The organism is Polyangium jinanense (genome assembly GCF_028435365.1).
The window spans coordinates 634,388-745,558 of the sequence record NZ_JAGTJJ010000001.1 but is presented as its reverse complement, the minus strand read 5'-3'; the positions used below and the strand labels follow the sequence as shown (position 1 = coordinate 745,558).

Annotated in this window: 105 protein-coding genes (2 of these 105 only partly in view); 51 read left to right on the top strand and 54 right to left on the bottom strand. The window is 68.4% G+C overall.

Features of this window, described 5'->3' with window-relative positions:
* A protein-coding gene (locus KEG57_RS03060) for a hypothetical protein (protein WP_272418123.1) crosses the window boundary here: on the top strand, positions 1-427 show its 3' portion. 131 nt of this gene lie to the left of the window's left edge; 427 of the gene's 558 nt are visible here — the last part of the coding sequence; the start codon falls outside the window, past its left edge; the stop codon is at positions 425-427.
* Positions 428-445: 18 nt separating this feature from the next.
* Here the strand turns inward: KEG57_RS03060 and KEG57_RS03055 are convergent, their stop codons facing one another.
* Entirely contained in the window at positions 446-1,429 is a 984-nt protein-coding gene (locus KEG57_RS03055) for an NAD(P)H-dependent flavin oxidoreductase (RefSeq protein ID WP_272418124.1), read from the bottom strand.
* A 180-nt stretch (positions 1,430-1,609) separates the two neighbouring features.
* On the opposite strand from KEG57_RS03055, the gene KEG57_RS03050 reads away from it, so the two are divergent.
* Genes KEG57_RS03050 through KEG57_RS03020 form a run of 7 tightly spaced genes read left to right on the top strand, consistent with a single transcriptional unit; the run spans position 1,610 to position 7,188 of the window.
* The gene (locus KEG57_RS03050) at positions 1,610-2,176 is read left to right on the top strand and encodes an OmpA family protein (protein WP_272418125.1); all 567 of its coding nucleotides are present in this window, start codon (positions 1,610-1,612) and stop codon (positions 2,174-2,176) included.
* A 12-nt stretch (positions 2,177-2,188) separates the two neighbouring features.
* Positions 2,189-2,878, top strand: coding sequence for a MotA/TolQ/ExbB proton channel family protein (locus KEG57_RS03045; protein ID WP_272418126.1), 690 nt, complete (start codon positions 2,189-2,191; stop codon positions 2,876-2,878).
* Positions 2,879-2,893: 15 nt separating this feature from the next.
* Positions 2,894-3,334 (top strand): biopolymer transporter ExbD, encoded by a 441-nt coding sequence (locus KEG57_RS03040; protein WP_271928148.1) that lies wholly within the window; start codon positions 2,894-2,896, stop codon positions 3,332-3,334.
* On the top strand, positions 3,331-4,164 hold the full coding sequence (locus KEG57_RS03035; RefSeq protein ID WP_272418127.1) for a TonB C-terminal domain-containing protein: 834 nt from the start codon (positions 3,331-3,333) through the stop codon (positions 4,162-4,164). The genes KEG57_RS03040 and KEG57_RS03035 overlap by 4 nt, the downstream gene beginning before the upstream one ends.
* Positions 4,155-5,492 (top strand): beta-propeller domain-containing protein, encoded by a 1,338-nt coding sequence (locus KEG57_RS03030; protein WP_272418128.1) that lies wholly within the window; start codon positions 4,155-4,157, stop codon positions 5,490-5,492. Before KEG57_RS03035 ends, KEG57_RS03030 begins: the two co-directional genes overlap by 10 nt.
* 14 nt (positions 5,493-5,506) lie before the next feature.
* Positions 5,507-6,319 carry a ferritin-like domain-containing protein gene (locus KEG57_RS03025; RefSeq protein WP_272418621.1) on the top strand — a complete coding sequence of 271 codons (813 nt, stop codon included), beginning with the start codon at positions 5,507-5,509 and terminating at the stop codon, positions 6,317-6,319.
* The gene (locus KEG57_RS03020; protein WP_272418129.1) at positions 6,292-7,188 is read left to right on the top strand and encodes a hypothetical protein; all 897 of its coding nucleotides are present in this window, start codon (positions 6,292-6,294) and stop codon (positions 7,186-7,188) included. Before KEG57_RS03025 ends, KEG57_RS03020 begins: the two co-directional genes overlap by 28 nt.
* Positions 7,189-7,190: 2 nt before the next feature.
* Here the strand turns inward: KEG57_RS03020 and KEG57_RS03015 are convergent, their stop codons facing one another.
* Positions 7,191-7,853 (bottom strand): thioredoxin family protein, encoded by a 663-nt coding sequence (locus tag KEG57_RS03015; protein ID WP_272418130.1) that lies wholly within the window; start codon positions 7,851-7,853, stop codon positions 7,191-7,193.
* Positions 7,854-7,972: 119 nt separating this feature from the next.
* A complete protein-coding gene (locus KEG57_RS03010) occupies positions 7,973-10,216 on the bottom strand; it encodes a DUF4215 domain-containing protein (RefSeq protein WP_272418131.1) in 2,244 nt (747 codons plus the stop codon).
* Between the two features lie 293 nt (positions 10,217-10,509).
* Between KEG57_RS03010 and KEG57_RS03005 the strand changes: the two genes are divergently transcribed.
* Entirely contained in the window at positions 10,510-11,355 is an 846-nt protein-coding gene (locus tag KEG57_RS03005; RefSeq protein WP_272418132.1) for a DUF309 domain-containing protein, read from the top strand.
* 31 nt (positions 11,356-11,386) lie between these two features.
* Here the strand turns inward: KEG57_RS03005 and uvrB are convergent, their stop codons facing one another.
* The gene (uvrB, locus tag KEG57_RS03000; protein WP_272418133.1) at positions 11,387-13,534 is read right to left on the bottom strand and encodes an excinuclease ABC subunit UvrB; all 2,148 of its coding nucleotides are present in this window, start codon (positions 13,532-13,534) and stop codon (positions 11,387-11,389) included.
* Between the two features lie 132 nt (positions 13,535-13,666).
* Between uvrB and KEG57_RS02995 the strand changes: the two genes are divergently transcribed.
* From KEG57_RS02995 to KEG57_RS02985, 3 genes are all read left to right on the top strand, one after another.
* Positions 13,667-16,579 (top strand): TIGR03960 family B12-binding radical SAM protein, encoded by a 2,913-nt coding sequence (locus tag KEG57_RS02995; protein ID WP_272418134.1) that lies wholly within the window; start codon positions 13,667-13,669, stop codon positions 16,577-16,579.
* Between the two features lie 37 nt (positions 16,580-16,616).
* Positions 16,617-17,411, top strand: a complete 795-nt coding sequence (locus KEG57_RS02990) for a TSUP family transporter (RefSeq protein WP_272418135.1) — start codon at positions 16,617-16,619, stop codon at positions 17,409-17,411.
* A 297-nt stretch (positions 17,412-17,708) separates the two neighbouring features.
* Entirely contained in the window at positions 17,709-18,410 is a 702-nt protein-coding gene (locus KEG57_RS02985) for a sensor histidine kinase (protein ID WP_272418136.1), read from the top strand.
* Here KEG57_RS02985 and KEG57_RS02980 read toward each other — a convergent pair.
* Positions 18,407-19,585 (bottom strand): vWA domain-containing protein, encoded by a 1,179-nt coding sequence (locus KEG57_RS02980; protein ID WP_272418137.1) that lies wholly within the window; start codon positions 19,583-19,585, stop codon positions 18,407-18,409. The genes KEG57_RS02985 and KEG57_RS02980 overlap by 4 nt on opposite strands.
* A 116-nt stretch (positions 19,586-19,701) precedes the next feature.
* On the opposite strand from KEG57_RS02980, the gene KEG57_RS02975 reads away from it, so the two are divergent.
* The 5 genes from KEG57_RS02975 to KEG57_RS02955 are packed head-to-tail and all read left to right on the top strand — an operon-like array spanning position 19,702 to position 23,746.
* On the top strand, positions 19,702-20,127 hold the full coding sequence (locus KEG57_RS02975) for a hypothetical protein (protein WP_272418138.1): 426 nt from the start codon (positions 19,702-19,704) through the stop codon (positions 20,125-20,127).
* 59 nt (positions 20,128-20,186) lie between these two features.
* Positions 20,187-21,005, top strand: a complete 819-nt coding sequence (locus KEG57_RS02970) for a ParA family protein (protein WP_272418139.1) — start codon at positions 20,187-20,189, stop codon at positions 21,003-21,005.
* The gene (locus KEG57_RS02965; RefSeq protein ID WP_272458090.1) at positions 20,980-21,651 is read left to right on the top strand and encodes a hypothetical protein; all 672 of its coding nucleotides are present in this window, start codon (positions 20,980-20,982) and stop codon (positions 21,649-21,651) included. The genes KEG57_RS02970 and KEG57_RS02965 overlap by 26 nt, the downstream gene beginning before the upstream one ends.
* A complete protein-coding gene (locus tag KEG57_RS02960) occupies positions 21,648-22,481 on the top strand; it encodes a hypothetical protein (protein ID WP_272418141.1) in 834 nt (277 codons plus the stop codon). The genes KEG57_RS02965 and KEG57_RS02960 overlap by 4 nt, the downstream gene beginning before the upstream one ends.
* The gene (locus KEG57_RS02955) at positions 22,478-23,746 is read left to right on the top strand and encodes a hypothetical protein (protein ID WP_272458089.1); all 1,269 of its coding nucleotides are present in this window, start codon (positions 22,478-22,480) and stop codon (positions 23,744-23,746) included. The genes KEG57_RS02960 and KEG57_RS02955 overlap by 4 nt, the downstream gene beginning before the upstream one ends.
* 12 nt (positions 23,747-23,758) lie before the next feature.
* On the opposite strand, the gene KEG57_RS02950 is transcribed toward KEG57_RS02955, so the two are convergent.
* Positions 23,759-24,652: a LysR family transcriptional regulator gene (locus KEG57_RS02950; RefSeq protein ID WP_272458088.1), complete on the bottom strand. Its 894-nt coding sequence runs from the start codon at positions 24,650-24,652 to the stop codon at positions 23,759-23,761.
* A 106-nt stretch (positions 24,653-24,758) separates the two neighbouring features.
* Between KEG57_RS02950 and KEG57_RS02945 the strand changes: the two genes are divergently transcribed.
* Positions 24,759-25,910: a cytochrome P450 gene (locus tag KEG57_RS02945; RefSeq protein WP_272418144.1), complete on the top strand. Its 1,152-nt coding sequence runs from the start codon at positions 24,759-24,761 to the stop codon at positions 25,908-25,910.
* Between the two features lie 5 nt (positions 25,911-25,915).
* A complete protein-coding gene (locus KEG57_RS02940) occupies positions 25,916-26,941 on the top strand; it encodes a ferredoxin--NADP reductase (RefSeq protein WP_272418145.1) in 1,026 nt (341 codons plus the stop codon).
* Between the two features lie 15 nt (positions 26,942-26,956).
* On the opposite strand, the gene KEG57_RS02935 is transcribed toward KEG57_RS02940, so the two are convergent.
* The 4 genes from KEG57_RS02935 to KEG57_RS02920 all read right to left on the bottom strand — a co-directional run bounded on the left by KEG57_RS02935 (position 26,957) and on the right by KEG57_RS02920 (position 31,763).
* Positions 26,957-27,205 carry a DUF4351 domain-containing protein gene (locus tag KEG57_RS02935; protein ID WP_272418146.1) on the bottom strand — a complete coding sequence of 83 codons (249 nt, stop codon included), beginning with the start codon at positions 27,203-27,205 and terminating at the stop codon, positions 26,957-26,959.
* A 122-nt stretch (positions 27,206-27,327) separates the two neighbouring features.
* Positions 27,328-29,778: a hypothetical protein gene (locus KEG57_RS02930; protein ID WP_272418147.1), complete on the bottom strand. Its 2,451-nt coding sequence runs from the start codon at positions 29,776-29,778 to the stop codon at positions 27,328-27,330.
* Positions 29,779-29,912: 134 nt separating this feature from the next.
* Positions 29,913-30,884, bottom strand: a complete 972-nt coding sequence (locus tag KEG57_RS02925; protein WP_272418148.1) for an electron transfer flavoprotein subunit alpha/FixB family protein — start codon at positions 30,882-30,884, stop codon at positions 29,913-29,915.
* A gap of 51 nt (positions 30,885-30,935) precedes the next feature.
* Positions 30,936-31,763, bottom strand: coding sequence for an electron transfer flavoprotein subunit beta/FixA family protein (locus tag KEG57_RS02920; RefSeq protein WP_272418149.1), 828 nt, complete (start codon positions 31,761-31,763; stop codon positions 30,936-30,938).
* A 121-nt stretch (positions 31,764-31,884) separates the two neighbouring features.
* Here KEG57_RS02920 and nadB point away from each other — a divergent pair, with 121 nt between their 5' ends.
* The 3 genes from nadB to KEG57_RS02905 are packed head-to-tail and all read left to right on the top strand — an operon-like array spanning position 31,885 to position 35,506.
* Positions 31,885-33,522: an L-aspartate oxidase gene (nadB, locus tag KEG57_RS02915; protein WP_272418150.1), complete on the top strand. Its 1,638-nt coding sequence runs from the start codon at positions 31,885-31,887 to the stop codon at positions 33,520-33,522.
* Entirely contained in the window at positions 33,522-34,397 is an 876-nt protein-coding gene (locus KEG57_RS02910) for a CPBP family intramembrane glutamic endopeptidase (protein WP_272418151.1), read from the top strand. The genes nadB and KEG57_RS02910 overlap by 1 nt, the downstream gene beginning before the upstream one ends.
* Complete coding sequence (locus KEG57_RS02905; protein WP_272418152.1) at positions 34,394-35,506, top strand: patatin-like phospholipase family protein; 1,113 nt, start codon at positions 34,394-34,396, stop codon at positions 35,504-35,506. The genes KEG57_RS02910 and KEG57_RS02905 overlap by 4 nt, the downstream gene beginning before the upstream one ends.
* Here the strand turns inward: KEG57_RS02905 and KEG57_RS02900 are convergent.
* Positions 35,503-35,922 carry a SpoIIAA family protein gene (locus tag KEG57_RS02900; protein WP_272418153.1) on the bottom strand — a complete coding sequence of 140 codons (420 nt, stop codon included), beginning with the start codon at positions 35,920-35,922 and terminating at the stop codon, positions 35,503-35,505. The genes KEG57_RS02905 and KEG57_RS02900 overlap by 4 nt on opposite strands.
* A 181-nt stretch (positions 35,923-36,103) precedes the next feature.
* Here KEG57_RS02900 and KEG57_RS02895 point away from each other — a divergent pair, with 181 nt between their 5' ends.
* Positions 36,104-36,820 carry a DNA-directed RNA polymerase gene (locus KEG57_RS02895; RefSeq protein ID WP_272418154.1) on the top strand — a complete coding sequence of 239 codons (717 nt, stop codon included), beginning with the start codon at positions 36,104-36,106 and terminating at the stop codon, positions 36,818-36,820.
* A 1-nt stretch (position 36,821) separates the two neighbouring features.
* On the opposite strand, the gene KEG57_RS02890 is transcribed toward KEG57_RS02895, so the two are convergent.
* Complete coding sequence (locus KEG57_RS02890) at positions 36,822-38,297, bottom strand: 5'-methylthioadenosine/S-adenosylhomocysteine nucleosidase family protein (protein WP_272418155.1); 1,476 nt, start codon at positions 38,295-38,297, stop codon at positions 36,822-36,824.
* 85 nt (positions 38,298-38,382) lie between these two features.
* Here KEG57_RS02890 and KEG57_RS02885 point away from each other — a divergent pair, with 85 nt between their 5' ends.
* Entirely contained in the window at positions 38,383-39,777 is a 1,395-nt protein-coding gene (locus KEG57_RS02885; RefSeq protein ID WP_272418156.1) for an SIR2 family protein, read from the top strand.
* A gap of 48 nt (positions 39,778-39,825) precedes the next feature.
* Positions 39,826-40,749, top strand: a complete 924-nt coding sequence (locus tag KEG57_RS02880; protein ID WP_272418157.1) for an adenylate/guanylate cyclase domain-containing protein — start codon at positions 39,826-39,828, stop codon at positions 40,747-40,749.
* 3 nt (positions 40,750-40,752) lie between these two features.
* Here KEG57_RS02880 and KEG57_RS02875 read toward each other — a convergent pair whose 3' ends face one another.
* The 3 genes from KEG57_RS02875 to KEG57_RS02865 form a co-directional block, all read right to left on the bottom strand.
* Positions 40,753-41,271, bottom strand: coding sequence for a class I SAM-dependent methyltransferase (locus KEG57_RS02875; protein WP_272418158.1), 519 nt, complete (start codon positions 41,269-41,271; stop codon positions 40,753-40,755).
* Positions 41,272-41,852: 581 nt separating this feature from the next.
* Positions 41,853-42,773 carry a hypothetical protein gene (locus tag KEG57_RS02870; RefSeq protein WP_272418159.1) on the bottom strand — a complete coding sequence of 307 codons (921 nt, stop codon included), beginning with the start codon at positions 42,771-42,773 and terminating at the stop codon, positions 41,853-41,855.
* Between the two features lie 266 nt (positions 42,774-43,039).
* Positions 43,040-43,861, bottom strand: a complete 822-nt coding sequence (locus tag KEG57_RS02865) for a hypothetical protein (RefSeq protein ID WP_272418160.1) — start codon at positions 43,859-43,861, stop codon at positions 43,040-43,042.
* Between the two features lie 6 nt (positions 43,862-43,867).
* Here KEG57_RS02865 and KEG57_RS02860 point away from each other — a divergent pair, with 6 nt between their 5' ends.
* Entirely contained in the window at positions 43,868-44,278 is a 411-nt protein-coding gene (locus KEG57_RS02860) for a hypothetical protein (protein WP_272418161.1), read from the top strand.
* 19 nt (positions 44,279-44,297) lie between these two features.
* Here KEG57_RS02860 and KEG57_RS02855 read toward each other — a convergent pair whose 3' ends face one another.
* Positions 44,298-45,206: an RNA polymerase sigma factor gene (locus KEG57_RS02855; RefSeq protein ID WP_272418162.1), complete on the bottom strand. Its 909-nt coding sequence runs from the start codon at positions 45,204-45,206 to the stop codon at positions 44,298-44,300.
* A gap of 379 nt (positions 45,207-45,585) precedes the next feature.
* On the opposite strand from KEG57_RS02855, the gene KEG57_RS02850 reads away from it, so the two are divergent.
* Together KEG57_RS02850 and KEG57_RS02845 are read left to right on the top strand one after the other, a co-directional pair.
* Positions 45,586-46,317, top strand: a complete 732-nt coding sequence (locus KEG57_RS02850) for a hypothetical protein (RefSeq protein WP_272458086.1) — start codon at positions 45,586-45,588, stop codon at positions 46,315-46,317.
* Entirely contained in the window at positions 46,305-47,429 is a 1,125-nt protein-coding gene (locus KEG57_RS02845) for a hypothetical protein (protein WP_272418164.1), read from the top strand. The genes KEG57_RS02850 and KEG57_RS02845 overlap by 13 nt, the downstream gene beginning before the upstream one ends.
* 166 nt (positions 47,430-47,595) lie before the next feature.
* On the opposite strand, the gene KEG57_RS02840 is transcribed toward KEG57_RS02845, so the two are convergent.
* Positions 47,596-47,775: a hypothetical protein gene (locus KEG57_RS02840; protein WP_272418165.1), complete on the bottom strand. Its 180-nt coding sequence runs from the start codon at positions 47,773-47,775 to the stop codon at positions 47,596-47,598.
* Positions 47,776-47,817: 42 nt separating this feature from the next.
* On the bottom strand, positions 47,818-48,138 hold the full coding sequence (locus tag KEG57_RS02835; protein WP_272418166.1) for a helix-turn-helix domain-containing protein: 321 nt from the start codon (positions 48,136-48,138) through the stop codon (positions 47,818-47,820).
* 213 nt (positions 48,139-48,351) lie between these two features.
* On the opposite strand from KEG57_RS02835, the gene KEG57_RS02830 reads away from it, so the two are divergent.
* The gene (locus tag KEG57_RS02830; RefSeq protein WP_272458085.1) at positions 48,352-49,236 is read left to right on the top strand and encodes a hypothetical protein; all 885 of its coding nucleotides are present in this window, start codon (positions 48,352-48,354) and stop codon (positions 49,234-49,236) included.
* Between the two features lie 242 nt (positions 49,237-49,478).
* Here KEG57_RS02830 and KEG57_RS02825 read toward each other — a convergent pair whose 3' ends face one another.
* From KEG57_RS02825 to KEG57_RS02810, 4 genes are all read right to left on the bottom strand, one after another.
* Positions 49,479-53,114 carry a hypothetical protein gene (locus tag KEG57_RS02825; protein ID WP_272458084.1) on the bottom strand — a complete coding sequence of 1,212 codons (3,636 nt, stop codon included), beginning with the start codon at positions 53,112-53,114 and terminating at the stop codon, positions 49,479-49,481.
* 129 nt (positions 53,115-53,243) lie between these two features.
* Positions 53,244-54,323 carry a tetratricopeptide repeat protein gene (locus KEG57_RS02820; protein WP_272418169.1) on the bottom strand — a complete coding sequence of 360 codons (1,080 nt, stop codon included), beginning with the start codon at positions 54,321-54,323 and terminating at the stop codon, positions 53,244-53,246.
* Positions 54,324-54,840: 517 nt separating this feature from the next.
* A complete protein-coding gene (locus KEG57_RS02815) occupies positions 54,841-56,679 on the bottom strand; it encodes a vWA domain-containing protein (RefSeq protein WP_272418170.1) in 1,839 nt (612 codons plus the stop codon).
* 85 nt (positions 56,680-56,764) lie between these two features.
* Positions 56,765-58,111, bottom strand: a complete 1,347-nt coding sequence (locus KEG57_RS02810; RefSeq protein ID WP_272418171.1) for an RCC1 domain-containing protein — start codon at positions 58,109-58,111, stop codon at positions 56,765-56,767.
* A gap of 153 nt (positions 58,112-58,264) precedes the next feature.
* Here KEG57_RS02810 and KEG57_RS02805 point away from each other — a divergent pair, with 153 nt between their 5' ends.
* Entirely contained in the window at positions 58,265-58,555 is a 291-nt protein-coding gene (locus KEG57_RS02805) for a DUF485 domain-containing protein (RefSeq protein WP_272418172.1), read from the top strand.
* Entirely contained in the window at positions 58,552-60,117 is a 1,566-nt protein-coding gene (locus KEG57_RS02800; RefSeq protein ID WP_272418173.1) for a sodium:solute symporter family transporter, read from the top strand. The genes KEG57_RS02805 and KEG57_RS02800 overlap by 4 nt, the downstream gene beginning before the upstream one ends.
* A gap of 3 nt (positions 60,118-60,120) precedes the next feature.
* Here the strand turns inward: KEG57_RS02800 and KEG57_RS02795 are convergent, their stop codons facing one another.
* Together KEG57_RS02795 and KEG57_RS02790 are read right to left on the bottom strand one after the other, a co-directional pair.
* Positions 60,121-60,696 carry a Uma2 family endonuclease gene (locus tag KEG57_RS02795; protein WP_272458083.1) on the bottom strand — a complete coding sequence of 192 codons (576 nt, stop codon included), beginning with the start codon at positions 60,694-60,696 and terminating at the stop codon, positions 60,121-60,123.
* A gap of 87 nt (positions 60,697-60,783) precedes the next feature.
* Positions 60,784-61,914 (bottom strand): Rieske 2Fe-2S domain-containing protein, encoded by a 1,131-nt coding sequence (locus KEG57_RS02790; protein WP_276605082.1) that lies wholly within the window; start codon positions 61,912-61,914, stop codon positions 60,784-60,786.
* Positions 61,915-62,055: 141 nt separating this feature from the next.
* Between KEG57_RS02790 and KEG57_RS02785 the strand changes: the two genes are divergently transcribed.
* The 3 genes from KEG57_RS02785 to KEG57_RS02775 all read left to right on the top strand — a co-directional run bounded on the left by KEG57_RS02785 (position 62,056) and on the right by KEG57_RS02775 (position 65,068).
* Positions 62,056-62,778 (top strand): lipocalin/fatty-acid binding family protein, encoded by a 723-nt coding sequence (locus KEG57_RS02785; RefSeq protein WP_272458080.1) that lies wholly within the window; start codon positions 62,056-62,058, stop codon positions 62,776-62,778.
* A gap of 65 nt (positions 62,779-62,843) precedes the next feature.
* Entirely contained in the window at positions 62,844-63,902 is a 1,059-nt protein-coding gene (locus KEG57_RS02780; RefSeq protein WP_272418176.1) for an OmpA family protein, read from the top strand.
* 38 nt (positions 63,903-63,940) lie between these two features.
* The gene (locus tag KEG57_RS02775; RefSeq protein WP_272418177.1) at positions 63,941-65,068 is read left to right on the top strand and encodes a hypothetical protein; all 1,128 of its coding nucleotides are present in this window, start codon (positions 63,941-63,943) and stop codon (positions 65,066-65,068) included.
* Between the two features lie 4 nt (positions 65,069-65,072).
* Here the strand turns inward: KEG57_RS02775 and KEG57_RS02770 are convergent, their stop codons facing one another.
* From KEG57_RS02770 to KEG57_RS02755, 4 genes are all read right to left on the bottom strand, one after another.
* Positions 65,073-65,729, bottom strand: a complete 657-nt coding sequence (locus KEG57_RS02770) for a hypothetical protein (protein WP_272418178.1) — start codon at positions 65,727-65,729, stop codon at positions 65,073-65,075.
* A gap of 17 nt (positions 65,730-65,746) precedes the next feature.
* Positions 65,747-67,381, bottom strand: coding sequence for a serine/threonine-protein kinase (locus KEG57_RS02765; RefSeq protein ID WP_272418179.1), 1,635 nt, complete (start codon positions 67,379-67,381; stop codon positions 65,747-65,749).
* On the bottom strand, positions 67,378-68,256 hold the full coding sequence (locus KEG57_RS02760; RefSeq protein WP_272418180.1) for a formylglycine-generating enzyme family protein: 879 nt from the start codon (positions 68,254-68,256) through the stop codon (positions 67,378-67,380). Before KEG57_RS02760 ends, KEG57_RS02765 begins: the two co-directional genes overlap by 4 nt.
* Before the next feature lie 67 nt (positions 68,257-68,323).
* Positions 68,324-69,502 (bottom strand): cytochrome P450, encoded by a 1,179-nt coding sequence (locus tag KEG57_RS02755; protein WP_272458079.1) that lies wholly within the window; start codon positions 69,500-69,502, stop codon positions 68,324-68,326.
* 172 nt (positions 69,503-69,674) lie between these two features.
* Here KEG57_RS02755 and KEG57_RS02750 point away from each other — a divergent pair, with 172 nt between their 5' ends.
* The 5 genes from KEG57_RS02750 to KEG57_RS02730 all read left to right on the top strand — a co-directional run bounded on the left by KEG57_RS02750 (position 69,675) and on the right by KEG57_RS02730 (position 75,874).
* Positions 69,675-70,139 carry a Tudor-knot domain-containing protein gene (locus KEG57_RS02750; protein WP_272418182.1) on the top strand — a complete coding sequence of 155 codons (465 nt, stop codon included), beginning with the start codon at positions 69,675-69,677 and terminating at the stop codon, positions 70,137-70,139.
* Positions 70,140-70,154: 15 nt separating this feature from the next.
* Positions 70,155-71,321, top strand: a complete 1,167-nt coding sequence (locus KEG57_RS02745; protein ID WP_272418183.1) for an acyltransferase family protein — start codon at positions 70,155-70,157, stop codon at positions 71,319-71,321.
* 124 nt (positions 71,322-71,445) lie between these two features.
* Positions 71,446-73,530, top strand: a complete 2,085-nt coding sequence (gene fusA, locus KEG57_RS02740; RefSeq protein ID WP_272418184.1) for an elongation factor G — start codon at positions 71,446-71,448, stop codon at positions 73,528-73,530.
* 8 nt (positions 73,531-73,538) lie between these two features.
* Positions 73,539-74,855: a hypothetical protein gene (locus KEG57_RS02735; protein ID WP_272418185.1), complete on the top strand. Its 1,317-nt coding sequence runs from the start codon at positions 73,539-73,541 to the stop codon at positions 74,853-74,855.
* Between the two features lie 89 nt (positions 74,856-74,944).
* Positions 74,945-75,874 carry a cation diffusion facilitator family transporter gene (locus tag KEG57_RS02730; protein ID WP_272418187.1) on the top strand — a complete coding sequence of 310 codons (930 nt, stop codon included), beginning with the start codon at positions 74,945-74,947 and terminating at the stop codon, positions 75,872-75,874.
* A gap of 148 nt (positions 75,875-76,022) precedes the next feature.
* On the opposite strand, the gene KEG57_RS02725 is transcribed toward KEG57_RS02730, so the two are convergent.
* Positions 76,023-76,451 carry a DUF6918 family protein gene (locus KEG57_RS02725; protein ID WP_272418188.1) on the bottom strand — a complete coding sequence of 143 codons (429 nt, stop codon included), beginning with the start codon at positions 76,449-76,451 and terminating at the stop codon, positions 76,023-76,025.
* Positions 76,452-76,770: 319 nt separating this feature from the next.
* On the opposite strand from KEG57_RS02725, the gene KEG57_RS02720 reads away from it, so the two are divergent.
* Together KEG57_RS02720 and KEG57_RS02715 are read left to right on the top strand one after the other, a co-directional pair.
* Positions 76,771-77,508, top strand: a complete 738-nt coding sequence (locus KEG57_RS02720; protein ID WP_272458077.1) for a hypothetical protein — start codon at positions 76,771-76,773, stop codon at positions 77,506-77,508.
* 104 nt (positions 77,509-77,612) lie between these two features.
* Entirely contained in the window at positions 77,613-77,882 is a 270-nt protein-coding gene (locus tag KEG57_RS02715) for a hypothetical protein (protein WP_272418191.1), read from the top strand.
* A gap of 4 nt (positions 77,883-77,886) precedes the next feature.
* Here the strand turns inward: KEG57_RS02715 and KEG57_RS02710 are convergent, their stop codons facing one another.
* From KEG57_RS02710 to KEG57_RS02675, 8 genes are all read right to left on the bottom strand, one after another.
* On the bottom strand, positions 77,887-78,501 hold the full coding sequence (locus tag KEG57_RS02710) for a hypothetical protein (protein ID WP_272418192.1): 615 nt from the start codon (positions 78,499-78,501) through the stop codon (positions 77,887-77,889).
* A gap of 1 nt (position 78,502) precedes the next feature.
* Positions 78,503-79,510 (bottom strand): site-2 protease family protein, encoded by a 1,008-nt coding sequence (locus tag KEG57_RS02705; protein ID WP_272458076.1) that lies wholly within the window; start codon positions 79,508-79,510, stop codon positions 78,503-78,505.
* A 32-nt stretch (positions 79,511-79,542) separates the two neighbouring features.
* Positions 79,543-80,202: a molybdenum cofactor guanylyltransferase gene (mobA, locus tag KEG57_RS02700; protein WP_272458075.1), complete on the bottom strand. Its 660-nt coding sequence runs from the start codon at positions 80,200-80,202 to the stop codon at positions 79,543-79,545.
* On the bottom strand, positions 80,199-82,118 hold the full coding sequence (locus KEG57_RS02695; protein ID WP_272458074.1) for a molybdopterin biosynthesis protein: 1,920 nt from the start codon (positions 82,116-82,118) through the stop codon (positions 80,199-80,201). The genes mobA and KEG57_RS02695 overlap by 4 nt, the downstream gene beginning before the upstream one ends.
* A 14-nt stretch (positions 82,119-82,132) precedes the next feature.
* Positions 82,133-83,386 (bottom strand): molybdopterin molybdotransferase MoeA, encoded by a 1,254-nt coding sequence (locus KEG57_RS02690; RefSeq protein WP_272458073.1) that lies wholly within the window; start codon positions 83,384-83,386, stop codon positions 82,133-82,135.
* Positions 83,387-83,393: 7 nt separating this feature from the next.
* Entirely contained in the window at positions 83,394-85,025 is a 1,632-nt protein-coding gene (locus KEG57_RS02685) for an NADH-ubiquinone oxidoreductase-F iron-sulfur binding region domain-containing protein (protein WP_272418197.1), read from the bottom strand.
* Between the two features lie 21 nt (positions 85,026-85,046).
* The gene (locus KEG57_RS02680; protein ID WP_136928993.1) at positions 85,047-85,271 is read right to left on the bottom strand and encodes a hypothetical protein; all 225 of its coding nucleotides are present in this window, start codon (positions 85,269-85,271) and stop codon (positions 85,047-85,049) included.
* 321 nt (positions 85,272-85,592) lie between these two features.
* Positions 85,593-87,677 carry a DUF2330 domain-containing protein gene (locus KEG57_RS02675; RefSeq protein ID WP_272458072.1) on the bottom strand — a complete coding sequence of 695 codons (2,085 nt, stop codon included), beginning with the start codon at positions 87,675-87,677 and terminating at the stop codon, positions 85,593-85,595.
* Between the two features lie 259 nt (positions 87,678-87,936).
* On the opposite strand from KEG57_RS02675, the gene KEG57_RS02670 reads away from it, so the two are divergent.
* The 5 genes from KEG57_RS02670 to KEG57_RS02650 all read left to right on the top strand — a co-directional run bounded on the left by KEG57_RS02670 (position 87,937) and on the right by KEG57_RS02650 (position 91,257).
* Positions 87,937-88,521 carry a helix-turn-helix domain-containing protein gene (locus KEG57_RS02670; RefSeq protein WP_272458070.1) on the top strand — a complete coding sequence of 195 codons (585 nt, stop codon included), beginning with the start codon at positions 87,937-87,939 and terminating at the stop codon, positions 88,519-88,521.
* The gene (locus KEG57_RS02665) at positions 88,518-88,946 is read left to right on the top strand and encodes a DUF2203 domain-containing protein (RefSeq protein ID WP_272458069.1); all 429 of its coding nucleotides are present in this window, start codon (positions 88,518-88,520) and stop codon (positions 88,944-88,946) included. The genes KEG57_RS02670 and KEG57_RS02665 overlap by 4 nt, the downstream gene beginning before the upstream one ends.
* Positions 88,947-88,951: 5 nt before the next feature.
* Positions 88,952-89,515 carry a GTP cyclohydrolase I gene (gene folE, locus KEG57_RS02660; protein WP_272458067.1) on the top strand — a complete coding sequence of 188 codons (564 nt, stop codon included), beginning with the start codon at positions 88,952-88,954 and terminating at the stop codon, positions 89,513-89,515.
* Positions 89,516-89,576: 61 nt separating this feature from the next.
* Positions 89,577-90,230, top strand: a complete 654-nt coding sequence (locus tag KEG57_RS02655) for an LON peptidase substrate-binding domain-containing protein (RefSeq protein ID WP_272418202.1) — start codon at positions 89,577-89,579, stop codon at positions 90,228-90,230.
* Positions 90,231-90,279: 49 nt separating this feature from the next.
* Complete coding sequence (locus tag KEG57_RS02650) at positions 90,280-91,257, top strand: hypothetical protein (protein ID WP_272418203.1); 978 nt, start codon at positions 90,280-90,282, stop codon at positions 91,255-91,257.
* A 40-nt stretch (positions 91,258-91,297) separates the two neighbouring features.
* Here KEG57_RS02650 and KEG57_RS02645 read toward each other — a convergent pair whose 3' ends face one another.
* Positions 91,298-91,825: a hypothetical protein gene (locus KEG57_RS02645; protein WP_272418204.1), complete on the bottom strand. Its 528-nt coding sequence runs from the start codon at positions 91,823-91,825 to the stop codon at positions 91,298-91,300.
* Positions 91,822-92,397, bottom strand: coding sequence for a hypothetical protein (locus KEG57_RS02640; protein ID WP_272458066.1), 576 nt, complete (start codon positions 92,395-92,397; stop codon positions 91,822-91,824). The genes KEG57_RS02645 and KEG57_RS02640 overlap by 4 nt, the downstream gene beginning before the upstream one ends.
* A 9-nt stretch (positions 92,398-92,406) precedes the next feature.
* Between KEG57_RS02640 and KEG57_RS02635 the strand changes: the two genes are divergently transcribed.
* Positions 92,407-93,834, top strand: coding sequence for a hypothetical protein (locus KEG57_RS02635; protein WP_272458065.1), 1,428 nt, complete (start codon positions 92,407-92,409; stop codon positions 93,832-93,834).
* 14 nt (positions 93,835-93,848) lie between these two features.
* Here KEG57_RS02635 and KEG57_RS02630 read toward each other — a convergent pair whose 3' ends face one another.
* Positions 93,849-94,484 (bottom strand): TetR/AcrR family transcriptional regulator, encoded by a 636-nt coding sequence (locus KEG57_RS02630; protein WP_272458064.1) that lies wholly within the window; start codon positions 94,482-94,484, stop codon positions 93,849-93,851.
* Between the two features lie 109 nt (positions 94,485-94,593).
* Between KEG57_RS02630 and KEG57_RS02625 the strand changes: the two genes are divergently transcribed.
* On the top strand, positions 94,594-95,313 hold the full coding sequence (locus KEG57_RS02625) for a Coq4 family protein (protein WP_272458063.1): 720 nt from the start codon (positions 94,594-94,596) through the stop codon (positions 95,311-95,313).
* Between the two features lie 4 nt (positions 95,314-95,317).
* Here KEG57_RS02625 and KEG57_RS02620 read toward each other — a convergent pair whose 3' ends face one another.
* The 8 genes from KEG57_RS02620 to KEG57_RS02585 form a co-directional block, all read right to left on the bottom strand.
* The gene (locus KEG57_RS02620) at positions 95,318-95,965 is read right to left on the bottom strand and encodes a hypothetical protein (RefSeq protein WP_272458062.1); all 648 of its coding nucleotides are present in this window, start codon (positions 95,963-95,965) and stop codon (positions 95,318-95,320) included.
* Positions 95,966-96,437: 472 nt separating this feature from the next.
* On the bottom strand, positions 96,438-97,097 hold the full coding sequence (locus tag KEG57_RS02615) for a hypothetical protein (protein WP_272418210.1): 660 nt from the start codon (positions 97,095-97,097) through the stop codon (positions 96,438-96,440).
* A 79-nt stretch (positions 97,098-97,176) separates the two neighbouring features.
* Positions 97,177-97,797: a hypothetical protein gene (locus KEG57_RS02610; RefSeq protein ID WP_272418211.1), complete on the bottom strand. Its 621-nt coding sequence runs from the start codon at positions 97,795-97,797 to the stop codon at positions 97,177-97,179.
* 464 nt (positions 97,798-98,261) lie between these two features.
* A complete protein-coding gene (locus KEG57_RS02605; protein ID WP_272418213.1) occupies positions 98,262-98,918 on the bottom strand; it encodes a hypothetical protein in 657 nt (218 codons plus the stop codon).
* A gap of 97 nt (positions 98,919-99,015) precedes the next feature.
* A complete protein-coding gene (locus KEG57_RS02600; protein WP_272418214.1) occupies positions 99,016-99,576 on the bottom strand; it encodes a hypothetical protein in 561 nt (186 codons plus the stop codon).
* A gap of 253 nt (positions 99,577-99,829) precedes the next feature.
* A complete protein-coding gene (locus tag KEG57_RS02595) occupies positions 99,830-100,687 on the bottom strand; it encodes a hypothetical protein (RefSeq protein WP_272418215.1) in 858 nt (285 codons plus the stop codon).
* A gap of 105 nt (positions 100,688-100,792) precedes the next feature.
* Positions 100,793-101,425 (bottom strand): hypothetical protein, encoded by a 633-nt coding sequence (locus KEG57_RS02590; protein WP_272418216.1) that lies wholly within the window; start codon positions 101,423-101,425, stop codon positions 100,793-100,795.
* A 190-nt stretch (positions 101,426-101,615) separates the two neighbouring features.
* Complete coding sequence (locus KEG57_RS02585) at positions 101,616-102,476, bottom strand: hypothetical protein (protein WP_272418217.1); 861 nt, start codon at positions 102,474-102,476, stop codon at positions 101,616-101,618.
* Between the two features lie 171 nt (positions 102,477-102,647).
* On the opposite strand from KEG57_RS02585, the gene KEG57_RS02580 reads away from it, so the two are divergent.
* On the top strand, positions 102,648-105,389 hold the full coding sequence (locus tag KEG57_RS02580) for an ArnT family glycosyltransferase (RefSeq protein WP_272418218.1): 2,742 nt from the start codon (positions 102,648-102,650) through the stop codon (positions 105,387-105,389).
* Here the strand turns inward: KEG57_RS02580 and KEG57_RS02575 are convergent, their stop codons facing one another.
* The gene (locus KEG57_RS02575) at positions 105,390-105,998 is read right to left on the bottom strand and encodes a hypothetical protein (protein ID WP_272418220.1); all 609 of its coding nucleotides are present in this window, start codon (positions 105,996-105,998) and stop codon (positions 105,390-105,392) included.
* A gap of 101 nt (positions 105,999-106,099) precedes the next feature.
* Here KEG57_RS02575 and KEG57_RS02570 point away from each other — a divergent pair, with 101 nt between their 5' ends.
* A complete protein-coding gene (locus KEG57_RS02570) occupies positions 106,100-106,453 on the top strand; it encodes a hypothetical protein (RefSeq protein ID WP_272418221.1) in 354 nt (117 codons plus the stop codon).
* On the opposite strand, the gene coaD is transcribed toward KEG57_RS02570, so the two are convergent.
* Genes coaD through KEG57_RS02550 form a run of 4 tightly spaced genes read right to left on the bottom strand, consistent with a single transcriptional unit; the run spans position 106,450 to position 110,146 of the window.
* The gene (gene coaD / locus KEG57_RS02565; protein WP_272418223.1) at positions 106,450-106,935 is read right to left on the bottom strand and encodes a pantetheine-phosphate adenylyltransferase; all 486 of its coding nucleotides are present in this window, start codon (positions 106,933-106,935) and stop codon (positions 106,450-106,452) included. The genes KEG57_RS02570 and coaD overlap by 4 nt on opposite strands.
* Before the next feature lie 3 nt (positions 106,936-106,938).
* Positions 106,939-108,417 carry a tetratricopeptide repeat protein gene (locus KEG57_RS02560; RefSeq protein ID WP_272418224.1) on the bottom strand — a complete coding sequence of 493 codons (1,479 nt, stop codon included), beginning with the start codon at positions 108,415-108,417 and terminating at the stop codon, positions 106,939-106,941.
* 26 nt (positions 108,418-108,443) lie between these two features.
* On the bottom strand, positions 108,444-109,286 hold the full coding sequence (locus tag KEG57_RS02555) for a 3'-5' exonuclease (RefSeq protein ID WP_272418225.1): 843 nt from the start codon (positions 109,284-109,286) through the stop codon (positions 108,444-108,446).
* Entirely contained in the window at positions 109,286-110,146 is an 861-nt protein-coding gene (locus KEG57_RS02550) for an SDR family oxidoreductase (protein ID WP_272418226.1), read from the bottom strand. The genes KEG57_RS02555 and KEG57_RS02550 overlap by 1 nt, the downstream gene beginning before the upstream one ends.
* 188 nt (positions 110,147-110,334) lie before the next feature.
* On the opposite strand from KEG57_RS02550, the gene KEG57_RS02545 reads away from it, so the two are divergent.
* Positions 110,335-111,003, top strand: coding sequence for an HNH endonuclease (locus tag KEG57_RS02545; protein ID WP_272418227.1), 669 nt, complete (start codon positions 110,335-110,337; stop codon positions 111,001-111,003).
* A 107-nt stretch (positions 111,004-111,110) separates the two neighbouring features.
* On the opposite strand, the gene KEG57_RS02540 is transcribed toward KEG57_RS02545, so the two are convergent.
* Positions 111,111-111,171 carry the end of a hypothetical protein gene (locus tag KEG57_RS02540; protein ID WP_272418228.1) on the bottom strand. 419 nt of this gene lie beyond the right edge of the window, so the window shows 61 of its 480 coding nt (coding positions 420-480); its start codon lies off the right edge, out of view; it ends in the stop codon at positions 111,111-111,113.

Below are 111,171 nucleotides of genomic sequence, written 5' to 3'. Positions count from 1 at the left end.
GGACGAGTATACGGCCGAGACGTTTTCGGTGATGATCTTCGGCGGGCGGGCCAAGGTGACGCTGCCGAACCCGCCGCCGCGGCGCTGGGCGATCGGGTTGCACGATTTGCATCACGTGGCGACGGGGTACGGCGCCAATTTGATCGGAGAAGGCGAGATCGCGCTCTGGGAGCTGATGGGCGGCTGCGAGACGTGGATCGTGTATCTGCTGAACGCCTCGGCCGCGATGGGGGGATTCGTGCTCTCGCCGCGCCGCATGCTGCAAGCGTACCGCGACGCCAGACCGGCGAAGGCGCTCTACCGGCAGGGGATGAGGGTCGACGAGCTGCTCGACATGCCACTCGGGGATCTGCGTGAGCGGCTCGGGATCCCGCGCGAGGGCCTGGCGAAGGGCGAGCGCGCGGTCGCGGCGAAGCCGCGCGCCTGAGAGGTTTTCAAGAAAAACCTATCCGCGGAAGGTGCTCGAACGGGTGAGGAGGTCCCCGCACGCCGCGTCGTATTCGGCGCGCATGCGGCGGACGAGCGTCTCCACGCTGGGCGCGTCCGCGATGCTGCCGACGCCCTGGCCCGCGCTCCAGATGTCGCGCCACGCCTTCGCGGCCGTGTTGCCGCCGGAGCCGAAGTTCATGGTGGATTTGTCGGCCGAGGGGAGGTTGTCCGGGTCGAACCCGGCCGCCGCGACGGAGGGCTTGAGATAATTGCCGTGAACGCCCGTGAAGAGGGACGAATAGACGATGTCCTTCGCCGCCGTGTCGACGAGCATTTGCTTGTAGGCAGGCATCGCGTTCGCCTCCTCGGTGGCGATGAAGCGCGTGCCGACATAGGCGAGGTCGGCGCCGATCGATTGCGCGGTGAGGACGTCGCGGCCCGTGGAGATCGCGCCGGCGAGGCAAACCGTGCCCTGATAGAACTTGCGGACCTCGGCGACGAGCGCGAACGGCGAGAGCGTGCCGGCGTGGCCGCCCGCGCCCGCGCAGACGAGGATGAGGCCGTCGACGCCCTCTTCGATCGCTTTTTCGGCGTGCCGCACGTTGATGACGTCGTGGAGCACGATGCCGCCGTACGAATGCACGGCCTTCACCACCTCGGCCGGCGGGCGCAGGCTCGTGATGATGATGGGCACCTCATGCCGGACGCAGACCTCCATGTCGTGCTCGAGCCGATCATTCGAGCGGTGCGCGATCTGATTGACCGCGAACGGCGCCACGCGCGCGCCGGGGTTTTGCGCGCGGTATTCTTCGAGCTCGGTTTTGATCCGCGTGATCCAGACCTCGAGCTGCTCCTTCGGGCGCGCGTTGAGCGCCGGGAAGGACCCGACCACGCCCGCCTTGCACTGGGCAATGACGAGCTCGGGGCCCGAGACGATGAACATGGGCGCGCCGATCACGGGGAGCGTGAGGCGGCCTTCGAGGCTCTTGGGAATCGGCATGGTCGGGGTCCTCCGGGGAAGCGTCCCAACGTCGTAGGCCCTAGACGCGCCTCACGTCAAGAGGGCTGCGATCATGGCCTCTATACCAAGTGCTCGGGTTTCGCCAAATTTGTGCCCGAACACGAGCGACGTGGTAAGCGCGAGTCGATGGACGCCGGGGGGCGTCTCGCCGGAGGAATCATGTCGCGTCACAAGGTCATCACCCTCCTCAGCACCACGCTCGCCGCGCTCTCGATCGGTTGTGGTTCGGATCCCGTGGCCGCGCCGAGCACGGCCGCCGCGGTGGCCGCGCCGAACCCCGCAGCCGCGAAAGCGCCCGAGGCCGCGAACACGCTCGCCGCGCCCGTGAGGAAGGACAAGACCACCCCCACCGCCGGCTCGGTGCACATCGAGGACCGTATCGTGAAGGCGTGCGGCGACATTCCGCGCGCGCGCTTCGCGTTCGACTCGTCCGACCTCGAGCCAGAGGCGACGAAGGCGCTCGAAGCGCTCGCCCGCTGCTTCACGACGGGCCCGCTCGCCGGCAAGGGAATGAAGCTCGTCGGACATGCCGATCCGCGCGGAGAGACCGAATACAACTTCGGTTTGGGCCAGAAGCGCGCCGGCAACGTGGCGGACTTCCTGGGCAAGAAGGGGCTCGAAAAGTCGCGCGTGGAGATGTCGTCGCGCGGGGAAATCGAGGCAACCGGGGTGGACGAGGACGGCTGGGCCCAGGATCGCAAAGTCGACGTGTATCTCGCCGACTGAGGACGAAAAGCCATGATCGATACGCCGATCGAAACTGCCGCGGCGCCGATCCGTCTGGATCCGGTCTCGCTCGTCTTGCATTCGTCCGGGCCCGTGTTCGTCGTGGTCTGGCTGCTCGTGGCCGCGGCGGTGATGGTCTGGGTCATCGCCTTCTTGAAGGCGCTCCAGCTCGGCCGGTTGAGCCGGGCGGAGCGGCGTTTCCAGCAAGAGGCGAAGCATGCGCTCTCGGCCGACGCGCTCTTCGCCGCGGCGAGCCGGTATGCGGACGCTCCGGGCGCCGTGGTCGTGCTCGAGCTCGGGAAACGCGCGGGGAGCCCGAAATTGCTCGATTCCGTGGCCAAGCGCGCGCTCGTCGATCAGGAGCAGCGGGCCGGGTCGCTCATGGCCTCGTTGTCCACGATTGCCGCGGCCGCGCCGTTCGTCGGGCTGTTTGGCACGGTGTACGGGATCATGGACGCGTTTTTGCGGATCGGGCAGGCGAAGAGCGCGAGCCTGCCGGTCGTGGCGCCGGCGATCGGCGAGGCGTTGATCGCGACGGCGATCGGGCTTGCGGCAGCCATTCCGGCGGTCGTGGCCTACAATGCGCTGAACAAGCGGATCGACGCGCTTTTGTCGGCGATCGAGGCGGCGAGCGAGGGCTGGGTGGCGCTCGTCTCCGAGGTGCCGGCGACGTTGCCGAAGCCGAGCACGCAGGGCTCCTGAGGAAAAGGACGCGCCATGGGCATGTCGACCGGCGGATCGAGGCGGGGCAGGGGAAAAGGGTTCGGCGATATCAACGTCACGCCGCTCGTCGACGTGATGCTGGTCCTGCTCGTGGTGTTCATGGTGACGGCGCCGCTGCTCGCGTCGGGCCTGCGGGTCGAATTGCCGCAGGTCGAGGCGACGGAGGCGCCCGTCAAGGACACGAAGCTCGTCGTGACGGTGACCAAGGAGGAAAAAATCCTCTTCGGGGAAGATGACGTGACGACGAGCGTCGAGGATGTGCTCGCGACGAACCCGCGGGTGCAAAAAGAAAAAGAGCTGTACATCCGCGCGGACAAGGACGCGCGGTATGCGGCGGTCGCGCGTGTGGTCGCGGCGGCGCGCTCGGCGGGTGTGCTGGGGCTCAATTTGCTGGTCGAGCCGGAGCCCGACGAGGCGCGGGAGGCGGTCCGGTGAGCACGGACGCGGCGCCGTCCACGAAAAGCGATTTTCGGGTCCACGAGATCGCGCTGGCCGTGATCTGCGCGGTCGGGCTCCAGGGCGGGGCATTGTTGCTGCTGCGCGCGGCGAATCTCGATCGGCCGGCCATGGCGCCGGAGATCGACAAGGGGCCGAGCGTGCCCGTGAAGGTGGTGCCCGTGCTCGATCTCGACGCGGCGCCAGCCTTGAAGCTCGGCGGAAAACGGGATCCGGCGAAGCTTCCGGATCGATGGTTGAAGCCGCGGGCGAAACGCCGCGTGGAGGAAAAAGCGTTCGTCTCGACGAAGGCGGAAAAGACCGAGGAGGCGATTCCGCCGAAAGAGATCGAGGTGGCCGAGGCGAAAACGCCGGTGCCGCCGCCCGAGGCCGAAGTCGCGAAGGTGGTCGAGACGCCGATCGAGGAGCCCGCGAAGGTCGAGCCTCCGCCGAACGTGGATGAAAAAGGCCACGAGGACGGCGTGAAGGGCGGGACCGAGATGGATCCCTTGAAGGCGCGCGCGGTGGACATCTACCGGGAGAAGGTCCGGAGCTGGTTCAGCCGTAGGTTCCGCGTCTCGGGGTCGGGTTTGTCGCCTGAGGAGATCACGAAGTTCCGCGTGGCCGCGACGGTGACGCTCTCGGGCGGTCGATCGGTCGCGAGCTTTGCGATCGTATCGAGTGGCCAGGCTGCATTCGATGCCGCGGCCCGCGCCGCGCTGGAGAGCGCCAAGGGCGAGGAATTGCCGCCGCCGCCCGAGAATTATCCGGACATCGTCCAGAGCCAGATTTCGCTCACCTTCACCTGCACGCCGGAGCGATGCGATTGAAGAAGACCCTGCTCGCCCTCGCCGCCGTTTCGTCCGTCTCGGTCGCCGCATTCGCGGAGGAGCCCGCGCCCGCGGAGACGCCGCCGTCGCCGGAGGATTTGCTCGGCAATATCGTGGTCGTCGCCGGGGCGACGCGGCCTCTGCCGCGGATCGCGGTCCTGCCCTCGTCGAGCTGGGACGAGGAGGATGTGATCATGCGGAGCGTGGCGCGGCGTGATCTGGAGCTCTCGGGCGAATTCGAGGTGCTCACGGACGACGACGCGCCGGAGGAGGCGTGGGGCGCGGAGACGCTCGATGTCTCGATCTGGGCGAAAAAGAAGGTCGAGGCGCTCGTGGAGGCGCGCGCGCGGCCGGTGCCGGGGCAGGACAAGGTGGAGCTCCGGGCGCGGGTGTATTTCGTGCGCAACGGGGCCGGGGCTGTTCTCGACAAACGGTTTTTGATCCCGGCGTCGGAGCTGCGGGAGGAGGCGCACCGGATCTCGGATCTCGTGATCGGGGCGCTGACGGGGCAAAATGGCGGATTCGCCAGCCGGATGACGTTCGTCGCGGGCGTGGGCAAGCTCAGGCGCGTGTTCACGGTGGATGCGGACGGGCACGATCCGAAGCCGGTTTCACCGACGGAGGAGATCGCGGTCGCGCCGGCGTTTGGTAAGGGGGACGAGCTTTACTGGGCGGCGAGCGCGCAAAACGGAGAATACCGGATCCGGACGGCGAGTGGGCGGGCGGTGGATTTGCCCATCAAGGGCTCGGTGTACGGGCTCGCGTTCTCGCGCGACAAATCGCGCGTCGCCGTGTCGATCGCGGACGGGGGTACGATCAAGATGTTCGTGGGCCCGGATTTCGCGGGCCTTTCGCCCGCGAGCGAGGTGGGCATGGCCCTCCGGCCGACGTTCACGCCGAGCGGCAACCTCGCGTATTCCGGCGAGGGGCGGTTCGGGCAACGAATCTACGTGGACGACAAACCTATCTCGCCGGACGGGCTCTTCGCGACGGCTCCGACGTTCTGCAATCACCCGGACGGAGTGCGGGCGGTGTACGCGGTGGGGGTCGGCAAAGATACGGACCTCGTGTCGACGGACGAACGCGGGCGCGGGATGGTGCGGCTGACGCAGGGGCAAGGGCGCAATGGATATCCGGCGTGCAGCCCCGACGGGCGGCTCGTGGCGTTTTTCTCGACGCGGACGTCGGGCGAGGGGCCGGGGCTCTACGTGATGCGGCTCGACGGCGGGCGGCCGAAGCGGATCTCGACACTCGTCGGAGATTCGTTACGATGGGATCCGCTCCCGCCCGGGCGCGGCGTCGAGCTGAAGAACGAGCCAAAGAACTGACGAGCAAGGTCGTGATGGAGATCCCGATCCCGCCGGAAGGGACGGCGGAGCGCTGGGCGTACGATTACGTGACGAGCGAGGCGCTCGAGCACAAGCTCGCCCCGCCGCCCGTGCCCGCGGGATGGGAAGAGGATGCGCCCGCGCGGCGGATCGAGCGGCCAGGGAGGCCGAGCACGCTCGAGATTGCGAAACGCGCGCACAAGTCGCCGGGGCCGGATGCGATCCGGGACCCGGCGCGAAGGGCGCAGCTCGTGCACACGTTCCTGCACCACGAATTGCAGGCCGCCGAGCTGATGGCCTGGGCGCTGCTCGCGTTTCCGGAGGCGCCGCGGGCGTTCAAGAAGGGGCTTTTGCAGATCGCCGGGGACGAGATCCGTCACATGGCGATGTACGCGCGGTACATGGAGGGGCTCGGTCACGCATTCGGAGAGTTTCCGGTGCGGGATTGGTTCTGGGAGCGGGTGCCGCGCTCGAAATCGCCGGCGCATTTCGCGGCCGTGATGGGGATGGGGCTCGAAGGGGGGAATCTCGATCATACGGCGCGGTTTGCCGGGCGATTTCGCGCGATCGGGGACGAGGAGGGGGCGCGCATCCAGGAGATCGTCTGCGCCGAGGAGGTGCCGCATGTGCGCTTCGGGCTGCACTGGTTCCGGCGATTTACCGAAGGGCTCGATTTCGAGGCGTGGCGCGCGCATCTGCCGGAGCCGCTTTCGCCGATGGTGATGCGAGGATCGCCGCTGAATCGAGAGGATCGGATCCGGGCAGGTTTTCCCGAGGTGTTTTTGCAGGAGCTCGACAAATGGGCGCCCGAACCGCGTGGCTCCTGAACCTCGGCGCGGAAGTCGAGCTGGAAGACGCGCGACGGACGCTCGGAGCGGAAGCGCGCGCGCGGCTGCCGGAACTCGCGGGGCGGCTCGGGGCATTGGTGCGTCCGAACGATATATTGCTGTTTGGTGCGCCGGACGAGGTGAAGCGCGCTGAAGGGGCGGTGGGAAAGGCATGGTTGCCGACGCCGCGCGCGCTCGAGGCGCTCGCGTACGCGGGCGCGCGCGTGCCCACGGCGCCCGCGTATGAGGCGCTGCGTCGGGTGAACGATCGTCGATTCTCGCTCGCGCTCGGGGCGACGCTGCCGGGGCAACGGACCGCGACGACGCTGGACGAGGTGCGCGAGGCGCTCGCGGCGCCGTCGCTGGGGGGAAACTGGCTTTTGCGCAGGCCGCATGGATTCGCCGGGCGCGGGCGGCGGCGGGCGCGGGTGGACGAGGTGCTCGGCGCGGCACGGGGCTGGATTGAAGCGTCCCTGCGCTCGTTCGGCGCGCTCGTGGTCGAGCCGTGGGTCGAGCGCGTGGCCGATTTCGGGTGGCACGGGTTCGTGTCACGCGAGGGGCGAATGTCGCTCGGCGAGCCGACGTGGCAGGAGACGGCGCCGGACGGGACGTGGCTCGCGACGCGGCCCGCGAAGCCCGGGGAGATCGGCCGGGAGGAGACGGCGCTCCTCGCGCAGGCGGTCGAGCAAGCGGGCGCTGCGCTCGCGGATGCGGGTTATTTCGGGCCGTTCGGGGTGGACGCGTTCCGCTGGCGAGACGGAAAAGGGAATTTGCAGTTCAATCCGCGCTGCGAGATCAACGCGCGGTATTCGATGGGGTGGGGGATCGGAATGGGGGAGCGCCGTCCGGATCTGGATCCGGAGGAATAGGCTCACATCGGCCGCGCGAGCTTGCGCAGGGCCGCGTCCATACCGCCGAGGAGTGAGCCCGGGTCGTTCTCGTCGTAGAAATGCTGGAACTTGGGGCGCGGCGCGTGGACGTCGGCCATGAGCGCTCCGTCCGGGGCGAGGAAAAACGTGCGCGGGACGTATGAGCCGTCGGGGGCGTATCGGTCGCCGATCGCGGACTCGTCATCCGGGTTCACGCGAATCATCACGAAATCCTTGGCGCGCGTGACGATGCGCGGATCCTGGAAGACGTTCGCGTAATTGCGGCAATGCGGGCACCAGGCGGTGTAGAAGACGAGACAAACCGGTTTGTTCTCGGCCTTCGCGCGGGCCATGCCGGCCTCGTAGCTTTGCCACGCGATCTGCGCGTCGTTCCAGTTCTCGCCATTCGCTGATTTTCCAGGCGGAGGCGGCGGCCTGGGGGCGGGCGCGGTCGTGACGGCGGGCGGCGCGGTCGTGGCGGCGGGGACGGGCTCGGGGCTCACCGAGGCCGTAGAATCTTCCGCCTTGAAGGAGCCGTAGAGCAGGGCGCCGAGCATCGCGACGGCGCCGATCGCCGCGGCGAGGCTGCCCCACGAGCCCTTCGCGGGTGCCTCCTTGCCCTTTTTACGACCCCGCTCCCCGCGTTTTCCTTGATCCTTCGTCACCTGGGAGGTGTAGCCCCGAAAGGTCCGAAGGTCCACACACATCGCGGGCGCCGCGAGGGCGAGCGGGCCGTTTCGCTCGCCCCCGCAGCCGGATCACGCGCAGGGAGGGTGGGCCCGCTTCACGGCGCGAGGCCGAGGAGGAAGACGTTGTCGGCCGCGCCGCCCGCGAGGGCGCCGCCGCCGAAATTGACGTTTCCAACGAACGAGCCGGTGAACCAGGAGGCGCCCGCGGCGTCGACGGCGACGGCCTCGCCGCGGTCGTTTTGCGGGCTGCCGAAGCCACGGAGCCAGACCTGCGTGCCCGTGGGGCTCAGCTTGGCAACGAAGATGTCAGCCATGCCGGACGAGACGATCGTATTGCCGCCGAACCCGATGACGCTGAAGAATTCGCCCGTGAGGATGACGTTGCCGAAGGCGTCGGTCGTGATGTCCTTGCCGCGCTGCGCGCTCACGGCGCCGAAGCTCTTGCTCCAGGCGTGATTGCCGTTCGGATCGAACTTCACGACGAACCCGTCGTCGCCGCCGACGCTGGTGGTCGCGCCGCCGCCGAGGTCGATCGTGCCCGCATACTGGCCCGTGACGACGATGTTGCCGCTCGGATCCGCGGCGACCGCGAGAGCGCGCTGATCCGAGGCGTCGCCGAAGTGCTTGCTGAAGAGGTGATTGCCCGTGGGGCCGAATTTCGCGACGAAGACGTCCTCGCCACCGGTGGCCACGAACTGGCCGCCGCCGAAATCGGCGACGTTCTCCATGCCGCCGACGATGATGACGTTGCCGGCGGTGTCGGTCGCGACGTCGAACCCTTGCTGGTTCTGCGCGGAGCCGAATCCCTTGGCCCAGAGCGCGTTGCCCGCGTTGTCCATCTTCGCCACGTAGACGTCGAGGTTGCCGGCGCCCGTGAGCATCATCATGCCCCAGGAGAACGTGCCGGAGAACGCGCCGGTGACGAGGACGTTGCCCGCATTGTCGACGGTGACGCCGGACGAGGTTTGCGTGAAGTTCGCGCCGAATCCCTTGGCGAAGACCTCGGCCCCCGCGGCGTCGAGCTTCGCCACGAAGAAATCGTCGGCGCCTCCGCTCGTGAGGGTCGTTGCGCCAATGGTGATGGTCGTGGAGAAGTTGCCGGTGAGGAACGCATTGCCCTGGGCGTCGACGGCGAGGCCCGTGGCGAGCTGGTCGCCGGCGCCGCCGTAAGCCTTGGACCAGATGTGGTTGCCCTGCGCGTTGAATTTCGCGACGAATACGTCGACGCCGCCCGCGCTCGTGAGCAGGCCGCCGCCGAAATCGATCGTGCCGGCGAAATTGCCCGCGACGAGGATGTTGCCCATGGAATCGACGGCGATCGCGAGGCCCTGCTGGGCCGAGGCGTCGCCATAGGATTTGCTGACGACGTGCGCCCCGGTGCAAGCGGGCGCCGTGCCATTACAATCGTCGTCGACCGGGGTGGCGCAGTTCTCCAGCGAGGGGAGGACCTGGCCGACGCAGGGGCCGTACGATTTGCCGTCGGCCGCGCAGGTCTCGGTGCCGGCCACGCATTGGCCGACGCCCTGCGTGTTCATGGGGCCCGTGTAGCAGGTCTGCGTGGTGCCGGGCATGCAGATGCAGCCGACGCTGTCGTCCGGCGTGCCGTCGCAATCCTGGTCGATGCCGTCGCAGATCTCCATCGTGGGGACGACCTCGCCGACGCAGGGGCCCCATTGCCCGCCCGCGCAGGTCTGGGTGCCGCCCACGCAGATGCCGACGTTCTGGGTGCCCGGCGGGCCCATGTAACAGGACTGCGTGGTGCCGTCGACGCAATCGCAGCCCTCGTCCGGGACGCCATTGCAATCGTTATCCATTCCGTCGCACGTCTCCGGTTGCGGAGCGCAACAGGCGCTCGGCTCGCCGGTGCACTGGTAGCCCGCCTCGATCATGCAGGCCGCGTCGCAGCCGTCGCCGGGCATCGTATTGCCGTCGTCGCAGAGCTCGGCGCCCTTCACCAGGCCGTCGCCACAGAGGGCCGTGCACACGGAGGGCGCGCCGGTGCATTGGAATCCGGTCTCGATGGCGCACGCGGCGTCGCAGCCGTCGCCCGCCGTCGCATTGCCGTCATCGCAGGCCTCCTCCTGGATTACGCCGTCGCCGCAGACGTCCGACATGCCGCCCACGCCACCGGAGCCGCCCACGCCGCCGGAGCCGCCCACGCCGCCCACGCCGCCGATTCCGCCGGAGCCGCCTGCACCGCCGACCCCGCCCATTCCACCGCTGCCGCTCGAGCTCGAGGTGCCGAACGGGAGCGGTCCGTCATCGCTGCAGCCGGCAGCGCCCCCGAGCGCCGCAGCCGAAAGGAGAAGGACCAGGCTCGTTCGTGTCGTTCCGATCATGAGAGTCTCCCGAAGAATGTTGTCGTCCGATCCGGAGACGCCCATGTGAGCGTCGCACGGGCGGATGGATCCACGATGCGGGACATGGCGAAAGGCGAGCGGTAAAAAGCGACCGTGCCGATCGAGATGATCCGCACGTCGGTTTCGTGCCTTCGGAGTGTGAGGTGGATCGGCTAGGCGCTGCACATGTCCCCGGACAGACCCGAGGTGTCGATCGGCTGGCGCTAAGGGCGCGGGCACGAGTCCGTCCGGTCGATGAGAGATCGGCAAGGAGCACGCGCCTACCCTTTCAAATGCCTACCTGGTCGTGTATCGTCTCCCACGCCGCCATGGCCGACGACGCGAACCAAGATCGTGAAGCTGCATTCAATCGAGGTCTCGAGTGGTACCGCGCCGGTTGCCATTTCGATGCCTACGACACCTGGAAGCAGGTCTACCAGGACGAGCAAAACGAGACAAATCGCCGGTTTTTGCAGGCGATCATTCAAGTGACGGACGCGATGCACAAGGTTCGTCACAACGCCGAGCTGCGCGGATCGGTGCACCTGCTCGAACGCGCGCTGATCAAGCTCGACGCGCTGCCCGACGTCCACGGCGGCATCGATCTCGCCACGTTCCGCGATGCGACGCGCACGTGCCTGGCCGAGATCAAGCGCCTCCTGTCCGTCGCCCAGAAGAACCTGGAAGACTCGTTCATTCCGCCGCTGAAGAGCGTGGGCTCGGGTCCCGTGCTGGAGCCGCGCGTTTCTCCGCCGTCAAATGATCCGGAGACGCTCTTCCAGAACGGCCTCGACGCGTACGCCGCAGAGCGGTTCTACGACGCGCACGAGATCTGGGAGGACTACCGGCGCACGCGGCCGGAATCGGATCCGTCGCGCGAGTTCGTCAAGGGGCTGATCCTCGTGGCGACGGCGATGCACAAACTGCATCGCGCCAAGAGCCCGAGCGGCGCGGCCCAACTGCTGGAGCTCGCCCTCGACAAACTGCGCGACGCGCCCGAAGGGACGTCGGGCCTCGACGTGAAGGCCGTCGTGGACGAGGTGTCGCGCGTGCACGCCGACATCGAGGCACTCGAAACGACGGGCGCCGAAGGGCCGATCGAGGCCCGCTACATCCCGGCCATCCGTCGCAGCACGTGAGATCGAATCGAGCCCGCGAGGCCGCCGCCGCTCAGCGGTAGCGGCCCCGGCTCGTGCTGCCGCCGCCGCCGCGCGGGCTCGACTTCTTCGCGCCACGCGAGGGCTGCGCGTCGCTCCCCTTGGCCTTCGCACGAGGCTTGGCCTTGGTCGCCGGAGGCGGGACCTCCGCGCCCGAATCTTCGAGCTCGCCCTTGAGCGTGCGGAGCTGATCACGCAGGCGCGCTGCCTTCTCGAACTCGAGGTTTTCCGCAGCGGCGAACATCTCCAAGCGCAGCGCTTCGATGCGCTCGGCGAGATCAGCGCCCGTCGGTGCGGCTTCCTTGCCGGAGGCTGTAGCGCCACGTCCGCCCTTGGGAACGGCGTAGTAGTCGCGCGCGCCGGAGGTCGGTGAGAGATCGAGGATCGCCTTCGTGACCGTCGCGGGCGTGATGTTGTGCGCGACGTTGTACGCGCTCTGGATCTCGCGGCGGCGGTTCGTCTCCTGGATGGCGTAACGCATCGCGTCCGTCTCGCGATCCGCGTACATGATGACCTCGCCGCGGACGTTACGCGCGGCGCGGCCGATCGTCTGGATGAGCGAGCGCGGGCTGCGGAGGAAGCCTTCCTTGTCGGCGTCGAGGATCGCCACGAGCGAGACCTCGGGCAGATCGAGGCCCTCGCGCAGGAGGTTGATGCCGACGAGGACGTCGAACTCGCCGCGCCTGAGATCGCGGAGGATCTCCACGCGTTCGAGCGTGTCGATGTCCGAGTGCAGGTAGCGGACGCGGACGCCGAGCTCCGTGTAGTACTCGGTCAGATCCTCGGCCATGCGCTTGGTCAACGTGGTGACGAGGACACGCTCGCTCTGCGCGACGCGCTCGCGGATGCGTTCGAGTAGATCGTCGACCTGGCCGGCGACGGGGCGGACGACGATCTGCGGATCCGTGAGGCCCGTCGGGCGGATGATCTGTTCGACGACCTCGCCGCCGGTCTTCTGGAGCTCGTAGTCGCCGGGCGTGGCGCTGACGAGCAGGACGCGGTCGTAGTGCGACTCGAACTCCTCGAACTTGAGGGGCCGGTTGTCGAGCGCGCTCGGCAAGCGGAAGCCGTACTCGACGAGGGTTTCTTTGCGCGCGCGGTCGCCGCGGTACATCGCCGCGACCTGCGGGATCGTCTGGTGCGACTCGTCGATGATGAGGAGAAAATCCTTGGGGAAGTAGTCGATGAGCGTGGGCGGCGGCTCGCCGGGCTTGCGGCCCGAGAGGTGGCGCGAGTAGTTCTCGATGCCGTTGCAGAAGCCCATCTGCTCGAGCATTTCGAGGTCGTACATCGTGCGCTGCTCGATGCGCTGCTTCTCCAAGAAGCGGCCGGCCTTGTCGTAGAAGTCGAGCCGGTCGCGCAGCTCTTCGCGGATCGAGGCGATGGCGATCCGGAGCTGCTGCTGCTCGGTGACGTAGTGCGAGCCGGGGTAGATCGCGATGCGGTCGAGCGTGCCGAGCACCTTGCCGCGGACGGGATCGACCTCCTTGATGGCCTCGATCTCGTCGCCGAAGAACTCGACGCGGATCGCGATGTTCTCCTCGTACGCCGGGAAGATCTCCACGACGTCGCCGCGCACGCGGAAGGTGCCGCGGTGGAAGTCGATGTCGTTTCTGTCGTACTGGATGTCGACGAGGCGGCGGAGGAGCTCGTCGCGGCGCAGCTCCTGGCCACGCTCCATCTTGATGAGCAGGCCGTGGTAGCTCTCGGCCGAGCCGATGCCGTAGATGCAGCTCACGGAGGCGACGATGAGCACGTCCGGCCGGGACAGGAGCGCGTGCGTGGCGGCGTGGCGCATCCGGTCGATGGCGTCGTTGATGATCGCGTCCTTCTCGATGAAGGTGTCGCTCGCGGGGACGTACGCCTCGGGCTGGTAGTAGTCGTAGTAGCTGACGAAGTAGTGGACGGCGTTGTTCGGGAAGAGCTCGCGCATCTCGCCGTAGAGCTGGGCCGCCAGCGTCTTGTTGGGTGCGAGGATGAGCGTCGGGCGCTGGAGGCGCTCGATGACCTTGGCCGCCGTGAACGTCTTGCCGCTCCCGGTGACGCCGAGCAGGCACTGGAAGGTCTCCGACCGGCCGAAGGCCCCGCAGATTTCCTCGATCGCGCGAGGTTGGTCGCCACGCGGGGTGAAGCCTGAGACGAGCTCGAAACGCCTTGACACGAGGGCGGGCAACCTAGTCGCCAAGAGCAGCCCGCGCAACCCGGCGCGCCCATGCGCACGTTCGCTGCACGCGAACCTTCTCGCTGCGGTTCTCGCGTGCTACCCGAAAGACCCTTCGCCCGAGGTTTTCCCATGGCAGAAGCCCCCGCAGTTCTCGATGGCCACCCGTACGCCGCTTTTCTCGATCGCGTGGAGAAGCCCGCGCGTTACACCGGCGGCGAGGTTGGCTCGGTCGTCAAGGACTGGGGAAGCGTAGAGGCGACGGTCTGCCTCGCGTTCCCCGACGTCTACGACATCGGGATGAGCCACCTCGGGTTCAAGATTCTCTACAAGCTCCTGAACGACGATCCACGCACGCTGGCCGAGCGTTGCTACGCGCCGTGGAAGGACGTCGAGGCAGAGCTACGAGCCCGGAACATTCCGCTCGTTTCGTTGGAAAGCAAACGAAAGTTGCGGGACTTCGACGTGGTCGGCTTCTCGCTCCAGTTCGAGCTGACCTACACGAACATCCTGCTCATGCTCGATCTCGGCGGCGTGCCGCTGCGTTCGTCCGATCGCGGCGAGGATGATCCGCTGGTCATCGCCGGCGGGCCGGTGGCGACGCACCCGGAGCCGGTGAGCGCGTTCATCGACGCGGTGGTGATCGGCGACGGCGAGGAGAAGGCGACCCAGGTGGCGCTGACGTGGGCACGGCTGAAGAAGGCCGGCGTGCCGCGACGCGAGCGGCTCGCAACGCTTGCGAAGCTCGGCGCGGTTTACGTGCCGTCGCTCTACCGGACCGAGGTCGATCCGGAGACGGGTTTCCAGATCGTGCAGGCGCCGATCGAGAAGGGGTTGCCCTTGCCGATCGATCGCGCGCTCGTCGACCTCGACAAGTACCCGTTCCCCGCAGTGAGCCCGACGGGCGGGCCGGAGGCGATCTTCGACCGCGTGTCGATCGAGATCGCGCGCGGCTGCACGGAAGGATGCCGCTTCTGCCAGGCGGGCATGATTTACCGGCCCGTGCGCGAGCGTGACCCGGAGCAGGTGGTGAACACGGTGCTCGAAGCGGTGCGCGCGTCGGGCAACGACGAGGTGTCGCTGACGGCGCTCAGCACGGCCGACGTCTCGTGCATCTCGCCGCTCATCAAGAAGGTCGCGGACAAACTCGCGAAGGAGCGCGTGAGCATGAGCGTCTCGTCGCTGCGCGCCTACGGCCTCGAGCCCGATCTGCTCGACGAGCTCAAGCGCGTGCGCGCGACAGGCCTGACGTTCGCGCCGGAGGCGGGCACGCAGCGGATGCGCGACGTGGTGAACAAGAACGTCACCGAGGAGCAACTGCTCGAGACGGCCGAGCGCATCTTCTCGCGCGGCTGGGACCGGATGAAGCTCTACTCGATGATCGGCCTGCCGACCGAGGAGGACGCGGACGTCGCCGGCATCGTGGAGATGGGCGCACGCACGGCCGGCGTGGGTCGGAAGATCGGCAAGAAAAACGTGGAGGTGACGGTGAGCGTGTCGACGCACGTTCCGAAGCCTCACACGCCGTTCCAGTGGGCCGCGATGGACACGCTCGGCGAGGTCGCGCGCAAGCAAGACCTCTTGCGGCAGACGGTGAGGAACTACCGCAACGTGAAGCTCAAGACGCACGGCGCGGACGCGAGCGTGCTCGAAGGGATTTTTGCGCGCGGAGATCGGAGTCTGTGCGACGTGCTGGAGCGCGCGTACCGGAACGGGGCGCGCTTCGACTCGTGGGACGATCGGCTGCGGCTCGACGTGTGGGAGGAGGCGTTCACGCACTTCGGGACGGATCGCTCGCGCTTCCTCAACACGATCCCCGTGACCGCGCGCCTGCCCTGGGACCACATCGACGTCGGCCTCGAAGAAGGGTTTTTGGCGCGCGAGTACAGGAAGGCGCTGCAGAATCGGTTGAGTCCGCCGTGCGGGAAGGTCGCGGGGACGTTCGTGCACCACACGAACGTGGAGGACGCAGTCGGCGATCAACGCAGGCTCGTCTGTTACGACTGCGGCGTCGCCTGCGACATGACGCAGATGCGGAGCGAGCGGGTCGACTTCCTCCGCAGGCTCGGCGCGAACAAGCGGCTGCCGCTGATCACGGATGCGCCCGTGGCAGCGCCGACGGTCGAGGCGCCCGTGGACGGCGAGGTCGACGAGGCGATCGAGCAAGCGCCCGCGCCGGTGAAGAAGGCGCCGCCGGTGAAGGGGCGCGGCGGATTCTTGTATCGCATCCGGTTCGAGAAGACGGGCGCGATGGCGCTGCTCGGGCACCTCGACGTGGTGCGCGAGCTGCCGCGCGTGTTCCGGCGCGTCGGCGAGCGGATGGTCTACACGAAGGGCTTCCACCCGAAGCCCGACATGATCTTCTCGCCGGCGCTCTCGCTCGGCGTGGCGAGCCTCGACGAGTACGCGGACGTGCGGCTCGAACGCGCGCTCGAACCCGCGGAGATCGCGTCGCTCGTCGAGCGGATGAACGCGGCGAGCCCCTCGGGACTGCGATTCCGCGGAGCTGCGCTGCTCGGGTCGGAGGACGCGGCGATCTCCCGGGTGATCCGCGGCGCGCGGTACGTGCTCGCGTTCGCGCGTTCGGCGCTCGTGGCGCCGCCGGGGCAAACCGCCGAGGAGATGCTCGCTTCCGCGTGCCGCGCGGCGATGGCCGCGCCATCGCTCCAGATCCGGCGCGAGATCGAGGGGATCGGCAAGGTGGTCGACGTGCGCAAGTACCTGCTCTCGGCCGAGGTGGGCGGCGCGGAGGCGCGCGCGGCGCTCGATCGTGCAGGGCTTCTGGGCGACCTCGTGACGCTCGACGTCTTCGTGGAGATCACGGGCTCGGGCGCGGCGAAGTCGTCGGAGATCGCAGCCGTGATCTGTGGCGAAGGCGGCGTCGCTCCGGCGCATCGCGCGATCCGCCTGGAGCTCTTCGGCGGCGCTGCGGACGCGCGTTTCTCGCCGCTCGATCTCGCGGCAGTGAAGAGCGCGCTCGGGCGGGAACGTTCGGCATCCTCCGCCGCTTCCGCGTCCGCGCTCGCGTCGGCCGACGCCGAGTGACAGCGCGTTCGCTTTTGGATAGGAACGCCCTGCGTTCGTGTTCGTCCTCCCGCTCCTCTGCGCGGTCGCCCTCGCCGCCGGCCTGATCGACGCGATCGCCGGCGGCGGCGGTCTGCTCACGGTGCCCGCGCTGCTCGTGGCGATCGCCGATCCGCGCCTCGCGCTCGGCACGAACAAGGGGCAGGCCGTCTTCGGCTCGGGCGCGTCGCTCCTCTCGTTCGTGCGCGCGGGCCGCGTCGACAAGAAGCGCTTCTGGCCGACCTTCCTCGCCGCCGGCCTCGGCTCCGCGGCGGGCGCGCGCGCGCTGCTCGCGGCGCGCCCCGAGGTGCTGCGCCCGATCGTGCTCGTGCTCCTGATCGGCGTCGCGATCTTCTTCGCATCACGCGGAAGACGACGGCCGAAGGAGCAATCGAAGCCCGATGCGCCGCCGCCCGCGCCGAAGCCGTGGGCGATCGCGGAGCGTCGTCCGCTCGTGACGGCCGTGGTGATCGCGCTCGTGATCGGAGCGTACGACGGCTTCTTCGGGCCGGGCACGGGAACGTTTTTGATCCTGCTCTACACCACGGTGTTCGGCGACGACCTCACGCGCGCGACGGCCAACGCGAAGGTCGCGAACTTCGCCTCGAACCTCGCCGCGATGGTGAGCTTCGCGCTCGCCGGACGGATCGACTTCCGCCTCGCGTTGCCGATGGCCGTGGCGCAAGCCGTCGGCGGCGTCCTCGGCGCACGCGCGGCCGTGAAGGGCGGCGAGCAGCTCATTCGATCGGCCGTCCTGCTCGTCTCGCTCGCGCTCGCGGCGCGGCTCGCCTACCAGCTCCTCGCCGGCACCTGAATTTCTACGCCCGGAGCGTCCGCGCGGCGGGGAGCCCTGCGCACGGCAGGACCCACCGATGCGACAGCGTTGTCAGAGGAGGCGCCTTCGCACGCCCTTGGAGGACGCAGGAATCCCGGGCGAGCAGGCGCGGCCCAGCTCTTGCTCGATGTCCTCGTCGCAGCGCGCGAGCGCTCTTTCCTTTGCTTCGCTTCGATCGGTTCCCCGGCGTCGGCGTGTGATGGCAGCGAGTCGACGAGGACCACGCCGCCGCCGGGGGACCTTGCTTTACGCGCCTTCGCGCTAGACTCGCGCGCCGTGACGACGTCATCCGATCCGAACGATCGAGACGCGCGCGCGGCGGCGCTCGCGATCGCAGGCGCCCTCGGCGCAGGCGTGGCGCACGAGCTCCGGAACACGCTCGCCGCGATCGAGTCGGCGCTCTACCTCGCCAAGCGCCACGCGGAGGATCGTACGCGCCTCTGTGAGCATCTCGCCCGCGCGGAGAACGAGGTGCGGAAGGGGCAAGAGGTGATCGACCGCGTGCTCGGCCTCGCGCGGGGTGAGCCGCTCGGCGTGGAGACCGCGTCCGTCGCGGAGATCTTGGCCTCCGCGGAGCGAGAGCTCTTCGACGTGAGCGCGACGATCGAGGTGCAGGTGACGCCGCCGGATCTCGAGGTTGCGTGTGATCCGATCCTGATCGAGCGGGTGATCCTGAACCTGCTCCTGAACGCGCGTGACGCGCTCGAAGGCCGCGCGTCAGGAAGGATCGTCGTGCGGGCGCGCGCGGCCGACGAGGCTGTCGTGCTGGAGGTCGAGGACGACGGGCCGGGCGTCGATCCGGCGATCGCGCCCTGCATCTTCGAGCCCGCCGTGACCAGCAAACCGACGGGCACGGGGCTCGGCCTTGCCTTGTGCCGCACCATCGCGCGCGCGCACGGCGGCACGATCCAGGCGCTCGCCGCGCCCTCGGGAGGCGCGCTCTTCCGGCTCACGTTGCCCGCGAAGGCCGATTCCTAGCGACGCGTTTTCCTGCCACGGACGAGCTGTGCCACGGCCTCGCCGAGCCCTTCGAGCGTGAGCTGGTACATCGGGAACACGTCCCGCACGATCTGCACCGTGCCGTGCGACCAGCCGCTCGGCGGATCCGGGTTCAGCCAGACCGATCGTTCGAAGTGCTCGCGCAGCATCGCGAGCCACGCGACGCCCGGCGTGCCCGCGTCGTCGCCCCAGCCTGCCGCGCCGAGCAGCTCGTAGGGCGCCATCGACGCGTCGCCGACCAGCACCAGCTTGTAGTGCTTGCCGCACTCGTGGATGAGGTCGCGCACGTTCACGGGGTCCTGAAAACCCTCGGTCTTGTAGACCTTCCCGTAGACGCAGTTGTGGAAGTAGTACGTGCGCAGCTCCTTCCAGTGCGTCGCGCGCTTGGCCGCGCTGAAGAGCTGCGAGACGGCGTGCGCGTACGGATCCATCGAGCCGCCGACGTCCATCAGCAGGATGACGCGCGTGTTCGGCCGGCGCGGCGGCCGCGTCACGACCTCGAGCTCGCCCGCGTTCCGCGCCGTCGCGTCGATCGTCCCCTCGACGTCGAGCTCCTCGTGGGCGCCCTCGCGCTCGAAGCCGCGGAGCTTGCGCAGCGCGACCTCGATCGTGCGCACGTCGAGCGTGATGTCGCTGCGGTACGAGCGGTACTTGCGCGCATCCGCCGTATGGATCGCGCTCTTGCCCCCCGAGCCCCCACCGACGCTGATCCCCGACGGATGGAAGCCCGCGCGGCCGAACGGCGACGTTCCGCCCGTGCCGATCCACCGGTTGCCCCCGTCGTGGCGCTCCTTCTGTTCGCGCAGCCGCTCCTCGAATTGGCGCAGCACTTCCTCGAGGTCGAGCGCCTCGATCATCGCCTTCTCTTCCTCGCTGAGCTGGCGGAGCTGCTTCGGATCCCGGAGCCACGCCTGGAGCTCCTCGGCGATCTTTTTCGCCTCGACGTGCACGCCGCGAAAGTGCTTCGCAAAGGCGAGATCGAAGTCGTCGAGGTGGGCCTCGGAGTGCACGCACAGGGCCCGCGCCACGTGGTAAAAACCTTCCAGCGACGAGTCGTGCAGACCTGCGGCGAGGGCGCGGCCGAGCGCCACGGCTTCCTGCGTGCCGACCGGCACCTGCCTGCCTCTGAGCTCGTACAGGAAATCGAGGAACATCCTGGGCAGAGCTTAGCCTCTTCCGCGTCCTCCGCTCCCCGTTCGTGACGCCGCTCTCGTGCCTTGCATGCGCTCGCGGCTCCCCTCCGCGCGTGCTCTTGTGTATCGTTCCCAGAATGGCGAACAAGGAGGAACTGGTTCAGACGGTCAAGGTCATCGTGAAGCACTGGCGGGACGGCCAGCTCGACGAGGCATACGCGGGCTACCGCGACCTCTTCTCGAGGCCTGACTTCGCGGAGCATCGACCGGAGGATCAGAGGAGCGCGTTCAAGCTCATGATCATGGCGAAGGGCGCGCCGAACCCTGAGCGGCCCACGGACGCGATGCGTGAGGCGCATCTTGCCGCTGTGCCACCCCTCACGGAGCTCGTGACGACGCACGGCGATCCGGCAGATCACGAGATGCTCGGCATGTGTCACGTCGTGCTCGGCAACATCGAGAGCGCGAGCGCGATCTTCCGGGCCGGGCTCAATATCGAACGTCAAAGAAATCCGCAGTCGGATCTGTGCGGCTCGCTGATGAAGCGGATCAGCCTGATCTAGTTCGTCGCCGCGCGGGGCCACCTTTTCGCGTGGTGTCCTGCTACGATGGCGCGAGAAGCATGCACGTCATCTGCGTGGCCAGCCAAAAGGGAGGCGTCGGTAAGACCACGATCTCGCTCAATCTGGGTCTCGCCCTCGCCCGGGCCGGCAACCGCACGCTGCTCATGGAGCTCGACGCGCAAGGCAGCCTCTGCCTCTCGCTCGGGCTTCCCGACCGCGCGCGGCCAGGCATCGCAGAGGTGCTCACGGGCGCCGAGCACATCGGCAACGTCCTGCTCCGGACGCGCGATCCGCAGCTCCACGTGCTCAGCGTGGGTCGCGTCGATCCCACGACCGTCGCCGGCTTCGAGGAGGCGCTCACGCGCACCGGCATGCTCACCGGCATGCTCAGCAAGCTCGAAAGCGAGTTCGACATCGTGCTCCTCGACTGCCCCGCGGGCCTCGGCAAGGTGACGAGCCGCGCGCTCGAGGCCGCGACGCACGTGCTCTCCCCGCTCCAGGCCGAACCGCTCGCGCTCCGCTCGGTCGGTCAGCTCCTCGCGCTCGTCGACCGCATCCGCGCCGAGAAGAACCCGCGCCTCACGCTGATCGGTATCGTGCTGTCGATGTTCGATCGGCAAACGCCGGCCTCGCTCGAGGTCGCCGAGACGCTGTGGACGCGTTTCCCGGGCGGCATCATCCTCGACAGCGTGATTCCCCGCGACGAGGTGTTCCTCGAAGCATCGCTGCGCGGCTCGCCGCTCTTGCTCATGCAGAAGCGACCGCCGCCGCTCGCGCGCGTCTTCGATCAGCTCGCGAACGACGTGCTCGATCGCCTCGACACCCAGAGCGGCGCCGCCACGGAGGAGGACGATGGCCCGATCCCGCTCCTCGTTTGACCTCACGAACGCGATCGCGGCCGCGAACGCGATCGCGGGGGATGAGAAGGGCAAGAAGAAGGCGCCGGCCGTCGAGCCGCTGCCGCCCGACCTCGTCTCCTTCGATCCCGGAGCGACCGCGCCGGCGACCGAGGCCTCGCCGCCGCCGCTTGCAGAGGCGCCGCCGCGTGGCGGGTACGCCGCGGCCTCCACCGCGCACGACGCGGAAGCGAACGCGGGCGATTCGCCGCGGAACCTGCCGAAGCTGCCGGACCTCTCGGGCATCACGAGCCCCGTGCAGCGCTGCGAGAAGATCGTGCAGTGGATCGGCGAAGCCACGGGCGCGACCGACGTGTTCCTCGCCGACGCCGCGGGTTTGCCGCTCGCAGGCGCCGTGAGCGATACCGAGGCGAAGCTCGCGGGCTCGGGCCTCGTCGCTTCGTCGATCGCCTCGCTCGCGTCCGCCGTGCCCGGCAACCTCGGCGCGACGTTCGAGATGCACATCGGCGAGGGGCCGTGCTTCCAGCTCGTCGGCTTCCAGGTCGGCGCGACGCTCTTCTTCGTCGGCCTGAACCGCACGCGTCCGCTCACGCCCACGCAGTCCCACGGCATTCGCCTCGCTTGCCGCCATGCCCTCGGCGACACGCTCCGCACCGGAGGACCATGACGGCGAGGCCTGCTCGGCCGAAAGGAGCTCCTCCCGCCGGCGCGTCCCTCGTCGAGCAGCTCGCCCTGAGCGCTGACGGCGTCGAGGCGATCGTCGCGTTCCACATCGCCGACGGGAAGATTCACGCGGCCTGGATCCGCCCGGGATCCGGCTATACGGCGGGCGCCGTCACGCAGAGCCTGCGTGAGGTCTACAAGACGAGCCAGGTTCACGCGCGAAGGCTCGATTTCCTCGCGCCCACGCCGATGCTCGATCCGGGCCCGGCCGACCTCTCCGATCCGCTGATCACGCTGGAGATGCCGGGCCGCGTGATCGTGATCCGGCGCGTGCACGGCCACGTCGTGGCGGTCTCCTTCGACGGCACGGTGCCGCTCGGCTTCGTCCGCTACCACGCGGCGCGGATCGCCATGACGCTCCGGCCCGAGCTGCCGCAGGACTCGATCACGCCGCCCTCGGGCGTGCCTGCGGTCTCGGCGCCGCCGCCGACGGTGAACGTCGTCTCGAAGCCCCAGCCGGACGAAGCCGATCACGAGGAGCCGGCGCGCACGCTCGCGTTTCCGACGGGCGGCGCGGTCGTCGTGCGTTCGTCGCGCCCGCCGCCGCGGGGCACGAAGGTGGAGATCGATCGCGCGACGAAGCTCCTCGCGTACCTCGACGCGCACGCGCCCGATCCGCACGTCGTGCGCCTCCGCGTGGCGCTGCGCGCGGGCATCAAACCGCTCGCGCTCGACCACCCCGAGTCGCTCGGTGCTGACGCGATGGTCCTGCTCGAGACGGCGGCGGAGGACATCCTCGGCATCGACCGCGCCGAGCTCCGGAGCAAGATATGAAGTCGCTCGGCGAGCTCGTCCGCGACTTGCAGCCGCACTCGCTCCTCACGCTGAGCGACCAGCTCGTCTACGTCCAGAGCCACCACCACGGGATTTTTCTCGACCAGACGATCTCCGACGCGCTCGGCGGCGAGGGCTGGGCCGTGCGCAAGCAATCGGCCTTCGAGAGCTCGCACGCGCTGCTCGAAGCGGTCTTCAAGACGCAGAGCGTCGAGGGCGCGAAGGACCGGCTCGAAGTGGCGTCCGCGCTCTTCTCGTCGATGGGCCACGGCAAGCTCGTCTTCGACGTCGCGGCCGAGGGCGGCGTGGTGCGTGGCGAGGCGCTCTTCTACGGGTCGAGCTTCGCCTCGAAGTACGGCAAGGTCATCCGGCACAAGCAACCGGTCGACTCGTTCGCGGCGGGCTTCTCGGCGGCGGCGGCGAGCCTCGCGTTTCCCTCGGACTGGGGGCATTTCGAGGCCGAGGAGGTCTCGTGCGTGGGTCGGGGCGACGGCAGCTGCGCCTTCACGCTCTCGCGCCGCCCGGAGAGACCGCGGCTCGGCGTGGCGGTCACGCGGCAGGTCGTCGCGAGCCTCCCGCTCAAGGCGCCGCCGCTCGACGCGCCGGCCTCGCAGTATCCGCAGGCGATTCCCTCGGCGATGCGCGTCATCCGGAACCTCGTGGCGACCGAGGAGGGCGTCGTGCGGGCGTTTGGCGTGCGCCTCGCGATCGTGCCGGTCGGGTACGTGAATCAGATCACGTTCGATACGATGCACCTTCTGGAGAGCCGCACGCCGGAGCTCGTGCCCGTGTATGCGGCGCTCGTGCGCGAGGCAGCGCAGTCGGGGGCCTTTCATCTGCTCGGCGGGGTGCTCTCGTCGCCGGAGTGGGCGATCTCCTCGAAGGCGACGGGGCCGGTCGAGCACAGGCTGGAGAAATTCCTGTCGATCGCCCGCGTGCTTGGCTGGGGCCGGTGGTATTCGGTCGAGTTTTTCCCGGGCCAATCGCTGGTCGTGCGCAGCCCGACCACGCAGGAGAGCATCTATTATGGGACGCGTTATGGTGCGTCCGTGCGAAACCGCCTTTTCTTCCAGCAGGGCGCGGTCCTCGCCGTGATGCAGCTCCTCCATCGGGTGGATTTCGCGGCGCCGAACCCGATCAGCGCGGCGTCGTACGCGGCGCTCTTCGGCGGGGGCAGTGGGCGGTTCCACGTGGAGGAGACGCGTTCTCCGCTGCGCGGGGACGATATGTGCGAGATCGTGGTCGAGGCGCTTTCCGAGCGCTGAGCGGCCGCGCGATTATCTGGTTCGCGCGCCGCCGGCCTGATGCAGGTGGCGCAGCGCTTTTTCGATGAGGAGCCGTATTCGACGTCCGCGCTTCGAATCGTTGAGGCGTTGCCCCATCGACAAAAAGAACTCTCCTTCGGCGCCGATCTCGTCTTGCAGCACCGGGACGAGCTCGCGCGTGGCCGCGAAAGCGATGTCCGGCAAGAGCCCGATGCCCCTGCCGGCGAGCACCATCTGAAGCGCGGCGCTCATACTATTGGACACGAACCATGGGTTCACGCGGAGGCCCCTGCCGGCCCGCAAGGGCCACAAAAAGGGAGAGACGCCGCCGGGAATGCGTAACGCGATGCAGGAATGCGCGGCGAGGTCCGCAGCGCGTGCGGGATGGCCCCGCGTGGCGAGATAGGCCGGCGCCGCGAAGCATCGCCACGAAAATCGCAGGAAGGAGCGACTGTAGAGGGTGCCGTCGGTGGGCGGCACCAGGTTGACCACCAGATCGAAATCGTCTCGAATGGGGTGCATTTCCCGGTCCGTGTAGATGATTTCCAGCCCGAGACCGGCGAGCGCCTCGTCGTCGGGCTGCAGAATGGGCGCGAGCAGATCCATGCCCACGCCGGGCGGCACCGCTGTGCGAAGGCGGAAGTGCGTGCTCGCCTGGAGCGTGGCTTCGACTTGCCGCGCGGCGTCCACGAGCGGCGCCCCTTGCTCGACGAGGAGCCTTCCCGCTTCGGTGAGACGAAGATGCCGCTGGCTTCGCTCGACGAGCCGCACGCCGAGCGCCTCCTCCAGCAGGGCCACGCGACGGGTGAGCGTCGTGCGCGGAAGCCCGAGCGTCCGGCTGGCGTGCGCGAGGGATCCGTCCCGCGCAATGGCCATGATCATGACGACGGCGTCGAGATCGAGCATCGCCCGCGAACATACACGAGCGGCGGCCGCGTGTGACCGAGATTGGTCATCTCTTGCCCGGATCCCGTCATTGCCGCACGGAGGCGGCCGTTTCATCAATGGGCGCATGCTCCTCGACACCCAGACCTTGCTCGACCCCTTCCCGATGTACCGAGAATTCCGCGAAAAGGCCCCCGTCCTCTGGTCGGACGTCATGGATTCGTGGCTCTTGTTCCGATACGAGGACGTCAAGCGCGCGATGGAGGACGCCGACGCATTCTCATCGGCAAACCCGCTGAAGATGCCGCCCGATTCATTTTCGACGGAGAACATGGTCTTCCAGGACGACCCGAACCACGCGCGCCTCCGCGCATTCGCGCAGCCTGCCTTCACGCCCCGGCGGGTGGCCATGCTCGAGCAGCGGATAAAGGAGCTCTGCGACGAGCTGCTCACCGAAATGGCGGACAAGGGCGGGGCCTTCGATCTCGTCCGCGCGTTCACCGGCCCCTTGCCGGCCATGGTCATCGCCGAGCTCCTCGGCGTCCCGCGCTCCGATTTCAGGACGTTCCAGCGCATCGCGGACGATATGGTCCACATCGGTACCAAGGGAAAGCAAGAGCAGGCGCAGCGGGCCAGCCGGGAGCTCGCCGAGTATTATGCCGCCCTCGTGGCCGAAAAGCGCCGCACGGGCGCCCTCGGCCATGACCTGACCAGCGACTTCCTTCGTAACCAGGGCGCCGGCGCGAATTTCTCCGAGCGCGAGCTCGTCGCCATGGGCCCCCTGTTCCTATTCGCCGGGCACGAGACCACGACGAACCTGCTCAACAATACAGTGCGTTGCCTCAGCGAGAACCCGGAGGCCAAGACGTTCCTCCTCGCCGATCTCGGCCGCGCGCCGATGATCATCGAGGAAGTCCTGCGGTGCCGTGGCCCCGCCACGGGCGCCCCGCGTATCGCGCGCCGCGACATCGAGCTTCATGGCGTGACCATTCCCGCCGGCAGCCGCGTCTGGCCTCTCAGCCTTTCCGCGAACCGCGACCCGCGCGTCTTCGACGATCCGGAGCGCTTCCTTCCCGATCGCAACCCCAAGAACATCCTTTCCTTCGGCCGTGGCATCCACAAATGCCTCGGCGAGCCCCTGGCCCGCCTCGAAGCGAAGATCGCCGTCCCCGCGCTTTATCGCCGGTTCCCCGAGCTCCGCGTCGATCCGGAGCGCCCGGCGGTGCCGACCCCGTCGCCCCTCATTCATGGCTGCCTCGAGCTCCCCGTTCGGATTTGAAGACCATGAAACTCGAACGATTCCACCTGACGGTCGAATCCGTGCGAAGGCCGACGCCTTCGTCGGTCGAGCTCGTCTTCGCCCCACCACCTGCGCCGGTCCCTTATCGCGCCGGCCAGTACCTGACGTTCCACGTTCCCGTCGACGGGCGCATTCACCCGCGCGCTTATTCACTCGTGGGGAGCCCAGGTCGCGCAGACCCACTCTCCATCATCGTCAAGCGGGTCCGCGACGGCGTCGTGTCCAATCACCTGTACGCGCACGCGGCACCGGGCTCGACTTGGGCCGTCTCCGGGCCGCAGGGACGTTTTTGTGTCGAGCCGCGCGCGGGAGGGCGGCACGTGGTCCTGGTCGCCGGGGGCAGCGGAATCACGCCGATCCACGCCATGACGCGCGAGCTCTTGCACGGCGAGCCGGACACCACGGTGTCGCTCCTGTATTGCAACGTCGCGCCGGAGGAGATCATTCTGCGCGCCGAGCTCGAGCGCCTCATCGAGCAGAGCGGAGGGCGATTGGACGTCGTACACGTTCTGGAGCAAGGCGCCGCGGATATGAGCGGGCTCCCGGGGCGCCTCGACGCCGCGCGAGCGGCCACATTGCTCGGTGAGCTCGCCCAGGAAAAACCTGCCGAATTCTACGTATGCGGCCCCGAGGGCCTGATGGCGGTCGTGGGCGAGGCGCTGCGAGCGCTCTCTGTACCCCCCGAGCGCATCTTCCAGGAGTATTTCACCCGTCCCGACGCGGCGGGCGACACGCAGGCGCAGCTCGTCACCTTGCGGCTCGACGGCAAGGAGCATTCGGTGCCCGTCCCGGCGGGCGCGACGATCCTCGAAGCCGCGACCGCGGCGGGTGTATCCATCGAGACTTCGTGCCGCGTGGGGGATTGCGGCACATGCAAGCTTCGATGTCTCTCAGGAGAGGTCGAGCAGTCGTGCGTCGAGGGGTTGAGCCCCGACGAGGAGCAATCGGGGTACGTGCTGGCCTGCGTGGCCCGCCCGCGCACGTCGGGCGTGGTGCTCGCGGGGCCTTGACCTCGACGAGACCGTTCACTCGTCCGCGACGACTTCGTCCGCGCTCTTCGCGACGAGGAGCCGCGCGGCGAAGGACTCGAGCGCCTCCGTGTCGGCCGCCTCGACGCGAGCGACGACGGCGGGCGGCAACTCCCCGAAGCGGCGGCGGAGGAGCTGGAGCAGGAGCGAACGCTGGCCTTCCCTGAGGCCCTCGTTCCGTCCCCGCAGGGCACCACGTTCCTCGATTCGTCGTTCCCACATCTCCAGGACATCCTGTGTACTCATCAGAAATTCCTCATCCGAAGGTGTGACAGGACCGGCCGCCGCCTCGATCCGGAAGCGTACCAGGATCGGCAGGGCCGTGCTCGTCCAACCTCCTCACCGTTTGGCCGGACAATCCTATCCCGCTACGGCTTGCCCGCCACCCACCGGATCCGCCTCCGCCCCGACCGCGTATCCTCCCACGCCACCACCATCGCCCCGATCCCATTCGCCGCGGCCGCTGGCCCCGTCTGATAACTCGGCCCATCTCCACCGTCGTCGAGCCGCTTCTCCGCCCCGAAGCTCGCGCCTCCGTCGACGCTCGTCGCAAGGTACACGTCTTTCCCTCCCGTCCGATCGTCCTGCCAAACGGCCGCGAGGCTCCCGGCGCCGAGCGCCACGAGCCGCGGCCGGAAGGCGCTCGCCTCGGCGGGCCCCTCGCCGAGCTTTCGGCCTTGACCGATCACGTTGCCAGAGACCAGCGAGACACGCGCCGTTGCATTCGGCTCACGTTTTCGCATGTCGCTCCAGCCGAGCGCGACCGTCACGGCGCCGCCGCCGGGCACGAAGAGCAGCGAAGGATCGTCGTGCAGGCGCTCGGGCGTGTCCGTGCCGTCGTCGACACGCACGGGCGCCCCGAAGCCCATGCCGCCGTCGACCGAACGCGCGAGGAAGACGTCCCAGTTATAGCTGCGGAAATCGACCCAGGAGACCGCGACCTCGTCGCCGAGGGCCGCGACCGCCGGCGCCCACTGGTTGTTCCGGATGTTCGGTCCGGGATGCATTTTCGTGCCCTCGATCGGCTGGACCTCGAAATCGAGCGTCCCTTCCGGCGCGCGCGCCAGCACGACGCGCTCGTTCCCCGACGAACCGTCGACATAGGCCAGGAACACCCGGCCCTTGGCGCTCGCGAGCGCCGGGAGCCAGGCATCCGGCGTCATGCCTTCGGACGGCAGGAACACCGGCGCGCCGAAGGTTTTCCCGCGGTCGGTCGAGAGCACGCAAGCCACGCGCGCCCCTCCCGCGCTGCGCTCCTGGTACGCGACGTACACGTGATCCCCCGCCGCGAGCACGGCCGGCGTGATCTGCGCCTCTCCCCCCGACGCCGCCGGGTGCGGCATGCCAAACGTTTTTCCTTCGTCCTCCGACGTCGCCACGAGCACGCGTGTCGCCCCACGAGAGCCCTCCTGGAACGCGAGCACGAGCGGCCCACCGCCGCCCCACGCGAGCGCCGGATGGCTCTGCTCCGCGTCCCCCGTGCCTTGCAATGCCTGGCTCGCACCGAGCGCGCCCGGAGCACCCGCGGCCTCCATGGGGAAGGGGAGCGCCGGATCCAGGTCCGCGGCGATCACCGTCTCCACGTATTGGTTTTTCTGGACGCCCGCCGGAAGCAGCTCCTCTCCCACGGCGCGGAGCGTGGCCCGGCGTGATTCCAGCGTCGCCGCCGAATCATTCTCCCCGGGATCCGCCATCACCCACGGCGCGACCTCGATCACCCCGCCCATCTCGTTTTGCCCGACATACGCCCGCCGCGCCTCGCCGGGAACGACGTCGCCCACGACGATCGATTGTCCGTCGAACGGCAAATCGAACAGATTGCCCGTGAGATGCGGGACGACGCCATACCGGACCGCGCCGTGCTTTTGCACCGCGGCCATCGTGCTCTGGCTCAGGATATCCGGCGCCCATGCGTTTGGTTCGTCCGGGCTCTCGGGAAGGGTCCAGCCGGAGAAGGCCTCGGGCTGGACGAAAACATCGGCCCCGAGCGCCGCGAGCCGGTCCACCATGTCCGGCATCCACGCATCCTTGCTCGTCACGATGCCGACCCCGAGCGGACCTATGTCCATCGGAACAGCCTCGCGGAGCGGACCCGGCGTGAGCGCGAGATCGACCTCCTCCATGAGGATCGGATACGGCTTTTTCCGGCTCGTGACGATCTCCCCGTCCGGCCCATACACGAACGCCGCATTGTACACGGCCGGATCGCGCGCCACGTACACGTACGGCACGTCCTCCAAATCAGGATCCGCGAGCGCCGCGATCTCCGCCGGATCCTCGCTCCGCTCGACGCGCCCGCTCACGTTCGTCGACGAGACCAGCCACGCTCCCGTCTCCTTCACGATCGCCTGGTTCGTCTCGTGAAACGCGCGCCACGCCGTGTCCGTGAGCCCAAGCAGGATCTGCGTGGGCAGCGGCGCCTCGGGCCATTTCGATTTGTAGAAATCGATTGGCTTCGTGTATTGCCCGCCGAGCGTGAGGAACGCCGGGAGCGCGCCGTTCGACACGCGCGCCGTCTCCCCGCGGCTGCCCAGGAATCCGGCCGAGAGGCCCGTGTTCTCGGGGAAAACGATGACGTTCGGCCGATCCATCGCGAGGCACGGCGAAACGTGCGTCTCTACGAGGCCGACGAGGTGCGCGCGGTAGCTGTCGTAACTCTCGAAATGCGCCGGATCGACACGCGGCTGCAGGACGAAGACCCGCGCCCCGCCCTCGCCGAGCTCGTCCGTGGGACAAGCGTCGTCGCTGCCCCCAGGCAGCGAATTCTCGCCGCAGCCGACGAGCAAAACACCCAAAACGCCCAGGATTGCGCCGCGCATGGGGCGCAATCCTAGCGGCAAGGCGCACGAATGGAATCGTCCTCGATCACGTCACCAAAAACACGAAGGCCCCCTCCCGCTGTAGCGAGAGAGGGCCTCGTTTTACGCTCGAAAGCGCGTTCTTCCGGGTCGGCTCAGCCCTTCGCCGCCTGGATCCCCTTCACGAGCTCCGGCACCGTCGTGAACAGGTCCGCGACGAGGCCGTAGTCCGCCACCTGGAAGATCGGCGCGTCGGCGTCCTTGTTGATCGCCACGATCACCTTCGAGCCCTTCATGCCCGCGAGGTGCTGGATCGCGCCCGAGATGCCGATCGCGAAGTAGAGCTGCGGCGCCACGATCTTGCCCGTCTGACCGACTTGCAGATCGCTCGGCGCGTAGCCCGCGTCGCAGGCCGCGCGGCTCGCGCCCACGGCCGCGCCGAGCGCGTCCGCGAGCGGGTCGAGCACCTGGTTGAACTTCTCCTTCAGCGCGCGGCCGCCCGACACGACCACACGCGCCTCCGTCAGTTCCGGACGCGCGCTCTTCACCTGGTCGAACGAGACGAACTCCACGCGCTCCGCCGCCTTGCTCGGCCCCGCGTACGCGACCGTCTCCACCGGCGACTGCCCGCCCGTGGGCTCCGCGGCGGCGAACGCGCTCTGACGCACGCTCACCACCTGGATCGGCGTCGAGATCGAAGCGATCCCGAACGCGTTGCCCGCGAACATCGGCCGCTTGTACTTGAGCGCGCCGCCGTCCGCGATGACCTCCGTGATGTCGCTCGCGTAGCCCGCGCCGAGCCGCGCCGCGACGCGCGGCAGCAGGTCCTTGCCGTAGGCGCTCGCCGTGCCCACGACGACGCCGTAGTTCTTGCCGATGGCCGCCACCGTCGGCGCGTACCGCTCGGCGAGGTAGTTCTTCAGCGACGCGTCCTCGACCACGAGGATCTTCGCCGCGCCAAAGCCCTGCGCCTCGGCCGCCGCCTTCCCGGCGCCGTCGCCGATCACCAGGATCGAGAACGTCCCGCCGATCGTCGCCGCCGCCTTCTGCGCGAACGTGATCGCCGAGTGCGTGGTCTTCTTGAGCTTGCCCTCGGCAACCTCCGCCACAACGAGAACGTCAGCCATTCTGATTCCTCTTCTCCGAAATGGGGGTTTGTCTTGTGCCTAGGGAAGTCCTCAGAGGACCTTCGCCTCGTTCTTGAGCTTCGAGACGAGCTCGCTCACGTCCTTGACCTTGATGCCGGCCTTGCGCGCCGGGGGCGCCGCGAAGCCGTGGTACAGCACCTTCGTCGCCTGATCCGGCGCGAGGTCCGCGAGCTTCACCTCGGCGAGCGGCTTCTTCTTCGCCGCCATGATCGCCGGCAGCGCCGCGAAGCGCACGCCGTCGTTGTACTTGTGGGTCTGCGGCGTCTTCAACGAGTACACGCTCGTCGGCGCCACGATGCGCAGGTCGACCGTCACCACGGCCGGCAGCTTCACGCGCAGCGTCGACACGCCGCCGTCGACCTCGCGGCCCACGAGCAGCGCGCCCGCCTCTTCGCGGATCGTCGCGGCGAACGTCGCCATCGGCCAGTCGAGCAGCTCCGCGAGGATCTGCCCCACCTGGTTCGAATCGCCGTCGACCGCCTGCTTGCCCATCAGCACGACGTCCGGCTTCTCCTTCTCGACGAGCGCCCGAAGCGCACGCGCCACGAGATCACCGTCGAGTTTGTCGTCGGACGCGTCCACGCGGATCGCTCGATCGGCGCCTGTCGCCAGCGCGGCGCGCAGCGTCGTCTCCGTCTCCTTCGGGCCGAACGTCACCACCACGACCTCGCCGGCACGGACCTTCGGCTGCGTGCCGTTTTCCGTGAGCCGCAGGGCGGCCTCGAGGGCGTACTCGTCGAACGGGTTCGGCTTCCACTCGAGCCCGGTGGTGTCGATCTTCTCTCCCGAGGCGGGGATCTTCACCTTGTTGGCGTTGTCCGGGTCGGCGACGCGCTTGAGGGGGACGAGGATCTTCACGGTGCGGGAGGCTCCTTTCGACGGCCAAGGGTCGGGCCCAACAGGACGCGCGCGCCCGTCGGGCGGCTGGCTCATGACAGCGTTGTCGTTGTGCGTCAAGGAGCCTGCTACCCTGCCGCCCGTGGCCGTCACGACCGATTTTCTCGTCATCGGCAGCGGGATCGCTGGCCTGACCTTCGCCCTCGACATCGCCGAGCACGGCGAGGTCGTGGTCGTCACCAAACGCAGCAGCGAGGAGTCGAACACCCGCTGGGCGCAGGGCGGGATCGCCGCCGTCATCTCGCCCGAGGACACCTTCGACGCGCACATCAAGGACACGCTCGTCGCCGGCGCCGGCCTTTGCCACGAGGTCGTGGTCGACATCTGCGTGCGCGAGGGGCCCGATCGGATCCGCGAGCTCATGGACCGCGGCGCGCGCTTCGACCGCGAAAAAGACGGCTCGATCGCCCTCGCCCGCGAGGGCGGGCACAGCGCGCGCCGCGTCCTGCACGTCGCGGACGCGACCGGATTCGAGGTCGAGCGTGCGCTCCTCGATCGCTGCCGCGCGCACCCGAACATCCGCATCCTCGAGCATCACATGGCGATCGACCTCATCGTCATGTCGCGCTTCGGCGGCCCCGACGTCTGCGTCGGCGCGTACGTGCTCAACACGGCCACGCGCTCGGACGGCGAGGACGACGCGAAGAGCCACCTCGTCGAGACGTACCTCGCGCGCGCCACGATCCTCGCCTCGGGCGGCGCGGGCAAGGTCTACCTCTACACCTCGAACCCCGACGTCGCGACGGGCGACGGCATCGCGATGGCGTACCGAGCAGGCGCCGAGATCGCGAACATGGAGTTCTACCAGTTCCACCCGACCTGCCTCTATCACCCGCAGGCGAAGAGCTTTCTCATCACGGAGGCGCTGCGCGGCGAGGGCGCGATCCTGCGTTTGCCCGACGGCACGCCGTTCATGGCGAACCACGATCCGCGCAAGGAGCTCGCCCCGCGCGACATCGTCGCCCGCGCGATCGACTTCGAGATGAAGCGCACGGGCAGCGAGTTCGTCCTGCTCGACATCACGCACAGGCCCGCGAGCTTCGTCTGCGACCACTTCCCCACGATCTACGCCGAGTGCCTGCGCTTCGGGATCGACATCACCTCGCAGCCGATCCCCGTCGTCCCCGCGGCGCACTACCTCTGCGGCGGCATCAGCACCGACCTCCACGGCCGCACCACGATCCCCGGCCTCTGGGCCGTCGGCGAGTGCGCGTGCACGGGCCTCCACGGCGCGAACCGCCTCGCCTCGAACTCGCTCCTCGAAGGCCTCGTCTTTGGCCACCGCGCCGCCGTGCGCCTCGCGAGCACGATCGGCGAGCTCGGAGAGAGCCCGTTCCCCGAGGTCCCCGAGTGGCAGATCGGCGACGCCGTCCCGAGCGACGAGGAGGTCGTCGTGACGCACAACTGGGACGAGCTGCGCCGCACCATGTGGAACTACGTCGGCATCGTCCGCTCGAACGCGCGCCTGCGCCGCGCCGCCCGCCGCATCGCCCTCTTGCAGGACGAGATCCGCGAGTATTACTGGCGGCACCTCGTGACGCGCGACCTCCTCGAGCTCCGCAACATCGCCACCGTCGCCGAGCTCATCGTCGGCTGCGCGGCCGCGCGCCACGAGAGCCGCGGGCTGCACGCGACGATCGATTATCCGCAGACGAACGAAAAGTTCGCCGCGGACACGGTGGTCAAGCGGGGCGTCGTGCCCCATCTTCGAGGTCGTTGATGGATCCGGACGAGGACGAACGCCCGAGCAGCCCGCTCCTCCCGCGCCCCGAGGGCGGCGAGCGGTCGATGAGCTACCTCGCCGCCGCGGGCTTCGCGGTCGGCACGACGTTCGTCTACATCTTTTTCCTCGCGTTCATCGGCTCGATCCGCGGCGGCGATGGGCGCACCGACCTCGTCACGAGCTTCGGCTGCCAGCTCGTCGCCACGCTGAGCGCGCTCTTCCTGATCCTGCAGCTCCACGCGCCGGACAAATCGATCCGCGACTACCTCGGCGTGCGCGCCACGCACCGCGGCTTCTTCCCGCTCGCGGCAATGCTCGGCATCGCCGTGCAGATCCCGGCGAACGCGCTCTACGACCTCATCGTCAAGCGATGGCCCACGGGGCAGCCGCGCGAGGAGATGCTCCAGGAGGAGCTCGCGGGCGGCGTGCCGAAGCGTTTCCTCTTCTTCGTCATCCTCGTGCTCGCCGGCCCGCTTCTCGAAGAGGTCTTCTTCCGCGGCGCGCTCTTCCGTCCGCTCCGCCGCCGCTACGACGCCCTCGGCACGGTCCTCGCGACGAGCACCTACTTCGCGTTCGCGCACCTCGAGTGGCAGCTCGTCCTGCCCATCGGCCTCGTCGGCTTCTCGCTCGGTTTGCTCCGCAGCGCGAGCGGCTCGCTCTTGCCGAGCTTCATCATGCACGGACTCTTCAACGGCATCACCCTCGGATCCGTCTACTCGCGATCCCCCACGGACGTCGCGGACAACACGCCGATTCCGCTCTCCGTGACGATCGGCGGATCCGCCGCCACCATCGTCTTGCTGCTCCTCGTTCACCTCCTCGGAAAGAAGTCCGAGCTGGCGCGCGAGGCCCGAGGAAAGGACGAAGCGTGAACGACGCGCCCCGCTCCTCCCACGAACCTCCGAAGACCGCCCTCTGCTTGCCCGGCGGAGGCCTGACCGGCGCGCTCTACCAGATCGGCGCGCTCGCCGCGCTCGCCGACGGCGTGCGAGGCGTCGACGGACAGAGTTTTTCCCTCTACCTCGGGCAATCGAGCGGCGCGAGCGTCGCAGCCGCGCTCGCCGGCGGCATCCCCGTCGATCGCCTCTACCGCGCGCTCCTCGATCCGGTCGACAACTTCTTCCCGCTCGAACGGAGCCACGTCTTCCGCATGGACATCGACGAGTGGCGCCGCGCGCTCTCCACGTCGTGGGTCGCGATTCGCCACGCCGTCGCGCGCCTCTCGTCGCGCCGCGACGCCGTCTCGCCCACCGCGCCGAGCCACCTCTACCTGTGGGAGCAGATCGATCGCCTCGCCGACTCCCTGCCCGCGGGCTTCTTCACGCTCGATCGCTACGAGCGTTTCCTCGCCGAGTTTTTCCTCCGCCGCGGCATCCCGAACGCCTTCCGCGCGATGCCGCGCCCCTTGCGCATCCCCACGTACGACGTCGACTGCGGCGACCGCATCCTCTTCGGCGCCGAGGGGCACGAGGACATCCCGGTCTCGCTTGCGTGCGCCGCGACGCTCGCGCTCCCGCCCTTCTTTTCGCCGATCCGCATCGGGGATCGGCACTACATCGACGGCGGGCTCGGCGACGTCGCGCACCTCGACGTCGCGGCCGAGGCGGGCGTCGAGTTCGCGGTCGTCGTGAACCCTATGGTGCCCGTCTCCGTCGCGCACCGCGCCGTCCCCACGGGGCACGGCGTACGGCAGAGCGTGCGCGACAAGGGCCTGTTCTGGGTGATGAACCAGGCGATGCGCATCGGCACGCACGCGCGGCTCGCGCAGAACGTCGAGCAGATCCAGCAGAAGACCGGCATGCACGTCCTCGTGCTCGAACCCGAGCCGACGGACGTCCTGCTCTTCTTGCACAACCCTTCGAACCTCGCCGCGCGCCGCGCCATCCTCGAATACGCCTACCGCACGACGCGCGAGCGCATCGCCGAGTGGATGGAGAAGCGCCGCGGCGTGGTCGCGCGCCTCGGCTGGGAAGCGGCTTAGGTCGCGCGCAACGACGCGCGTTGCGCGGCGAGCCAGGCGCGGGCGCTCGCCTCGTCGTCGAAGAACGCCGTGGGCGAGGTCTTGCCCTGGACCAGTCGCGCGGCCGTCTCCAGCATGGACACGACGACGCGGACCTGGAAGTTCGTCCCGACCATCGCCAGGGGTCCCATCAGCACCATGCGCCGGTCGTTCGCGGCGAGCTGCCGCGCCTGCATGGTCGGGCCGGGCGTGCGCGACACGTCGCACAAGAGCAGGACTTGCCGTCCCCCGGAGACCTCTTCGAGCACGTCGAAGACCGCCACCATGTCGTCCGCCTCGATCGGGCCGTCCCACGACACCATCACGAGGTCGGGCGGCTCGAAGGTCACGCGATGGGCCGAGCCGATGCGGAAAATGCGCGGCGCGTCGTGTTCCAAGGCTACTCCGCCGTCGTTCCCCGACATTTGTAGCGAGGACGTCCACGGATATCGCCCGGCCTTCACCTCGTCAACGAACACCTTCGGGGCGCGCCTGTAAGTCTTGCTGGGCTCTCGACGTTCTCGGGGCATGCCGGCCCTTGAAAGCCGCCCCTCGCTGCGCTCTCCTCGGAGGATCCCGATGCTCGCCCGTCCTGCTTTCCTCGCGTCCCTCGCCACCGTCGCCCTCGCGGGCCTCACCGGCTGCGCGAGCCTCGTCCCGTTCACCCACGAGATCCGCACCGAGCACGGGCTCACCGACGACGAGGTCAAGAACCTCCAGTTCTACAGCTCGCACGGCATCACGCTCCGCCGCGAGATCGAGTCGGGCGGCCGCAAGATCACGCCGGGCCACAAACTGCTCCTCATCTCGGGCAAGCAGATCGAGGAGGTCGTGATTCCGGCGAAGACCCCGGGCGTCGCCGTGAAGGTCGGCCCGCGCGCGCTCGCCGTGAGCTTCGAGCCGGGTACCTCGCTCGTCTTCACCGTGAAGGGCTCGCGCCTCGCGATGGATGATCGCAATTTCCTGCGCCCGCTCGCGCTTGATCCTTCGCCCGCGTCGCCGTTCGAGCGGAACGTGACAAACCTGCTCGGCCAGCAGTTCGCGCAGCCGCCGAACCCGTTCCCGGGCAATGACAGTAATGCTGATCTCGCAGGCCCCGGGGCGGTGGCCAGCGACGACGCGAGCGGCAATTACTGGCTCGACACGGACAGCGCGGGCCGCATCTCGTTCGCGGGCAAGCTCTGGAACAGCGAAGAAGACAGCATGCAGGCGCACCTGCTCATCGACTCCGATCTTCTGGAGGAGGTCGACAAGAAGCGGAACGTCCTGCACGGCGTGAAGCTCGAGCCGAAGTGATTCATTCGCGCTCTTTGCTCTTCAAAAACGGAATCGGGTGGCTCTTCAAGAGCTCCACCGTGTAACTCGCGGCCACATCACACGCATACGCTCGAAACTCTTGCACGCGCGGCGTGTTCTTTTGCTCGTCGGCGAGGTCCGACACGCCGCGCACCATGAAGAACTCCGGCTGACGCGCCGCCGCGAAGCACGCGCTCGCCACGCCCGCGGCCTCCATCTCCACGCCGATCATCGTTGGCCACACGCTTCGATACTCCGTGAGCACTCGCTCGACCGCGACGACCTTGTCGCCCGACGCGATCGGCCCGAGGTGGATCCTCGGCGCGCCCTCGCCCGGACGCGGCACCAGGAGGCTCTTCGTCCACGCGTCGCCGAGCACGTTCAGCGCCGCCGCGTAGAGCCGCCGTGATGCTTTGTGCACCGACCATCGCACCTCGATCCCCTGCTCCGTGAGCTTTTGCAGCTCGTAATCGACGACCTGGTCCGAGATCAAAAGATCCCCGAGCGAGACGCGGTGCGCCGCGACGCCCCCCGCGATCCCCACGAGCACCACGTGCCGCGGCCGCCAGCGCTTGATCGCCTCGCTCGTCGCCGTCGCCGCATTCACGCGGCCCATTCCGAGCAGCGGCAGCACCACGATTCGATAGCTGCCCGAGCCGTCCGTGACGGGCAACGTGGCCCGGAAGTAGACGTGCACGTCGTCCTTGCGCGGCACGACCCGCTCGAAGCCGGGCAGGCGTCGCAAGAGCGCGTCGCGTTCCTCGGGCAGCGCCGTCACCAGCAAAAAATCGACCCGCTCGGGCTTCGTTTTCGACGCGCTCTTGCGCTCCCGCGGCCCCTTCGGACGATCCGTGGCGGTGACGGGCTTCCGGCCCGAAAGCTCCTCCGTGATGAGATCGAGCAGCCGCTCGGCGACGTCGTCGGCCGCCTCGCGCGTGGCAATCGGCGTATCGAGCGCGGCGAGCTGCGCCCGCGTCACACGCCGGTAGAGGCCTGTGCCCTCGAAATCGGCCATGATCTCGTCGAATGCCTTCTTCGCGTCGCCGCCCGTGGACGGCAGCGGAAAGACGGGCACCTGCTCATTGCGCGCGGTTTGATAGGTCTTGTACGTACCGCTGATGCCGCCGATGAGCACCACGGCTTGCGCGCGCCGGACGCTTTCGACCCATTCGGGCACACCTTTCTCCACGTAAACCACGTCCCCGCCGAAAAAGGCGGGCTCATCGGGGCGCGGGACGATTTGCTTGAGGCGCGTGGAGAGCGGGAGCCCAAGAGCTTGCAGCTCACCGGCGAAGGCCATCGTCGCGGCCTTGTCCACGCCGTTCCAGCCGCACGTCACGAGCCCTGCGCCGCTCTGCGCCAGCGCCCGCCCGATCGCCTGCGCCGTGAGCTCCTCCGTCCTGGGCAACGGCGCTTTTCGCGAACCCGTGCCCGCGACCTGCACCCACATCTCCTGCCCCTCTGCGGCGTCACTCATGAAGGCGGAGTCTACCAGGCGCGGCGCCTCGGGTGTACGCTCGAGAGAGCCGCGCGGCGCGGGCCGGGCGCGAAGGAGCCGGAGCATGGATCAGGGCCTCACCGATTTCCTGCGAGATTACGTCGACGCCCTCGAACGCGGGAGCGCGGCCCTCTTCGTCGGCGCGGGTTTGTCGATGGCCGCGGGCTTGCCCGGCTGGGGCAAGCTGCTCGACGGCATGGCGCGCGAGATCGGGCTCGACGTGGGCAAAGAGCACGACCTCGTCCTCCTCGCCCAGTTTTACGTCAATCGCCAAGCCGGCAGCCGTTCGTACCTCGAATCCCTCGTCCGACGCACATTCGATCGGGAGGTGGGGATCCCGGACAACCACCGCATCCTGGCAAGGCTCCCCATCGGCCATGTCTGGACCACCAATTATGACGAGATCCTCGAAGGCGCGTGGCGGCAGGCGGGCAAGTCTTTCGACGTGAAATCCCGCAGCGTGGACCTGACGACCTCGGACCCCGAGGCCGACGCGGTGCTCTTCAAGATGCACGGCACGGCCTCGCAACCGTCCGAGATCGTCCTGACGAAAGACGATTACGAGCTGTATCCCCGCGCGCGACCGGGATTTTTGGAGCTCCTCGGGACCGACCTCACGACGCGCACCTTCTTGTTCCTCGGATTGAGCTTCACGGACCCGAACCTCGGACACGTCCTTTCCGTGCTGCGCCGATCGTTCGAGGACGGCGCGCGCCGGCATTACGCGATCCTGAAGCGCCCCTCGGATCCGTACGACGCGCAGCGGTTCGATCACCACGTCATGGATCTGAACCGGTATGGCATTCGTGCGCTCGTCGTGAACGACTATGCCGAGATCACGAACGTCCTGCGCAAGCTGGAGCGGCGTCGGGCGCAGCGCAGCGTGTTCGTATCGGGCAGTTTTCCCGAGGACGGGGACGAAAAGGAGCGCGCGTTCGTCACGACGATCGCGCGTGGCGTCGGGCGCATCGTGGGCGCGAGGAACCTCAGGCTCGTGACGGGGCTCGGGCGCGTCGTGGGCAGCGCCGCGGTCACGGGGCTCGTCGAGGCGCTCGACGGACGAACGGCTGCGGCCATTTCGAGGCGGCTCGTGGTGCGCCCGGTCCGCGAGGTGGTCCCGCCCGGCGCGTCGCTGGAGGCGTGGAAGCGAAAATCACGCGAGGACCTGCTCGCGCAGGCGGGCGTGATGATCGTCATCGGAGGATTGCGGCGCGGCGCGCCCGCGCCCGGGGTGCTGGAAGAGTTCGAGATCGCGAAAACGCAAGGCCTCGTCGTCCTGCCGATCGCGGCCACGGGGCACGCGGCGCAAGTGATTCACGAAAAGATGCGCGCAAACCCCGCCGCACATCTCCCCGCGGAAATCGACGCAACCTCGTTCGATGCGCTCGGGGCGGAGGCGAAGGACGAAGGCGCGATCCTCGCGGCGATCGAGCGTTGCCTCTCGCGCCTCGCGACGTAAGCCTTCGGGGTGGATTTCGAGGGCCCGCGCGCCCTAGGATGCCTGGCGATGCCGAGCATCTTCTACGCGCCCGATCAGATCCGCATCGACGTCGAGGAGAGACAAACCCTCTTGAATGCCGCGCTTTCCGCCGGCATCCCTCACACCCACGTCTGCGGCGGCCACGCGCGTTGCTCGACGTGCCGCGTGATCGTGGTCGAGGGACTCGACAACATCGAGCCGCCGAACGAGGTCGAGCGCGCGCTCGCCGAGCGCCTCGGCTTGCCGCGCGAGGTCCGCATCGCTTGCCAGGCCACGGTGCGCGGGTCGGTGCGCGTGCGCAGGCTCGTGCTCGATGACGACGACGTCGCGCTCGTCGATCGCATGCGCAAATCGAAGGTCGACCTCACCCCGGTCGGCGAGGAGATCCGCGTCGCCATCCTCTTCTCCGACATTCGCGGCTTCACCCCGTTCACCGAGGCCCTCTTGCCGTACGACGTGATCCACGTCCTGAACCGCCATTTCGAGGCGATGGGCAGCGCCGTCGCGACCGAGGGCGGGTTCATCAACAATTACATGGGCGACGGCTTCATGGCGCTCTTCGGGGTCGATGGCAAACCCGACGCCCCGATGCGCGCGGTGCGCGCCGCGCTCGGCATGCTTTCGGCGATGACATCGAAGATGACGCCGTATCTCCTCGCGACGTACGGGCACGCCTTCGACATCGGAATCGGGATCCATTACGGCGAGGCCGTCGTCGGCCCGGTCGGCTCGAGCGACCGGAAGGCGATCACCGCGATCGGCGACGCGGTCAATTTCGCGAGCCGCATCGAATCCGCGACGAAGGACATCGGCGCCCGCCTCCTCGTCTCGGAGGCCATTCATCGTGAAATCACCGGGCGCGCCGTGATCGGAAAAACCGCGCGTGTCTCCGTCAAAGGAAAAACCGGCGAGCACGAGCTCTTCGAGGTGACGGCCGTCCGCGAGGGCTGACGCTCAGTTTTTCCGGTACACGAGCAACTCGTTTCCGTATTCGAGCCTCCGCATTCGCCGGAGACCGTGCTGCGCCATCACGCGATCGAGGATCCGAGGATCCAGGTATTCGATGCCGATCCACGTGAACGCTGGATTCGGATTGACGACCACCACGTGCCCGCCCGCCGTCAGATGCTCGGCCATGGTCGCCGCAGCCCGATCCAGGTGCGGCACGTCATTCAGCGCGTGGACCGCCGTCATCACGTCGTATCGCTTCCGCAGCCGCCGCGTGGACGCGCTCGCGCTGAAATCGAATCGATCGACCCCGTCGATGCGCCTTCCCGGATGCCGCCCCCGCGCCTCGCGCACCACGAGCCCCGTTCCGCTGCCGACATCGAGCATCGAGCGGAACGGCAATTCGTCGAGCATCGTGAAGAGCGCCACGAGGTCCATCCGATAGCTCGGGGATCGATGAAACGCTTCGAGCTCCCATCGGGGCCGCTCGGCGACTTGGATCGGTTGCAGGGCGACGTGGTTCATGGTGCAGCCGGAGCAGGAAAACGTGGTGCGGACGGATGCTGCATTTGCACCTCACGTGCCACGGCTTTGACGCGTGGTTTTGCGTCGCAGGTCCTCGGGCGCGCTGCGCAGGTTGCGCAGGAACGGCGCGACCTGCGCCGCGCCCTTCCCGCGCTGTCACGGCCTACAGGCCCGGGATGCTTCCGAAGAGCGACGAACGCCGGCGGGGCAGATGAGGCGCTCGGGTCGCTGCACGACCCGAGGCGGCTGCGTCGCGTGGAGCGTGCGCGTACGGGGAAACGCTGCGCGGCGCAGCCGCCTCGGATCGGTGACGAACGACCGGCAGAAGAGGACGATGGAGGCGAGAGGTGCTTGCCCAGACGCGCGCGCCCCCATCGCCCTCTTCTGCGGGCCGTTTATCGGAGAACCCGCCCGAAGCCGAACACGGCGCCTTTTCGTTTACGAGGCCAGGAGGACCGCGTTCGGCTCGGGCAGGAGGGACTGGCGTCGCCCGAGAGCAGCAAAGCCGCGCCCCTCGCCCACGCCCTTGACCGACCCCCGAATTTTGTTCGCTGATTTTTCGAGAAAGGTGGGAGCTTTTCCTACTTGGCGAACTCGAACGGCGGGAGACAGCAGAACGTCACCACGTCGGCGGGGTCTTCCGAGGCTGCGCCCGTAGGCTCGCCTCCCGTCGCAAGGCAGATGCCGGGGAGGTACGCGAGGTCCGTGATCGCCTTGCTCCCGAGCGCTCGGCCCGGCGGGTAGACGTTCGTGCATTGGTCTCCGAACGAGGCCACGTCAACCGTGTCCGCCCCGACTTCGCACGCCACATCGCTGTAAAACCGCAAATTTCCAAGGCACGCGCTCCCGACGGGGCTACCGCCGCACTCGCACGCCGTGCAGTCGCGCGTGTCGACGGGCAGCTCCCCGTAGAGGTGGATGGGATCGTAGCGGTCGTAGTTGCCGGGGCACTTGTTGTGCTTCCCCTTCAGCGCGACGCACTGGAGCCATGGGTAGGGCAGATCGTACATGCATCGCCGCGTCGTCGGATCGCACGTGCCCTCGCGCTCTTTCGCCTCGCAGGCGAGGCCGATCCACTTCCAGTCGGTCGCGGTCGTGAAGCTGGCCGGCTTCGTGATCGACGGGCAGGATTCACTCGTCGGGCCGGGGAGCGGAGAGGCGTAGACGGACTGCGCGCAAGGCTCGCCGCCACAATCAGCCCCCGCCGGCAGGGCGTTCGTGCTCGTGCACGAGCCGTCCCAGCCGGCGGGTCCTCCGAAAGGGAGCCCGGGGGCTCCGTCCTCCGCGCACGAGGCGGCGCGTACCTCGATCGTCTCGGGGAGCTTGGTGCACGAGCCTTCCGATGCCGGACACGAGCACTCGCACGTCGCGGGGGGCGCATTGAGGTACGCGTAGCGCCGGTACTTCTCGAAGAACTCCACATCGTCGCCGTAGCCACCCAGCTTGCGCGCCTCGTCGCAGTTCGCGGGCGCGAGCTCACGCGGCCCATACCAGAGGAGCATCGGCGTGCGCGGCCAGTCACCGGCCGACTCGCTGCTCGGCTCGGGGACGCAACGGCCGGGGCATTCGATGGCTTGGGGATCCGGGTTTGGCGCTGCGTCGCTTGCGTCCGCGCCGTCGGCAGCATCCGTGCCGGCGTCAAGGCACTCGGGGGCCGGGACGAGCGCATCGGGATCGCATTGTCCCTGCCAAAAAGCCTCTGGCGCTGAACATGCGCCGACCGCATAGCCGAAAGATGACGCCAATAAAAATGCGAACCTACGCATGATTAAAACTCCCATCCTACCCCGAGCGAAACACTGAGCATCACTGGCGGTTGGTCGACGATGACGGTTTGACCAACCGCGATCTTGGTACCTTTCGTCAAGCCTAGAACATCGGTTGCTGCATCCACCCTGAAGGATGGTGAAACACGCAATTGTGCGCCGACCCGACCACCCGCTCCGGGATACACGTCGACGAAACTTGCTGCCTGGTAGCTTTGCGCGGAGAAGTCGCCCTTCATCACGCCGAGGTGGCCAAGCGCGCAGCCGAACAACCAGCGCCAGTGCCCGCACGCGCTGAGAAGCCCGCCTGCCGTCATCGCCGCGATTTGCCTTCCCCCGACACCCGTCGTCAGCCACGCCGCACGCCCCTCGAGCCCGAGCGACACGTACTCGCTTGCTCTCCAGCTTCCGCCTGCCACCAAACCCACCGCAGGCATCCACGACGCCACGCCGAACACCACGACTGGCCCACCTCCGATTGACCAGCGTTTTTCTTCGGACTTCTGCGCAGGCCGCGGATCCTCGTACCCCCACGGGTCCTCTTGCTTCGGGAGATTCGCATCGCCCCCAACAACCACCCGCTCTACCTTCGGCGGGTCCTTCTCCGGTTCGTACACCGCTGGCACAGGTGGGGCAGGCACGGGCAGCGGTTTCAACGTGACCGGGAGCTGCTTGTCCTCGCGCTTCTTCACGGTGAACGGGACGATCGCCTCCTCGTACCCGTCGAGCGTCGCGCGCAGCTCGTGGTCTCCCGACCGCATGAAGATCCAGAAGGACGAGCGCCCCATGCGGTTCTTCGGCTTCCCGTCGATCGTCACGCGCACGCCCGCATGCGAGAGGAGCACCTCGATCCAAGCGCCTGCGTCACGCGCGACTTCGTGCGCCTCGAAAAACCGTTTCCGCTCGGCCGGCGTCGCCTTCACGGCGAGCTGGAGGGCGTCCAGGAGATGGTCCGTCGCCTGCTCGGGCTTACCGAGCTGCACGAGAAGGACACCGAGCCGGCCGGCGATGAGGGGATCCGGCCGGAGTTTGAGCGCCTGCCGGTAGGCCGCGACTGCCGCGCGCGGACGGCCCGCGGCGGCCTCGCGATCTCCCAGCGCTGCGAACGCCTGGAATCGCTGCTCGTCGGTGCTCTCCTCAGTCTCGTCGGCATCGTCGTCAGCCTGCGCCCACGCGGGCGAGACGAGGCCAACGACGATCGCGGACACCGCAGCGAGCCGACGCATACGCCTAGATCCTAGCGCATTCTCGCGAGCGGTTCTAGAGGGACCAACCTCTCCCCTCCGTCACGGAGCGCTCCGAATCTTCACTCTCGCCTGCGTCGGTGGCGTCCGGCGCTAGGGGCGCACGGGCACGCGCGGGGCCAGACGTTCGCAAGGGTTCTACGGGATTCGGTGACCGCGACGGCGCGGATGCACTCGGGAGATCGTCGGGGACAACGAGCGCGGCACCGGTGGCGAGACCCGCGAGCACGCGCGCCGTGCCCGCGAAGGAGGCTCGCACGCGGGCCAACTCCGGCTCGGGGCAGTGCATGCAGGCGAGCGCGAAGATGATCGGGCCGGACAGATGCGCGGCACGGTGGATGCACTCGTAGGCGCTGCGCATCGAGACAGCACGACGTAGCCGCACGAGCAGCACGCCAATCCAGTCCTCGCGCTCCCCGAGGTGGTAGCGAAGGTGGTCGATGGCGGCGGATCGCCTCGACTTCACGGTGCCGATCGAGATCCGAAGCCTCTCCGCGGTTTCCTCGTACGAGACGTCCATGAGGTCGACGAGCACGAACACCGCGAGGTATCGCTCAGGCATGCTGCTCATCGCCGCCGTGAGCTTGGTTCGGGCTTCGGCGAGGAAGGCGTCCTCCTCGGGCGTCCGCCCGCGGCCCGCCGCCGGCTCGGCGTCGTTCGTGTCCGCGGAGAACAGGCGCCGCTCGCGCCGCTCTGCGCGGCGCGCCTCGCGCTCGACGTTCTTCGCAATGCCGAACGTCCAAGGGCGAATGCCGTCCTCGTGGGGCACGTAGGAAGGGAGGCGGGCAAACGCTCGCGCCATCACTTCCTGGACGCACTCCTCGGCTTTCGGGGTTCGTCGTCCCCGGCGCACAAAGCGGGCGAGTTCAGGGCAAACCGCAAGTAGTTCAGTCCACAGTTGGGAAAGTTTGGCAGGACGCTCCATGCGCGCCCCATGACCGAGCGCGGGATTTGGTTCGCAGAAATCGACCGTCGCATGTCGATTTCTTCCGGCCCCCGAAAAACGCGTCAAGTCGAGCGATTATCTACCACGGCGGGGGCTTGTCCGGCAAGAGTTGGGTCTGCGCCCCTTGCAGGCATTGAGCGCACGCGCGAGCTCTCGGCGCGCCGTTACGACGTCGCCGCCCGTCGCCGAGAGGAGGGCCTTGGCAAGCGAGGCGCGCGCGTCCATCCCCTCACGTGCGGCGGAGGCGTAGAAGCAAGCGAGGTCGTGGTCGTCGATGGCGAAGCGGGCCTCCATGTCGAAAGCGGCGAGACACGCACTGCGTTGACGGGAGTTCGGTGTTCCTGCTCAGATTCAGGAAATGAGACGTCCGCGTTGGCGCCGGCTCCTCTCCCTGGGCTTTCTCGGTTGCCTGACGCTCTCGCTCGTGCCCCTTGGCTGCTCGTCGGCGAGGCTCTACCGCCCTCCGGCGCCCGATGACCGGCCGCGCGTGCCTGAAGCCACCGCAGAGCGCCTCAGGGCGTGTGTGGATGAGCTCAGCGGCACCATCGAGCCCGGATACTACTCGCTCGACGCCTCGGTGAAGGTCGACCAGGAAGGTCGTGTCGTGGAGGTGGAGACGACGGGCCAGCCCAATCCGGACGTTGGGAGTTGCATGCGGCTCGCCCTGCGAGGCATGACGCTGCCCGAGGATGTCCTCGAGAGGGGCATGTTGCGTACGTCCGCGTCGGCGAACAGGCAGGCGATGCCGGATCGGGGGCCGATCGGGGAGGTCGTGACCATCGTGGTCGTCACGATCGTCTTCACCGAGGTCATCATCGAAGCCTTCGCGATCGCCGTCGGCGTGACGGTCACGGCGACGGTCGCGGCGGGGGCGGCGGAGGCGTTTGCGAAGAGGAGAAAGCGACGGAGCTGTACGACGCATTATGAGATGTGCATGGACGATATCACAGGAGACGAAGATGGGAATCATCGAAAGGAATCCCTCTGTGGTACGTGCCTATCGATATGCACAAACAAGAAAGAGTGGCCCAGACAGATCGGCACAGGGCAATCCTGTTTGTATCGGGGATATAGCGAATGGGACGACTGAAGCACGGCAGAAAATTGGAAGGGGAAGAGCTTGCCTTCGTGAAGGCGCACGGCAAGCTCTTGGTCGAGTCGCTGAAGCCATGCCGGAACTTCGCCGAGGCCGTGGAGGACTTCCGCAAGCTCGAGGCGGAGTTCGTGGAGCGCGCCGGGGACGACGAATTCGATGTGACCGAGACGAGGCGGCGCATCGCTGAAACCATCCTGTTGCTAGCCCAGGACAAGCATCCCCCCTTCGAGGCCTGCCGCGACGCCTGGAACGATCTGGTTCGCCTCGGCTTCTCGGGCATCGATATCGAGTGCAACACATCCTGGCGTTACGCGGACTGCTGCGCGTATGACGAGCGGCCTGACGAAGGGCTCGCGGTGCTCGAGCCGCTCCTCGCGAAGCTCGAGCGGCAGTTCCAGGACGCGAGGGGGGCGGGGGCGGAGTACCCCGCGCACTTTTACGAACACGAGATCGAGCAACTGGCGAACCTCCGGGACGCGCTCCTTGCCCAGAAACGGGGCGAGGTCGTCCCGTGGCTAGAGACCCGCCGCGCGGACGAGGCGCAGCAGAGCACTCCGCCAACGCCGGAGGAAGAACAGGAAGACGCGCTCTGGGATGAGTTCGCGAGCGCGCGCCGCGCCGTGTACAACACCTTTGCAAAATCAAAAGGTCGGAGCTTTGCCGACGTCGCGGCCGACTACCGACGGGTCGAGGCGGAATTCACGGCGCGCGCGGGCGAAGGCAAAGCGTTCGAGGAGTGTGTGCGCGACATGAGGGCAGCGACCGCCGAGTCGATCTTCATGGCGGCGGAGATGCTCGGCGCGCCGTTCGCTGCATGGCGTGAGGGCTGGGACGCACTCGTCCGGTCCGGCTTCATCAGCGACGGGAAGGGATGGGTGCATAGGGGGATGTACGTGGAAATCTGCCTCGCGAGCAACGAACCCGAGGCGGGGCTCGCGGTTGTCGAGCCGTGGATAGCCGAGATCGAGGGCCAGCTCCAGGAGCCCAAAAAACCGTTGCAGCCCCCGGGGCACACCCGCGCGGAGCTCGGGCGCAAGCTCGAGGAGCTGCACGAGCTACGGGACAAGCTCATGGCCAAGCGCAGGGGCGGCGAGCCGTCGACTTGAGGATCGGGACAAGGCCCGGCGAGGGTTTGTCGAGGCGGGCTCGTCGCCGTCCCGCACGAAGCGCCGCGGGCGTGGGTTGGTGCGGCGTGAGAATGCGGACCTCGGTGCCCGCCGCCGCCGCGGGGACGAAGTGGAAGCGCGGCCCCCCGCCTTCCATCGTGTTTCGTCAGTACTTTCGCTGCTTGCGGAGGAGCTTCGCCATCTCGCGAGGCGTAAGCTTGCGGATGATCTCGACAGGGCGGGCGAGGTCGCGCTCGTCGGGGAGGATGACCAGATCCCGCAGCGGGACGTCGAGGTCGCGGGCGAGTCGTCGGAGCGTCTTCATTGCCTCATCGGTGATCGCCATGAATTTCCTGTAGCACGACCCGGTGTGCGGACAAACCCCCGCTCAGCGCTTGGCGAGCTCGCGGCGCACCTTCGCTACCTCGCGCGTGGGCATCTTGCGGACCAGTTCGGCGACGCGGGCGCGCTCGTCCTCGTCGGGGAAGGTGAAGAGGTACAGCGGCGGGAGTTCGAGGGCCTGGGCGATGCGAAAGATCGTCGGCACCGTGATCGCCGCGAGGCCGTGCTCGATGCTGGAGAGGTGGCCCTTCGAGAGCTGGGACGCGTCGGCGACCTGGCCGAGGGACACACCGCGTTCGACGCGCAGCTCGCGGAGACGTGCGCCAATCTTCGCGGCGTAGGGTTCGGGTGTGGACCTTCTGGGCATGGCGGACGTGTACCATGCGCCGGATGCGGGGACAAACCCCGCATCCGCCGAACGAGGGCGAGCGCGCTCGCCGACGGGCTCGGACTGCCGCGCGACGTCCGCATCGCCTGCCAGACCACGGTGCGCGTGCCGGTGCGCGTGCGCAGGCTCGTGCTCGACGACGCCCGTTTCCCCCTTCCTCGCCCACCGCGCCTCGTGTCCCGTGCCATTCCCATGCCGAACGCAGGCGCTATCAAACCGACCGATTTCACGCTCGACGCGCTCCACCAAAAGCTCGGGACGCCGGACCAGGCCCTCGTCGATGCGATCGTCGACGAGGAGACCCGCGAGGAGTTCATCGCGCTCGGCTCCCAGATCGCGAGCCGCCATATCCTCTCCGACGCTCCGCGCATTTATGGCGTCGCATATGCATTCCTTTCCACCGCGACCGAGGCGCAGCGGGACAAGATCGACGTCTCGCAGGATCTCGTCGCTGTGGGCGTCCATCTGGCGCGCGAGCTCACCGAGCTCAACAATGGCACACGGAAGGCCGGCGAGGAGGCCGACGCCGGCCGCTCGCAGGCCGAGCGCGAGGCAGCGGCCGCGTTCGCCGAGGGCCTCGGGCTGCGCACGCGCACGGTGAAATTGCTCAAGGGTATCGCGGGCCGCGACGCCAACGAGCGGAAGCGGGTCGACGATCGGACGGGGACCGCGGAGAACGCCGAGGCCCTCGCCCAGGGGCTCGAAGCGCAGGCCGCATTGCTGCGCGAGTTGCTCGCGCACGAGAGCGACAAGATTGCCAAGCGGCTCGCGCTTTATGGGGCGACCGAAGCGCGGGCGAAGAAGCTCGACGATGCGGCCGCCCGCGTCCGCGCGACGGCGAAGGCCGCCGATGCGCGATCGGTCGCGAAGGTGCGGCAGCTCGAGATCGATTTCATGGACGGCGTCAACCTGCACGTGCTCGGCGAGTTGATCCACGCATTCGAAGCGGCGCACGACATGGACGCGAGCATCCCGCGCCTCGTCCCCATCGCGACGCGGCGCCTGCTCGCGCGGCATGGCGCCCGGCGCGCCGCGGAGGTGGCTCCCGAGGCGCCTCCCGCGGGCGATACGGCCTGACACGGCGGCCGGCCAGGTCTCGGCGGCGGCTCGCCGGACGATTCCCTACGGTTTGCTCATCGGCAGCCGCGGCGGGGCGGGGGAGCAGTGGCGGCTCGGTGGGTGCTCCGCGGCGGCTCGGGGGACGACCCGTCGCGGCTCGGCGCGGGCGCCGTGGCGGCTCGGAGGACACCCCGTCGCGGCGCGGCAGACGACCCGTCGCGGCTCGGCGCGGGTGATTCACGAGGCGAACGACGCGGAAATCAAAGCCCGGGGATGCTTCCGAAAAGCGAAGGCTCGATCTTGCCGACCGTTGCTTCGACCTCGAACCGATACACCACGCCGTCGACGTCCTCGGCGACGACGTGCCGGAGCGCCGCGGGATCACCCCGCGTCACGAGCACACGATCGACGTGGAGCTCGACGCGCAAGATCCCCGTGCCGGGCTCGCGCGGCCCGCCCGTGAGCACGACCGTCGTGGGCGATGACGATCCCGGCGCGGCCGAGAGCGAAAACGTGCCCTGCGGGCCCATCGCGAGCGCACGCCACAAGGCGAGCAGGGGCGTGGCCACGCGGCGCGGCGCCGACGGGCCCTGGCCGTCGCGGAACTGGATCGAGGTAACGCCGTCGTAAATCAGCCGATCGTGGCCGTGCACGTCGCTCAGCACCGCGAGGCGGAAGGTCGCGCCGTCCCGCGCCTCCACCTCGACGGCAACCAGCGGCGCCGTGACGATCGCGCCGTCGGGTCCCGTCGCCTGGCCCTTGATGAGCGCAGCGACGGGCGAAGTGCGCGGATAAAGCGCGTCGATCGCACTGCCGAGCTCCTCGCCCGCGCCCGCGGGCGCACTGACGCGCTCGGGCCAGGTGAGCGGCGACGCGAGCGAGACCGGCGAGATCCGCGTCGATTTCACGGGCTCGGTCGCGAGCGGGCCAAACGTGGCGAGGTCGTTCTCCGTGCCGTCGGGAGGATCGAGCAGGAGCAACCGACCCACGTGCGTGAGCGCGGCCGTCTGCGGCAGGCCCGGCGCATCGAGCGCGAGCGCAGGCGTGGCCGAGGCCGCGAAACGCGCGGCCACGGGCGGGAAGGGCAGGGGAGGCAGGAGCGGCTCGGGCGGACGCCCCGGGTAGACGAGCGCGCGGATCAAGGTCACGCCAAGCGGATCGGCAGCGCGCAGCGCGTCCGTACGGTCGCGCGGGACCCAGTCGAAGGCCTCGCGCACGGCCGACACCAGCGCCTCGACGTCGAGCCCTTCGCCCTGCATGCGCTCGACGGACCATTGCAGCGCGGCCGTCCCGCCTTGCTCGGCGGCCTTGCGCAGGAGCGGGATGCCGCGCTGCGCCGCGCCGCGCGACAGGGCCACGAGACCCGCGCAGGCGAGCATCGCCGCGTCGCCCGGCGGCCGCGAGCCTGCGCGCTCGAGCCGCGACATCGCCTCCTCGTAACAAGCGACGGCCGCGCGGTGGGCGCCGAGATCGTCGAGCCTGCGCCCGTGCCGCACGAGCTCGAAGGCCGCGCGCAGGTGCACGCGCCCGTGCCGCGCGTCGCCTTCCTCCTCGCTCGCCTGGAGCAGCCCCGGCAGCTCGTCCACGCCGCGGGCCTGCTCGCGCATCAGCGTGAGGTACCAGGCGACGTCGGCGCGGCGCTCGCGCATGTACACCTCGCCCGGGTGGTCTAGACAAACATCCACCCAGCGCAGCGTGTCCTGCAGCGCTTCGAGCCGCGCGATCGCCTCGTCCTTCCGGCCGAGCGTGGAGAGCAGGTGCCCTTCGAGCAGCGCGGCCGAGAAGCGCACGCGGTGCACGACCGCGCCGAGCCCGCCGAGCGAGGCCCGCACACGTTCGAGCCGTTCGAGCGCCGCTTCGGGTTTGCCCGCGCGCGCGAGCACCGCCACCTCGTTGTAGGCCGCCGCCGCCGCGATTTCGTGGAACGGGCTCTGCCACGTCCCCGCGAGCCGCTCGGAGAGCGCGTTCAGCACGGCGAGCGCGTCGTCGTAGTGCCCTGCGAGCCCCAGCGCGGCGCCCTCGTTGCACGCCGCGATCGCCGCGAGCGCGCCTTCCGCCGGGGCCGGCGAAGGGCCGAGCCGCTCGCGCAGCGCGCTTGCCCGTTCGGCGGCCTCGTCCGGCCGGCCCGAGCGCGCGAGCACGAACGCCGTCAGGCACGCGGCCGCCGCTTCCGTCTCCCGCTGCGCCGGGCTGCTCCCGCCCGGCGTGGACAGCGCCGCGTGGCTGAGGGCCGCGAGCGCGCGCGCATCGTCGCCGCGCTCGATCGAGATCACGCCGAGCACGAGCGCCGCGTCCGCCGCGAGCGCGCGCAGATCCACCGAGGACGTTTGACCTGCAAACTTCCACTCCCCGGCGAGCTCCAGCGCGGCCGACAGGCTGTCGGTCGCGAGGGCGAAGCGCTCGCGGGCCGCGTGGCGCTTGCCTCTGCGGTAGAGCGCGAGCAGCACGGCCTCGAAGATCTCGGGATCCTCGTGCCTGCGGTCGTGGAACCGCCGGACGACCTCGTCGTACTCGCCCGTCTCCGTCTGCGCCGAGAGGTCGCCGAGCGCGAGGAACGCCTTCGCCGTCTCCTTGCTCCCGCGCTCGTCGCGCACCGCCTCACGCACGATCGCCGCGCAGATCTTGGCGGCCTCGGCGTTCCGCCCCTGCGCCCTGAGCGCCATCGCCTCGGCCAGACGCTCGGCGTGCTGGGCCGAGAGCTTGCGCGACGAGAGCGGATCGGCCCGCGTCGGCCGCTCCGTGGGGCTCGTCGGGCGGCTGCTGGACGTGCTCCCGGGCGGCGACGACAGCCCCGGCGAGCTTGGCCTCTCCGTGGGCACGACGCGGATGCCTTCCGCGGGCGTCGCCTGGGGCGCCGCGCGGCGCGCTTCGATCGCGGAGAGCAGCTCCGCCGACATGGGCCGCGCGCGCGCGCCGACCTTGATCGGGCTCGTCTTCGAGAGGCACTGCACGAAGCGGAAGTACGCGTGCGAGAGCCCCTGCGGATCCGACGTCGGCTCGACCTCGGCGGCGAGACGCGGGGCGGGCTTCGTCGTGCTGCGCTGCGGGATCTGCGCGAGCTCGAGGTAGAGCGAGAGATCACACGCAGGCAGCGCGAGCGTCTGCCGGAGGAGCGCTTCGAGCCGCGGCCGCGCCTCCTCGATGAACGCGCGGCCCGCGGAGCCATCGGCCACGTGCACGAGCAGCGGGAACAGGTGGATCGGCCGATCCGTCGAAGCGATCGCGCGCCTGCCATGCGCCCAGGCGCCGAGCTCGATGGCCTCTTCGAGCGACGCATCGTCGAGCACCACCACGAGCTTGTCGGCGAGGTGCGAGGTGAGGAGCGCCGTGGTCTCGGTCTCGCCCGTCGGTGCGTCGAGAAGCACCGCGTCGTAGCGCCCGCGGAGCGCTGCGGCGATCTCTTCGAGCACGCCGGGGAACGCTTCGAACCCGTCGAGCGGGCGGTTTCGTTCGCGCGGCGTGTCCTCGCCGCCGACCGGCAGGAAGTGAAGCTCCACCGTCCGGTCCTCGGGCAGACCGGGGTAGCGCAGGGGCACGCGCCGGATCGTGGCCTCGTTTGCCTCGATGATGCGCTCGACGAACTCGCGCGCCGCGCCGCCGCCGGCGGGCCCGCGCGTCGCGGGGAAGCGCCGGGCTTCTTCGCGCACGGACGCGAGCAGATCGACGACGCCGGGCGCGGGCCGCGGCCTCGGGGTGCTCGACGTGGCGGCGCGGCGCTTCGTGTCGTCCGGGAAGTACCGCGTGAGTGTGGGCGAGTCGACGGCGAGGTCGACGACGAGGACCTTGTCGCCGCGATGGGCGAGCAGGGCCGCGACGTTTGCCAGGGCCATCGCGCGTCCCGCGTCGCTGCGGGCCGACGCGAACACGGCGAGGTAGCCATCCCGAACGGTAGGCAATCGAAAACCCTCCAGCGGCCTACTTTCGCATGTTGCGGCCGCGGTACAAGAGGGTCTCTAGCGGCAGCCGTGCTCCCTGGGGGTTTGGGGGCGCAGCTCGGCTTGCCGAGCGTAGCCCCCAAGCGCAAATCAAAGTGCCCCGGATTCCATCGCCGCCTTCTCGGCTGCGCGCACCGCCGTCTTTGCTTTGGCCTTGCCGGCGATCACGCGCGCGAGTGCGTCGGCGTAGACCTCGGTCGTATCCATCGCGTCGAAGATCATGTTTCGCACGAGCAGCGCCGAGAGCGGCTCGTCGGTGTAATCGAGAGCGACCTTGAACCGGACGGAACCGTCGTCGAAGTCCATCTCGAAATTGCCATCGCCCATGCCGAAATTCGCGCGCGTGATGAACTCGGCGAGCTCTGCGCGCAGCTCCTTCTTCGCCTTCGGCTCGAACATCACGTACACGACGACGCGCTCGAGCTCCTCGGCCAGACGAACCGCGAACGACTCCACGATCCCCTGGCCCACGGCGGCCAGGTAGTCGATGTACCCCGACTCGTCCTCGGCAAGCGCGAACGAAAATCCCGAGGCCCCGAGCACCTCCTCGACGACCGTCCGGGCTGTCTGCGGCGCTTCCTCGACCTTGGCGGCCTTCGCGCTCTTCGCGCCCTTGCGCCCCTTCGTTCCTTCCTTTTTGCCTTCCATCGTTCCGGTCCTTTGATTTCCCGCGGCCTTGCGAATCGTGTCGAGCAGATGCTGCGTGTTCGGGCGATGGTGCCAGTCGGGCGGGGCCATCGCGAGGGCGCGCTCGCAATCCTCCACGGCGCCTGCGAAATCCGCGCGCAGGGCCCTGAGCGCGGCCCGCTCGCCATAGGCGCTCGGCTCGTCCGGCGCAAGGCGGATGGCCTCGTCGAGGTCGGCGATGGCCCCCGCGAGATCCCCGTGCCGTTGCTTCGTCAAACCACGGCGCTGCCAGGCGGGCGCGAATTCCGGCGCCATCTCGATCGCCGTCGTGTAATCGTCGAGCGCGCCGTGGACATCCCCGCCGAGCGACCGGGCATTGCCGCGGTTGTATATCGGCGCGTGCTCCCCGGGGGCGAGCTTCATGGCCTCCGTGAAATCGGCGATCGCGCCGTCGAGATCGCCCTCCTCCTGCTTGCGATTGCCACGATTGTTGATCACGGCCCAGGCAGGCATCCCGCCCTCGGGCGCCTCCGTCGTGAGCACGGGCCGCGTCGGAGCGCGCTTCGAGGTTTGCTTTACGGGGGCTTTCTTGGCGGGGGCTTTCTTGGCGGGGGTTTTCTTGGTGGGGAGTTTCTTGGTCGGGCGCGGCATGCGTTTGGCGGAGGGTAGCACGGGGGCGCGCGTCTCCTCACCTCCGAACCGGTGCCGGAGCGGCCTGGGCCGTTTTTCGTGACGCGAGAGGGTCGCGGCGTTGCGAGAGGGGCGCGCGAACGTGACGCGAGGGGGTCGCAGCGTTGCGAGGGGGCCCGCGCGAACGTGACGCGAGGGGGTCGCGGCGTTGCGAGGGGGCCCGCGCGAACGTGACGCGAGGGGGTCAGAGCGTTGCGAGGGGGCCCGCGCGACGTGACGCGAGGGGGTCAGAGCGTTGCGAGGGGGCCCGCGCGAACGTGACGTGAGGGGGTCGCCGCGTTGCGAGGGGGCCCGCGCGAACGTGACGCGAGGGGGTCAGAGCGTTGCGAGGGCGGGGGGCACGCATCGCGGATGCTGCCCCCATGCTCGTTTACTGAATGAGCCGCTTGATCTCGCCGCCCGCGATGTACGATCCGCCGCCCGAGGCCTCGACGACCTCGTCGCAGACGTAGAGCACCCCGAGCTCGCGGATGCTGCGCGGGAAGCGGATGTTGTAGTCCGGGTTGTAGCCGTCGCTCACCACGCGCGCGCGGAGCTTCTTGCCCTCGGGCACGCATTGCACGAGCACGCCGTCGCCGATCTCCGTGCACGTCGGCAGATCCGCTGCCGTCGCCGGCGTCTTCGCCGCCTTCGAGGACGACCCCGAAGACCGCCGGCTCGACCCGCCGGAGCTCGCGCTCACGGTCTCGCCCGGCCGGAGCAGCCGCTTGATCCAGCCTGCCGCGCGGTAGAAGCTCCCGTCGTTGCTTCCCACCACGTTCTCGACGAGGTACGTCACGCCCTCCTGCCGGATCGCGCGCGGGAACTGGACGTTCTTCGACGAATCGAAGCCGTCCGAGATCACCTTGATCCGGAGCTTGCCGCCCTCCTTCTCGCAGCGCACCACCACGCCGCCGTCCGCGCTCGTGACCGTGGGCAAACCTGCCGCGCTTCCGCCCGCCGTGCCGCGCTGCGCGAGGTCGCTGCGGTTGCGCGTCCCGGCCTGGTACGACTGATCGCGCAGCTCCTTGCGGAGCACGCCGTCGTACGACCGCTTCTCCAGCCGGTCGGCGAAATGCTCGAGCTGCTCGATCTCCTCGGCGAACGCGAACTGGTTCGCGAGCGGGCTGTTGCGCAGGTCATCGGCCATCTTCCGCAGCTTTTGCGCCGCGTTCTTGAGGTCGCCCTTGTCCGCGAGATCGACCGCCTCGTCCTTGAGTTTCGCCGTCTCCAGGCGTCGCGCCTCGCCGATGACGTTGATGTCCTGCGCCGCCGCGGCGGCTTCCTCGGCCGTGCCTGCGTTCACGGTCACGACAAACTCGCCCGACCCGTCCTTGATCGCGCCGTCCACCACCGTCTGGTACTGGAACTGGACCGACGCGACCTTGATCGTCCCGGCCTTCGTCGGCTTCACCTCGAGCTCGAGCGCGAGGACCTTGTCTTCCACGGCGTACACGTCGCCGAGCGTCACTTCGAGCTCGCTGCCCTTCTCCTGGATGCGGTACTTGTTCAGCACCCAGCCGTGCTCCACGACGTCGTCGGGCCGCACGCTCACCACGAGGTTCTGCCCGATCACGGAGGACAAACCTTCGAGCTCGATCTTGAAGACCTGCTCGACGTCCTCGGGCGACTCGATGAAATAGAAGTTGCCCTCGGCCTCGCGGGCCATGCCGATGAGCAGGTCCTCGTTGAAGCCCGATCCGAAGCCGAGCGTCGTGGTCACCACGCCCTCGCCGGCCTTCTCGCCGGACGTCTTCTTCAGCACGTCGGGATCGGTGATCCCCATGTTCGCCTGGCCGTCCGTGAGAAGCAGGACGCGGTTCACCTCGTCCTTCTTCGCGTGCTTCTTCACGTGCTTGATGCCTTCGAGCCATCCGCCCGAGAGGTTCGTGCAGCCGCCGGCGCGCGCCTTGCCGATCTTGTCCTGGATGCTCTTCTTGTCCTTGGCGAGCACCGGATCGACGATCGTGTCGGCGCTGTCGTCGAAGATGACGACGCTCACGCGATCGTCTTCCTTCATCTCGCCGACGAGCGCCTGCGCGGCTTTGATCGCCTGCCGCAGCGGCGTGCCGCCCATCGAACCGGAGCGATCGAGCACGAGGCTCAGGTTCAGCTTCCGCCTCGGCGCGTCTTCTTTTTTCCCCTCCGCCCCGAAGCGGACGACGAGCGATAGCTTGGTGGACTCACCGACGACGATCGTCGGCTTGCTCAATGCGTAGGTCGCTTTCACGGAGTTTCCCCTCTGGACGCCCGAAGTGGCCGCCCGCGCGGCCTAGAGAGGTAACACAAGGTACCCAGGGCGGAAAATCAGGATCTCAAAGAGGGAACACAACGAGCATGGGGACGAGCGCCTCCTCGCCCGCCTTTGCGTTCCCCACCTGTCCCTCGGTGTTGCTCCCCCAGCAGGCGACCTGGCCCTTGCTCGTCCGCGCGCACGTGTGGCGCCATCCGGCCGCGATCTCCACGGCGTCGGGCAGCTCCACGGGCAGCGGCAGGTACGTGGTATCCATCGTCCCATTGCCGAGGCGCACCACCGTGCTCGATACGTAGGGCTTGCCTTCCGAGCCCGAGACGCTCGCCGTGTGCTGGAAACCCGCGGAGACGGAGATCGGCGAGGGCAGCGCGGAAGGATCCGTGGGCGACGTGCGCCAGGTGGACTCGCCGTCGATCCCGAGCTGCCCCTGATATCCGTTGCCCCAGCAATATTGCTGCCCGCCCTTCAAGGCGCAGGTGTGCTCGTAGCCGGCCGAGATCTGCTCCACGCCGGTCAAGCTCACGACCTTCGGCGCGGGCTGATCCGGCCCGTCCCCGATCCCGAGCCGACCATAAATGCCGTTCACGCCCCAGCAATGAAGGGTCCCGTCCTTTTTCACCGCGCACGTGTGCTCGTTGCCCGCGGAGACGTGGGCGACGTCCGATAGCGCCACGAGCGATGGCATCTCGACCTTCTCGCTCGGCGCCCCGAGCCCGCATTGACCCATATCGTTCGCGCCCCAGCAATAAAGCTCGCCCTGGTTCGTCACCGCGCACGTGTGCCGCCCGCCCACGCTCACCTCCTTCGCGCCGACCAGGCTCACCACCGTGGTGGGTTTGTCCTGCCAGTTCCCGCTCGCCGTCCCGAGCTGCCCGCTCGTGTTCCAGCCCCAGCACTGGACCGTCGTGTCCTCGATGACTGCGCACGTGTGCGCGACGAGCTGCTCTGCGCCGGCCGCGTTCATGAAGAGGCCGCCGCCCGCGTCGAGGTGGACGGCCTTTCCCCCGACGGCGACCTTCTGCGGCGAACCCTGGTTCACATTGTCCCCGATCCCGAGCTCGTACGATGCGTTGCTCCCCCAGCAATACACGTCCCCGAGCGCCGTCCTTGCGCACGAGTGATTGTAGCCGAGGGCGATCTGGACCGGATCGTTGCACGTTGAATCGACGCACTGGAGCTGGCAGCGCACGCTGCAGCCGCCGCAGTTTTCCGGATCGTCCGTGACGGGCGTCTCGCAGCCCGGCGTCTCGTCGCAATCGGCCATCCCGGGGTCACACGTGGGACCGCCGCCGCCGCCGCCCGCGCCGCCGGTGCCGCCGCCGCCTGCACCGTAATTGCGTGTCTCTGGGGAACACGCGACGAGGGCGAGGCCGACGACGAGGGCGCTTACGGAGAGAGCATTTCGCATGATGGAACCTCGGAGCCAGAAAGCTTACCCCGGTATGCTCGCGTACGGCAGCCCGATTGTCAACGTCCGCCCTCGCTGCGAGCATGAAAGGCTCCTCGAAAAACCCGCCGAGGGCGCGACGAAATCGCGTAGGCTGAGCGCCGAGGTGAGGGCATGAACGAGAAGGATCTTCGCCGGGTCGCCGCGGCGCGCGACCGCATCGCGCTCGTCCTGACCGCGGCCACGATGTTCGCCTATTTCGGCTTCATCCTGCTCGTGGCCTGGGGCAAACCCCTGCTCGGGAGCCTGCTCGCGCCAGGCTTGAGCCTCGGGATGCTCCTCGGCTCCCTCGTGATCTTCCTGTCCTGGGTGTTCACGGGCGTCTACGTTTACTGGGCGAACCGCCATTACGACGTCCACGTCGATCGCATCGCCGGCAAATCGAAGAGCGGGGGCGGCACATGAACGGCGTCCAAACCTCGCTCGGCGAGACGAGCGGCACGGCGATCGCGTTTTTCCTGCTCTTCATCTCCGCGACACTCGCGATCACGGGCTGGGCCGCGCGCAAGACGAAGACCACGAGCGAGTTCTTCGCGGCCGGCGGCAACGTGAGCGGCTTGCAGAATGGATTCGCGCTCGCCGGCGATTACATGAGCGCCGCGAGTTTCCTCGGCATCGCGGGCCTCGTGGCGACGAGCGGCTTCGACGGCCTCATCTATTCGGTCGGCTGGCTCGTCGGCTGGCCCGTGGTGACGTTCCTCATCGCCGAGCCGCTGCGCAACCTCGGCAAGTACACGTTCGCCGACGTCGTGGCCTATCGCCTCAAGAAGAAGCCTGTGCGTATCGCCTCGGCGATCGGCGGGCTCACGGTGATCAGCTTTTATCTCATCGCGCAGATGGTCGGCGCGGGCAACCTCATCAAGATGATGTTCGGCCTGCAATACGAGACCGCGTTGCTCATCGTGGGCACGGTCATGCTGCTCTACGTGCTCTTCGGCGGCATGATCGCGACGACGTGGGTGCAGATCGTCAAAGCGGTGCTCCTGCTCGGCGGGGCGACGCTCCTCGCGGTCCTCTCGCTCGTTCCTTTCGGGATGAACCCGCTCGCGCTTTTCGCGAAGGCGGCCGAGACCTATGGCCCTGAGGCCCTCGCGCCCGGCAAGCTCGTGTCGAGCCCGCTCGAAGCCGTCTCGCTCGGCCTCGCGCTCATGTTCGGCACGGCCGGCCTGCCGCACATCCTGATGCGTTTCTACACGGTGCCCGACGCGAAGGCCGCGCGCGCGTCCGTCTTTTATGCGACGGGCTTCATCGGCTTCTTTTACCTCGTCACGTTCATCCTCGGCTTCGGCGCGAGCGTGCACGTGGGCCGGGCGGCCATTACCACGGTCGACAAGGGCGGCAACATGGCCGCGCTTTTGCTCGCCGAGGCCGTGGGTGGTCGTCCTTTCCTCGGGTTCGTCTCGGCCGTCGCTTTTGCGACCATCCTCGCGGTCGTCGCGGGCCTGACGCTCTCGGGCGCGGCGGCGCTGGCGCACGACCTCTGGGTCGGCGTCATTCGACACGGGAAGGCGGACGAAAAAGAGCAGCTCAAGGTGGCGCGTGTCGCGACGATCGTGCTCGCGGTGGTCGCGATGGGCCTCGGCCTGCTCTTCAAGGGTCAGAACGTGGCCTTCATGGTCGGCCTCGCGTTTGCGGTCGCGGCGAGCTCGAATTTCCCGGTCCTGCTCCTGTCGATCACGTGGAGGAAGTTCACGACCCGGGGCGCCGTGAGCGCGATCGTGGTGGGCGTCGTCAGCGCGCTCGTGCTCATCTGGATGTCGCCGACCATTCAGGTGGACCTGCTCAAGAACCCCACGGCGATCCTGTCCCTGAAAAACCCTGGCATCATCACGGTGCCGCTCTCGTTCGTCGTGGGAATCGTGGTCAGCCTGCTTTTCCCGGAGCCGGAGGCCGAGGCGAAATATGCCGAGGTCGAGCGCCGCATGCACCTCGGCGCGGAGGAGAGGGAGCCGGTCGCGGCGGAGTGAGCGTTACGCGCTTTCTTTGAAGGGGTTGCGGTACACCTCGTCCAGATCGAGCTTGCAGCCGATCGAGGTGAGCTCTGCGACCCCTTTTTTCGCCGTGTCGTGGTGGCTCCATGAACCATCCGCCTGCCGGCGGAACACCTCGATGCGTCGACGTTCGGACGACACGAGGACGTACTCCTTCAGCGTGGGGATCTGTTTGTAGTCGTAGAACTTATCCCCGCGGTCGTACGCCTCGGTGCTCGGCGAGAGGACCTCCACGAGCACGATCGGGTTTGTCAGCGTGTGCTGATGCTCCGGATCCCGTTCGAGTTTGTCACACACGACGCTGACGTCCGGATAGGTCGCGAGGCCCGTGGCGAGCACCCGAAAACGGACCTGAGAACCGAAGATGATGCAGCGCTGGCCCTCGAGCTGGTTCCCGAGCGAAAAGCTGACGTGTCCGGCGATGAGGCCATGCTCCAGTGTCTTTTCTGGCATCGCCACGATCTTGCCGTTCCGGTACTCGTGTTTCTCCTCGACGCTCTCCTCGAACGCGATGTACTCGGCGAACGTAACGAGCTTGCGCGTGGCCTCTCCCATGGGCGTGCCTCCTTGCTCATCGCCCTACCACGCTCCTTCCGACGGGGAAAGATTGGGTTTTACCTTCTGGAACCCGGTTTCACCCGGCTACACCAGAAGCTTCACCGTTTCTTCATGAACATTTTCGCTCGTCGACACATCCCCCCGCTCGGCCTTCCGCATGAGCCGCCAGATGTGCCGGCCGAGCACGTCGATCTCCGTCGACGCATACTGCTCGCCCCCGAACCGCTTGATGTTCTCCGTCTGCAACTTCAAGAGCGCCGCGTCCTGCGCGAACACCTTGAGCCCGAGCGGCATCAGGAACGGCTTCAGCAGCCAGCCCGGGAAAAGCCGCACCCGGAAGCTCACCACCGCGTAGATGTGCGTCAAGAAGTCCGTCACCGGCGTCATCGCGGCCGACACCAGAAAATGGTTTTCCGTGCCAATCTTGTACTCGACCTCCGCGATCGAGGGCAGAATGAACCGATCGAAATGCGTCACCTCCCCGCCCGACGGCGAGAGGATCCGCGCCACGAGGCCCGTCGGGCGCGGCTCGCCCACGTACTCGGCCACCACGCGGTCGTGCGTACGCGTCACGCGCGCCTCGATCTCGATGCCCCGCGGCTTCGAACGAAACAGGCCCCGGTGCAGGTACTGCGTGTGCGGCACGTCGAGCGCGTTCTCCAGCGCCGCGTGCATCGTGCTCTCGGACTCGACCCGCCGCCGCACCGTCGTGTACCCCGCGCCGAGCTGCGGGAAACGGTACGGCTCGGTCTTCGGCGCCTCGTTCGGCGTGGAGTACACCCACACGAACCCGTCCTGCTCGCGCGCCGCGTAACTCGGCGCGTTGCGCGCCTTCGCCATGGCGTCGCCGAGGAGCGACGGGACGAACTTGCACGTGCCCCCGCGGTCGAAACGCCAGCCGTGGTACGAGCACTGGAGCTGCCCCTCCACGACCTCGCCGATCGAAAGAGGCACGTTCCGGTGCGGGCAGCGGTCGAGCAGCGCGCCCGGCTTGCCCTCGCCGTCGCGGAAGAGCACGAGCGGCACGCCGAGCAAGGTCCGCGCGATCGGCCGGTCCCGAAGCTCGTTCGATGCCGCCACGACGAACCAGTGGCCATGAAGGCGCGCCACCGAGGCCCGCACCTTCGCCCGTGGCGGCGCGAGCAGGGCCTCGGCCGGGACGAGGGGCGCGCTCTCGGAAGGCTCGGTAACGACGTCGCGATCGTCGGGTCCCATCACGCTCGAAGCCTCCCCACTTTCGGCCCCGATGGCAAGCACCCGTTGGGGCTCGGCCCGTGTGTACGATCTGTCACGATGTTTTTACCCGGCGGCTTTCCGGAGATCTCACGCTCCGGGAGGTATGTTATGCGATCGTCCATGAACAGGGCCTTTTCGTTACTTCTCCTGGGCATGGGAATGGTCGGGCTTCCGTGCGTCCTCGGCGGATGCGGGAGCGACGTCTCGGAGACGTTCACGGGCAGCACGGGGACGGCTGGATCCGGCGGGACCGGCGGGACCGGCGGCGCGGGCGGCATCGGCGGGACCGGCGGTGTTGGGGGTATGGGCGGCGCGGGCGGCGCGGGCGGCGGAATGGGCGGGGCCGGAGGCATGGGCGGCGCGGGCGGCGGCAGCCAGGCGTGTATGCAGCCGGCGAACGGATGCGCCGCGTGCATGTTCCAGCAGTGCAACGTCGCGTACTGCGACTGCGCGGGCGAGCCTTCCTGCCTCGGAATCGTCCCTTGCGTGCAGGCGTGCCCGGCGATGGACCAGGCGTGCGCGGAGTCCTGTTATCAGAAAAACTCGCTCGGCTTTGCGGAGTTCGTGATCACGTCGAGCTGCGCGAACACGCTCTGCGCGCCCTCGTGCCCCGGCGCGGGCATGATTGGCGCCTGCGAGCTCTGCCTCGCCCAGCAATGCGAGCAGCAGTTCGAGGCCTGCGTCGGGAATCCCGAGTGCACGGCGCTCATCGACTGCCTCCAGGGTTGCCAGAACAACTTGGCCTGCCAGCAGACGTGCGCCGCGCAGCACGCGGGCGGCACAAACCAGGTGCAGCAGCTCAACCAGTGCGCCACCATGAGCTGCGACAACGCGTGTAACTGAACGTCACCTCGGCTCTTTTCTTCCCAACGGCGCGGAGGACGGCTAGGCTCCTCGGCCGTCGCACCATGTCCCTTCGAAGAACCTTCGCTCATCGACCCCTTCTCGCCCTCGTCCTCTCGCTCTTGCCCGCCGCCTGCGGCTCCGGTTATGCGCCGCGGCCGATGTACGGCCAAGCGGATCGAGGCGCCGACACCGATCAAGACGGCGCCGCCGACATCGACGACGCCTGTCCCGCGGAGCCCGAGGACGGCCTGCCGCCGAAGGCGAACGACGGCTGTCCCGCGACCGATCCCGACAACGACGGCGTCCTGCTCGCCGACGACAAATGCCCCTACGCGAAGGAGGACGGCCTGCCGCCGAAGGCCGAGGACGGCTGCCCGTCGGACGACGAGGACCAGGACGGCGTCGCCAATGCGAAGGACAAGTGCCCCGTCCAGCCCGAGGACAACCTGCCGCCGAACGTGGGCGACGGCTGTCCCTCGCCCGACGGCGATGGGGACGGCGTCGCCGACGTGAACGACAAGTGCCCGAAGCAGCCCGAGACGCAGAATGGGTACCGCGACGACGACGGCTGCCCCGACCAGGCGGCCGGCGAGGTCGCGTATGACGAGAGCTCGCACGAGATCGTCATCCCCGAGACGAAGAAGGTCGATTTCGAGCTCGATTCGGCCGAGCTCACCCCGGCCGCGAAGTCGACCGTCGCCGAAATCGCCAAGGTGCTGAAGGAAGTCCCGCAGATCCAGCGCATGGAGATCGAGGGGCACGCGTCGAGCAAGGGCGACAAGAATTACAACCTGAACCTCACCGAGCGCCGTGCCCAGGCCATCGCGAACGCGCTCGTCGCCGGCGGCGTCGATCGGAACCGGCTCGTCCCGGTCGGTTATGGTGAGTATTGCCCCGCCGTCGATCGTGGCGACGAGGTCGACGACCCCGTCAATCGGCGCGTGCTGCTCAAGGCCGTGCAGGTGAACGGCGTTTGGCAAGACGTACCCCGTGGCTGCTGGCGCGCGAAGGCGGCCGGGATCGACCCCACGAAGCGCAAGCCCGGCGTGTGGCAGACCCCGTCGAGCCAGCCGCCGTCTTCGCCGCAGACGCCTTACGTCCCGCCGGCCGGCGGCGCGTGAACGCCATCGTTCGTCTTGGTTTATCGAGGAGCCCCGTCATGTCTTTCCTGCGTCATATCGCCTCCCTCCCGTTCGTTGCCGCGCTGCCCTTGCTCGTGGGCTGCGGCCCCTCCCAAGCGCAGATCGACCCGAAGAACGTGGTGAACGTCTCGGTCCGGCCGGCGTCGGGGCAAATGCTGTTTTGCCCGGGCGACGCCTTCCAGGTCGAGCTCGTCGCCAAGCTGAAGGACGGCTCGTCCTGCAGCAACGTGGACCCGAACAAGGGGTGCATGGGGCAAAAGGACACGGTCATCTCCTCGGAGATGGTGCGGATCCAGGGCAGCTCGGGGGCTGTCGGCGGGGGCAATTTCATCTGGATGCCGGACAGGGACGTGCTCAAGACGGCTGACACGGGCATGGGCCTGCGCGGCTGGCTGGAATCGGCGACGAGCGGCAAATCGATGGAGGGCGAGGCCCAGCTCAAGCCCGTCTACGATTGCCAGATGGAGCAAAAGATCCGCGGCGGAAAGGGTCGCGAGGGCGAGCCGGGCGCGCCGGGGCCGGAGCTCACGGTCGCGATCACCACGCTCTCGACGCCGTTTTTCCCCGACGCCGCGCTCGTTCGTATCGATTGGCCGGGAAACCGCTTCTACATGATCAGCCCCTCCGCGGACAAACCCGTGCGGATCACGAGCATCGGCGGGGAAGGCGGCCACGGCAGGGAGGGCGCGCCCGGCATTCAGGGCAAGGATGGCAAGGACGCGACCGAGGATTGCGCCGAAGGCACGAACGGCACGGACGGCACGGAGGGCGGCCCCGGCGGACGCGGCGGCGATGGTGGCCCCGGCGGTTTGATCAAGGTCATCCTCGACGACGCGAACCCGGACAAACTCAAGGGACGTCTGTTGCTCGAGAGCGTCGGCGGGCCGGGCGGCGATCGTGGTCCCGGCGGCAAGGGCGGTTTCGGCGGCAAGGGCGGCAAGGGCGGCCCGCTCAAGGCCGGGGACGCCACATGCAAGCCGAAGGACGGCAAGAATGGGCAGCTCGGGCGAAGGGGTCCGAGCGGCGATGCGGGCCGACAGGGTCCGTCGGGGCCTGCGCCCGTGTTCGAGATGGGTCAGCGCAAGGTGATGTTCGCGAACGAGATCTCGAGCATCCAGCGGATCGAGGCGGGGAAGGGGAAATAACCCTTCAGAAGACGATTTTGATATCGCCGCTGGCGAAGGGCTCGCGCTGAAAGCGGCCGGAGATGTTCCGGCCGCTTTCGGCTTCAGGCAGTTCGATGCGAATCACGGCCGGCGCGCCCGGCACGATCCGCACGAGATCGGCGCCCGCGGTGAGCATGGTCTTCATGCGCGTCTTCCCGTCGAGCCAGAAGCTCACGTCTTGCTCGGGGTCGCAGGGCTCGCCCCAATCGATGGGCCTGGGGCCTCGATTGTCGAGCGTGAGCTCGACCGCCCCTGCGGAGACGGGCCGCAACGTCGCCACATACGATTTCCGGTCGCCGAGGACACGATATTCGACGACGTTGCTCTCCGCGCCGCCCCAGCGGCATTGAGCGCGGTACAGGCCGACGTCGCGCATGCTCCCGCACGCGGAGGAGGAGACGATCATTTCGTGGACGCCGCCGGGGGGAATCTCGATTTCCTCGGGCGGGTAGGGCCACGGAGCACGCGGAAGGAAGTTGAGCCACTGGCCTCGTTCGTCCGTCGTGAGCAGGCTCATCCCGTCCGGCTTCTCGCCCCGGACCGGCGTCGGGCCATGGTTCTCGATTTGCAATCGAAATTGGATCGAGGAGGGCTGGAGCGCGTAGGGCGTGTGCGCGTGGAGCGTGAGCCTGAGGGACACGGTTCGAGCCTCCCGGATCAGGGCCGGCCGAGCACGCTTTCAAGGGGCGTGAGCGGCGCGGTGGCGAGGTTCTTGCAGCCCGTGACGCGTTTGCCGGCGAGCGTGTAGCTCGCCACCGGCGGCTGCGTCTGCACCATGGAGACGCGCAGCTTCCCGCCGTCGAGCCGCGCTTCGAGAGGTTTGCCCCCGATCTCGGTGTACGGGACGATGCAGGTCGAGCGGGCGAGCGCGACGTCGTATTCGTTCCCCGCCGGCGGGTTCGGCCGCAGCCGATCCTCCACGCCGAAGACCTCGGTTTTTCCGGGCAAAGCGCGGAGCACGAAGCGGGCCTCGCCCTCCTCGTATCCTTGGACCGCAAACGGTTTGGCGTCGCGGATCCGCATTTCGAGCCGGTCGCCGACGAGGACCGCGTCGTATTCGCGGCCGCTCTCGCTCCGCCAGCGCCCGGCGAGCGCAAGCAGAGGGTTTTTCGGGGCCACGCTCGGCGCCGCGCTCGCGGGCGCTCCCGCGCTTGCAGCGGGCTCCACCGCGGGCGGGCCCTTGGCCTCCGCGCGCCGATCGTCCTTCGGCGCGCCGAACAAGCCGAGCGAATAGGAGATACCGAGCCCAGCGAGGGCCGCGATCCCCACGGTGAGCGCCACGGCGAGCCCACGCTTCGAGGTCGGTTCGTTCCCGGGTGCCGTGACCACCGAAGCCTCCGCGGTCTGCGGGACACCCGGCGGCGCCGTGACGTTCGCGTAGAGCGGCGCCGCCGGCGTGGTCAGGTGGAGCGGCGCGGCGGGCGCGGTGCGGCCGGACAACCCCTGGCCCTGCATGTCGAGCGCCGCGAGGATCTCCTCGCACGAGCCGAACCGATCCTCACGACGTTTTTCGGCGCAGCGCTCGGCGACGGCCTCGAGCCAGGCGGGCACGTCCGGCCGCCGCGCGCGGATCTTCGGCAGCGGCTCCCTCACGTGCGACGTCATGATCATGTAATGGCTCTCGCCGTCGAACGGGACCTGCCCGACGAGCAGCTCGTACAGCACGATGCCGAGCGAATAGACGTCGACCCGTTTGTCGAGGTCCTTCTTGCCGGTGCATTGCTCGGGCGACATGTAGAGCACCGAGCCGATGACGCCCTCGGTGTTTCCCTTGCCCTTCTGCGCGTCGCTCTCCTCCTTGGCGATGCCGAAATCCGTGACCTTGACGATGCCGTCCTTGCCGCGGATGAGCACGTTCGCGGGCTTCAAGTCGCGGTGGATGATGCCCTCGGTGTGGGCCGCGGCGACGCCCTGCACGATGGGGCGGAAGAGCGCGAGCGCCTCGGCGACGGAGAGCGGCGTGCCCGATTTCGCGTAGCGCGCGATGCGATCTTCGAGGGTCTCGCCCTCGATGAACTGCATGACGAGGCAGAGCCCGTCCTCGTCGGAGACGACGGCATTGAGGCGCACCACGTTCGGGTGGTCGATCCGGGCGAGCGCGCGGCCCTCGGCGAGGATGCGGTCCCGGAAATCCTTGCGATGCGCGTATTCGGTGCGGATGGCCTTCACGACGACGGGCACCTCGGTGTGCACGTCGCGCGCGAGCCAGACGACGCCCATGCCACCCTCCCCGAGGGGTTTTTCGAGGGCGTACTTCCTGTCGATGATCGAGCCGGGAGCGAGTTCTTTCATGGAACATCCACACAGCAACGGAATCCGGTGGTCTCGTTCGAGGCATTGCGCGCCCCGCCGCCAGCCGTCGGGCAATCGAGGTCCGAGGTGATGCTTTCGTATCCGCCGCCGCGCCGGCGACACGTGTCGTTCTCCCCCGTCGACCCGTCGCAGACGTCCTCCCACTCCCAGACGTTGCCGCTCATGTCGAAGAGGCCCGGCAATCCGCCCTCGCAGGAGAGCTGCGTCCCGGCCTCGTGGGAGCTGCCGACCATTGCATCGTGGCCATTGCATGCGGCCGGGTTGTACGTGTTGCCGTAGGGAAAGACGAACTCGCCGGAGCGGCTACAAGCGTTGTGCCACTGGCTCACGGCAGCATTGTTGATCTCGAAATACGGGACCGGCCCGCCGCCGATCTTCCCGCAGAGCCGCTTTCCGTGCGATTTGCAGAAGGCGTAGGCATCGCACCAATCGACGAACGCGACGGGGCGATCGTTCGCGGGTGGCGTCATTCCATTGGGCACGAAGCTCGTGTTGAAGGCGCATTCGGGGGTCTGCTTCTCTTCATTCGCGTTGGCCGAGGAGAGCCAGGCCGCATACTGGCTGTTCGTGACCTCGGTGCTGTCGATGCAATAGTTCCCGGACGGGGACGCCACGGGCACCATCGTCGGCGTGTTCGGCGCCTGGGGGCAGACGATCACGCCGCCGCTCCCACCGCCGCCGCCGGCGCCCCCGCTCCCGCCCGTGCCTCCGCTGCCGTCGCCGCCCTCGCCGCCCGCGCCGCCGGTCGTGGTGAGGTTCGGCGCGCACGCCACGACGAGGGCCCCGAGGCCAAGCCTGACGGCTCGCGCGCCCCACGCCCTCGCCCCTTCGACAAAACGTTCGCCGGACCTCACGACGCGGCCGAGGGTAGCGCAGAACGAAGCCCGATCCCACCCGACCTTGCCGCGGCGTGGGCCGCGCTCAGAGCGGCTCGAACCGCATGCGGCAGCTCGTGACGCCCCGGACCGTGAGCCCGCAATTCCACGTGGGCTCCTGGGTCACGTGGATCGCCCCGACCCGAGGCACGAGCTCTTCGAACGCGATGCGAGTCTCGGCGCGGGCGAGCGGGGCGCCGAGGCAGAAATGGATGCCGTGCCCGAACGCCACACTCGGCTTCCGATCCCGGTCGACGTCGAATCGATCCGCGTGCTCGTATCGCGTCTCGTCGCGGTTCGCCGAGGCGAGGAGCGCCGCGACGACGGCGCCTGCGGGCAGGGGAACCCCCGCGATCTCGGTGTCTCGGGTCGCGACACGCAGCGTCACGTGTACGGAGGGGTCGAAGCGCAGCGCCTCCTCCACGAAGTGCGGGATCACGGACGGTGCTTCGCGCAGGCGCGCGAGCAACTCGGGGCGCTCGGCGAGGATGCGCAGCGAATTCACGAGGAGGTGTGTCGTCGTCTCGAAGCCGGCGACGAACAGGACGAACATGAAGCTCATCAGTTCCGCTTGGTCGAGGCGACGCCCGTCGATCTCTGCGTCGAGCAGATCACTCGCGAGATCGTCACGCCGCGCGCGCCTGCGGTCCTCGAAGACCTCCTCGAGGTACTGCCCGAGCTCCGCGATGGAAGCGACGATGCTCGGGCGCAAAGCCTCGGGTGTCCCGGGGCTGATGGCCACGATGGTCTCCGACCAGGTGCGAAACTTGTCGCACGCGTCGTCCAGGCCGAGCAGGTTGCCGATGACCTGCGCGGGCAAGGTCGTGGCGAGATCGTCGCAGATGTCGACCTCGAGGCCACGGCTCGCGCGCTCGGCGAACGCGCGGGCGACCTTGCGGGCGAGCGGCTCGACGCGTGGCAGGACGCGCAAGGTGAACGCGTGGTTGACGAGCGAGCGGATGGCCGTGTGTCGCGGCGGGTCGAGCAGGACCAGCGAGTCGGTGAGCGGGTTGTACCCGGCCCAGGGCTGCTCGGTCGCCGCGCGGAGGCCTTGCGACGAGAAGACAGCGGGGTTCTTCAGGACGGACACGACGTCGTCGTACCGGCTGATCGCCCATATCTCGCCCGGGTCGATGACCGAGACCGGCGCCGCGCGGCGGAGCTCGGCGTAGTACGGGTACGGGTTCGCACGGACCTGGGGATCGAGGAGATTCAAGCGTGCCATCGGCGACCTCGTGACGTGTGATGCGCCTCCCTCGGAGGGGGCGTTATCGCAGTCAGAGAAGATATAGCGCCAGCGTACCTTGGTGACGCACAGGTCCACGCGCTTGAAAGCCTTGCTCCTCGGGAGTATCTACGCCGCCGGAGGCGTCTCTCGGACGCTCGAACTCCGCGTCATGGCTTTCGTTCGGTCCTCGGTGCTCTCCCTCGCGCTTCTGGCCGCCCTCTCGTCGGGCTGCAAGACGCGTTATGCCGTGGGAGATAAAATTCTCGTCGAGTGGGAACAGAACGTCTACCCGGCGGTCATCCTCGAGACCCAGGGGCCGACGAAGTTCAAGGTCCACTACGAGGGGTACGACGCGATCTGGGACGAGGTCGTGCCGCGCGAACGCGTGAGGGGTTTGGCCGAGGGCACGATCGTGCACCCCGAGCCGCCGCAGAAGGTGCGCGCGAAGGCGCTCGCCGCGGCACAGACGAACATCTACAAGATCGGCGATCGCGTGCGCGTCGAGTGGCACGGCACGATGTACCCGGCCGTGATCGTCGGCATCGTGGGGCAGGAGCGTTACCGCATCCACTTCGAGGGCTACGGCGACGAGTGGGACGACACCGTGGGCCTCGCCCGCATCCAGCCTCGCTAGCGCGGGTTTGCCCGCATGCCCCTCACCCTCGAGAGGCCGGCGCCGAGCGCGGGCCCGTCCTTGCCGCAGCTCGACGCGCTGCGCGGCGTGGCGATCCTCGCCGTCTTCGTCCAGCACCTCGGCGATCGATTCCTCCCGCTCGTGCGCGGCGCGGTGGAGGCGCGCGCGCCGGCGCCGCTCGTGCCGTGGATCCTGACGGTGCTCCACCACGCGTGGTGGGGCGTCGATCTCTTCTTCGTGCTCTCGGGCTTTTCGCTCGGGCTCTCGTGGATCCGTTCTGGAGGACAAACCCCGCGCGACTTCTTGCTCCGGCGCGCGGCGCGCATCCTGCCCGCGTACTGGGTCGCGCTCGTGGTGACGCTCGCCTTTCATCGCGGCGTGCTCGGCGCGCCCTCGTTCGCCGCCTCGCTCGCCGCGCATCTGTTGGTGCTCCAAGGATATGTGTCGCCAGGCGGGATCGTGATCATCGGGGCGACGTGGTCGCTCACCACGGAGGCGTGCTTTTATTTGGTCTTTCCGTGGCTCGCGCCCCTCGTCCTCAAGGAGGGCCGGCGCGCGCTCTGGATCGGCGCGGGGATCGTGATCGCAAGCTGGCTCGTGCGCATGCTGCTCCACGCGATCGTGCTCGAACCGGGGATCCACACGGGGCTGCTCGAAGCGACGCAGCGGCGGTGGATCCCGAGCCGGCTCGATCAGTTCGTGCTCGGCGCGCTCGCGGCGCGGGCGTTCGTCACGCTTTCACGATCCGAGCGCGCGGCCGCATGCGCGCCGTATGCGCTCGCCGCGTGCGTGCCCGCGCTCGTGATCGCGTTCCGGCTCGAGGGGCTTCATTACCTCGAACCGGGCGGCGGCGCGCCGTATGCGCTGCTCTCGCTCGTGACGGCGGCGCTCGTTCTTTCGGCGGTCCTCTGCCGCGGCCGCGCGCTCGTGATCGTCGCGCCGCGCCCGCTCGCCTTCGTTGGAATCGTGAGCTACGGGGTGTTTCTCTTTCATCAGCTCGCGCTCGGGCTCTCGGATCTCGAACCCTCGGCGCCGCCAACTTGGAAGAACCTCGCGCGGACCGCGTCGTTCGCGCTGGTCGCCTCGGTGATCGTGGGCTACGCATCGTGGGTGCTCGTCGAGCGCCCTTCGATGCGGTGGGCGAGCCAGAAAAGAAGGGAAACTCGTCCCTCACCGGCGTGACGAGACGGTGTCAGCCGGCACGCCAGTCCACTTTCCTCTGGCGTGACCGCCGGCTACCGATTATAGCGCGCCGCGTTTTTTGCCGAGAGCCGCCCTCCCCCGGTAGGCGGCAGGAGTCCTCTTCGTGATCAGCGATCTGTCCAGGCTCAGGAACATAGGAATCAGCGCCCACATCGACTCGGGGAAGACCACGCTGACCGAGCGCATCCTCTTCTACACGAAGAGGATCCACGCCATTCACGACGTGAAGGGCAAGGACGGCGTCGGCGCGAAGATGGACTCGATGGACCTCGAGCGCGAGCGCGGGATCACCATCCAGTCCGCGGCCACGCACTGCACCTGGGGCAACACCCAGATCAACATCATCGACACGCCCGGCCACGTCGACTTCACCATCGAAGTCGAGCGTTCGCTCCGCGTGCTCGATGGCGCGATCCTGGTGCTCTGCTCGGTCGCAGGCGTGCAGTCGCAGTCGCTCACGGTCGATCGCCAGATGCGCCGCTACGGCGTCCCGCGCATCGCGTTCGTCAACAAGTGTGACCGCGCTGGCGCGAACCCGCTCCGCGCGCGCGACCAGCTCCGCGAGAAGCTCAACCTGAACCCGGTGCTCTTGCAGCTCCCGATCGGCCTCGAGGACAAGTTCGAGGGCGTCGTCGACCTGATCAAGATGAAGGCGTTCCGGTTCGAAGGCGCGAACGGCGAGAAGATCCTCGAGTCGGACATTCCGGCCGGCATGCAGGCCGAGGCGCAGAAGTGCCGCGAGGAGATGCTCGACTCGCTGAGCATGTTCTCCGACGAGCTCACCGAGGCGATGCTCGAGGAGAAGGTCACCGAGGACCTCATCAACAAGGCTGTCCGCTCGGCCACGGTGAACCTCAAGATCGTGCCCGTGATGATGGGTTCGGCCTACAAGAACAAGGCCGTGCAGCTCCTGCTCGACGGGGTCACGAAGTTCCTGCCCTGCCCGACGGACATCACGAACCACGCCGTCGACCTGGAGAAGGACGAGGCGAAGATCACGCTCGAGAGCGACGCGGACAAACCGCTCGTCATGCTCGCGTTCAAGCTCGAGGACGGCCGCTTCGGCCAGCTCTCGTACCTGCGCGTCTACCAGGGCACGATCTCGAAGGGCAAGGAGATCACGAACACGCGCACGGGCAAGCGCCACAAGGTCGGCCGCCTCGTCCGCATGCACGCCGACGAGATGGAGGACATCGAGAACGCGGGCGCCGGCGACATCGTCGCGATGTTCGGCGTCGACTGCAACTCGGGTGACACGTTCACCGACGGCACGCTCAGCGTGGCCATGACGAGCATGCACGTGCCCGATTCGGTCATCTCGTTGACCGTGACGCCGAAGGACAACAAGGCGCAGGTCAACATGTCGAAGGCGCTGAAGCGCTTCACGAAGGAGGACCCGACCTTCCGCGTGGGCAGCGATCCCGAGACGAACGAGACGGTCATCCACGGCATGGGCGAGCTGCACCTCGACGTGTACATCGAGCGCATGAAGCGCGAGTACGGGGCCGAGGTGGTGACGAGCCCGCCGCGCGTCGCGTACCGCGAGACGATCACGCGCAGGATCGATTTCAACTACACGCACAAGAAGCAGACCGGCGGCTCGGGTCAGTACGGCAAGGTCGCGGGCTTCATGGAGCCCTGCGACGAGGCGTACGAGTTCGTCGACGACATCACGGGCGGCTCGATCCCGAAGGAGTTCATCCCCTCCTGCGACAAGGGCTTCCGCTCGATGCTCGCGAAGGGCCTCGTCATGCAGGCGCCCGTGACGGGCGTGCGCGTGACGATCAACGACGGTGCGGCCCACGCGGTCGACTCCTCGGACATCGCGTTCCAGGAGGCAGCGCGCGGCGCGTGGCGTGAGGCCTACCCGAAGGCGGGTCCGCAGATCCTCGAGCCGCTCATGAAGGTGGCCGCCGAGAGCCCGAGCGAGTTCCAGGGCGGCGTCGTCGGCATCCTGATGCAGCGCCGCGGCATCATCATCGGCACGACGGAGTCGGACGGCTTCTGCCGCGTCGAGGCAGAGGTCCCCCTCGCCGAGATGTTCGGGTTCTCGACCATCCTTCGCTCCGCGACGCAGGGCAAAGCTGAGTTTACCATGGAGTTCTCCCGGTACGCTCCGGTCCCCGGAGCGATCGCGGAGGAGCTCATCAAGAAGCACAAAGAAGAGCAGGCGAAGAAGGGGAAGTGAGGGCACCGATGTACCGCAAAGAGGTCAACGAGCGGAGCCCCATGCGGGTCTTCGAGAAGTCGATGCACGGCGGCCTGGGCCGCGGGAACGTGGGCGTCGTTCTCTCGCGCGCGGGCGTCGGCAAGACGGCGCTCCTCGTGCAGATCGCGCTGGACGATCTGCTGCGTGACCGGCGCGTGCTGCACATCTCGACGGAGCACGCCGTCGATCACGTGCGCGCTTACTACGACGAGCTGTTCCACGACATCGCCACGTACACGAAGCTCGCCGAGCCCGAGTCCGTGCGCCTCGATCTGGAGCGTCACCGGCTGATCTTCTCGCTCCTCGGTCACGCGAACACGACCGAGGGCGCGTCGTCGTCGATGAAGAAGCTCGTCGACACCGTGGCGTTCGCCCGCGAGATCGCGCACTTCTCGCCGGACGTGATCATCGTCGACGGCTTCGACTGCGCGCACGCGACCGAGGCGATGATCGACACGCTGAGCGCGCTCGCGCGGGATCACTCGGCCGAGCTCTGGCTCTCGACGACGACGAAGGCCGGCGAGGCGACGGCGGGCTCGGCGCCCGCGCCGGTCGATCGGTTCTTCGACAAACTCGGCGTCGTGGTCTTCCTCGACCCCGAGAAGGACGTCGTGCGCCTGCGCCTGTTGAAGGATCACGACAACAAGGAGATCGCCGATCTCTCGCTCCGCCTCGAGCCGCACACGATGCGGATCATCGACGCGGACATCCCGCCGGCCTCCGAGCGCCCGCGCGATGCCAAGCGCTTCCGCCTGTACTCGGGCGGCGCGAAGGGCGCGGAGGCGGCGTTCGGCGCGTGTGCGGAGCGCTGGGGCCTCACGGAGACGAACTACAGCTTCGAGGGCCACACGCTGCGCGAGCGCACGCGCGGCGTGCAGGTGCTGAGCGAGGCGGACCTGCGCCGCGGCGACTTCAGCCTGGTCTACGTGTCGAAGCGCCTCGGCCGCGTGCTCAGCGAGATCCCGCTGGTGCGCAACGTGCTGCAGACGATCTGGTACCAGATCAACGCGGCGCGCGAGGTGTTCGTCGTCGGCCAGATCCAGGACGATGGCACCGTGCGCGGCGGCACGGGCTGGGGCGCGGAGCTCGCGCGCCTCTGGAAGAAGCCGCTCTACGTCTTCGATCAGCAGAAGCGGACCTGGTTCCGCTGGAGCGGGACGGCGTGGGAGATGGCGACGCTGCCGATGATCAAGAGCGAGGCCTTCGCTGGCATCGGCACGCAGAACCTGACCGACGACGGCAAGCAGGCGATCGAGGAGCTCTTCCAGCGGTCGTTCGGCGACCCGCCCTCGAAGCGCGACTGACGTAGATCGCGGTAAGCAAAAACCCCCAGCATGCTTCGGCCTGCTGGGGGTTTTCTTTTTCGGGGCCTGCTCGTGATACAAGGGCTCCCGTGTCGTCGTCGGAAGACCATTCGACCTCCCATATCGTCCAGTCGCTGCTCGCCAACCTCGCCATCGCGGCGGGCAAGGGCGTGGTCGCGTTCCTGACGGGCTCGGGCGCGCTGCTCGCCGAGACGCTGCACTCGGCGGCGGACTGCGGCAATCAGCTCCTGCTCCTGCTTGGCGTGAACCGGGCGCGGAAGAAGCCGGACGCGTCGCACCCGCTCGGCTACGGGCGCTCGCTCTACTTCTGGTCGTTCCTCGTCGCGCTGCTCCTGTTCTCGGGCGGCGGCGTGTTCTCGATCTACGAAGGGATCCACAAGCTCGGCCACCCCGAGCCCGTGGAGAAGGTGCACCTCGGCCTCGGCATCCTCGGGTTTTCCCTGCTGCTCGAGGGCGGCGCGACGCTTTCGAACATCCGCGAGATGAACAAGCGCCGCGGGCAGAAGCCGTTCTTCCAGTACCTGAAGGACACGAAGGACTCGGACCTCGTCGTCGTCTTCGGCGAGAACGCGGCGGCCTCGCTCGGCTTGATCCTCGCGTCGCTCGCGCTGACGGCGGCGTGGCTCACGCACGATCCGAAGTGGGACGCGATCGGCAGCATCGCGATCGGGCTCGTGCTCGTGGCGGTGGCGGTCTTCCTCGCGGTGGAGATCATGTCGCTCCTGATCGGCGAGTCGGCTGATCCGGAGGTCGAGGTGGCGGTGCGGCAGACGGTCGCGGCGCACCCGAAGATCGATCGGGTGCTGCACGTGATCACGGTGCAGCAAGGGCCTGGCGAGGTGCTCGTCTGCGTGAAGGTGAGCTTCTACGACGGCGTGACCACGAACGAGGTCTGCGCGGCGATCAACGAGTTCGAGGCGTCGCTGCGCAACCGCCGGTCCGACGTACGCTGGTGCTTCGTCGAGCCGGACATTCCCCGCACGGCGCAGGTGGCCTGAGAGGCTGCCTTTTGCATCGACCGCATCGCGGTTGATGCACCAAAGGTCCAGGGCTGCGCCCTGGTTCGGGTCCAGGGGCGAAGAGCCCCTGGTCGGGCCCGGGGTGAAACCCCGGCGCTACGCTGTGGCGACAGCCCCCTTCCGAGAATCAGGCGTACTTTTCGATGACCTTCGAGAGGCGCGGGATGGCCTCCTCGACGTGCTTCTTGGCCGTGCCGCGCAGCGATTCGTAGGTCGAACGGACGAGCGCGTTTTTCGCGTTTTTCGATTTCGCGTCGGTCACGGAGAGCAGGGCGTCCGCGACGCGCCCGCGGTTGTCCTGGAAGAATTTGACGGGATTGCCGGCGGAGACGCCCTCGGCCCAGATCGGGTCCACCTTCGTGGCCATCTCGGGCAGGAGCGACTCGATGACGTGCGGAATGAAGCCGGGCTTGATGCCCTTGATCGCCTTGTAACCGGCCTTCAGCGGCAACGCGGCGAGCCCCTTCGACGCGACCTCTTCGTCGATCAGCGTGGCGCAGTCGGAGATGATCCGACCCTTCTTGTCCTTGTCCGCGAGCGCATCGGAAAGTCCCATTCTTTTTTCCTCCAATTCGTAGAAGCGCGGCCTTCCTAGCACATGCACCGCGTCATGCGCGAGTTTCACGCCCCGCGCGAAACGCGTGCGTCCGCCCCGAGCAAGCACCTTTTGTCGCGACCCTCGCTGAGCTCGGCGCATCGAATGGACATGCGCGTTCGCTTCAAGTTGGTAACATGAGGCACTAGCTGATCCTACGGCTTGGATTCGGGGGGATCCAATGAGTTCGAGTTGCAGCGTCTGTGGGGGGACCCGGGAGGGCGAACGCCCGGGGACGGAGGGGACGATCTGTCCCCGGTGTGTGTCGGAGGTGTTTGCCGTGCGTTTTCGGAGTCGAACGGACAACTCGGACGACGATCCGACATGCAACTGGGCGCCCGGCAAGGGCCGCGAGGGGCCGCGGAGCGTGCGGGATCGGATTGATGATCTGCAGGAGCTCGCGGACCAGTCGCGTTCGTCGAAGCTGCCGCCACCGCCGCCCGATTTCGGCGAGGTGTCGATGAGCATCCGCGCGGCGATCCGCGGCATCGACCTGTTCCCGGCGCGCGCGGCGGTGCCACCGCCACCGCCGGCCCCGGCGAGCAGCGACGCCCCGCGCGAGCGGGAGCCGACCTCGTCGCGTCCGCGGCCGATCACGTTCGACCGAATGCTCCTGGCGGTCGCCGTGGGTGGGTCGCTCGTGATGGGGTACAAGGTCGGCGAGGAGCGAGCGGCGCGGTCGGGGCGTTCGTCGCTGTCGGCGCCGGAGCTCGCGGGCAAGGTGTTGCCGAACGCGACGGAGCGGGCGCATCGGATCGCCACGAACTTCCAGCTGGCGATGACGCCGCCGCGCGTGGAGGAGCCGGTGAAGACGCTCCCCGACGCGAAGCCTACGCCGATGCCCGCGCCGAGCTGGCAGAGCCACGCGCCCCGGGCGAATCGGAATGCGGCGCCCGTCGCGAAGGCGCCCGCGCCTGCGCCCGCGGCGGAGGCCGAAGAGGAGCCGACGCCCTCGGTGCCTCCGCCTACGAGGTCGCTCGTCGAGGCGATGGCGGAGGCGGTCAAAGCGAAGCCTTGAATTTCGCGTGCCCTTTTCGCGACGCGGCCGCGAGCGAAAAGGGCACGAGCAGCATCTCTTGATACGTACTTAGAGCTGTCACGTCTTACCTTCGAGAGAACGACATGCGCTTTCTTGCACCTCACATTCGCCGCCGTCCATTCAATCCCCGCCACGAACGGAGGCCCGTCCCGGCCGATCCCTGGTCTTTTACGACGAACGAATACATGGAGAGCGTGACGTTCGTCGAGTTTGTCTTGGCCGATTTCGAGGACGACGAGGAGTGTTACGGGCCCGGTTCCGCCGCGGACGCGCATATGACGGGCGCGCGTGTGGCCCGGGCGCGGCGCATGGGGCGGCCGCGTGCGGGGCTCCGCCGGCGCGCGGCGGGGTGAGGCGTCAGCGCGGGCAGTCCACGTCGGGATTCTTGCGGTCGGAGGGCGCGCCGGAGTCCTCGAGCCCGAGGATGCCCACGAGGAGGCCGAGGGTCCCGATGGACTCCTCCAGCGCCGGCAAACGGTCGAGGTTTCCTTGTAGGCCGATCGTGACGTAGGTGAGCGAGCGGCACAGAACGAGGGCCTTCGGATCGTAGGTCTTGCGCACGGGGATCCCGGCCGCGAGCATTCCGTACAGGCCGACGTTTCCGTACGTGGCGTCTTCGAGGGTCTGCAATCCGAGGGAGAGGCCGGCGGTCCCGAGGATCGCTAGTTTCGCGTCCGTCGAGCCCACGAAAATCCCCGGCCGCATTCCGAGGCCGAACCCGAGCGGCGATCCGCGCAGGTAGGCCCCCGAAGCGAGGCCCCACCGCCGCGCGGTCTCGGCGAGCGGCCTGCGGTTGGTGAGGTCGTCCGCGGGCTGCATGTCCACGTACATGTTCGCGTTTGCCTCGACGCCGCCCACGGGCGTGCCGTCGCGCGACGCTACCGTCGGCCCGAGCTGCGTGTGTCCGAGAACATTACAACCCGTGACGAGCAGCGCGAGCGCGAAGAGTGGGGCGGGGGAGGCGAAGCTCATTTCAATACTTCGACCAGGGCGTGGGCATGAAGAGCAGGACGAAGACGACGAGCGAGAGGACCGCGATGCCGCGGCGCACGGGCGAGAGCTCGCCGGGCTCCGTCGGGGGATGGTCCTTGCCGCCGAGCCGGCCGAGCAGGTGGACCAGGACGAACCACACGAGCCACGAGATCGAATTGCCGACCGCGTCGCCGATGCCCTCGCCGGCCCGCAGCGCCGGGGGCAGGAAGCGGGCGAGGTTCAGGAGGAACATGCCGAGCATCGTCACGTGGACGATCCGGGCATAACGATTTTGCTTTTCGCCGAAGAGGGCGTACGCGATGTGCCCGCCGTCGAGCTGGCCGACGGGGACGAGGTTCAACATGGTGACGAAGAGCCCGACCCAGCCGGCGAACGCGGGGCCATTGAGGAAGACGTCGTGCCCCGGGGGAATTGTGCCGAGGGCGAGGCGCTTCAGGACGAAATAGAGGAGGCATTGCCCCTCCTGGATGCCCTCCTCGGGAATGGGCAGGACGGGCGAGGTGCGCAGGCCGTAGAGGATCACCGGAATGGCAACGAGGAGCCCGGCGAGCGGGCCGGCCGCGCCGATGTCGAGCAAGGCATTGCGGCTCTTGATGCGGCCGCTCATGCCGATGACCGCGCCCATCGTGCCGAACGGGCTCAGGAGCGGGAGGGGAATGAAAAAAGGGAGCGAGGCGGGGACTTTGTGGAGGCGCGCCGCGAAGTAATGGCCGAGCTCGTGCGTCAGCAGGATGGCCATGAGCGGAACGGTATAAGTCCACGCGCGAAGCACGCCGCGGAGCTGCTCGGCGAACGGCGCGCCTTCGGGGACGAGGCCGTTCGAGAGGGCGAAGGTGACGAGCGTCGAGGCGATGGTCAGGACGAGGAGGAGCAGGTTTTTCTGCCACCGGAGCGGGCCCGCGGCGGGCGCGGGGTCGGCATAGGGATCGGGCAGAGGCGCCTCGGCCGCGGGGGGAAGGTCGGTCGTCTCGGCTTGGTCCCTTTGCATCGGGCGTAGCGTGGCTGGCATCCGTCCTTCGCTCAAGCCGGATCGCTCGGCCGCGGCAGGCCCGCGACGTCGAGCGCCGCGCGCCAGTCGTCGGGCGTGTTGAGGTTTCGCAAGGCGAGGATTTCGTCGCCGGAAAGGGAAAGGCCCGGCGCCTCGCGGAGCCGATCTTCGGGGACGACGAGGGTGCGCACGCGCTCGAACAGGAAAAACGGGCGGAGGCGATCTTCGGCGAGGAGGTGGTCGATCTCGGATTTCACCGAGACGCCGTAGACGGCCGCGAGCGGGTGGTAATGGCCGCCGGCGCGAGGAACGGCGACGTCGTGCGCAGAGCCGCGGAGATCCCAGAGAAAACGCACGAGCGCGGGGTCCACGAAAGGCGCGTCGGTGGAGGAGACGAACGCGGCGTCCGCTTTGCCCGCGAGCGCCGCGAGGCCGACCGCGATGCCCTGGAGAGGTCCGCGGCCCTCGACGGGGTCTTCGGCGATGGCGACGTCGGGCGGGAGAGGTGGGAGCGCTTGCCCAGGGGCGCAGACGACGACGAGGGGCGCGGCGACGTCGGCGAGGCGACGCACGACGCGCTGGAGGAGGACCTCGTCGCCAAAGGGGAGCCAGGCCTTGGGGCGGCCCATGCGGCTGCTGCGGCCGCCCGCGAGGACGACGGCGCCGAGGCTGGCGATGACGCCTCCGCTCATGCGAGGAGTCCTCGGTCGCGCAGCGCGGCGCGGGCCGGTTCGGATGCGAGCTCGGCGAGGAAGGCGCGCACGGCGGGACGGGCGAGGCGGTTTTTGGGGACGACGAAGTCGAAGCGCTCCTCGCCGAGCGGAAGGAAGCCGAGGCCACGATCCCGCGCGACGATGTCGATCGCGATGCCAAAATCGGCGCGGCCTTGCGCGACGGCCGCGGCGACGGCGCGGTGGGACGAGGCCTCGACGGAGTGGCCGGCGGGGCGCGCGTCGCCGAGGAGGCGATCGTAGAGCGCGCGGGTGCCGCTGCCGCGGTTTCGGTTGATCATCACGATGCCTTCGGCGCACGCGGCCTCGCGGACGGCGTCCTCGGCGCGCTTGCCCTCGAAGCGCGGATCGCCGGGGCGGAAGACGACGCCTTGCATGCGGCCGTAGCCGCGGACGAGCTCGATGTCGGGGCTGAGGAAGGGTTCGTTGTAGGTGCCGGTGTTCGGGTCGTAGAGGTGCACGCCGGCGAGGTCGCATTCGCCGCGGCGCACGGCCGCGAGGCCGGCTTCGCTGCCGACGGCGATGAGCTTGCTCGTGGTGCCACGCGCGGCCAGGCGGCCGAGCAGGACGTCGAGGCCGACGCAATGGCTGCCGATGACGACGAGATCGACCTGCCGCGGGCGGGATCCGGCGATGGGGTGGATCACGACGGTGTCGCCGGCGTCGAGCATCTCGACGTGCTCGTCGACGATGAAGAAGCCGTCGGCTTGCGAGAACGTGGTGACGGAGCCCGAGCCCTTGCCGATGGGATACGCGACGCGCTCGCCGTGCTCGTCCGGGACGAGGCGCACGAGCACGTACTCCGTGCGGCCGTGCTCGCTCGTGACGCGGAACGGCAAGCGCGCCGCGACCGTGTCGTCCGCGCGCTCGGAGAGGCCCGCGAAGGCGCGGATGACGGGCGCGACGAACTCGTGGAACGTGAAGATCGCCGAGGTCGGAAAGCCAGGGAGGACGACGACGGGTTTGCCGGCGGAGACCGCGAGGCAGAGAGGTTTGCCAGGCTTGAGCGCGACGCCGTGCACGACGATGCCGGGCGGTTCGAGGGCTTCGGCGAGGACACGCGCGTTGAGGTCGCCAGGTCCTTTCGAGGTGCCGCCCGAGAGGAGCACGACGTGCGCTTCGGCGAGGCAACGCGCGAGGGCTTCGCGCACGGAGGTTTCGTCGTCGGGCACGATGCCGGCGAGGATCGGCTCGCCGCCAGCTTCGCGGACGGCGTCGGCGAGAATGCGCGCATTCGAATCGTAGACAGAGCCCGGCGGGAGAGGTCGACCCGGCGGAACGATCTCGTCGCCCGTCGAGAGGATCGCCACGCGAGGCCGCGCGAGCACGGCGACACGGTCGAGGCCGATCGCCGCGAGGACGCCCGTTTCCCGCGAGGTGAGCCGCTCCTTCGCGCGAAGCACGACCTCACCCTGCGCGACGTCGGTGCCCGCGTAGGTGATCCATCGGCCGGGGATCGTGGCCTTCGTGATCAGCACGTCGTCGCCGTCGAGGAGCGTATGCTCGACCATGACGATCGCGTCGGCGCCGCGCGGCACGGCGCCGCCCGTGGGGATCGCGAGGGCCGTGCCCGGCTCGACGGTGACGTCGGGAATGCGGCCCATCGCGACGACCGCGGGCAAGCGTCGGAGCCGACGCGGCTCGTGTTCGCTCGCGCCGAAGGTGTCGGCGGCGCGCACCGCGTATCCATCGACGTTCGAGCGATCGAAGCCGGGCACGTCGATGGGGCTCGCGACGTCCTCGGCGAGCAAGCGCCCGAGCGCCGCGTCGAGCGGGACGACCTCGATGCCGATCGCGCCGAGCTCGCCGATCGCCGCGCGGAAGCGCCGCTCGGCCTCGTCCCGGTCCACGACGTTGAGGAACTGCGCTTGCTTCACGACGCCCCCCGAGGTCAATCGTACAGGAAGACCTCGACCTCCTCGCCCTCGCCATGGCCCTCGCTGCCGGCCGGGACGAGCACGACGCCGTCCGCGCGGGTCGTGGAGGAGAGAATCGACGCGCCGCTCGTCATGATCGGCGTCACGAGCGCGCCGTCGTATTGCACGCGGACATAATCCACGCGGCCGAGCTCGGAGACGATCTTCGCGACGAGCCGGCCCTTTCCACGCGCGTGAGGCCACGCACGAGGCAGGCCACCGAACGCACGGATCGTTGGACCTGCAAAGAACTCGTACGCACACAAACAAGAGACCGGGTTGCCCGGCAGGAGGAAGACGGGGCGCGGGCGATCGCGGCCGGGGACGAAGCCGAAGCCAGCCGGGCTCGACGGACGCATCGCCACGCCGTGTACCGTGACCTCGCCGATCTCGGCGAGCGCGAGCGGCGCGTGATCCTCGGGGCCCACGGACGAGCCGCCGGAGACGAGCACGACGTCCTCGTCGCCCCCGGCGATCGCGTCGCGCACGAGCTCGTACCGATCGACCGCGCGCACCGTGGGCGAGAGCGCGCCGCCGTCCCGCGCGACGAGCGCCGCGAGCACCACGCTGTTCGAGTCCACGATGCACGATCCCTCGGGCATGCTGCCCGGCGCGAGCAGCTCGTCCCCCGTGATCACGACCCGCACGCGCGGCCTGCGCACGACCGGCACGAGGCCCGCGCCGACGCTCGCCAGAAGGCCCACGTCCTGCGGCCGGAGCTTGCGGCCTCGCCGCGCCACGATCGTCCCGGCCGGCACGTCCTCACCGATCCCACCCACGTGCTTGCCGGGCGACACAGGCTCCGCGACGGAGACGATCGTCTGACCGCCCCGCGTGACCTCCTCGGCGCGCTCGGCCATGAGGACCGCGTCCGCACCCTCGGGCACCGGCGCGCCCGTCGTGATGCGCACGGCCTCGCCGCGACGGAGCACGCCTGCGAACGGCCTTCCCGGCCTTGCCTCGCCGATCAGCACGAGCGAGACGGGCGCGTACGTGCTCGCCCCGAACGTCGATTCCCCGACGACGGCCCATCCATCCATCGCGGCGCGGCGGAAGTGCGGCACGCTCGCGGCGGCGGCCACGTCTTCCGCGAGCACACGCCCGGCCGCCTCCGTGACGCGTACGCGCTCGGCTTCGAGCTCGCCTGTGCGCGACGCGAGCGTCGCAACCGCCTCCTCGACGCTCGCGCGCTTCCGGAAGCCGCGCATGCGCACGTCTCGCACGCCCATGGCTCGATCAATCCTCCGGGAAGCGCGCGCGCACGTCGTCCTCGAAGGCGCGCAGGACGGAGAGGAACGGCGCGATCGCGACCTGACCGAGGCCGCAGATCGAGGTGTCGGCGAGCGTCTCGGCAAGCTCGGACAGCACCACGAGGTGACGCTTCTTCCCGCGTCCGAGCACGGCTTCTTCGAGGATCGCGACGGCCTTCTCCGTGCCCACGCGGCACGGCACGCACTTGCCGCACGACTCGTTGCGGAAGAACGCCACGACGTTCGTGACGAGATCCACGATGTCCGCGCCTTCGCACACCACGAGCACCGCGCCCGATCCGAGCATCGATCCGCGCTTCTGGAGCGCGTCGAAGTCGAGCGGCGCGTCCACGGCATCCGCGCGCAAAAAGTTCGACGAGGCGCCGCCGGGCGCGATCGCGAGGATGGGCTTTCCGTCCTTCGTGCCGCCGGCCATCGCGATAAGCTCGCCGATCGTCGTGCCCATGGGCACCTGATAGACGCCTGGCTTTGCGACGTCACCCGAGAGCGCGATGAACTTGAGCCCACCCGAGCCCCGCACGCCGCGCGCCTTCCACGCCTCGGCGCCCTCTTTCACGATGAGCGGGACGTACGAGAGCGTCTCGACGTTGTTGATCAGCGTGGGCCGACCGAAGAGCCCCTTCTGACCGGGGAACGGCGGCTTGTTCCGCGGCTCGCCGCGGTTGTCTTCGAGGCACTCGAGCAGCGCCGTCTCCTCGCCGAGGATGTATCCGCCCGGTGAGACGGCAATCCGCACGTCGAAGGGCAAACCTGGTCCGAGCGCGTCGGGACCGAGCGCGCCGCGCTGCCGTGCTTCCTCGATCGCGCGAGCGAGGTTGTCTCGCTCGGGACCGTACTCGTGGCGGATGAACACGATCCCTTCGGAGGCCCCGACGACGAGCGCCGCGATGGCCATGCCCTCGATCACGAGGTGCGGCAGCTCGTCGAGGATCACGCGGTCCTTGAACGTGCCCGGCTCGCTCTCGTCCGCGTTGCACACGACGTACTTCGGGCGTGCCGTCTCCTTGCGGACGAGCTTCCACTTGAGCCCCGTGGGGAACCCCGCGCCGCCCATGCCACGCAGCCCGCTCGTTTCGAGCGTCGCCTGGACGCGGTCGCCCGCGAGCGCATCCCCGCGGAGCGAAGCGAGCACGCCGTAGCGGGATGCTTGGTCCTCGTACGGATCACTCGCCCAGCGTCGCGACGGCGGGGAGGGTGCTCGTTCGGGCCGCGGCTCGTCGGCCCAGCGGACGGCTATGGCGAAGGCGTCGAGGTCCCCGGCGTACACCGGTCGCTCGTTCAGCGCGGCGGCCGGCGCTCGATCACATCGGCCGAGGCAGCTCACCTCGCGCACTTCCACCGAGGGATCGCCGCTGACCACCTGCCGCGCCCGCGCCAAAAAATCGCGGCCGCCGGCGAGCCTGCACGTCACGTCGCGGCAGAGCGCGACCTCCACGCGCGGCGGAGGTTTTCGGCGGAAGTGCGGGTAAAACGAGACGAGCCCTTCGAGCCGGTAGAGCGGAACGCCGAGCTTCTGTGCGAGCGCGGCGAGGCGCTCGTCGTCGAGCCAGCCGTGCTCGTGCTGTAGGTCGGTTAGCGCGTCGATGATGGCGCCCACGTGCGCCCCCCTGCTCCGCGATCAGCGGCAGAGCCTGCCGATGTCCGTGATGCGCTCCTTGAGCTCCTGCGGTGGCAGGAACACGCCCAGCGCGGCCTGGAGCGTGGGGAGCGCACGCTCGAGATCGTCGCGCTTCATCTTTGCGGCATCGACGCCGATTCGCGCGAACGCCCGCTGGATCGTGCCCTTCGCGAATACCGGCGAAAGGCCGCTACGCTGGACTACTTGATCGAACAGGGAGTCCACGCGGGCGCCATCCTTCGTTGAGCGGGTTCATGCATCCCGAGCCGATCGATCATATCGGATCTCGTGACTCGTGGGGCGTGTGGGCGATCTTCGCCCGTGCCGCGTTGACGCTGTACCGCCTCGCGAGTCTGGCGCCCGGCGCGATGCATGGTTCTCGTATCCTACCATGCCGGCCCAGACGGCAACACGGCCCATCGGGGGATCGCCCGACGTTTTCCTGCCAAGCCAACGGTGCCTTGGCGCATGCCCGCTCGCCCCGGACAGCCTCGGAAGCGGGCATGCAGAACGGCGCGCAAAGGCCGACGCACCAAGGCCGCCTGCTCAAGTCGACGAACGTTCGCGCCGGGGTTTGTCCTTGGCGCTGCGCCGTGAACGATCGGGCCGCGCCAGGCGACGAAGCGGCGCGAGGATGGCGAGCAAGCCCAGCGTGATGACGGACGCCTTCGGCCCACGCTTGCGCATCTTTTTCGCCGGCGCGTGACGCACGACCGACGACGCGTCGTCGCGGTGGGACACGTCGATCGTCGCGACGCGTCGAGCTGCGCTGCTCGACTTGCGCGCCTCTTCCCAGTCGCCCCAGTCGTCGCTGCTGTCGCTGTCGTCGTCGGTGTCGCCGCTGCAGTCCGAGTCGCTGCTGTCGCTGCTGTCGCTGTCGTCGTCGGTGTCGCCGCTGCAGCCCTCGCTGGACGAGTCGTCGTAGGAGTCGTCGTAGGAGTCGTCCTCGGACGTGTCGCCACTGCAGTCCTCGCTGGACGAGTCGTCGTAGTAGTCGTCCTCGGACGTGTCGCCGCTGCAGTCCTCGCTGGACGAGTCGTCGTAGTAATAATCGTCCTCGGTCGTGTCGCCGCTGCAGTCCTCGCTGGACGAGTCGTCGTAGTAATCGTCCTCGGTCGTGTCGCCGCTGCAGTCCTCGCTGGACGAGTCGTCGTAGTAGTAGTCATCGCCGCCGCTGCCCGTGTCGTCGGGGACCACCGGATCCGCGGTGCCCACGCAGGAGCATGCGACGTCGCTGTCGTAGTCGTCGTCGTACCAACCGGCCGATCCGCCGACGCCGACGCCGTTCGATGCACCTTGCCCGCCCGAGCTATTGTTCCCTCCCGAACTGCTGCTGCCGCTGCCCGTCGTGCTGCTGCTGCTGTTGTTGCAGGAGGCGAGATCGAGGCTCGTCGCAGTGAGCAAGGGATCCACGTCCGAAGCCGCGGCCTCGAACGTCACAGGCCACGTGCTGCCGGCCGCGTTTTTCGCGATGAACAGCGTCGCGCGCGTGAGCACCGCGTCCTTCGGGACCATGCCGGAAAGCGCGACGGCGAGATCGTCCGTGATGCCGCCGCAACGCAGCTTCGCGGGATCGATCTCCGCACCCGCGGGCGACTCCACACACGCGGGGCCACCATCCACGATGCCGAGTCCGGCGCGCGGACACGTCTCGGCCACCGGATAAGATTCGTCGAGCGCGATGGCGGCCGTCGTGATGCAAGCCGACGTGCTCGGGTTGCCGTCGCCGTACGTCGCGGCGCGCTGGAAGAAACTCGTCACCACGCCCGTGACGGAGCCCGTGCCGTTTGCGATCGGCACGTTGCGCACGAGCGCGTCGTGGCTCGCCGCCTCGATCAACACCGCGCTCTTGCCCCAGGCGAGGAGCTCCTGCTCGCGCAGCTCCGCGTAGTTCGACGCGTCGTTGCCCGCCTCCCAGGAGAGAGCGTTCGTCGTGAGCGTGATCGGCTTGCTGCCCGAAAGAGCGGCCCTTCCCTTGCCGAGCAGCCACGCTGTCACGCGTAGATCCGCGGCGCCGGCGCGCGTGAGGGCGAGCGGGAGCACGGGGTCTGCCGCCTCCGATACGACGCGCAAGGTGGACGTGACGAACGGCGCGCTCGGCGCGTTGAAGCGCTCGGCGAAGAAGCGTTTTCCGGCCATGTCGTCGAGCGCGGTGGCGACGTCGGGCGAGATGTCGAAGCCATGCAGGTTCGCCCACGCGAGGACCGCGGCCGTGTCCGGCAAGAGGACCGATTCGACGGGCGCGAGGCTCTCGACCGCGCCGAGATCGTCGGTCACGTGGAACGGATCCGATCCGCCCGAAGGGTCTTCGCCGGGGCACGTCGGGGTCACGCCCGTCGGCGGGAAGATGCGCGGCGCGGTGGCGGCGTTGAGGGCCTCGAGCCACGCGTCGGAGCTGTGATCGAGCGCGGCGCCCGGTGCGACGGGCACGATGATCCCGAACGGTCCGCTGTCGGCCGATGCGCGGAGGCTCGTCCAGAGCGCCACGCGCGTGGGGCCGACGGCGACGGCCACGCGCTGCTCGATCGGCGTGGCCTCTCCACTCGGGAGCCAGGCGCCGGCCGCGTCGGCGGGCTGGGTCATGGCGAGGGTCGTGATCGCGGCGAGGCTCGTGAGAGGGAGCAAGCGCAAGTGCATGCCCAGCCCGTGAGCAAGCGACGTGCCTCCGCCGAATTCAAGCGACGATGCGGAGTTTCGTGCTTTGCCGCGCGGGGTGAGAACCGTCGTTCATAGCGGGCGCGCGCGAACGCGGAGGGAAACGACAACGCCGCATGTGCGGACCTAAACACGCAAGGCCACGCGGCGAGTCCCCTTGCCGGTTACGTAACCTCATGTACCCTCGAAACCCGTGGATCCTCATGCCCCTGCTCCGCGCACCGATTCGCCCGCCGTGGCGGGTGCCCCTGCGGAGACGGACCGCCCGCGCGAAACGCAGCTTTTGACCACCGGTGAGATGGCGCGGCTGTCGAACAGCACGCTGCGAACGGTGCGTTTCTATGAGGAAGAAGGCATCTTGCGGCCCGCCCGGCGCACCGACGGCGGGCATCGGCTCTTCGAGCGCTCCGAGCTCGATCGGCTGATGCTCGTGACGGACATGCGCATGGCCGGCCTGTCGCTCGACGACATCAAGGCCATCCTCGACGTGAAGAAGACGGCGTCGTCGGGGTCGGCGGCCGCGCAGCAGGCCACGAAGGTCCTCGCCGCGCGCATCGACGAGCTGAAGGAAAAGCTCGCGGTCCTGAACCGCCTGCGCGACGACCTCGAGGAGACCACGAAGATCGTCGAGCCTTGCATGAAGTGCGAGGACGAGAAGGCGTTCCCGACGGCCTGCGAGACGTGCACCGTGATGACGTCGCACCCGGTCTTGCCGCGGAGCGTGCGCGTGCTCTGGTCGATCAACCCGTGCAACCACGATCAGGCGCGCAAGGTGCTGGCGCCGCCGGGCGGGGCCGAGGGCGAGAAAGAGTCCCCTTGAGCGTCCGGCGGATCTGGACGCCCGCGGAAGCGAACGCGCTCGTGCCGCGGCTGTCCTTGCTCGTCGGCGAGCAGATGCGCCGCGCGTTCGACATCGACCAGCGCCTGCGCGCGATGCGTGCGCGAGGCCAGGGCGGCCGCCTGCTCGTGATGATCGAGGGCGAAGAGACGCTCGACGCCGAGGAGCGAGCCCTCCGCGCGGAGCTTCTGGTCTACGAAGACGGCTTTCGCGCCATCGAGGAGCTCGGCGTGACGGTGAAGGATCCGCGCATCGGCCTTTGCGATTTCCTCGGGCAGATCGAGGGCCGCGACGTCTGGCTCTGCTGGCGGTACGGCGAGCGTGCCGTCGAGCACTGGCACGAGCTCGATCAGGGGTTTTCGGGGCGCAAGCCCATCGGGATCCCTTCGAAGCCGCTGTATAACTGACCATCATGATCGATCGCAGAGCAGCCGCGCGGGCCGTGGAGGATTTTTTGCGCGCCCTCGGGCACGAGCCCGTGGGCGAGCTCGAGGGCACGGGCGAGCGCGTGGCCGATGCATGGGCCGACGACCTGCTCGAAGGCGAGTCGATCGACGCCGCCGCCGTCCTGCGTGAAGGCTCGCTCGGCGTGACCGACACGGGCACGGGCATCGTCGTCGTGCGTGAGCTCGCGGTCACGACGATCTGCCCGCATCACCTCTTGCCCGCGTTTGGCTCGGCGATCGTCGCGTATCAGCCGGGCGCGCGTGTCGCGGGCATCGGCACGCTCGCGCGCGTCGTCGACGTCGTGGCGCGCAGGCTGACGCTGCAGGAGCAGATCGGCGCCACGGTGGTCGACCTCATCGGCCGCGAGCTCGAAGCAAAGGGCGCGCTCTGCAAGCTCGCGCTCACGCACACCTGCCTCGTCTCGCGGGGCGAGCGGAAAACCGGGGCGATCGTGGAGACCCTGTCGTTCGGTGGATCGTTCGCCACGAGCGACGGCCGCGCGCTCGCGCTCGCTGCGCTCGGCCGCTGACGCTCGTCCGTTCGGGGTCGTCCTCGTACGCCCTGCCTGTGGTGCGTGCTACGTTCGTTCGATGAACACCCTTTCGGATCTGCTGGAGGCGCTCCCGGCGCTGCCCCTCTTCCCGCTGCCGAACACGGTGCTCTTTCCGGGCGCGCTCCTGCCGCTGCACATCTTCGAGCCGCGGTACCGCGCCATGGTGGCCGACGTGCTGAAGACGCACCGCTCGATGGCGATCGTCATGATCACGAACGAGCGCCCCGTGGACGCGCACGGGCATCCCGAGATTGCCGAGGTCGCTGGGCTCGGGACGATCCTCGACCACACCGAGCTTCCGGGCGGTCGATACAACATCCTCCTCCGAGGCCGCGTGCGGGTGCGTCTGTCGGAGCTTCCGTTCGAGCCGCCGTACCGGCGCGCGGCTGCGGAGGTGCTCGTTCCGCCGGACGAAGAAATCACGCAGAGCGAGCTATCGGCATTGGTATCGACCGCGACGTCGTTCGCGCAGTTCGTACGGGAGCGGGATCGCGGCTTCGAGTTTCGCTTGCCGCGCGATGCGAAGCCGGCTTTGCTCGCCGATCTCTGCGCCCACCATCTCGTGCTCGACGCGCGTGAGCGTCAAGCGATCCTCGAGACAATCTCGCCGCGTGCGCGTGTTCGCCGCGTAGCTGAGGTCCTCGCGATGCAGAGGCACACGCTCGCGCCGGGCGGGCGCGAGCTGAATTGAGCGCGGACGGCGCGTGCGCCGCGCTCCCCATGGGCTACTCTGGCCGCCCATGACCGTGAACGTCCCCCCTGCCTCCGCCGTCGCGCCGATGATCGTCAAGCACCCGGGCTGTCCCGAGTGGGGCCTCGGGTATCTCTCGGAAGAACGCGACGACAAGCGCTTTTACGATTTCGAGGATGGCATGAGCCACTCGATCGCCAAGGCCTTCTGGTCGAAGCTCGAGCCGGTCACGCTCGGCGCCGCGGAGGCGCGCGCCCTCGAGAAGAAGGTCCGCGGGCTCAAGGATCAGAGGTCGCCGTCGGGCAAGCCCAAGCAGAAGGCCGTCGCGCCCGTCCTGCCGAACTTCGACGCGCAGTTCGCGCTTTTCCTCGAGATCTTCCCGGGCGGCTTCTCGAGCGCGCGTTTCGCCAAGGAGGAGCGCGGCGTCGAGGACCCGAACCCGACGGCGAAGAAGGCCAAGGCCACGCGCGCGATCGCGATGGCCACGGCGCGTGATCTCCTCTCGCGCGACGTGCTCGACAAGCAGATCCAGGCCGGCGCGTTCGCGGAGATCGTGGCCAACGTTCGCACGATTCACAAGGCGGCGACGGGCCTCTTGCACCCGCTCGGCGACATCATCCCGTTCAGCAAGATGGCGGCCGAGCACGACCGTGCCGTCGCCGAGGCCGTGCGTGATCTGCTGCATGGATCCGACGCGTACGACGCGCGCTTCGATCGGCTCGTCGCGGTCCTCGGGAAGGCGAAGCTCGCGACGTGGCCGCTCGCCACGGTGCTCTCGGCGCTCATGAACCCGGAGGAGCACGTGTTCGTAAAACCGTCGTTCTACGAGAAGCAGGCGGCGATGATGAGCTTCCCGCTCAAGTACGAGCGCGCGCCGAGCGCGGCCGCGTACGAGCGCATGCGCGCGCTCGTCGACGACATCGCGCAGAAGCTCACCGAGAAGGGGCAGGCGCCGCGCGACAAGATGGACGTCTACTCGTTCATGGCGCGGACCATGTCGCCGCAGCAGCCGCCGAAGAAGGGCTGATCGCCCTCTCCCGGAGGGAGAGGGGTTGGGGGTGAGGGACTCACTCCCTTTCGTCCTCGTCACCCAGAGACAGCGTTGCATCGAGCAGCTCGCCGAACGTCGCGGGACGGTGGGCGCGTGCAGGAGAGCCGAGCGCGACGAGCTCGTCCTCAGGCAGCACGCGCCGCACGACGTTCGGCCCCGCGGCTGCGTTCTGCTCGATGCGCACGCGTGTGCCCTCGACCGGCGTCTTTCGCTCCACGCCGAGCCAGCCGGCCTTGCGCGTGGGCGGAGGCTCGGCCGTGAGCCCGTCGATCTCCCAGGTCGAGTAGTCGTCGACGCGCTCGTCGCCGCGCGCATCGGGCACGCGCACGCTCGCGACCTTGCGCGAGGCCGGGGGGCGCTCCTCGGACTCGGGCAGCGGCTCGGCATCGGGATCGAGGATGCCGGGCAAGGCGTCGTCGAGCGGCAGCTCGTCCTTGAGCGAGCGCGGTTGTCGCGACGAAGCGGGCGGCACGAGGTCCGGCGTGGACTTCGAAACCTTCGTATCCGGCGAGCCGGGCCAGTCCTGGTCGTCGTCGTCGCTCAAGCGTCACCTCGGGAGGAGGGCCCGTCGAGCTCGGCGAGCACCTCGGCCCATACCGTGCCTTGCGCGAGCTCCGCGCGCATCCTCGCCGTCGCGCCGGCGTTGCTCACGAAAAACCGCGCGCGCGCCTCGATGCGCTCGATCCGCACGACCCGGGCGCTCTTGCCGCTCGCCATGGACAGCGCGCCTTCGAGCGCGATCTCGCAGAGCTCGTCGCCGTCCGCGCCGAGCGGCGATCCCCCCACGACGAACACGAGCGCGCGGCCCCATCGCTCGAGGTCGAGCGCGCCGAGCCCCGCGAGCGCCCATGCGGCGGCGAGCTCGGAGAGCGCGGCTTCGGGGCTCGCGTCGAGCATTGTGCTCGTCAGGTCTGCGCCTTCGGGGGCGAGGCGTTTGGCGGCGGCGCGACCGATCGACTCGCCGAGGGCGCGGCCGAAGACGCGCCGCGCGGCGGGGCTCGCGCCGCCCCAGAGCGCCATGAGTGCGGAGGCGGGCACGACGAGACGCGCCTCTCCGCCGAGCCGCACGAGCCCTTCGGCGAGGTCGAACGACAAAGTCCCCGCGTTCGTGTACATACGCTACCCGTGTCGAGCGGCCTTCGGAGCCCGACGAGCTCGGACTTCATGGTTGTAGGGCGTCGCGCCGAGGGGTGTCAAATGGCGGCGTCGCGCTTGTTGCGCGTGCGCGCGCTCATCGGGTGGGCAGCCCTCCTGGTCGCCGCGGTTGCCGCCTCCGCGCCCGCTGCCGCCTCCGCCCCCGCTCCCGCTCGCCCCGCCGGTCCCTCGGTCCTTCCTGCCCGCGAGCGCCCGCCCGCCGCCTCGGTCCCCAGGGCTGCCTGTTCCTACGTCGCGCCCGTCTGCGTGCACGCAGGCGCCTCCGTGGCCGAGGGCTCGATCCTCCGCGCGCTCGCTTCCGCCGAACGCTCTTTCCGGGCCATGGCCGCGCTCGGCTTGCCGCTCCCTTTGCCCGACGACGATCGCGGCGGCGATGCGCGGTACGACCTCTACCTCGTCGAGGACGCTCTCCCGCCGTTCACCGTGCCCGACGGCATTGCCACGGGTGGGGCCTGGGACCGCGCCGCTGCGTTTACCGTCCTGCCGCCGCCCGATCCCGCGGCCGGATGCGCATTCGACGCAACCATCACGCGCGCGATCGCTCATGCCGCCGTGCTCCGCCTCGACGCGGGCGCCGAGCCTTCTGCCATCGGCATGGCCTCCGCGGAGCTCGCCGCCGCGATCGTCGATTGTGGCCTCGTCGATGCCGCCGCCGTTGACGATTTCCAGCGCGCTCCCGAGCGCTCGATCACCGCATTCGGAACACCCGACGAACCCACGGGCGCCTTCCTCTTCACGCGATTCCTCGACGAGAACTACGGCACGGGCACACCTTCCGGTATCCTCTTTGGCCTCCTCGCCGTCGCCGGCCAGCGCACCGAGCCTTCCGCGCTTCATTTCGCCAACGAGCCCGACGTCTTCGACGCCTTGCGCAGCAATGCCCGGGCCCGCGAAAAACCTTTCGAGGACCTCCTCCTCGATTTTGCCATCGATCGCGCCTTCATCGGCTCACGAAGCGACGGCGGACACCTCGCGGACGTCGATCGGTTCGGCGATTTCGGCCGCGTGCGCTTCGAATGGTCCGTCACCTACGACACCTTGCCGCGCAGGCTCGCGCCGCTCCGACCGATCGAGCCGACCGGCGCGACGTACCTCTGGCTCGATTTGCAAGGCGCGCCCGAGGACGCCGAGATCACGTTCGCCGCGGACTGGGAGCTCGGCGTGTTTTTCCACTGGGCGCTCGTGAAGATCGATCGCACGGGCGCCGAGGCCGGCCGTGTGGTCCTCGCCGGCATCAACGGCGCGACCCATGAAGGCCGCACGATTCGCGACCTGCGTGGCCTCGCGGGTCTCATGGTCGTCGGCGTGAATGCAGGCAGCATCGACCGGAGCCACCCGTTCGACCCTGACGAGGGCCCCGAATTGCCCCGCGCGTATACCGTCACGCTCTACAAATGAGGAAGGGGCCGACTTCACTCGCCATCGAGGTGTCGCAGGAGCACGCGCGTCAGCCATGCACGGAAGCGCGCGCCCGCCTCGTCGCCTTCGAGCCCGGCGTTCGTGAGCATCGTCCGTCCGAGGACCGATGAGCCGAGCAGCGCGAGCGCCGCGAGCACCACGACGTGCGCGGTGTCCTCGCGTGTCTTCTGCTTGAGGCCCTTCTCGTTTCGCTTCACCTTCCGCATGGCGTGCGTCGCGTCGACGACGTCCGCGAGGCGCACGTCGACGGAATCGAACGGCTCGCCCTCGAGCGCGAGCCACATGAGCACGCGCCCGTGACCGCTCTTCGTCAGCGCGTCGAACACGGCTTCGAGCATCGCAGAAAGCTGCGCCTCGTCGCCGCTCGAAGCCTCGATCGCCTCGATGAGCTGCCTATGAATCGATGCGAGCGCGCGGCTACAGACCGCCTTCACGAGCGCCTCGCGGCTGCCGAAGTGGTGGAGCACCGTCGGGTGTGACACGCCGACGTCGGCGGCGACCTCCTGGAGACGGATGCCCGCGGGGCCGTTCGACACGAGGCGCTTCTCCGCGGCCTCGAGGATGAGCGCGCGCGCGCTCTCAGCGTCCCGACGAACGCGGGGTTTCGTTTCGCGACGCGAGGTGGACACGTCCCCAACGTCGCATGTCCTGGTGTTGCCGACAATCTTGTCGGTAGTTGTTGACAAGATTGTTCATAATGTACATCTTCCGGATCATCCCTGCTTCGGAGGTCTTCCCATGGCCAAGTCGCACGCCCGCATCGAGTTCGGTCGCGCTTTCCGCGCCGCCCGCACCCTCGCCGCCGATCCCGACGACCTGCCGCAGGTCTTCACCATCATCGAGGCGCTCTCGGGCGGCACGATGCAGCGCATCGCCGACCGCATGGCGAAGAGCGAGACGGGGCGAAAGCTGCTCGCCGAGCGCCCCGACATCGTCGACGTGCTCGTCGATCGCGAGACGCTCGCCCGTCTGCCCGAGGGCACGCTCGGCCGCGCATACTTGGCCTTCGTCGAGAGCGAGAACATTTCGGCCGAGGGCATCCGCGTGGCCGCCGTGCGCGGCATGACGGGGCGAACGCCGCTTCCCGAGACGGCCGAATGGGTGCACGCCCGCATGCGCGACACGCACGATCTGTGGCACGCCGCGGTCGGATATCAGGGCGACGTCCTCGGCGAGACGGCTTTGCTCGCCTTCTCCCTCGCGCAGACGAATAACCCTGCGATCGCGCTCATTGTCGCGATCGGCCTGATGAAGACGATCGGCAAACCCGAGGCGCGCCAGGTGATCCTCGACGGTTTCCGCCGCGGCAAGAAGGCGGCGTGGCTGCCGGGCCAAGACTGGGCGTCGATGCTCGCGCTCCCGGTCGACGAGGTGCGCCGCCGCCTCTCGCTCGAAGCGCCGCCGCGTTATACGCGGGTCAATAGCTCCGAGCTCAAAGCCGCCGCCGCCGCCGCGTGACGATTCAGGTGACGATCGGCACGCACAAGCTTTGCGTGCTGTTGATCGTCCCCGCCGCATACCCGAGCAAGCCTTGCAGGAAATACCCGGGCGGGCAGGTATCCGTGAACGGCACGCCGCCGATGCCGCCAAACGAGGGCTCGATGCTTCCGGGGGAGCCCATTTGCACCCAGGGCCGCACGCGGGCGCAGCGCACGCCGATGCGGTCGAGCGTCGTCGCGGCGCGGCCCCGGACGGCGATGACGGCCTCGTTTTGCGGGCATTCCGAGGAAAACTCGTCCCCCACCGTCCCCCCGATCATCGGCCTCTCATCCCGATTCGCGAACGTGCCATTCTCCAGCATTCGCGCACAAACCAGCCCGAGCGCGCTCACCGTCGTATCACTTCGCCCCCGAAGCCCGACCACGAGCTCGTCCTGCGCGCACGTCAATGCGTAAGGATCGCCGGTCGCGCCTCCACGCAGATCGAGGAGAAGCGGCGTGGTTACGTCGATCGTGTACGTGGCCTGGGCCTCGGGTGCCGGAAGCGGCGTCGGCGCGTCGGAATCGAGGGTGAAAAGAGCGGACGGCTCGGGAGCAGGCTCGCACGCGGCGAGGGCAAAGCACGCGGCGAGCGTGAGCAAGAGCTTCGCAGGGGAGGGGGGCGCGGGCATGGTGAGGGAGCGAGCGGGCAGCCGGTGTGCCAGGGGGGCGGGGCGGTGTTTGCGCGTGTTTCCCCGGTTTTCGTAGGCGTTTTGTAGCCGGAAACCAGCAAACACGAGGGTGGAACGCGTGGACCTGGCGAAGAATGCGCGCCGCGACGGTTCGCAGGACCCGTCCCTCCGGAAGGACGCGCGCTCCAAGGCGGGGGAGGACGTGGATGCCTGGAAGGACGACGGTTGCGACGTCGTGAAAGACGTGTCGTTTCGGCAGAAAACGTGCGCGGGCTGGTGTGGAGGGCGCGTCTCGGCGGAAGGATGACGTCTCCGCGCGAGCGGAGGGCGCGTCCTTCCGGAGGGACGCGTCCTGCGCCGTGTCGGAGGCGGCGTTCTTCGAGGTGGGGCGACGGCTGCGAGATGTAGAAACGCGAAATCTGGCGAGGGACGCACGTTGCGAGCGCCCGCGCGTCTCAGCGACCGGTCTTGCTCAGCCCTTGGGCTCTTTCGCTGCCCGCCGCCGGCCTTCCTTCAGAAAGAACGTCTCGGCGAGCGCGGGCCTTGCCTTGTAGAAATCGCGCAGACGACCGTAGGCGCTTTCGAGCTGCTCCCGGATGGCCCTCCGCGCGTCGAGCTCCGCCTGGAATGCGGCTTCGACCGCGTCCTCCGCGGCTTCCTCCGCCTCGATGGCCTTCTTGAACGCGTGGTGCGCCGCGTCGAACTTCGTGAGCATCGCGCTGACGAGCGGGTGACCGCTGAATTTGGCGATTCGATCCCGCAATGCATCCAGGGTCTTGAGCTGCGATGCCCCCTCGGGGTCGATCTCTTTGCCATACCCCTCGGGGAACACGGTGGCCCGCGCATTCAGCGTCTGGTCCTCGCGATCGACTTTGGCCAGGTCGCCGTCGATATCACGGATCACGTTCTCCAGGGCGATTTCCGCCGCGTCACTCGTCGCCGAGGCGGCGACCGCGTCATCCTCCGCGTCTTCATGAGCGCGCGCCTTCGCCTTGAGGTCGGCGAGCTTGAGGGACATCTCCTCATGGAGGTCGGCGTGGAGCTTCGTATTGCCCGTCTTGACCTTCGTGCGGTGATAGCCGCCGGTGCGCTTGTGGGCGGGGGTGCCGTCGGTGGGGCGAAGGCGACGCATGGGGGGTCCTTTCTAGGGGTTGAGGGTGGGGGAGCGTACGGAGGGGAGTAGGTGGGACGCAAGGGAAAAGTGGATGGGCCTACTCATCCGGAGGCGGCTGGCAGCAGAAGACTTTCGGCTTTGCGGGCTTGGCTTCGCCGTACGGCTGGCCTCCGCTGGGCACGCAGGCCCCAAGCTCGTTGACGCCCCACGAGGCCGAGAACGCCCCTAGCGATGCTCCTCCCATGACGGTGACGCACGCGACGGGATCACCCAGGCCGATCGCGTAATTCTCGAAGAGCGGCATCGGCTGCCCTCCGCAGACGGGATCTTGGAAAACCGACACCTGCGCAATGCACTGGTTGCCGAGCGGTTCGTCGCACGCGCACGGGGTGCACTGCCGCTGGTCGTCCACGTCCGCGTAGAACACGAGCTGCTCCGGGTAGGCCTCGGGGCACGTCGGGAGCGCGATCTCGTCCACCGGGTCCGTGTACACGATGCACTGCTGGAAGCCCGGAGGCGGGGGCTTGGCGGTTGGACTGCACATGAGGTCCGACGCGTCGCATCGCCCTTGCACGAGCCCGTCGCAAGCCCGTGCTCTCGTCGTCCACGAGAAGTCTCCGCTGGCCTTCGGGGGAGGCGGCACCTCGATGACCTCGCACGCGTCAGCCATCGGCGGAGGGATCACGACGGAGCCGAAGGTGCCAGGGTCGAGCGTCATCGGTGACGTACACGAACCGTCCCACGGCACCGGCGCCAGAAGATCCGTGAAAGTCGGCCCGCCGCAGAACTGCCCGGGAGAAGCTGCAATGCCCACCGGCAGCACGCACTCCGAGGGCCCGCACGTGCAGAGAGGGCAATCCGGGGACGCGACAAGCCCAGTGTTCCCGGTCCAATACTCGCCCTTGGCGTGATCGGGACAGCCCGGGTCCACAGCCGTAGCGTCTCCCGTCCAAAGGAGGAGCGGCTCGCGACGGAAACCAGCCGGGCCCATGGGAAGGCAATCTCCCGGGCACGGTTCTGGCTCCGGAGCCGGAGGTTTCACGACATGGCAGGGGTCTGAATGGCCCTCGTGGTCGACGTGAGTCCAATCCGGGTGAGGGCACGAGTACGCATTTGCGACCTTGCGCTCGCAGCCCATCGACAGCATCGCGACAGCCGCCAAGACACCAAGCGATAACGTTCTCATTTCGGCTCCTCCCCGGGCTTCAAGAGCGTCGGCAGCGTGATGGCGAAGTTGATAGACAGTGTGCCGAACAGCGGGAACGGCTCGTAGACCTGATCGGGTTGGTGGTCGATCATCGTGACCGGCACGCCCACCATCGGCCCACCCTCCAGCATGGGCTTGATTTTGAACCAATCGTTGATACGAAAATCAGCTCCGATTCCGAGCATCGGCAAAAAGTGGACATCGTTGGGGAAACCGCCGCTGGCGATGTTGTTGGCGCTCACGACGGTCATGCCTGCCATCGCGCCGGCGAGACAGAAGAACATGATCGACGCGTGTGTGCAGGCGCGAGCGGCAATACGAAAATGGGAGCCGCCGATCGGCGCTCCGAAAACCGCCTCCTTACGAACCGTCTGCGTGAACGTGACGTCACCGCCGAGCGAGAAGTACCGATGAATCCTGGCGTGCATCCCGACACGCCCGCCTATGCTGATCGGGTACGGGTGGGGGCCGCCGAGCTGAACCGCTGGCCCGATCTCAAACGCGACGGGCGTCGGGTAGAACGTCCGGTCCCCTGGATCTCGGTCCTTCGTTGGATCTGCTGCGTGAGCCTGGGAGGCGGTGAGCAGCGCGAGCCCCGCTGCACCGCCGGAAACGAACTGTACTGCCTTCATGACAGCCAGCGTACGCGGTCAACAACCGGGCGGTCAAGACGAAAGGTTTGCCCAAGGGTGCGAGGGCAAACCGGAGGTTCGTCCAGGAGTTTGCGAGCTACTGGGGCCGGCGTCGCACCCCCACACGATAGACCTCCTGGCCGTTACGGAGCTTCACGCGTTCGAGGGTCGTCTCGTATTCGTTTTCCTCGTCGGTGACGAAGACCGGCCCACGGCCGGCCGCGTGCGCGAGCTCGGCGGAGACGATGGTGGCGACGGAGAGCGCGCGTGGCTCGGTGATCGACTTGTACATCTCGCCCCAGGCGTCCATGTACCGGCTCCCCGGGCCGTAGCGGATATAGGGCTCGTAAATCGGCCCGGCGACCTCGTTGAGCCACCACGCGCCGCCGGTCGCCTTGCGCATGACCTCGCCGGTGTAGGCGATGAGGCCCGGGAAGAGGTTCGGGATTTCGAGGATCCGCTTCTTGGGGCGGACCTTCTTCAAGGCTTTGTCGACGAGCTGGAGGCTGTCGAAGGAGCTGTCGAGCGACTCGCGGGGGATTTTGATGATCTTGGCGAGCTCGTCGATGAGCGAGGGGACGGCCTCGACGAAATGCGGGCCTTGGGGGAGGTTGCCTTCGAGCATGTGGAAGGGGCGCTCGGGGGGGCGGTTTCGCATTTCCTCGAGCTTCTCCATGAGCTCCTGGCGAGACGCGTAGAGAGTGCTGCGTCCCCGCGGCCGCAAGCGGAGCAGCTCGCCGCGATCGGAGACGTATGCTTCCCAAAAACGGTCACAGTTCTCGGGGTCCCGTGTCCAATTCCCCTCGGCCAACACCGCCTTGGCCTCGGCCTTCGTGATGAGCCATCCCTTCGCCCAATCCTCAGGCGTAGAGCGTCGGCGCTTTCGCGGGTCATTCTCCATGACATTCCTCTCAATGCGGGCGGGTGTTGCCTGGCGTTCCGGGGTAACCGACGAGGCCGTCGTCGAGGATCGGTTTGTCGAGGCCCCGATCGCCGGCATCCCTGAGGTTGTCGATGTGGAACGACGAGCCGTACAGGGTCGCTGGGAGGCGTTTGGCCGGAAGGACGGCGTCGCAATTGTGGCACTGGGGCGGCGCCACCTTGAGCTTGCCGCCTCCCTCATCGACGACCCCGGAGACCCACATCAGGATCTGGCGGTGCGTGGCTTCCGTTTGGACCTCCGTGTTGAATGACGTGTCGCCGGTCACGATGAAGTAGAGCGAGGGGTAGGCCCGGTTGGGTCCTGTGGAGAAGGCCGCTTGCGAGGCTGCGAGCGCGTCCAGCATGCCGAGGATCTGGTACCGCGCGTAGTCGAGGCCGATGACCCCTTTGACGGCCTTGACCTCGATGAACGTGCTCTCCATGTGCGTGCTGATGACGGGCGGGAGCGCGCCATCGAACCCTTCGACGGCGCCGGTCACGCCGTCGGGGATCACGCTGCGGAAGCGACCGTCGGTCTTGTTCTGGCGCAGGGCTGATGGGAACGGCTTCCTGTTCGACGAGAGCACCTTCCCCCCCGGCAACGCTCCGAGCACGTCCCTTTGGAACTGGAGCCCCACGGCCTGATTGTACCGGATCCCCTCGTAGTGGTTGGGGTTCCCGTAGATCTGCCGCAGCTTCGCCGTCGTCACCATGTCGGAGAGCGCCGGCATGTCGTCGACCATGCACCCGGTCGTCGAGACGGCGATCACCACCCAGCTGAGCGCGAACATCACGAACCGCGCGAACCCCCTCCACGTCGCTTTGGCATCGCCAAGGGAGCGAGGCATGAAAAGCACTTCCCTGTCCGTCGTCCACCCCTCTGTCATGGTGTGCATTCTACAAGGTGGTGTGATTTCGCGTCTGTCCCTTCCGACCACAGATGCGAGGGTGAGCTACGGGGTCCGGCGTCGCACCCCCACACGATAGACCTCCTGGCCGTTAAGGAGCTTCACGCGTTCGACGGTTGTCTCGTATTCGTTTTCCTCGTCGACGTCGGTGACGAAGACCGGCCCACTGCCGCCCGCGTGCGCGAGCTCGGCGTAGACGATGGTGGCGACGGAGAGCGCGCGTGGCTCGGTGATCGACTTGTACATCTCGCCCCACGCGTCCATGTACCGGCTCCCCGGGCCGTAGCGGATATAGGGCTCGTAAATCGGCCCGGCGACCTCGTTGAGCCACCACTCACCGCCGGTCGCCTTGCGCATGACCTCGCCGGTGTAGGCGATGAGGCCCGGGAAGAGGTTCGGGATTTCGAGGATCCGTTTCTTGGGGCGGACCTTCTTCAAGGCTTTGTCGACGAGCTGGAGACTGTCGAAGGAGCTGTCGAGCGACTCGCGGGGGATTTTGAGGAGCTTGGCGAGCTCGTCGATGAGCGAGGGGACGGCCTCGACGAAATGCGGGCCTTGGGGGAGGTGCCCTTCGAGCATGTGACGCGGGACCTCGGGGGGGCGATTTCGCAACTCCTCGCGCTTCTGCATGAGCTCCTGGCGAGATGCATAGAGGTCGCCGCGGCCGCTCGACTTCACTCGAAGAAGCTCGCCGCGGTCAGAAACGTATGCCTCCCAGAGATACGGCTCGCAATTCTCGGGGTCCCGTGTCCAATTCCCCTCGGCCAAGAGTGCCTTCACCTCGGATTTCGTGACCGACCAGCATTGGGCCCAGCCTTTTCCGTTGGAAGGGCGACGATGACGCGGGTCCTTCTTCATAAGGCTCCTCTCAGTGGGGGCGGGTATTGCCAGGCGTTCCAGGGTGGCCCACAAGGCCGTCGTCGAGGATCGGTTTGTCGAGGCCCCGATCGTTGGCGGCGCGCAGCTTCTGAACGTAGAACGACGGGCCGGGGAGCGTGGGGGCGGGAAGTTGCTTTCCGGGGAAAACCGCGTCGCAGTTGAAGCACCAAGGGGGAGCCACCTGAAGCTCGCCGCCCCCGTGGTCGCGCACCGGGGATACCCACACCAGGATCTGGAGGGAGGCAGCACGGGCCCCGACGTCCGTTCCGATCGATGTGTCACCGGTTACGACGAAGTACAGCGAGGGATAAGCCCGATCGGGTCCTGTGGAGAAGGCCGCCGGCGACTTGGAGAGCGCGTCGAGCATGCCGAGGATCTGGTACTGGGCGTACTCCAGGTTGACGACCCCCTTGACAGCCTTGACTTCCACGAACGTGCTCTCGGGGTGGGTGCTGATGACCGGCGGGAGGGGTCCGTGAAACCCTTCGACCGCGGCGGTCACGCCGTCGGGAATGACGCCGCGGAAGCGCTCGTTGCTCGCCTCCTGGCGCCACGCCGAGGGGAACACCTTCCTGTTCGACGAAAGCACCCTCGGCCCCGGCAAGGCTCCCAGCACGTCCCTCTGGAACTGGAGGCCCACCGCCTGGTTGTACGTGATCCCCGTGTAGTTGTTCGGATTGCCGTAATACTCCCGCAACTTCACCGTCGTCACCATGTCGGAGAGCGCCGGCATGTCGTCGACCATGCACCCGGTGGTCGAACCGACGAGCACCACCCAGCCGAGCGCGCAGACCACGAACCGCGCGAACTCCCTCCACGTCGCTTTGGCATCGCCAAGGGAGCGAGGCATGGAAAGCACTTCCCTGTCCGTCGTCCACCCCTCTGTCATGGTGTGCATTCTACAAGGAGGTGTGATTTCGCGTCTGTCCCTTCCGACCACAGTTCCCGCGGTAGGAGAAACCTCCCCCTTTGCCCCCGCCCGCAGGCTTGCTAGTGCATGGCCTCCCCGAGCCCGCGAGCCATGAGCGAGATCAAGCAAGATCCGACCGACGAAGCCGACAAGGAAGCCGACCGGCCGGAAACAGAGCCGGCCGCGGAGACGGAGACGGAAGCCGGCCCGGACGCGGACGCGGAAGCGGGTTCGGAAGCGGACGCGGAAGCGGACGCGGAAGCGGAAGCGGACTCGGACGACCCCGACGCCGACGAATCCGACGAACCCCCCGCCCCCGAGCCTCTCCTCCGCCCTGGCAACCCTCTCCAGCTCGTCCGCGGCACCTCCACGCTTGCCACCGGCGCGCTCGTTGCCTTCCTCCTCATGGCGCTGCGCCCGCAGTACCGCGTCGGCGTTCCGCTCGGGTTCCTCGCCATCCTCGTCGCCACCTTCGGCCTCCTCGACCTCTGCGGCACCTTCGACGACCCCGACGACCGCGTCGCCAAGCGGCTCGCGCTCGCCGACCTCGTGGGGCCCCTCGGCCTCTTTGGCGGCTCCGTCCTCGGCCTCTTCGGCGCGGTCTCCCTCGCCGTCGCCGGCTACATCGGCCCCATCGGCGCTGGCCTTGCCGTGCCCGCGTGTTTTCTCGGCGCCGTCGCCTCCGTCTACCGCGTCGGCGACAAACTCGGCGCCTGGGAGAAAAATCCCGCCGGCAAACCCATCCCGCTCCTGCGCCGCCACGGCTTCTGGCTCGTCACGCTCGTCACGCTCCTCTACCTGCCGGCGCTCGGCAGCCATTCGCTCAGCGATCCGTGGGAGACCCATTATGGCGAGGTCGCGCGGGAGATCCTCGCGCGGAACGACTGGATCTCGCTCTGGTGGGCGCAGGATGGCTGGTTCTGGTCGAAGCCCATCCTCGATTTCTGGGTGCAGGCGCTCGCGATGGCGAGTTTCGGCGTCCGGTATCAACCCGGCGCCATGCTCTCCGCCGTCGCCGAGGGCCGCGAGCCCTGGCCCGAATGGGCCGTGCGTTTGCCGATCTTCCTGCTCACGCTCGTCGCGACGTATCTCCTCTACAAGGCCGTCGCGCGTGTGTTCGGTCGTCGCGCCGGCTTCCTCGGCGGCCTCGTGCTCACCACGATGCCGCAATGGTTTCTGGTCTCGCACCAGACCGTGACCGACATGCCCTTCGTCGCCACGATGTCCGCGGCGATGGCCCTCTTCCTGCTCGGCATTCACGAGGACGAAGAGCGCGAGGTGCGGGTCTACGAGGTCTCCGCGTTCGGCGCGAAATATCGCCTGTCCGCATATCACCTCGTCCTCGGCGTGATCATCGCCTGCGCATTGCCGCAGATCCTCTACCTGCTTTCGCGCAACGTCGAGATCATCCCGAACCCGTTTTCGCTGCGGTTCCACACGGACGCCTTCCGCTCCGGCTCGCCCATGAATTGTGGCTTGCCGGGCAACCAGCCCTGCGGCGACGCCTTCCCCGTGCTGAAGGGCCTCCAGCCCGCGCTCCAGGCGATCCTCTGGATCCAGGCGCTCGGCCTCCTGCTTTACATGTGCTGGGGCGAGCGGCGCGCGCAGCGTCTTTATTTCCTCGCGGCCTGGTTCTTCGCCGCCCTCTCCACGATGGCCAAGGGGCCCGCGGGTTTTGGTTTGCCCGTGCTCTGCGCCCTCGCGTACATCGTCGTCTCGCGCCGTTATCGGGACCTCCTGCGCCTCGAAATCGTCGCCGGCCTCTTGATTCTGCTCGCCGTGGCCCTGCCGTGGTTCGTCGCGATGTACGCGCGGCACGGGCAGCCGTTCACCGATCGGCTGCTCTTCCACGACATGTTCAAGCGCGCCTTCACGCACGTGCACGACACGAACGAGGGCGACGACGTAGGCTTCCGTTTCTACGTCTGGCAGCTCGGCTATGCGATGTTCCCCTGGACCGGCCTCGTGCCGGCGGCGCTCGTCGCATGGCTCCGGCGCCGCGAGGAGGGCGATCGCAAGAGCGACGCCTCGATCTTCCTCGCGATGTGGTTCCTCTTCGCATTCGCGCTCTTCACGCTGATGCTGACGAAGTTTCACCATTACATCATGCCGGCCCTCCCGCCGGCCGCGATGCTCACGGGCATTCTGCTCGACGAGATGGTGCAACGTTCGGGCGCGCGAAAGGTGACCGACGCATTCGCCGAGCAATACGAGCGAGTCCTCTGGGGCGCCTCTGGAATCGCGGGAGGCCTCCTCGTCTTTTTCGTGGGCCGTGATCTCATGGGCGCGCGCGAGGGCATGCTCGGCCCGGTGCGGCTCCTCCACCTCTTCACCTACAACTACAAGCGGGCGTTCCCCTCGACGCTCGATTTCCGGCCCGCGCTCCTCTTCTTCACCTGCGCCGCCGCTCTCTTCACGCTCGCCCTCGTCTGGGCCCGCGCCCGCCGCCACGTCGTCACGGGCCTCTGCGCCGTGTCCGTGCTCTTCGCCGCCTGGGGCATCGACGTGTACTTCGTGAAAACCTCGCCGCACTGGGGGCAACGCGAGACCGTGCTCGCGTATTACCGTGCCAAACAGGAGATCCCCGGGCCCGTCATCGCCTTCCAGATGAACTGGAAGGGCGAGAACTTCTACACGGGCAATACCCTCCCGGCCTTCGTCTCCAGCGGCAAGAAGTTCCAGGACTATGTCCTCGAGCAGAAGAAGAAGGGCGTGAAGACGTTCTACTTCATGACCGAGCACGGCCGCATGGGCTCGCTCGCGAACGAGCTCGGAGGCCCGCGCATCTTCGAAAAGCTCACGACGCCGGAGCTCAACAACAAGTTCGGGGTGGTACGCGCGACGTTCGAGTGATCAGGGACAAGCGTCGAGCGCGCTGATCGTCCGGGGCTTCGTCTGCGCCGTGGGCGACGCGCGCCATTGCTTGTAATACTGGCAAGCCGCGGCGTGGTCTTTCTGGGCGAGCGCGGTCGTCGCGAGGTGGAAGAGGACCAGATCGCCCGGCAAAATGCGGTACGCGTCCTCGAATCGACGCCGCGCCTCGGCGAAGTCCCCCCGATTGGAGGCGAAGATCGCCTCCTTGAAGGCACGTGCCGCGAGGATCTTCGGGGTCTCCGGACAGCCGTCCTCATCCTCGAAACCATCCCGGTTCTCCGGCTCGTCCGGGCACTTGTCATGCGCGTCCGCGACCCCGTCTCTGTCGTTGTCGATGTCGGGGCAGCCGTCATCATCCGCAAAACTGTCACGATCCTCGGGTTCGCCCGGGCAGCGGTCCGTGTCGTCGGGGATCCCGTCGCGGTCGGTGTCGTCAAGCTCGTCCGTGTCCTCGGACGCACCCTGCGCGCGCGCCGAACTGTTCGCGGCGGGCGCGGCGACCTCGACGACGGGGGTGGCAGAGCGCTCGGGCTGAGCTGCACAGGAGGCGCAGGCGAGCGCGAAGAGAAGGGACGAGCCGAGCCGCATGGAGGGAGTGTCGGCGCGACGCGGGGGCGGAGCAACAGGGTTTCCGTGGGCACCGTGCCCGGGGGCTGTCCCGTCCCGCGGCCTCGGGCTACGCTTCCTCCATGCGCTCGCGCGCCACGCTTCAGGATGCACGCTTCGAGCAGACCGATCCGCGGCGCCTCGTCGAGTACCACGATCCCGAAGAGTTCGACCGCATCGACTTCGCCATGCGCGCCCTCGACCGGCTCCGGCCGAAGCGGCTGCGCATCGCCGTCTACAAGACCGTGAGCGCCGTCCAGATCGAGACGGTGGAAGACTTGTCCCGCGAGGGCTACCGCATCGCGAGCGTGGGCATCCCGCCGCATGCGAGCCGGGAGCACATCGCTTATGCGCTTGCCGAGCTCGCGGGGGTCGCGTCGGTGCCGTACGTGGTGCGGACGCTGCTCGCGATGGAGCGTCCGAACCCGTATCGCTAGCGGCCGAACTTCTTGCGGAGCGCCTCGCTCACCGCGGGCGGCGCGTAATGGCTCACGTCGCCGCCGTGGCTCGCGATTTCACGCACGAGCGAGGCCGAGACGAATCCGTAATTCGTGCGCGTCGGCAGGAAGACCGTGTCGATGTGCGGCGCCATGTCCGCGTTCGCGTGCGCGATCTGGAGCTCGTACTCGAAGTCCGTCGCGGCGCGCAGGCCCCTCACGATCACGCGCGCGCCGACCCGCTCGCAATACTGGAAGAGCAGGCCCTCGAACGAGTCGACCGTGAGGTTCGGGATGCCCTTCGTCACCTCGGTCAGCAGGGCGAGGCGCTCGTCGAAGTTGAAGAGCGGGTTGCGCGTCGGGTGACGGCCGATCGCGATGATCACGCGGTCGAAGAGCTTCGCCGCGCGCTCCATCAGGTCGAGGTGCCCGAGCGTCGGGGGATCGAAGCTGCCGGCGTAGACGGCGATCGGGTGCTGCATGGCTCAGCGCTCCGGGGCCTTCTTCGGGGGCTTCGCGCCGCCGGCGGGCGCGTTGCCTCCGGGCGACGTGTTGCCTCCAGGCGCGAGGCCACCGCCCGGCTGCGGGACCAGGCCACCCGGCTGGCCGAGGCCCGGCTGCGGACCGAAGGGCGAAAGCGGATCGGGCATCCCCGGCATCGCGTCCTCGGGATACGGCTGCCCGCCGCCGCTCTCGGCCAGCATGCGCTGGATGAGCAGCCCCGTGTCCTCGAGCCACATGAGGCGGCCCTGATCGCCGAACGTCACGCGGAACGGCGCGAGCAGGCCCGTGCCGAGCACGCCGTCGATGTCGAGCGAGATCTGTCGCTCGATCTGGTCGACGGGCGTGCCGAACACGCCGGGCACCTTGGGCACGTCGAAGGCGCCGAGGCGCACCATCGGGACCACGCCCTCGCGCAGCTTCTGCTCCGGATCCTCGGCCACGATCTTGAGATCCTTCGCCACGGAGCCCGCCTTCTTCCAGCCGCCCTCGTCGAGCGCGAGCGGGAAGGTCATCGACGTGTCGAGGAGCAAGCTCACGGGCTCGCCACGCTCGCCGCCGAACTTGCCGCGCAGGATCATGCCGCCGCCGCGGATGTACGAGAGATCGACACGCGTCGCGTCGGGCGGCGGGGGCGGCGCGAAGCTGCGCGCCACGAACTGGTGGCCGTCGTAGTCGATCGTCGCGTGCAGGTGCCGGAGCAGGTTCACGCCGAGCAGCGCCTTGATCGGCGCGCCCATCTGCTTCGAGACACCCGAGAGGTCCTGCGTCAGCGCAGGCACGTCGTGCACCTCGAGCTTCTTGCCGAAGCGGAGCGAGATCCAGCTCGGCTCGGGGCGCGTCGCGCTGTCGAGCACGACCTCGGCGTTGCCCGTGGAGATCATCGCGAGCGCGCTCTCGCCGTCGATCTCGACCGGCACCACGAAGAACGGCGCGAGAGGGCTCACGTGCGGGAGCTCCACCGCGGCGAGCAGCGCGCCCGAGAGCGCGAACGGCGTGCGCCCCGAGCCGCGCCGCGCGAGCTTCGTGATCCCCTTGGCCCAGTCGTCGACGACGTCGGGATCGTTGAGCATCGCGTCGAGCTGATCGGCGGCGGCTTCGAGGTCGCCCTTGTACCAGAGCGCCCGGCCGCGCAGGCCCGAGGCCTCCGAGCCTTTGATGCCCTTCAAGAGGCGGAGCGTCTCGGCGTAGTCGAGTCGCGCGAGCGCGATGCGGGCCGCGAGCTTGCGGACCTCGGGGTCGTCGGGGACGATCGCGAGCGCCCGCTTGACGGCGTCGTGCGCGTCGTCGATGTCGGCGACCTTGAAGTCCTGCGTCGCGCGCTGGAACCATTTGTCGGCCGTGGCAGGCCGCGCATTCTGGAGCGTGCCCGCCGTGGGACACCCGGAAAGGAGCAGCGCGAGCGCGGCCGCGCCGAGGAGGGAGACGCGGCCCAGCGGCCGATCGGAATCTCGTCGAGACATACTGCTTCCCACGGACGTTTCGCTTTCTACTTTCCCGCTTCGCCGGGAGCTTCGATCAGCAGGATCCGATCGGCTCGTAGCTCCCTGCGGCTGCGCGAGGGAAGCAGATAGCCGAGAACCCGCGGAGGGTCGAGGTCCGTTCGCACGCTCGTCACGCAGAACTCGAGGTCCTCGGGCCCGCGATGGGCGGGGCGGTAGCGCAGACGCACGGGTCTCCCGATCTCGGCCGCCGCGACGGCCGCCGCCACGATGGCCGGACGCGCGTGGCGTTGTCCGATACGAACGTGCCAGAGATCCCGCGGCGTCGCGGGCGCGAGCACCTCTCGTATCTTCTTCCAGACCTCGCGCAGCGCGTGCACGTCGTCCTCGGCCCGGTGCGCGCGGGCCTGCGCCACGCCGAGGGAAGCGCAGAGCGATCCGAGCGCGTGCGTCGGCAGCGCGAAGGCGCGACGCGAGAGGACGAGGGTATCGAGGAAAAACGGAAACCGTTCGGGCCGCTTCGCCCGCGCGAGCTCCGCTTCCAGGAACGTCACGTCCCACGAGGCCGCGTGCGCGACGAGGATCCCGCCTTCGCACACGGCGAGCAGTTTGTCGGCGATCTCCACGAACGTCGGCGCGTGCGCGAGGTCCTCGCGCTGGATGCCGTGCACGTGGGCATTGCCGAACGTGCCGTCGTCGGGACGCACGAGCGTCGTGAGCGACGCCTCGACGCGGCTGCCGCGCGTGCGTTCGGCGCAGAGCTCGATCACGCGATCCGACGCGGGCCGGAGCCCCGTCATTTCCAGGTCCAGGAAGACGAGCGGCGCCTCGTCGATGGGATCGTCCCACGGCGATCCAGATGGCGGCCCGGCTGCCTCCGCGGTGGCCATCAGCCGCTCGACTTGGTCTTACCGCCTCGCATCATCGCGATGACGGGCTTGATCGTGTCGGGCTCCATCATGGCGATCTGGTTGAACGTGCCGCCTTCGGAAAGCCACGCGCCGCCATCGATCGTGATCACGTCCCCCGTGATGTACGCCGAATAATCACTCACCAGGAATGCCGCGAGGTTCGCGAGCTCCTCGTGCTCACCGTAGCGACCGAGCGGGACCTTGCTCTTGCCGATGCTGTCCATGCCTTCCGGCACGAGCGCCTTCCATGCGCCCTCCGTGGGGAAGGGTCCGGGCGCGATGCCGTTCACGCGGATCTTGTATTTCGCCCACTCGACGGCGAGCGAGCGCGTCATCGCCATCACGCCCGCCTTCGCCGACGCGCTCGGGATCACGAAGCCAGAGCCCGTCCACGCGTACGTGGCGAGCATGTTCAGGATCACGCCGCCCTTGCCCGCCGCGATCATCCGCCTCCCTGCGGCGAGCGTCGCGTGGAAGGTGCCGTTCAGCACGATGGAGACGACGGCGTTGAAGCCGTTGGGGCTCAAATCTTCCGTGGGGCAGAGGAAGTTTCCGGCCGCGTTGTTGATCAGGATGTCGATCGATCCGAACGTGCGCTCGGCCTCGGCGACCATGGCCTCGACCTCGGGGAAGTGCCTGACGTCACAGCGCACCGCGAGGGCTTTTCCGCCGCGCTCGCGCACCTTTTCGCATGCGGGTTCGATGTGCCCGGGGTCGCGGCTCGTGAGCACGAGGTTCGCACCGAGATCAGCGAGGCCGAGCGCCATGGAGAGTCCGAGGCCCGTGCCACCGCCGGTCACGATCGCGGTCCTGCCTTGCAAGCATCGCTCTTTGAACATGCGGAGCCTGTAAGCGATGGAGAGCGCGGGGCAAAGACCCGCGGCCGGGGGCGCTCTTTTTTTCGTGCGGGGGGCCGCCAGACCGGGCCATTTGTTGCTACATTCAGGCTGTGCCAAGGCCTGAGCTCTCCGAGCGATTGGGGGCCTCGCTCCTTTCGACGAGCCCCTCGGATGTTGGTGACGCCGACATGGTGGGCGGGCACGATGAGCTCGACGGTTCGTTCGAAATCGACGACGACCTCACGCTCGCGAACCCGACGCTCCTCCATCCCGAGAGGCGGAGCCGTGATCCGCTGACGTTGCCGGTCCTCGCGCTCAACCGGCATTTTCATCCTGTCCAGGTGACGACCGCACGCCGCGCATTCCTGCTTCTCTTCGGCGGCGCCGCGCACGCCATCGACGAGGTCGGCGAGGTCCACGATTTCTCGTCCTGGCGCGGCTTGCCCGTTCGCGACACCGACGACGGCCTGCCCATCGTCGGCGGCTCGCTGCGCGTGCCCCGCGTCCTCCACCTGCGCCGCTACGAGCGCGTGCGCCGTCCGACGGTGCGCCTGTCGCGCCGCAACGTGATGCTGCGCGACGCGCACCAGTGTCAGTACTGCTCGAAGCGGCCGCCCGTGCGTGACCTCAACATCGATCACGTCGTGCCGCGATCGCGCGGCGGCGTCGACTCGTGGGAGAACCTCGTCACCGCGTGTCGCCCGTGCAATTTGCGCAAAGGTCGACGCACGCCGGAGGAAGCGAGCATGCGCCTTCTCCGCACGCCCACGGCGCCGCGCTGGTCGGCCTCCATGCTCCTTTTGCTCGGCCGACCCGAGCCGTTCAAGGAGTGGGAGCCTTTCCTGAAGTCGGCTTGAATCAGCGCGGATACGCGCTGCGAGATCGCGAAGCGAACTCGCCTCGGGGGGTGAATCGGCCGGGCTTCGCCAGGCCGAGAGGGGGACGCGAGGCGTCCCCCTCGGGACTAAAGCTCGTGCCGCGTGCGCACTTCGAGCGTGACCGCGAGCTCGAAGCGCTCGCGGGAC

What these genes read in the sequence shown, in the direction of transcription:
- KEG57_RS03055 (WP_272418124.1), bottom strand. Translation starts at nt 1,429, where the DNA reads ATGCCGATTCCCAAGAGCCTCGAAGGCCGCCTCACGCTCCCCGTGATC.
- KEG57_RS03050 (WP_272418125.1), top strand. Translation starts at nt 1,610, where the DNA reads ATGTCGCGTCACAAGGTCATCACCCTCCTCAGCACCACGCTCGCCGCG.
- KEG57_RS03045 (WP_272418126.1), top strand. Translation starts at nt 2,189, where the DNA reads ATGATCGATACGCCGATCGAAACTGCCGCGGCGCCGATCCGTCTGGAT.
- KEG57_RS03040 (WP_271928148.1), top strand. Translation starts at nt 2,894, where the DNA reads ATGGGCATGTCGACCGGCGGATCGAGGCGGGGCAGGGGAAAAGGGTTC.
- KEG57_RS03030 (WP_272418128.1), top strand. Translation starts at nt 4,155, where the DNA reads ATGCGATTGAAGAAGACCCTGCTCGCCCTCGCCGCCGTTTCGTCCGTC.
- KEG57_RS03025 (WP_272418621.1), top strand. Translation starts at nt 5,507, where the DNA reads ATGGAGATCCCGATCCCGCCGGAAGGGACGGCGGAGCGCTGGGCGTAC.
- KEG57_RS03020 (WP_272418129.1), top strand. Translation starts at nt 6,292, where the DNA reads ATGGGCGCCCGAACCGCGTGGCTCCTGAACCTCGGCGCGGAAGTCGAG.
- KEG57_RS03010 (WP_272418131.1), bottom strand. Translation starts at nt 10,216, where the DNA reads ATGATCGGAACGACACGAACGAGCCTGGTCCTTCTCCTTTCGGCTGCG.
- KEG57_RS03005 (WP_272418132.1), top strand. Translation starts at nt 10,510, where the DNA reads ATGCCTACCTGGTCGTGTATCGTCTCCCACGCCGCCATGGCCGACGAC.
- KEG57_RS02995 (WP_272418134.1), top strand. Translation starts at nt 13,667, where the DNA reads ATGGCAGAAGCCCCCGCAGTTCTCGATGGCCACCCGTACGCCGCTTTT.
- KEG57_RS02980 (WP_272418137.1), bottom strand. Translation starts at nt 19,585, where the DNA reads ATGTTCCTCGATTTCCTGTACGAGCTCAGAGGCAGGCAGGTGCCGGTC.
- KEG57_RS02975 (WP_272418138.1), top strand. Translation starts at nt 19,702, where the DNA reads ATGGCGAACAAGGAGGAACTGGTTCAGACGGTCAAGGTCATCGTGAAG.
- KEG57_RS02970 (WP_272418139.1), top strand. Translation starts at nt 20,187, where the DNA reads ATGCACGTCATCTGCGTGGCCAGCCAAAAGGGAGGCGTCGGTAAGACC.
- KEG57_RS02965 (WP_272458090.1), top strand. Translation starts at nt 20,980, where the DNA reads ATGGCCCGATCCCGCTCCTCGTTTGACCTCACGAACGCGATCGCGGCC.
- KEG57_RS02960 (WP_272418141.1), top strand. Translation starts at nt 21,648, where the DNA reads ATGACGGCGAGGCCTGCTCGGCCGAAAGGAGCTCCTCCCGCCGGCGCG.
- KEG57_RS02955 (WP_272458089.1), top strand. Translation starts at nt 22,478, where the DNA reads ATGAAGTCGCTCGGCGAGCTCGTCCGCGACTTGCAGCCGCACTCGCTC.
- KEG57_RS02950 (WP_272458088.1), bottom strand. Translation starts at nt 24,652, where the DNA reads ATGCTCGATCTCGACGCCGTCGTCATGATCATGGCCATTGCGCGGGAC.
- KEG57_RS02945 (WP_272418144.1), top strand. Translation starts at nt 24,759, where the DNA reads ATGCTCCTCGACACCCAGACCTTGCTCGACCCCTTCCCGATGTACCGA.
- KEG57_RS02940 (WP_272418145.1), top strand. Translation starts at nt 25,916, where the DNA reads ATGAAACTCGAACGATTCCACCTGACGGTCGAATCCGTGCGAAGGCCG.
- KEG57_RS02935 (WP_272418146.1), bottom strand. Translation starts at nt 27,205, where the DNA reads ATGAGTACACAGGATGTCCTGGAGATGTGGGAACGACGAATCGAGGAA.
- KEG57_RS02930 (WP_272418147.1), bottom strand. Translation starts at nt 29,778, where the DNA reads ATGCGCGGCGCAATCCTGGGCGTTTTGGGTGTTTTGCTCGTCGGCTGC.
- KEG57_RS02925 (WP_272418148.1), bottom strand. Translation starts at nt 30,884, where the DNA reads ATGGCTGACGTTCTCGTTGTGGCGGAGGTTGCCGAGGGCAAGCTCAAG.
- KEG57_RS02910 (WP_272418151.1), top strand. Translation starts at nt 33,522, where the DNA reads ATGGATCCGGACGAGGACGAACGCCCGAGCAGCCCGCTCCTCCCGCGC.
- KEG57_RS02895 (WP_272418154.1), top strand. Translation starts at nt 36,104, where the DNA reads ATGCTCGCCCGTCCTGCTTTCCTCGCGTCCCTCGCCACCGTCGCCCTC.
- KEG57_RS02890 (WP_272418155.1), bottom strand. Translation starts at nt 38,297, where the DNA reads ATGAGTGACGCCGCAGAGGGGCAGGAGATGTGGGTGCAGGTCGCGGGC.
- KEG57_RS02885 (WP_272418156.1), top strand. Translation starts at nt 38,383, where the DNA reads ATGGATCAGGGCCTCACCGATTTCCTGCGAGATTACGTCGACGCCCTC.
- KEG57_RS02880 (WP_272418157.1), top strand. Translation starts at nt 39,826, where the DNA reads ATGCCGAGCATCTTCTACGCGCCCGATCAGATCCGCATCGACGTCGAG.
- KEG57_RS02875 (WP_272418158.1), bottom strand. Translation starts at nt 41,271, where the DNA reads ATGAACCACGTCGCCCTGCAACCGATCCAAGTCGCCGAGCGGCCCCGA.
- KEG57_RS02870 (WP_272418159.1), bottom strand. Translation starts at nt 42,773, where the DNA reads ATGCTCCTCTGGTATGGGCCGCGTGAGCTCGCGCCCGCGAACTGCGAC.
- KEG57_RS02860 (WP_272418161.1), top strand. Translation starts at nt 43,868, where the DNA reads ATGCGAGAGGAGCACCTCGATCCAAGCGCCTGCGTCACGCGCGACTTC.
- KEG57_RS02855 (WP_272418162.1), bottom strand. Translation starts at nt 45,206, where the DNA reads ATGGAGCGTCCTGCCAAACTTTCCCAACTGTGGACTGAACTACTTGCG.
- KEG57_RS02850 (WP_272458086.1), top strand. Translation starts at nt 45,586, where the DNA reads ATGAGACGTCCGCGTTGGCGCCGGCTCCTCTCCCTGGGCTTTCTCGGT.
- KEG57_RS02845 (WP_272418164.1), top strand. Translation starts at nt 46,305, where the DNA reads ATGGGACGACTGAAGCACGGCAGAAAATTGGAAGGGGAAGAGCTTGCC.
- KEG57_RS02840 (WP_272418165.1), bottom strand. Translation starts at nt 47,775, where the DNA reads ATGGCGATCACCGATGAGGCAATGAAGACGCTCCGACGACTCGCCCGC.
- KEG57_RS02835 (WP_272418166.1), bottom strand. Translation starts at nt 48,138, where the DNA reads ATGCCCAGAAGGTCCACACCCGAACCCTACGCCGCGAAGATTGGCGCA.
- KEG57_RS02830 (WP_272458085.1), top strand. Translation starts at nt 48,352, where the DNA reads ATGCCGAACGCAGGCGCTATCAAACCGACCGATTTCACGCTCGACGCG.
- KEG57_RS02810 (WP_272418171.1), bottom strand. Translation starts at nt 58,111, where the DNA reads ATGCGAAATGCTCTCTCCGTAAGCGCCCTCGTCGTCGGCCTCGCCCTC.
- KEG57_RS02805 (WP_272418172.1), top strand. Translation starts at nt 58,265, where the DNA reads ATGAACGAGAAGGATCTTCGCCGGGTCGCCGCGGCGCGCGACCGCATC.
- KEG57_RS02800 (WP_272418173.1), top strand. Translation starts at nt 58,552, where the DNA reads ATGAACGGCGTCCAAACCTCGCTCGGCGAGACGAGCGGCACGGCGATC.
- KEG57_RS02795 (WP_272458083.1), bottom strand. Translation starts at nt 60,696, where the DNA reads ATGGGAGAGGCCACGCGCAAGCTCGTTACGTTCGCCGAGTACATCGCG.
- KEG57_RS02790 (WP_276605082.1), bottom strand. Translation starts at nt 61,914, where the DNA reads ATGGGACCCGACGATCGCGACGTCGTTACCGAGCCTTCCGAGAGCGCG.
- KEG57_RS02785 (WP_272458080.1), top strand. Translation starts at nt 62,056, where the DNA reads ATGAACAGGGCCTTTTCGTTACTTCTCCTGGGCATGGGAATGGTCGGG.
- KEG57_RS02780 (WP_272418176.1), top strand. Translation starts at nt 62,844, where the DNA reads ATGTCCCTTCGAAGAACCTTCGCTCATCGACCCCTTCTCGCCCTCGTC.
- KEG57_RS02775 (WP_272418177.1), top strand. Translation starts at nt 63,941, where the DNA reads ATGTCTTTCCTGCGTCATATCGCCTCCCTCCCGTTCGTTGCCGCGCTG.
- KEG57_RS02765 (WP_272418179.1), bottom strand. Translation starts at nt 67,381, where the DNA reads ATGAAAGAACTCGCTCCCGGCTCGATCATCGACAGGAAGTACGCCCTC.
- KEG57_RS02755 (WP_272458079.1), bottom strand. Translation starts at nt 69,502, where the DNA reads ATGGCACGCTTGAATCTCCTCGATCCCCAGGTCCGTGCGAACCCGTAC.
- KEG57_RS02750 (WP_272418182.1), top strand. Translation starts at nt 69,675, where the DNA reads ATGGCTTTCGTTCGGTCCTCGGTGCTCTCCCTCGCGCTTCTGGCCGCC.
- KEG57_RS02745 (WP_272418183.1), top strand. Translation starts at nt 70,155, where the DNA reads ATGCCCCTCACCCTCGAGAGGCCGGCGCCGAGCGCGGGCCCGTCCTTG.
- KEG57_RS02735 (WP_272418185.1), top strand. Translation starts at nt 73,539, where the DNA reads ATGTACCGCAAAGAGGTCAACGAGCGGAGCCCCATGCGGGTCTTCGAG.
- KEG57_RS02725 (WP_272418188.1), bottom strand. Translation starts at nt 76,451, where the DNA reads ATGGGACTTTCCGATGCGCTCGCGGACAAGGACAAGAAGGGTCGGATC.
- KEG57_RS02715 (WP_272418191.1), top strand. Translation starts at nt 77,613, where the DNA reads ATGCGCTTTCTTGCACCTCACATTCGCCGCCGTCCATTCAATCCCCGC.
- KEG57_RS02710 (WP_272418192.1), bottom strand. Translation starts at nt 78,501, where the DNA reads ATGAGCTTCGCCTCCCCCGCCCCACTCTTCGCGCTCGCGCTGCTCGTC.
- KEG57_RS02705 (WP_272458076.1), bottom strand. Translation starts at nt 79,510, where the DNA reads ATGCAAAGGGACCAAGCCGAGACGACCGACCTTCCCCCCGCGGCCGAG.
- mobA (WP_272458075.1), bottom strand. Translation starts at nt 80,202, where the DNA reads ATGAGCGGAGGCGTCATCGCCAGCCTCGGCGCCGTCGTCCTCGCGGGC.
- KEG57_RS02690 (WP_272458073.1), bottom strand. Translation starts at nt 83,386, where the DNA reads ATGGGCGTGCGAGACGTGCGCATGCGCGGCTTCCGGAAGCGCGCGAGC.
- folE (WP_272458067.1), top strand. Translation starts at nt 88,952, where the DNA reads ATGATCGATCGCAGAGCAGCCGCGCGGGCCGTGGAGGATTTTTTGCGC.
- KEG57_RS02655 (WP_272418202.1), top strand. Translation starts at nt 89,577, where the DNA reads ATGAACACCCTTTCGGATCTGCTGGAGGCGCTCCCGGCGCTGCCCCTC.
- KEG57_RS02650 (WP_272418203.1), top strand. Translation starts at nt 90,280, where the DNA reads ATGACCGTGAACGTCCCCCCTGCCTCCGCCGTCGCGCCGATGATCGTC.
- KEG57_RS02640 (WP_272458066.1), bottom strand. Translation starts at nt 92,397, where the DNA reads ATGTACACGAACGCGGGGACTTTGTCGTTCGACCTCGCCGAAGGGCTC.
- KEG57_RS02625 (WP_272458063.1), top strand. Translation starts at nt 94,594, where the DNA reads ATGGCCAAGTCGCACGCCCGCATCGAGTTCGGTCGCGCTTTCCGCGCC.
- KEG57_RS02620 (WP_272458062.1), bottom strand. Translation starts at nt 95,965, where the DNA reads ATGCCCGCGCCCCCCTCCCCTGCGAAGCTCTTGCTCACGCTCGCCGCG.
- KEG57_RS02615 (WP_272418210.1), bottom strand. Translation starts at nt 97,097, where the DNA reads ATGCGTCGCCTTCGCCCCACCGACGGCACCCCCGCCCACAAGCGCACC.
- KEG57_RS02610 (WP_272418211.1), bottom strand. Translation starts at nt 97,797, where the DNA reads ATGACGCTCGACCCTGGCACCTTCGGCTCCGTCGTGATCCCTCCGCCG.
- KEG57_RS02605 (WP_272418213.1), bottom strand. Translation starts at nt 98,918, where the DNA reads ATGAAGGCAGTACAGTTCGTTTCCGGCGGTGCAGCGGGGCTCGCGCTG.
- KEG57_RS02600 (WP_272418214.1), bottom strand. Translation starts at nt 99,576, where the DNA reads ATGCGAAACCGCCCCCCCGAGCGCCCCTTCCACATGCTCGAAGGCAAC.
- KEG57_RS02595 (WP_272418215.1), bottom strand. Translation starts at nt 100,687, where the DNA reads ATGCCTCGCTCCCTTGGCGATGCCAAAGCGACGTGGAGGGGGTTCGCG.
- KEG57_RS02585 (WP_272418217.1), bottom strand. Translation starts at nt 102,476, where the DNA reads ATGCCTCGCTCCCTTGGCGATGCCAAAGCGACGTGGAGGGAGTTCGCG.
- KEG57_RS02580 (WP_272418218.1), top strand. Translation starts at nt 102,648, where the DNA reads ATGAGCGAGATCAAGCAAGATCCGACCGACGAAGCCGACAAGGAAGCC.
- KEG57_RS02575 (WP_272418220.1), bottom strand. Translation starts at nt 105,998, where the DNA reads ATGCGGCTCGGCTCGTCCCTTCTCTTCGCGCTCGCCTGCGCCTCCTGT.
- KEG57_RS02570 (WP_272418221.1), top strand. Translation starts at nt 106,100, where the DNA reads ATGCGCTCGCGCGCCACGCTTCAGGATGCACGCTTCGAGCAGACCGAT.
- coaD (WP_272418223.1), bottom strand. Translation starts at nt 106,935, where the DNA reads ATGCAGCACCCGATCGCCGTCTACGCCGGCAGCTTCGATCCCCCGACG.
- KEG57_RS02560 (WP_272418224.1), bottom strand. Translation starts at nt 108,417, where the DNA reads ATGTCTCGACGAGATTCCGATCGGCCGCTGGGCCGCGTCTCCCTCCTC.
- KEG57_RS02555 (WP_272418225.1), bottom strand. Translation starts at nt 109,286, where the DNA reads ATGGCCACCGCGGAGGCAGCCGGGCCGCCATCTGGATCGCCGTGGGAC.
- KEG57_RS02550 (WP_272418226.1), bottom strand. Translation starts at nt 110,146, where the DNA reads ATGTTCAAAGAGCGATGCTTGCAAGGCAGGACCGCGATCGTGACCGGC.
- KEG57_RS02545 (WP_272418227.1), top strand. Translation starts at nt 110,335, where the DNA reads ATGGTGGGCGGGCACGATGAGCTCGACGGTTCGTTCGAAATCGACGAC.